We start from the raw sequence: 99385 nt of genomic DNA, 5'->3' as shown, positions 1-99385 counted from the left end.
TTGGGCGCCGTGGCGGACGCCGCGGCGGCAGAGCCCGCGGTGACGGAAATTCCACTTGCGGGCTGCGCCGGAGCTGCCTCGACCTGCAGGTTGAAGAGGAATCCGACGGACTCTTCCTTCAATCCGTCGAGCATGCCGATGAACATGTCGTAACCCTCGCGCTGGTACTCGACCAGCGGATCGCGCTGGGCCATCGCACGCAGACCGATTCCCTCCTTGAGGTAATCCATCTCGTAGAGATGCTCACGCCACTTACGGTCCAGGACCGAGAGGAAGACACGACGCTCGAGTTCACGCATACCGTTTTCGCCGGCGATCGCATCGATCTCGGCTTCGCGCTTCTTGTACGCCGCGTGGGCGTCTTCGAGCAAAGCGGTTCGCAGGTCGTCACGGCTCAGGTCACTGTTGATGCCTGCGCCGTCCTCCCCTGCCAACGTCTTGTGATCGATGCCGACCGGGTACAGCGTCTTCAGCGCCGTCCACAGCTGCTCGAGATCCCAGTCCTCGACGTATCCCTCGGCGGTGGCACCGTCGACGTAGGCGGTGACCACGTCAGTGATCATCTGCTCGACCTGGCCTTCCATGTCCTCACCCTCGAGGATCTGGCGGCGCTCCTTGTAGATGACCGTTCGCTGCTGGTTCATGACCTCGTCGTACTTGAGGACATTCTTGCGAATTTCGAAGTTCTGCTGCTCCACCTGGGTCTGAGCGCTCTTGATGGCCTTCGAGACCATTTTGGCTTCGATCGGGACGTCGTCGGGCAGGTTCAGGCGCGTCATGATCGACTCGAGTGCCGAACCGTTGAAACGGCGCATGAGCTCGTCACCGAGCGAGAGGTAGAACCGCGATTCGCCGGGATCACCCTGACGTCCGGAACGACCACGCAACTGGTTGTCGATTCGGCGCGATTCGTGACGCTCGGTGCCCAGGACGTACAGGCCGCCGGCATCGCGGACCTTCTCGGCGTCTGCCTTGACCTCAGCCTTGACCTCGTCCAGGACTGCGTCCCAAGCCGCCTCGTACTCGTCCGGCGTCGTGACCGGGTCGAGGCCCTTCTTGCGCAGCGCGATGTCCGCGATGATGTCCGGGTTACCACCGAGCACGACGTCGGTACCGCGGCCGGCCATGTTGGTCGCGACGGTGACCGCGCCGGAGCGACCGGCCTCGGCGATGATGGTCGCTTCCTTCTCGTGGAACTTGGCGTTGAGGACGTTGTGGGCAACGCCGCGCTTGGTGAACTGCTTGGACAAGTACTCCGAGCGCTCGACGCTGGTGGTACCGATCAGGACGGGCTGGCCGTTCTCGTGGCGCTCGACGACGTCGTCGACCACCGCGTCGAACTTGGCTTCCTCGGTCTTGTAGATGAGGTCGCCGTTGTCGACTCGGACCATCGGACGGTTGGTCGGGATCGGGATCACACCGAGCGTGTAAGTCTGGTGAAGCTCGGCAGCTTCCGTCTCGGCGGTACCCGTCATGCCCGACAACTTGTCGTACAGACGGAAGTAGTTCTGCAGGGTGATGGTGGCAAGGGTCTGGTTCTCCGCCTTGATCTCCACCTTCTCCTTGGCCTCGATCGCCTGGTGCATGCCCTCGTTGTAGCGGCGGCCGACCAGCACGCGGCCGGTGAACTCGTCGACGATGATGACCTCACCGTCGCGGACGATGTAGTCCTTGTCCTTGGTGTAGAGCTCCTTGGCCTTGATCGCGTTGTTCAAGTAGCTCACCAGCGGCGAATTCGCGGCTTCGTACAGGTTGTCGATACCGAGCTGGTCCTCGACCAGTTCGACGCCCGCCTCGTGCACACCGATGGTGCGCTTGCGGATGTCGACCTCGTAGTGAACGTCCTTCTTCAGCAGCGGCGCGATGCGCGCGAACTCGCTGTACCACTTGCTGGAGCCGTCGGCCGGGCCCGAGATGATGAGGGGGGTTCGGGCTTCGTCGATGAGGATCGAGTCGACCTCGTCCACGATGGCAAACGCATGGCCACGCTGGACCAGGTCGTCCAACGAATGCGTCATGTTGTCGCGCAGGTAGTCGAACCCGAACTCGTTGTTGGTGCCGTAGGTGATGTCGGCTGCGTAGGCGACGCGGCGCTCGGCCGGCGTCATACCCGAGAGGATCACGCTGGTCTCGAGGCCGAGGGCGCGGTGAACGCGGCCCATCCACTCGGAGTCACGCTTGGCGAGGTAGTCGTTGACCGTCACCACGTGGACGCCGTCACCCGCGATCGCGTTCAGGTATGCCGGAAGAACACAGGTCAGGGTCTTGCCCTCACCGGTCTTCATCTCGGCGACGTTGCCGAAGTGCAGGGCCGCGCCGCCCATGATCTGCACGTGGAAGTGCTTCTGGTCGATCACGCGCCACGACGCCTCGCGGGCAACCGAGAATGCCTCGGGCAGCAACTCGTCGAGAGTTTCCCCGGCGGCATAGCGCTCACGGAACTCGGTGGTCTTGGCTTTGAGTTGCTCGTCTGTCAGGCCTTCGACATCGGGCGACAGAGATTCCACATGCTCGGCGATGTGCTTGAGCCGCTTGACCATGCGACCTTCACCAACACGGAGCAGCTTCGATAGCGACAGCGACGGCACAGTCTTCTTCGTCCTCAATCTTCGGCGACAGGGGGTCACACACTGAAAATCCGGCCGGGGTCCGAAAACTCCGGCCGGATTCCATGGTAGGCGCTACCGGCGGCGAGCGAGCAAACCCACCACCGATTGGGTCATGTCAGGCGGATCAATCCGTAGTCGAAAGCGTGACGACGGTAGACGACGGACGGCTTGTCCGACTCCTTGTCATGGAAGAGAAAGAAGTCGTGTCCGACCAGTTCCATCTCGTAGAGAGCGTCGTCGATGGTCATCGGCTCGGCCGGGTGATCCTTCGTGCGGACCACGCGTCCCGGGCCGTCGTACTCGTCCGGCTCTTGACCGTTCAGCGAAATGTCCGGTGTGACTCCGAGTGAATCTGCGTCGACGAGGGAGGCGGTTGCCTCCGCGACGGACACCGGTCGCTTGTCGCCGTAATGGACCTTCTTGCGGTCCTTGGTTCGACGGAGGCGACTCTCGAGCTTGTCGATCACCGATTCGAAGGCGGCGTAGAAGCTGTCTGCGGACGCTTCGGCTCGGGCCACCGGGCCTTTACCTCGAGCGGTGATCTCGACGCGCTGGCAACTCTTGGCCTGTCGTCGGTTGCGTTCATGTTGGAGTTCCACGTCGAAGTGGAATATGGAGGGGTCGAAGTGTTCGAGTCGCGCCAGCTTTTCCGAAACGTAGATTCGGAAGTGATCGGGGATCTCGACATTTCGTCCCTTGACTACGACGTCGGATCTCGGAGCTGCGGCATTCTCGGAACGCTCGATGGTGGCGTCCTCGATGAAAAACGAGGCTTGCGAAGGGGTCGTCACTCGTACCTCCCAATTACGGCCCCGCCCCACGGTGGGCGGCGGCAAATTCTGCAAGTACCGAGAGGGGATCCGCCCGGCACCAGTATCGAAGTACCACCTCCTACCAGTATTTTCGGGTGTGCCGCCGACGCTAGTACGTAACGCGCGCGAGTGCCACTGTTCCAACGAAATTCATCTAAGCCCCTGCAAGGACAAGCACGAGAGTTGTCCGAATCCCACTGAGCGAGAGGGCCCGAACCGACTCTGCCGCAGTCGCTCCCGTGGTGAGGACGTCGTCGAGCAGGACGATGTCACTGTCCCCGGCAATCGAAGAGATCGCAGTGGTGTCGAGAGACACATGACCGTTCACGTTGGTCACCCGGTCGGCCGCGGACAGTCCCACCGAGTCACGTACACCTCGCGTCATCCGGAGAATCGGACAGACACGTACCGGACGACCCGCGACAGAACCAATTTCCCGCTTTCCGCGCATACTTTCGGCTATCCGGCGAACCGGATCACCCCCGCGAGATCGCGCCGCTCGGGCGCGCGTGGGAGCCGGCACCAGCACGATCGGCGGACGACCCCCGCTGCCGAGCTCGCCCCACCGTTCCAGAGTGGCCAACGCGTCGGCCACAGCGATCCCCAGAGGCATCGCGAGGTCCCGACGACCCCGTTCCTTCATCTCGATCACACTGCGCCGCCTGGGGCCGTCGTAGCGGCCGAGTGCCCAGACGGGCACGCCCGGATCCACGCGCGGACTCAGTTGAAGCGGATGATCGCGCAGCAGTTCCGCGCACTCACCGCACCACAGAGTCCCCGAGCGGCCACACCCACCACACTCGCGTGGCAACAGCAGGTCGAGCAGACCGGCACCGAATTTCTTGTCCCCCATGGCCGAATCATGAACCTGAGCACCGACATGCATCAGAGCGCAGACATTCACCAGAGCGCAGAGACGTCAGCCAGGCAGAACCGGAATCGCCTTCTGTCCGGTCAGCACGGTCACCTCACGCCAGCGGCGATCCCCGGCGGGGTCGTTGTTGTTCAGTTGGAACACCGCACGCGCGTCGGCGACGTACTCGGTGGTCGGCGATGCATCCACGGAGGTGACGGGAGCGGTCAGGTTTCCACTCGGCAGCGCGTCCATTCGTGAGCCGTCGATCGCGACCTGGACGACCGGTATGTCGGCTCCACTGCGCGCGATTACGATGGTGTCGCTGTTGCTCCAGTCGAGTGAGAGCGCGGTACTGCCCAAGCCGGACGCCACTGCGCGTGGACTCGTCAGGGCGTAGACCCCGCTGGCGGTGCGCACGACCACAGCCAGGTAGACCTTGCCGTCGATGATCATCGCCGCTCGCACGCCGTCCCGCGACAGACGCAGTTCCGAGATCGTCGAACCGACCGACGTCAGGGCCCCGACGTCGACGTTGGTGACCGACACCCGGCCGGTGCCTGGTTCACGGACGACCCGAACGACGGTATTGCCGTTCACAGCCGTCCAGACCGCGTTGTTGTCCAGCTCCCACGAAGGCCTGGTGATGGCGCTGCCTTCGAGTACCGGAACGGACCCTTCGCCGTATGTCCCGAGCGACAAGTCGAATCTTGTGCCGGGATCCGGCCGAGCGGTGTCCGCGACGGCTGCCACCAACTTGCCGTCCCGTGAGAGAGCAGCCGCCGTGAGGTTGCCCGCATTGCCCGCGAAACCGGGCACCGGAGTCGCCTCTTGCTCGGTGACACTCACCAGTGAACCGTTGCGCAGTGCGTGCAGTCCGACGGTTGCACTCGTGGTGGCCAGTGGGTTGGTGGATGCGACGTCGGCGGTGGTCCAGCCGTCGGCATGAGCCGCGTCCAGCGGTTCGCCGTCGATCTCCAGAACGTACGGCCCTGCCACATCGGCGTTGGCGAGCGTCCAAATGACCTGTGCTGCAAACAAACCGCGAGTAGCAGCATCCATCGGGTTGTCAAGGCGGAAGTTGATGCGCACACCACCGAGACCGACTCCGACCTGTCCCGGCTTACCGTCGGCCTTGGTGATCGGACCGATCACCGACACGCCATTGCCCAGTTCGTTTCGCACAGCCGGCGCCAGCGCTGCCTTCGGTCCGTCGATCATCAGACCGATCAGCTGAGCCGCCACCTGGTCCTGCCCGCCGGAGATCCAGCGAAGATCGGGGACGACCGTCTGGCTGGTGGGGTCGAGGAAGAACAACGACTTCCGCTGGTAAGCGCCGAGGAACTGCGGACGCTCCATGATCACGCCGGGAGGCAGATCACTGATCCGCCATTCGCCGTCGGTCAACGCCAGGGTCATCCTCGCTTCGAAGCTGCCCTCTTCGGGAACGTACAGTCCTCCCGGGTCGAGGCGACCGACCTTGTTCACACGAATCGTGTAGACGGCTTCGGTGCTGGTTCGAGAAACCGAGAGCACATCGACCTTGTCGACGATGACAGCACTTGCCGCGTCGTCCCAACGCGCCGAAGCGTCCTTGGTCAGGTACTGACGGGCTGCGGCGTGCCGGTTGGACGGATCGGTACTCGCCTTTACGAAGTCACGTACCAGCAGGTCCGGCTCTCGCCCCGAGGCCGGTGATTCGACGGAGGTTCCGGGCACAGCGGTTGCCAGAGTTCCGATTGCCTGCGGCGAGGAGGATTCCGGCAAACTCGCGCACGCGCCGGTCAGCAACAGCACGCTGAGCGTTGTTGCGAGAAGTGCCAGACGGCGGCGGGTTCCGATCATGATCGATCCCCACCGTTGGACTCGTTCCGCGAGTCCGATTCGCGCGGAGTCGGCAGGGACGACGTGACCTCGCCGACTGTATCGGCGACGATGTCGGCTTCGCTCGGCGTGCGGACGAACTTTGTGGTCGTCGGCTTGAGAGGCAGTGGGCTCGACACGACTTTCTTGCCACGGGTGCGCGAGAGCGTCAGCCGGAAGCAGGCGCCGACTCCCGGTTCGCCCCAGGCCTCGAGCTTGCCGTCGTGCAGATTCGCGTCTTCGACACTGATCGCGAGGCCGAGTCCGGTGCCGCCACTGCGGCGCACGCGGGACGGGTCCGATCGCCAGAACCGGTTGAAGACCAACTTCTCCTCGCCCGGACGCAACCCGACGCCACTGTCGCGGACGATGAAGGCGAGGGCATTGTCGTCGGCGCGAAGGCGAAGCAGAATCGGCTTCCCCTCACCGTGGTCGATGGCGTTGGCAAGGAGATTTCGCAGGATGCGTTCGACGCGGCGCGGATCGACATCTGCCATGACCGGCTCGTCGGGCATGTCCACGATCAGTTCGGTGCCGGATTCGCGGGCGAGATGGCGAACCGTGGAAACGGCCGCTCGCGCACACATACGGACGTCGAGTTGTTCGGACGCAAGTTCCGCGACACCGGCGTCGTGACGGGAGATCTCGAGGAGGTCCGCCAGTAGCCCTTCGAACCTGTCCAGTTCGGCGACAAGCAGTTCCGACGACCGACGCAGCATCGGGTCGAGGTTCTCGCTGCCGTCGTAGATCAGGTCGGCTGCCATCCGGACCGTGGTCAGAGGTGTGCGGAGTTCATGGCTGACATCGGAGGTGAAGCGTTTCTGGAGACTGCCGAACTCCTCCAGCTGGGTGATCTGTTTGGACAGACTCTCGGCCATCTCGTTGAAGGACATGGCCAGGCGCGCCATGTCGTCCTCGCCGCGGACCGGCATTCGTTCCTTGAGTCGGCCGTCTGCGAAACGCACCGCGATTCGTGAGGCCGATCGGATGGGAAGCACGACCTGCCTGGCAACCAACAGCGAAATCGCAGCCAGGAGCACCAGCAACACGGCTCCACCGATCAGCAGGGTGCTTCGAACAAGCGACAGACTCCGGTCTTCGCTGGCGAGCGGGAAGATCAGGTACAGCTCGAGTCCCGATATCGACGACGCGGTGGGGCTACCGATGATCAGCGCTGGACCGGAGTAACCGTTCGGGTTGGACACCGTCGCGAATTGGTAGCTGATCTGGCCGCGTTTGACGAACTCGCGAAGGTTGTCGGGGATCTGATCGACCGGTCCCGAACTCGTCGGCTGGCGCGGCCCGTCCCCTGGCACGATGAGCACCGGGTCGAAGGTGCCGGCCGACCCGGAGGCCTGGCCCGAGGTCTGGTTTCGACGGCTGGTCAGTCCGGATGCAGCGCTTTCCAATTGAACGTTGAGCGCCGTCGAATCGTCGACGCCCGCGAGTTGGTCTTCGACGATGCCGCGGGCTCGGTCCATTTCCTCGGTCGCCGCGGTGATCTTCGTTTCCAACAGCCGATCGGTGATCTGGCTGGTCAGCACGACACCGAGAATGACGATGACGATCAAGGACAACGTCAAAGTCGAGACGACCACTCGCAATTGGAGCGAGCGTCGCCACGTGTGCGCGAGGGTGTTGCTCATCGAGTGACACCACCGCAGAAATGGCGTCAGCCGTCGGTTGAGACGACGACGCCACCTGGAAACTCCGCTCACGGCGGTCCGGCCTTGTAGCCGACCCCCCTGACCGTCAGAACCACTTCGGGATTCTCGGGATCAGTTTCGACCTTGGCGCGCAAACGCTGAACGTGCACGTTCACCAGGCGGGTGTCGGCGGCGTGGCGGTATCCCCACACCTGCTCGAGGAGGACTTCACGGGTGAACACCTGGCGCGGCTTGCGCGCCAATGCGACCAGCAGGTCGAATTCGAGTGGTGTGAGCGAGATCTGCTCGCTGCCGCGGCTGACCTTGTGTGCCGGAACGTCGATCACGATGTCGGCGATGCTCAGCAGCTCGGCCGGCTCCTCTTCCGTGCGGCGCAGGCGAGCACGCACCCGCGCCACCAGCTCCTTCGGCTTGAACGGCTTCATGATGTAGTCGTCCGCACCGGATTCGAGGCCGAGCACGACGTCGACGGTGTCGGTCTTGGCCGTCAACATCACGATGGGCACGCCGGAATCCGCACGCAGAACTCGGCATACGTCGATCCCGTTCATTCCGGGAAGCATGAGATCGAGCAGGACGAGGTCGGGCCGGGTCTCACGCACTGCCGCGAGCGCCAGGGTTCCGTCGCCTACCACGTAGGGATCGAAACCCTCACCACGCAGCACGATCGTGAGCATCTCGGCGAGTGCCGTGTCGTCGTCGACAACCAGAATCCTTGGTTTCATATCCCTATCGTTGCATCTCGGAGCGATGAATCAGACCGTTACGAGGCCGTGCGGCGTGCCGCGTCTTTCCCTCTACTGTGCCGGAAAGTTCGAATCCCGGCCGCAAGGGTGACCGATCCCGCGAAACCCGCGAGCCTGCGCGCCAGTTCGCCCGGGTCCGTCTCCGGCCCCACGATCCACCAGGGCGAGACCCAGTCCGTCGCTGCCAACTGCTTGTAGAGCTCACCGGTTCTGGCCTGCAGGCCGCCGTCGCGCTCGTAGGCGTCGAGCTGACGCGACGCGTCCTCGGCCTCACGCGAGCGGGCACGCTGCTCGGCCAGAGCTACCGGTACGTCGAGGTACAACTGCAGATCGGGAGCGGGAAGAGCGAGTCGACCCAACTCCAATTCACGGACCCAGGCGACCATCTCGCCGTCCACGCCCTGATGCGCGCGCGCCGCGTTGTAGGCGGCGTTGGACGCCACGTAGCGGTCGAGGAGAACAATGTCGTTGGCGGACAACAGGTCCGAGATCCGATCCGCCGCACCCGCGCGGTCCAGGGCGAACAGGACTGCCATCGCGTTCACGGATTCAGCCAGGTCTCCGTGCGATCCTTTGAGTGCCTCGGCAGCAAGATCCGCGTGGATCGACTTCCCGTACCGCGGAAAATCCAGAGTCGCGATCGACGTGCCGCCGCGGCGGAGTTCGCTCTCCACTTTGCCGATCAACGTTCGCTTTCCAGCGCCGTCGAGGCCTTCCAATGCCACCAGTGTTCCCACGGCGGACAAGCCTATCCCCCGGCCTGCTTGCGCAGACCGGGGGACGGCGGACACTACATCCTCAGTGACGAATCACCGGGTCAGTAGCGGTAGTGCTCGGGCTTGTACGGGCCTTCGACGTCGACGCCGATGTACTCTGCCTGATCCTTCGTGAGCTTGGTCAGCGTGCCACCGAGTGCCTCGACGTGGATCTTGGCGACCTTCTCGTCGAGGTGCTTCGGGAGGCGGTAGACCTCGTTGTCGTACTCGTCCGGCTTCGTCCACAGTTCGATCTGCGCGATGACCTGGTTGGAGAAGCTGTTGCTCATCACGAACGACGGGTGGCCCGTCGCGTTGCCGAGGTTGAGCAGGCGGCCTTCGGACAGCACGATGATCGAGTGGCCGTCGGCGAACGTGAACTCGTCGACCTGCGGCTTGATGTTGATCCGCGTGACGTCGCCGGACTTCTCGAGGCCGGCCATGTCGATCTCGTTGTCGAAGTGACCGATGTTGCCCAGGATGGCCTGATGCTTCATGGCCTTCATGTGCTCGAACGTGATGATGTCCTTGTTACCGGTGGACGTGATCACGATGTCGGCCCAGCCGATGGCCTGCTCGACTGTCTTGACCTCGAAGCCGTCCATGAGCGCCTGCAGGGCGTTGATGGGGTCGACCTCGGTGACCGCGACGCGAGCGCCCTGGCCGCGAAGTGCCTCGGCACAACCCTTGCCGACGTCTCCGTAACCGCAGACCAGCGCAGCCTTGCCGCCGATCAGAACGTCGGTGCCGCGGTTGATGCCGTCGAGCAGCGAGTGGCGCGTGCCGTACTTGTTGTCGAACTTGCTCTTGGTGACCGAGTCGTTGACGTTGATAGCGGGGAACGTGAGTTCACCGGCAGCGGCAACCTGGTACAGGCGCAGAACGCCCGTGGTGGTCTCCTCGGTGACGCCCTGGACGGACTCGGCGATTGCCGTCCACTTGCCCTTGTCGGACTCGAGGGACTGACGCAGAAGTGCAAGGAAGACCTTGTACTCGTCGGAATCCTGGTCGTCGTCCGTCGGCGGGACGACGCCGGCCTTCTCGAACTGTGCGCCCTTGAGCACCAGCATGGTGGCGTCGCCGCCATCGTCGAGAATCATGTTGGCAGGCTCACCCGGCCAGGTCAGCATCTGCTCGGCTGCCCACCAGTACTCTTCGAGGGTTTCACCCTTCCAGGCGAAAACCGGAACGCCCTTGGGCTCTTCCGGGGTGCCGTGCGGACCGACGACGATGGCGGCGGCAGCGTGATCCTGCGTGGAGAAGATGTTGCATGAAGCCCAGCGGACCTCGGCGCCGAGCGCGGTCAGCGTCTCGATCAGCACCGCGGTCTGAATGGTCATGTGCAGCGAGCCGGAAACGCGAGCGCCCTTGAGCGGCAACACCTCTGCGTATTCGCGACGAAGCGCCATGAGGCCGGGCATCTCGTGCTCTGCCAGACGGATTTCCTTGCGACCGAACTCCGCGAGCGAAAGATCTGCAACTTTGAAGTCGATGCCGTTACGGCTCTCGGCCACGGGCGTTGTTGAAACTGAGGTCGTCATCTGCCTCTCCTGGTTGACGTGCATACTCTGCACAAGCCTATCGGTGTACCAGGCTATCGGTTAGACGCCCTCTCCCGCCCGCCCCTCTACTGCGCGGCCCTCGCGCGCCACGTCGATGAACGGCCCGAGCAGTATGCCCAGATCCTCCGCCACCGAAGCCTCGGACTCCGGCGGCATCGAAATGTAGCTCAGCCCGAGACGCGCAATCGCCCTGGCCAGAATTCCGGCGTCGGCGGGTGACGCCTGAATCCACCCTCGCTGGAAACTCTCCGCAAGCCGCGACGACGCGCGCTCGATGATGACCGCACTGTCGGTGGTGATCAGGCGAAGCAGGTCCGGCTTGGCCTCACCGGTGAGCAGAGAGATCACCAACGGGTCGGTTGCACTGGAGGCGAAAAACGATCCGAAACCCGCCGTCAATGCCTCGACTGCACGTCCGTCGTTCGCCACCATGGCCTCGTCCACCGCGTCGACGAAGCCGTCAGCAAGGCGAAGCGCGTACGCCTCGGCAAGCCCTTGCCTCGAGCCGAACTCGTTGTAGAGCGTCTGACGACTCACACCGGCATGCTTGGCCAGAACCGTCAGCGTCACCTCGGACCAGTCGCGCTCGGTCAACAACTCACGCATCGAATCGAGCACCGACGTACGCAGCAGCAGGCGCGACGCTTCTTTCTGCGGCAGACGAGTGGGCGTCGAAGTCATGGTGACGACACTACCGCCGCACCTAGGTCCGTTCGACGCCGACGCATCTCACCGTCGTTCGACCTCAACCATGAAGAAGTCGCTCTTCGCCGCCCCGCAGTCCGGGCAACTCCAGTCTTCGGGAATGTCGTCCCAGCGAGTGCCCGGTTCGATACCGTCCTCCGGCCAGCCGACTGCCTCGTCGTACTCGAAGCCGCATTGCGCGCACTGATACAGCTTGTAGTCGTTCATGATTCCCCCCCCGCCGTTGCCGGCATCGGCTCGAAGTCCAGCTTTTCCCTCACGCCGCAGTCCGGACAGCACCAGTCGTCCGGCACGGCATCCCACGGCGTGCCCGCCGGAAACCCTTCTCGTGGTGCACCCTTCGATTCGTCGTAGACGTATTCACACACCGGGCATCGATAGCTGCTCATCACGCTGCTCCGTACCGAGCAAGGAGGCGATCACGCTTGGACGGCTGAACGTTGACGCGGGTGATGTCGCCGCCGTAGTGCGCAAGGACTTTGGGATCCATCACTTTTCGCCACAGCGGTGGAACGTAGGCGAGGATGATCATGCTCGCGTACCCACTGGGCAGGTTGGGCGCACCGTCCATGCTTCGAAGCGTCTGATAACGACGCGTCGGGTTCGCGTGATGATCGCTGTGACGCTGGAGGTGATACAGGAAGATGTTGGTGCAGATGTGATCACTGTTCCAACTGTGCTCCGGTGCTGCACGCTCGTACCGCCCGCTGTCCAGACGACGACGCTTCAGTCCGTAATGTTCGAGGTAGTTGACGGTTTCGAGCAGACAGAATCCGAACACGGCCTGCAGCACCAGGAACGGCAGTACCGAGAGGCCGAAGACGGCGACGAGGACACCGAACAGTACGACGGACATCAACCACGAATGCAGGACGTCGTTGCGAATTGTCCACGGCTTCTTACCCAGTCGATCGAGTCTGGCCTTTTCCAGGGACCACGACGAGCGCAGAGATCCCCACACACTGCGCGGCAGGAAGGTCCAGAAGCTCTCACCGAAGCGAGACGACGCCGGATCCTCGGGCGTGGCGACGCGCACGTGGTGTCCACGATTGTGCTCGATGTAGAAGTGGCCGTAAAACGACTGCGCCAGAGTGATCTTCGACAACCAGCGTTCGAGATCGTCCTTCTTGTGACCGAGCTCGTGTGCGGTGTTGATCCCGATTCCTGCGACACAACCGATACTGATCGCCAGACCGATCTTGGAGATCAGCCCAAGTCCCCCGTCGATTCCGAGCCAGGACAGATCGGTCGCCGACCAGAGGTAGCAGGCCAGGACCAGGCTGACCAACTGGAACGGTATGTAGATGTAGGTGCAATACCGGTAGTACTTGTCGTTCTCGAGGCGCTCCATCATTTCGTCCGGCGGATTCTCGCCGTCCGGGCCGAAGAAGATGTCGAGGATCGGGAGCAGGATGTAGACGAGCAGCGGCCCGATCCACCACCACACCGGCGAGACCGCATTCCATCCGAGACTGTTGAACAACGCGACCAATCCGACGGCAATGAAGACCGCCGTCGGCGGCACGAGGCCGAGCAGCCAGAGGTATCTCTTCTTGTCACGCCACTGCTCGGGCGGGAGCGTCTGGCCGGATTGCGAGTCCACGTGCGTCGACACGGTCTACCTCCTCGATTCGGACCGACCCGAAAACTGTGAGTCAGTTCACTATGAGGTAGACAGTACTACTGATTTTGTACAATTGATAGACAAATTACAATCTTTGTACATTTACTCGATTTCGCCGCGTTCACGCTTCCCGATCATCGAATGCTGCCTGCTGTAGGCGAAATAGATGACAACGCCGAGGGCCATCCAGACCACGAACCTCATCCAGGTCTCCACCGACAGGTTGAACATCAGCCACAGACACGCGAGGACGGCCAGAATCGGGACCAGCGGGACCAGCGGCACCCTGAATCCGCGAGGTAGGTCGGGACGCGTCCGACGGAGCACGAGAACCCCGATCGAGACGAGAACAAAAGCGAACAGTGTGCCGATGTTGACCATTTCCTCGAGGGTGCCGATCGGAAAAACGCCGGCGAGCACCGCGACCACGACGCCGACCAAGATCGTGATCCGCACAGGGGTTCCGTGCTTGCCGGTCGGCGCCAGGCGTCGTGGCATCAGACCGTCGCGTGCCATCGCGAAGAGCACCCTGGTCTGCCCGAGCATCAGCACCATCACCACTGTCGTGAGACCGGCCAACGCACCGAACGAGATGACGTTTTTCGCCCACGTGATGTCGTGGAAGGCGAATGCCGTTGCCAGGTTGGAGGTATCGCCCTCGAGTTCGGTGTATTTCACCATCCCGGTCAGCACCAGTGTCACCGCCACGTACAGAACCGTGACGATCAAGAGCGAACCCAGGATGCCGCGTGGCAGCGCCTTCTGCGGCTCCTTCGCCTCCTCCGCCGTCGTGGCGACGACGTCGAAGCCGATGAACGCGAAGAACACCAGACTGGCTGCCGCGAGCAATCCGTACCACCCGAACGTGCTGCCACCGGCCCCGGTCACGTACGAGAACAACGACTGGTGGATGCCCTCTCCCGTCGAGCCCGGCTCCGACGGCGGAATGTACGGCGAGTAGTTGTCGGTGTCGATGTAGAAGAGGCCGACGACGATCACCAGCAACACCACCGCGACCTTGATCGCCGTGATCACCAGCGACACCCTCGACGAGAGTTTTGTGCCGGTCGCGAGCAGGATCGTGATGACAGCGATCACCAGCACCGCACCCCAGTCGAACGAGATCGGCCCCAATTCGACGATCGGGCTGCGTGAGCCCATCACTTCGCCGAGGTACAGCGACCAGCCCTTGGCGACCACCGAAGACGCCAAGGCGAATTCGAGGATGAGATCCCAGCCGATGATCCAGGCGACGAATTCGCCGAATGTCGCATACGAGAACGTGTACGCGCTACCGGCAACCGGGACCGTCGACGCGAATTCGGCGTAACACAGCGCTGCCAGTCCGCAGGCGATGGCGGCAATGACGAACGCGAGCGAGACCGACGGCCCGGCGACATTTCCCGCCGTCCGAGCCGTGAGTGTGAAGATGCCCGCACCGATGACGACTGCGACACCGAACACCGTGAGATCCCACGAGTTCAGTTCTTTCCGGAGTTTGGTTTCCGGCTCGTCAGTGTCCTTGATGGACTGCTCGATCGATTTGGTTCGAAACAGCTTCGACCGTCCAGATCCGGCCTGCTCGTCCTTGACAGCCATTGCCGCCTCCTTGCTGGGGACCAGCAGGTCCCACCATGGGCAAGTAGAGAGATGGCATCAGCCTAAGCCCGCAGGCGCAGCTTTGTTCAGGGTTTGTCGGGAGCCTGTAGCCCTGTTTCAGGGCGATCTCCTGCGCTGAGACGATCCAGGTCCGGCTCGAGGTAGATCACCCGCGCCGCAGGCACTGCAGCGCGCACGCGAGACTCCGCCTCGTCGATCGCCGTCGCCACGTCCGAGATCGTCGATCCGATCGGCACCGCAACCTTGGCAGCAACAAGGATCTCCTCGGGACCGAGGTACTGCGTCTTGCAATGAATGACGCGTTCGATACGAGTTCCGTCGACCAGGGCGTTGAGGATCAGTTCGGTCTCCACCGCCGTTGCGCCCTCACCGATCAGCAGCGACTGCATTTCGATGATCAGAATGATCGCGATGATGCCGAGCAGGACACCGATGCACAGAGTTCCGATGCCGTCGAAGACCGGATTTCCGGTCACCATCGTGAGGCCGACGCCGCCGAGTGCAAGGACGAGACCGATCAATGCGCCGGTGTCCTCGAGCAGCACAACCGGGAGTTCCGGGCTACGAGAGGTTCGGATGAAGTTCCACCACGACGCATTTCCCTTGAGCGGTCGTGATTCCTTCGCTGCGGTCCGGAAGCTGTAGCCCTCCAGACAAATCGCTATGACAAGAATCGCGATTGCCACGAAAGCCGAATTGAGTTCTTCCGGATGTTGAATCTTGTGAATACCCTCGTAAATCGCGAACAGCGAACCGAGGGTGAAGAGCACCAGTGCAACGACGAACGAATAGAAGTATCGATTGCGCCCGTAGCCGAACGGGTGCAGTTGATCCGCGTCACGTTCTGCCTTCTTCTGCCCCAGGAGCAGCAAACCCTGATTGGACGTGTCGGCCACCGAGTGCACCGATTCGGCGAGCATCGACGACGATCCGGTGATCAAGAATCCGGCGAACTTGGCTACGGCAATTCCGGCATTGGCTCCGAGGGCCGCCAGAATTGCCTTCTTGCCACCATGAGCCGACACAATGTCTCCTAGTTTCCGACTACGGCACTGAAAACCTGCGCAGTCGGGGTCCGTGTCCTCAGGTGTATCGCGGGCTCGTCGGCAGCGATCCACGCCGCTCGGCCTCGATCGAGGTCGAGAGTGTCAGTGCCGCACGTCGCAGTGACCGCGCCGTCGGTGCAGATCAGAATCCGCGGGCCTGAAGCGTCGACGGCGATGTCCGTGGAATTCGCGTCGAACTCCAGACGCGTCAAACGAAATTCGGGCGCCGGCGTGACGTACTCGTATCTACCTGATCCTGACTGACCTGATCCAGATGACGGGGCCGGATCGAGCACTTCGATATCGGCCCCGACGAAGTCCAGAATCCTCAGCAATTCGGGCACGTCGACGTGCTTCGGTGTCAGCCCACCACGCAGAACGTTGTCGGAGTTGGCCATGATCTCGACCGCGAGTCCATGGAGATACGCGTGGAGATTGCCGGCAGCGAGAAACAGTCCTTGGCCGGGCTCGAGGGTGACGCGGTTGAGCAGCAGTGCCGCCAGAACACCGGCGTCGCCGGGGTACGCCTCGCTCAATTCCAGCGCGGTGCGGATCTCGGTCACGAATTCGGCGTCGTGGTGCGCGACGTAGGTGATGCACCCGGCAAGTACGGCAGGGAGCAAGGTCCCGAGCACCGTGGACGGCAGCGTGATCCATGTCGTGAACAACGCCCGCAGTCCGTCGGAATCGGGTTGGCCTTCGAGCAGACCGATGTACGGCTCCAACTCGTCGACGGCCAGAGCGCGCAGCAGTTTGACAGTCCGCGTCGGCTCGCGGAATCCGGCAAGCGCTTCGAATCTGCTGAGCGCGACAACGAGTTCGGGCTTGTGGCTGCCGTCCTTGTAGTTGCGAATCGGCGATTCCATGGGAACGCCGAGTGCGTTCTCACGACGAAATCCCTCGTCGGCTTGAACGGCGCTGGGGTGCGCTTGAAGCGACAGCGGTTCTTCCGCCGCAAGCAGCTTGAGCAGGAATGGGAGTCGCTCACCGAATGCCTCGAGGTTCTCACGGCCGAGTTCGCGTTCGGGTTCGCGGTGCAGGACCTCGAGCAACGACTCGCTTCCGGATTCGGTGATCACGCGCGCCGGGTCACCCGGGTGCGCGCCCAACCACAATTCCGCTTCGGGATGATTCGACGGAGTCGAAAGACCGCGTAGTTCGGCAATTGCCGTTCGCGAGCCCCACGCGTAAGAACGAAGTGCACCTTCGAGTTCACGCACTTACTTCGCACCGCCTGTCAACTGCACGTACGCCGCGGCCATGTCTACTCGAGACGCCAACACGAATACCTGCTCCATCTCCGATATGACCACGTTGGTCTGGTCTTCGTCTGCCGCAACCACCAGGTCGGCGTCAGCCAGTGCGTCCATCCGGCGCCTCGCCTCCCCGCGCGTGGATTCGGTCGCGAAGACGAACGCCCGCACCGGCGGGGGCGGCAGCGCGCCGTCGAGTTGCGGATCGTGAAAGAAGGGGTCGTGGAACACCGAATCACGTGAAGCTGCGTCCGGCGCGAACAGTGCACGCGCCGAACGAATCACCTCGGACATCTCGGCGGCAGCGGCGTTCAGGCCGGAGCTCATCAGCGCAACGCTCGAGAACTCTGCGAGTGCTGTTGTCACGGAACCACTTCCACACAGAACGACTCGCCGGCCGCTCATCCTGGTGGCCAACGACTTGGCCGGGTTGTGGAATACCTCGTTGGCCGGTCCGTCCCGCAGCGCCTCCGCATCAACTGCGTCGGCGATTCGACCGAGCACCGCCGAACGGTCCTCGATCGATCCCTTGCCCTCGATTTCGGCGGCAACCGCGAGGAAGACGGCGAGGAACCGCGTCATCGTGTGCCGCACGACGGCGTCCGGTCGAGAACGAGGAGCGGGCAACCGACCGAATCTCCGACGAGAGCAAGCGCGATCCTGGCTCCGTGCCGGGCGCCACCCGCGCCGGCGATCAGTACGACGCTGCGCGGACGCAGACCGGCCAATCGGGAGATCACACCCTCACCGACGGCCGACGCGGTGGCCCGAATCTGTGCGCCGCCCATGGCTACAGACCGCAGTAGCCCTTCCGAATCGGCAGCTGACAAACCCTCGCTGTCGTCGAGGTCGAGAAGCGGCATCGGCGCTGTCATCTCACCGCACCCCCTTCTCCGTTAGCAGTTCCCGCACCATCCAGCATTCCAGCTCCACGCGGTCCGTGGTGGCAAAGCCCTCGTTCCCGAGGCCGTCGTTCCTGAGATAGTCCCCCAACTATCCCAGGGCTTCGGCTCACCGACAAACCGATCAGACTCGGATTCAAGCCCGGACGATCGCCAGAATTTCGTTCACCAATGCGTCGACATCGGCGGACGTGGGTGCTTCGACGTTGAGTCGCAGCAGTGGTTCGGTGTTGGACGCGCGCAAGTTGAACCAGGCATTTCCCTCGAGACTGACCGTGACACCGTCGAGGCGATCCACCGACTCGGTGCGGTCGGCAAATGCCGCCAGTACAGCGGCCGTACGATCTGCCGCGTCAGCCACGGTGGAGTTGATCTCGCCCGAGGCCGCGTAGCGGGTGAACTCCGCCATCAACTCGGAGAGCGGACGATCCTGCTCGCCCAGTGCGGCGAGTACGTGCAGCGCCGCGAGCATGCCGGAGTCGGCGCCCCAGAAGTCGCGGAAGTAGTAGTGAGCGGAGTGCTCGCCGCCGAACACCGCACCGGTCTCGGCCATCTCCTGCTTGATGAACGAGTGGCCGACTCGGGTACGAATAGCGACGCCGCCGAGTTCTTCGACCAGTTCGGGCACTGCCCGTGACGTGATCAGGTTGTGGATGATCGACGCGCCCGGTTCCTTCGCGAGTTCGCGCTTGGCGACAAGTGCCGTCACCGCGGACGGCGAGACCGGGTCGCCCTTCTCGTCTACGACGAAGCAACGGTCCGCGTCACCGTCGAACGCCAAGCCGATGTCCGCTCCGGTTTCGCGCACGTAGGCCTGCAGGTCGACGAGGTTGGCCGGATCGAGCGGATTGGCTTCGTGGTTGGGGAACGTGCCGTCGAGCTCGAAGTACAGCGGCAGGACGTCGAGGGGCATCGGCCCGAATACGGCCGGCGCGGTATGGCCGCCCATACCGTTGCCTGCATCGACTGCGACCTTCAGCGGGCGCAACGCAGCCAGGTCGACCAATCCGCGGAGGTAGCTCGCGTATTCCTCGAGGACGTCCTTGGTGCTGGCGGTGCCTGCCGGTCCGTCGTACGCGGGAACACCCGAGACGACCTCGGCGGAGATGACTGCGAGGCCGGTGTCCTGACCGACCGGCTTGGCGCCGGCCCGACACATCTTGATGCCGTTGTACTTGGCGGGATTGTGGCTCGCCGTGAACATCGCGCCCGGGCAGTTCAGCAAACCGGATGCAAAGTAGAGCTCGTCGGTCGACGCCAATCCGATGTAGACGACGTCGAGCCCTTGAGCAAGCACGCCGTCACCGAAAGCCGAAGACAGTGTGGGCGACGATGCGCGCATGTCGTAGCCGATCACAACCGTCGTGGCGGCGCCGGCCTCGTCGCGGACCAGGCGGGCGAACGACGCACCGACGTCGCGGACAAAATCTTCGTCGATCTGCTCACCGACCACACCGCGTACGTCGTACGCCTTGATGATTGCAGCAACCGACTCGGCTGTTCGCCCCACTGAAAACTCTCCTTGTGCATGCACCCTCACAGACGGGAACGTCCGGGCGCATGGCGTCCGGAGATTCGCAGTACTCGGGTGTGGAAGTACTCGGTCGAGCCTAGCGTCTACGGCGACGAATCTCGCGTCAGTTGGACGGGTCGGGCAGAACGCGTAGGTGTCCACGACGCCCTGTACGGGCAGTACTCGGAGCTGCGGGACGTATGTCCTCATCTGCATCGACGTTGGACTTGCTGCGATCTCCGAGACCGGCCTCACGTACAGCTTCAGCCAAAGCGGTCAGATCGTCTTCGTCGGGAGTACTCGACGCGAATCCGCCTTCGTGGCGGACGAGTTCCCACCCCTTGGGGGCGGTGATTCGAGAGCCGTGAGTGTCACACAAATCCCATGAATGGGGCTCGGCGACGGTTGCCAGCGGCCCGACAACCGCAGTGGAGTCCGAGTAAACATACGTAAGCGTCGCGACGGCGGGGTTCTTGCACCCGGGGCGGCAGCAGCGACGCAGAGATCTCACAGGTACGGAGCCTAGCCCTCCCCACGTCCGGAACCTACTCGGACACACCGAGCAGTTTCTCCTGTCGTAATCTGGCGCCATGCCACAAGCCCGCCGCCGACGCTCGGTCACCACTCGTTCCATCGAGCGACACGGCCGTGGCCTGCGCGGACCGCTACTTCCCCCGGAGGTGCCCGCCAGGCGTACCCGCGCGGAGAAGTTCGATCTCCTGGTGCTCGACGCCTTCTCTCCCGTCGACCTCGCATGGCACGACCGGCTGACGAAACTCGACATCGCAGTGGACGAAGTTCCGAAGATTCACGCGCACGATCCGGAGTCCGTCACATGGCCGCCGGAGGTCATCGCAGACGGCCCGGTTCCACTGTCACGACTGATTCCGGCCGGAATCGACCGTCACGGAAATACGACTCGCGCAAGAATTGTGCTGTTTCGCCGCCCATTGGAGCAGCGAGCGAAGGATCCGGAAGAACTCACGGATCTGGTGCACGACGTGTTGGTCCATCAAGTCGGCACGTATCTGGGCGTCGACCCACAGGTCATCGACCCCACGCTGCCCGACGAGGACTGATACTGCCCGACGAGGACTGACGCACTGTCAGACGAAAAAACTGATGTCACACGAAGAAGTAAATCCACACGAAGAACAAAACAGTCGTTGCTTGACCTGCAATTCCCCGTTGCAGGTCAGACTTTCGAAGACCGCCCGTCAGCCCCGACGCTGACAGAACCGATTCAGCAGCAGATCAGATGATCCCCCGCTTGAGTCGCCGACGCTCGCGCTCGGACAACCCTCCCCAGATTCCGAACCGTTCGTCGTTCGCGAGCGCGTACTCGAGGCACTCGTCACGAACTTCACAACCGAGGCAGATCCGTTTTGCTTCCCTCGTCGATCCTCCCTTTTCAGGAAAGAACGCTTCGGGATCGGTCTGCGCGCAGAGAGCACGCTCCTGCCACTGATCCTCGATGGTGTCGAACAATTCTTCGAAGCCGGTGACGAGACTCAGCACTGGCCGAGTACTCATACCGTCGAACTCACTGCTGCAGGCACCTTCTGCTGCGCCTGCTCGGGAATCGGTCTGCGGTTCGTCGCTTACTGTCATTGCGAGAGAACTGATCTCGACATTTTCATTGGGCATCGTTCCGCCTCCTCACCTGTAATAGCGCAGAATTTTCACTCCATCTTCAACCCCACCCCGTCGACCGTTCGAAACTGTGTTCGAAACCGGCCCCGCTGCAAGTGAACTCACAAGTAGCGGTTGGAATGACACATTTGAGATTACACACGTCCAGCGTGTCGCGGTCAAGCTAAACGAGATGAATCCATTAGTATTCCGGCCCTCAATTGACGGGACCTTCTGCCCGCCAGACACGACGACGCGCCGACCGCCTAGGCTCTGTTGTCGTGAACGTGACTGTATTGGTTGGCGGCGTCGGCGGGGCCCGTTTCCTTCAAGGTATTCAAAACGCGCTCGGAATCGCCGGTGGTGAATCCCTCGAGAAATACGAAGGCCCACATCGCATCACGGCCGTCGTCAACGTCGGGGACGACGTGTGGATGCACGGTCTGCGCATCTGCCCCGATCTGGACACTTGTATGTACACACTCGGCGGCGGTATCGACACCGAACGCGGGTGGGGGCACGCCGGCGAAACCTGGAATGCGAAAGAAGAACTCGCGGCATACGGAGCGAAGCCGGACTGGTTCGGCCTCGGAGATCGCGATATCGCAACGCATTTGATTCGCAGCCAGATGCTCCGCACGGGATATCCGTTGTCCGCGATCACCGAAGCGTTGTGCAATCGCTGGAATCCCGGTGTCGCACTGCTTCCCGTGAGCGACGACCGCAGCGAAACACACGTCGTGATCACCGATCCGGAAGACGGTGAGCAGAAGGCGATTCATTTCCAGGAGTGGTGGGTACGCCATCGGGCACAGGTGGAAACGCACAGCTTCGCTCACGTCGGCGCCGAGCAGGCCAAGCCTGCGCCAGGGGTAGTCGAGGCGATCGACGGTGCCGACATCGTGCTGATCGCACCGTCCAATCCCGTCGTGAGCGTCGGCGCGATCCTCGCGGTGCCCGGCATTCGCGGTGCCCTGCGAACAACCGCGGCCAAGGTTGTCGGCCTCTCCCCCGTCATCGGCGGAAAACCGTTGCGCGGCATGGCTGACGAGTGCCTCGAGGTGATCGGGGTCGAGACGACTTCGGAGGCGATCGGTCGCCACTACGGAGCTCGTTCGATCAACGGCATTCTCGACGGCTGGCTCGTCGACGAAGGTGACACGGCCGACATCGACGGGGTGGACGTGCGAAGCATCCCACTTTTGATGACGTCCCCCGAAGAGACCGCGAAAATGGTTCGCACGGCTTTCGAGATCGCCGGAGTCGAACTGTGACCGAGCCCGGAACCGAAGCAAGCCGCGACAGAAATCACTCTCCCGGTGATCACTCCCCCGGCGCCGCAATCGAAGTCATTCCCGTGCTCGGGCTTCCCGAGTTCCGGCCCGGAGACGACTTGGCCACCGCTGTCGTCGACGCGACGCCGTGGCTCGAGAGCGGCGACGTCGTTGTCGTCACGAGCAAGGTGTTCTCCAAAGTCGAGGGTCGCATCGTTTCCTCACCGACCGATCCGGAAGAGCGCGACGCGGCACGACGCCTCCTGGTGGATCAGGAAGCCGTCCGCGTCGTGGCACGCAAGGGCCGCACTCTGATCACCGAGAACAAACTCGGAATCGTGCAGGCCGCATCGGGCATCGACGGCTCCAACGTCGACGGTGCCGAATTGGCGCTACTCCCCGTGGATCCGGATGCGAGCGCTGCGGGTCTGCGCGCCCGAATTCTCGAGAGCACGGGCAAGTCCGTCGCCGTCGTCGTCACCGACACGATGGGTCGTGCGTGGCGCAACGGGCAGACCGACGCCGCAATCGGTTCCTCCGGCATTCCGGTCCTGCACGGCTACCTCGGAGCACAGGACAGTCAGGGCAACGATCTGATCGTCACCGAGATCGCGATCGCGGACGAAATCGCCGCTGCGGGCGACTTGGTCAAGGGCAAGCTGGGCGGCGTTCCCGTCGCCGTCGTTCGTGGGCTTCGGTTCGAGGACGACGGTTCGAGTGGCCAGGATCTGATTCGCCGCGGCCCGGACGATCTGTTCTGGCTGGGCACCGAGGAAGCTACGGCGATGGGCCGTGGCCAGGCGCTGCTGTTGCGTCGATCGGTCCGACAGTTCGCAAGTGATCCCGTCGACGCGGAGATCATTCGCAGCTCGATCGCCGAGGCACTCACCGCTCCCGCACCGCACCACACGAGACCGGTTCGATTCGTGTGGCTACGCACGGAGTCGGTCCGCACGGCTCTTCTCGAGCAGATGCGCGAGAAGTGGGCCGCCGATCTTCGCGCCGACGGTCGCAGTGACGAATCCGTCGAGGCCCGGGTTGCCCGCGGAAACATCCTGTTCGACGCCCCCGAGGTCGTCATTCCCTTCTGCGTGCCCGATGGCGCACACAGTTATCCGGATGCCGGACGAACCGCGGCGGAGTCGACGATGTTCACGGTCGCCGCCGGCGCGGCAGTGCAGGGACTGCTGGTCTCGTTGGCTACGCGCGGCGTGGGAAGCTGCTGGATCGGATCGACGATCTTCGCCGCCGATCTCGTACGCGAACAACTCGATCTCCCGGCGGATTGGCAGCCACTCGGTGCCATCGCAATCGGGCACCCCCTCGAACCACTGACTCCGCGCTCTGTCTCCGCCCCCGGGGACGCGTTGGTGGAGCTGTAGGTCCCATGTCAGCCGAATCGCTGCACGCCTCCGCCAAGGGCGTCCTGGAGGGCTGGGAGACGTCCTCCGAAGCGGACGAATCATTGCGGCACACGATGCTCGCGTTCCTCGATTCGGCTCCGGACGGCTGCCTTCGTCGCCACGCACCGGGACACATCACCGCGTCGTCTCTCGTTCTCGACGAGAGTGGCTGCCACGTCTTGCTGACCCTGCATCCCAAGGTGGGCAGGTGGATTCAGCTCGGCGGCCACTGTGAGCCCGACGACGAGACGGTGGTAGATGCGGCATTGCGGGAAGCTCGCGAGGAGTCCGGAATTCACGACGTTCGGATAGACGCGGACCTACTCTCCGCCCACACGCATCCGATCACGTGCTCACTCGGAGTACCGACTCGCCATCTCGATCTACGGTTTCTTGTTGTGGCGCCGGACAATTCACATATCGTCCGCAGCGCAGAGTCCACCGACCTCAGATGGTGGCCGGTGGACGCGCTCCCACCTACAGCGGAACGCGAGACCATCGACCACCTGGTCGCGCTCGCCCGTCAGCGCAAGAATCAGGACTGAATCGGAGAAAGCTGGGGCTGCTTGGCGCTCACGCCGTCGCCCGACGATGTTCCCTTCACGCGCCGAGCTACCCACGGCACCAAGAACTCTCGCGCCCATTGACGATCCTCGCGACGAGTTTCGGCTTTCGTGAGAACCGGCGCAGGCCCGAGATCGGGCGGGGTCAATCCGTGTTCGACACCAAGCACGTCGAGCACACGCGTCGCCATGTTCTCGTGCCCGGAGGGCGACATGTGGAGGCGATCCCAGTCCCACATCCGAAGGTCCTGATATTCGGAGAATCGCCAGAAGTCGACGAGGGTCGCGTCGTGGCGGTCGGCCACCTCGCGAACAAGCTCGTTGTAGATCGCCAGACGTCCGCGGAGCTTGCCGAAGAAGGCGGACCATCCGGTGTCGTACGCGGTGAACATCAGAACCCGAGCGCCGGATGCAGTGAGCTGACCGATTGCCGAATCGTAGCGGGCGACCATCGCATCGATGTCGAGCTTCGGACGCATCATGTCGTTTCCGCCGGCGTAGATGGTCACCAGATCGGGCTTCAACGCCAGAGCGGGTTCCAACTGCTCGTCGATGATCGGTCCGAGTAGGCGACCACGAATCGCCAGGTTGGCGTAGCGGAAGTCGGGATTGTTCACCGCCAGCTGCTCGGCCACTCGGTCTGCCCACCCGCGCAGACCATTGGGGAATCGTTCGTCGGCGTCGCCGACGCCCTCGGTGAACGAGTCACCGAGGGCAACGTAACGGCTCGGAAGAGAAGTCATACCCGCCAGTATTCCAGTAGGTCAGCTAACGATCACACATCTGTGCTGAAGCGCACGCCACCGTCCGGCAGCGTCACCCCCGGCCACACGCGTGCGCCGCGCAACAATTCACACCGCGCACCGATGTCCGCGCCGTCGCCGATGACAGCGTCGCGGACCAGCGCTCGGGGTCCGATACGGACGCCGAATCCGAGGATCGATCGTTCGACCACCGCCCCGGCTTCCACAACGGCGCCGTCGAAGAGAATTGCACCGTCGAGGCGAGCGCCTGCACCAACTTCTGCGCCTCGACCGACAACCGTGCCGCCGATCAGAACAGCGCCCGGCGCGATTCCGGCTCCGGGGTGAACCAGCGACTCGCCGCGCGGACCTTCGAGAGCCGGCGAAGGTGCGATACCTCGCACCAGGTCGGCGGAACCGCGAACGAAGTCCTCGGGGGTTCCCATGTCACGCCAGTACGACGAGTCGACGTGGCCGAACACCCGCTTGCCCTCGGCCAGCAGATTCGGGAACACCTCGCGCTCGACCGATACCGGTCGTCCTTCGGGGATCTGTTCGATGATCTCGCGCTTGAAGACGTAGCAGCCGGCGTTGATCTGATCCGTCGGCGGATCCTGGGTCTTCTCCAGGAATGCCGAGACTCGTCCGTCCTCGTCGGTCGGAACACAACCGAATGCTCGCGGGTCTCCCACACGAACCAGATGCAGGGTCACGTCGGCGTCCGTCTTCTCGTGGGTCTCGAGAATGCCGTTCAGATCGGTGCCACCGAGCACGTCGCCGTTGAACACCATGACGTTGTCACCGCGCAACTTCGGCAGAACGTTGCGGATTCCGCCACCGGTGCCCAGCGGTTCGGTCTCGAAGACGTAGTCGATCTCGAGGCCCATCTTGGAGCCGTCGCCGAAGTAGTCCTCGAATACCTCTGCCTTGAAGGACGTTCCGAGCACGACGTGCTTGATTCCGGCTGCCTCGATGCGGGCGAGCAGGTGCGTCAGGAACGGCAGGCCGGCGGTCGGAAGCATCGGCTTGGGTGCCGACAGCGTCAGCGGACGCAGCCGAGTGCCTTTGCCGCCTACCAGGATTACGGCGTCGGTCGGATTCGGATCGGACATCATTTTCCCCCGTGGTTCGAAACTGATGGGTTGTCGGTCGAGTTGTCGGTGCGAGCGCGCTCGCGAACTGCAGAAGCTACGGCGATCTTGGATCGCACCGCGAGGCCACCGCGCAAGGCAAGTCGTAGCGGAGCCTGCCACCAGTGCGGATGGCGATCAGCCTGGAACTGGTACGCACTGCGATGATGGGCAGGCAACATCAGTTCCGGATGACGTCCTGCCGCATGGCCTTTGGCATGGGTGACGACGGCCGAGGGGACGAATACGTTGAGCCACCCGGCTTTTCCGAGGCGGTCACCGAAGTCCACGTCCTCCATGTACATGAAGTAACGAGAGTCGAAACCTGAGATGGTGTCGAAGGCGTCGCGTCGCACCAGCAGGCACGACCCGGAAAGCCACCCCACTGCACGCTCGGTGACGGCCTCGTTCTCCTGACGGTAACGAGCAGTCCACGGGTTCTTCGGCCATACGGTACCGAGCAACGCGTGCCCGACGCCCGAGGTGATGTCGGGCACCGTTCGCGCCGACGGATAGACACTGCCGTCCGGTTCGAGGACCTTCGGCCCCAGTGCACCGGCCCTTGGCCACCGATTTGCCGCAGCCACCAATTCGTCGAGTGAACCGGGTGCCCATTGGACGTCCGGGTTGGAAATCACGACGAATTCGATCGACGAATCGATCTCCGCTACAGCCCGATTTATCGCTCCCCCGTACCCGATGTTTCCGCCGGTTCGAAGCAGACGGACATGCTCGTACTTGGCATCGGCGGCCTCGGGGGCACCATCGGTCGACCCATTGTCGGCCATGATGACCTGGGGTTTTTCTGTCGTCGCCACAGCGAGCGTGCTCAAGAAATTCTCGAGATGCTCGCCTGGCGAGTAGGTCACCGTTACCACGGCCAGCTTGGGACTCACGCCGGTCAGCCTAGCCGTCCGCGGCCACTGTCCCGAACAATGCTCACGCCAGAGCGGCGTGCAGAGCCTCTCGCCACGGACGCAGCGGCGTCATTCCCGCGGTAACCCACGCGCGCTCGGACAAGACCGAATATGCCGGGCGCGGGGCAGGGCGTACGAACTCCGCACTACTGCACGGGCGCACCCGAGCAGGGTCTGCTCCGATCTCCTCGAAAACAGCTCGCGCCAACTCGTACCAACTTGCTTGCCCGCCGTTGGTCACGTGGAATGTCGACGCACCCGTGAAGTCCAGCAGCGCGAGTTCGACGATGCCGCCGGCCAGATCGACGCTGTACGTGGGTGACCCGATCTGGTCGTCCACGACGTTCACGAATTCGCGTTCGGCTTCGAGCCTTCTCATCGTGGCGACAAAATCCGTGCCGACACCGGAGTACACCCACGCGGTGCGGACAACGGCCGCGTCAGCCCCCGACTCTCGAACAGCGATCTCGCCGTCCAGTTTGGTTCGGCCGTAGACCGTCGCGGGACCGGTCGGTGCATCGACGTCGTATGGCGAGCTTGCATCGCCCGGAAAGACGTAGTCCGTCGAAACGTGGATCAACCGCGAACCCACCCGCGCACAGGCTTGCGCGAGATTCCGCGGTCCGATCTCGTTGACCGCCCTCGCCGCCTCCTGGTCGGTCTCGGCAGCATCGACGGCCGTGTACGCAGCGCAGTTGATCAGCACCGAACCAGGCGAGACGAAGTCGTCGACCGCGCGGCTGTCGGTGATGTCGAGCTCGCGGGAACGGACGGCCGTCACAGTGTGACCCGCCGACGTTGCGAGAGCATCGATACGTGTTCCGAGCTGCCCTCGGGCGCCGGTGAGCAGGATATTCGTCACACGGTTGAGTCTGGCACGCCGCGTCGAGGTACCCGCGGCCGAGCATCGGACCAGTAACCTGAAGGGGTGTCCCACCAGCAACCGCAGCGCCGCGCGCGTCCACGACCTGCGCCGATTCGGACCAAGACGAGCCCGGCTCGCATAGCGGTCGCGGTGCTGTCCGTGCTCGTACTGCTGGTCACCGGGTTCGCGTGGCGGGGTGTGGACTCGTTGAGAAACAGCCTTGCCACTGCCAGCGGACTCGGCCTCGGTGGCGGCAAGGACGGCGCCATCGACATTCTGATGGTGGGAACGGACAGTCGAACGGACGCGCACGGCAACCCGCTCTCACAAAGCGAGCTCGACTCGTTGCGCGCAGGTGAGGAAGTTGCGTCCAATACCGACACCATCATCTTGATCCGCGTCCCCAACGACGGGAGTTCCGCGACCGCGATCTCGATTCCCCGCGACGCGTACGTCAACGTCCCGGGTATCGGTATGTCGAAGATCAACGCCGCGTTCGGTGCCACCAAGGAAACCGAACGGCTGAAGTTGGTCAACAACGGGTCGTCCGACAGCGACGCAGACAAGAAGTCGACGGAAGCCGGCCGGACCGCGCTCATCGGAGCGGTGGCGAATCTGACCGGCATCACCGTCGATCACTACGCCGAAGTCGGACTACTCGGATTCGTCCTGCTGACCAACGCAGTGGGCGGAGTCGACGTGTGCCTCAACGCGCCGGTAGACGAACCGATGTCCGGAGCCAATTTCGCGGCCGGGAAACAGACACTCGACGGTGCCGACGCGCTGAGCTTCGTGCGACAACGACACGATCTTCCTCGCGGCGACCTGGACCGGATCGTTCGCCAGCAGGTGTTCATGGCTTCTCTCGTCAGCAAGGTACTCAGCGCAAAAACCCTCAGTGACCCCGGCAAGCTCAGTCAGCTGACCTCGGCTGTCCAGCGTTCCGTCGTGATCGACGACGACTGGGACATCATCGAGTTCGCCAAGCAGTTGCAGAATCTGGCCGGCGGCAAGGTGCAATTCGAGACAATTCCCGTTCTCGACATCAACGGCATGACCGATTACGGCGAGTCCATCGTCAAGGTCGATCCCAAGGCCGTCAAGAAGTACATCGCGGGATTGGTCGGCGCCGACAGCGAGGACTCGGAGGAGACCTCCGAAGCACCGACCACGGTGAATGCGTCCTCGATCACGGTCGACGTCGCAAACGCCAGTGACATCGCAGGGTTGGCCAGCGGGGTTTCCGAAGCGTTGAGTGCCCTCGGATACAAGCAGGGTCAGGTCGGCAACAACACCGGCTCCGACGTCACCGAATCTACGGTGTTCGCAAAGTCCGCGGACGACGACGCAGCACTCGCGGTGGCCGAGGCACTCGGCGGTCTGACGGTCAAGGCGGATTCGTCATTGTCCTCGGGCAAGGTTCGGGTTGTCATTGCCGAGGACTACAGCGGCCCGCAGTCCGCGGACGCGGTATCCCCGCCCGAAGGAGCGACAAGCACGACTGAATCGTCGAGCACCACCGAGACCAGCCCCACTCCCGCCCCTCCCGGCCCGCCGATCGACGCGGCCTCCAACGGCCCGCGCTGTGTCAACTGAAAAATTGTGTGAACTGAACGGCTGCGTAAGCTGACGACGTGCCTTCGCCTGTAGACAACCTGACCGACGCCCTCCTCGGACCGATCCTGGCTGCCGACCCGGCCGGCCCTCGCGTGACCTACTACGACGACGCCACCGGCGAGCGCATCGAATTGTCTGCGAGCACTCTGGCCAACTGGGCGGCAAAGACAGCGAATATGGTCCGCGACGAGTTCGCTCTCGAGCCGGGCGGCAAAGTTGCCGTGCTGCTTCCCGCGCACTGGCAGAGCGTCGCCGTCTTGCTGGGTGTGTGGTGGGCAGGCGGTGAGGTGGTCCTCTCCCCCGACGCCGACGCCGAACTGGCTTTCGTCACTGCCGACCGACTGGACGATGTTGCGGACGTACCGGAGGTAGCCGCACTCTCCCTCGACGCGTTCGGCAAAGGTTTGAGCGATCTTCCGCTCGGCGTCGCCGACTACGCAACCTCCATCCGTGTGCACGGCGACCAGTTCCGTAGCGCCGGAGCCGGTTCGGCGCTCGAAGGCCGGTCCGTAGCGGACACGATCGACGCGGCACGGGCATCGGCGAAGAACGTCGAATTGGTGTCGACGGATCGTGTCCTCTCCAGTCGCACGTGGGACACGGCAGACGAATTGATCGACGGGCTTCTGGCAGTTCTCGCCGCGGGCGCCTCACTCGTGCAGGTGGCCCACCCGGACGCGGAAGCTACCGCGCGCCGAGTGGGCACCGAGAAGGTCACGAAACAGTTCTGAACGCTAGCTCGCGAGAGCTGTCACCGGTGACACCAGCCCCGCCCGCCTAGCGGGGAGCAGTGACGCGATCACACCGCAGATTCCGCCGATCAACACGATGGCTACCAACTGCACCCACGGCACTGCGCTGAGGGCGACGTCCTCGATCCCGAATACCGATGCGGTACCGGCTACACCGAACACCATCCCGAACAGCACTCCGATCACCGATGCGACTCCTGCCACGAGCAGCGCTTCCCAGATCAACATGGCTCGAATTCCCTTCTTGGTCAGTCCGAGTGCGCGAAGCAGTCCGGATTCGCGGCGCCGTTCGAGAACGGACAGTGCCATGGTGTTTCCGACGCCGATCAAAGCAATCAACACCGCTACCGACAGCAATCCGGCAACCACCATGAGCATGGTGTCGAGGATCGAATCGAGAGCTGAACGCATCTCGGTCATGCCCTGAACATCGCTGCCCGGCGCTTCCTGGCGTGCCAGTTCCGTGATGCGGTCGGTGGCGGCCAAAGCCTGTTCGTCAGTATCCGTCCCCAGCCTTACCCAGTACGAATCGGTGGTCGGCGCGGTGGCCGCTGCACCGAGATCGCCTCGATCCAGTAGTGCTGGTTGACCTTTCACGCCCTCGACCACGCTGACGTTCACGACGCCGCGATCCCCACGCACCGTCGCCGTATCGCCCGCCGAAAGCTTGTATTCGGTCAGGTCAGCGGGCGAGAGCACCAACTGACCGGCCGCGGGTACCGAGATCTCGGTACGCAGAACATCTTTCACCCGCGCAGCGTCGACGCCGAATCCGGCCAACGAACCGCGCCCGTCGATCGTCAGTTCGGCCTTGTCCAGACCGCTCACCGCGCCGACACCGTTGACCGCGGCGATGTCTGTGCCCAACCCTGCGGGAAGCGGTGCCGAACCTGAACTGCTCACCATGACGTCGACGGGGAATTGACTGTCCATCGCCGCGGGTGCGGCTTCCTTGACCGTCGCGATTCCCACGACGAGCGTGCTCGTCAAGGCCACACCGATCAACAATGCGGTGGCTGTCGCCGAGGTGCGGCGTGGGTTCCGACCGGCGTTGCCTGCTGCCAGGCTTCCCACCGGACCGATCAGTCTCGCCAACACTCCGCCGGCCGCATTGATCAGTGCAGGCACGATTCGACCGGACAGTGCCGCGATCCCCAGGAACGAGAACAATCCACCGGCGGTTGCGGCCGGCACCTGCTGATTCGTCACTCCCAGGACGGTCATCGCTATGCCCGCGAGCAGGATCACGACGCCGAGAACCCGGCGCACCACCGATACCTGAACGCTCTCGGGCTTGGACTCCATCGGCTGCAGTGCTGCCAGCGGGGAGAGCCTCGTTGCCGCCCGCCCGGGCGCAGATGCAGCGAGCATCGTCATCACGATGCCGACGGCAAGACCGACGAGCACGGTCACCGGGGTGACGCTCAGTGACGAAAGAGGAACCGGCACATCTGCGGCCGTTGCTACGCGACCGATTGCCCAGGCAAGTCCGACACCCAGTCCGACGCCGATCACCGAGGCGATCACGCCGACCGCCGCGGCTTCACTGCGAATGCTCCGGCGAACCTGTTTGGCCGTGGCGCCGACGCATCGCAGCAACGCAAGTTCCTGAGTGCGCGCCGCGAGCAGCACGGCAAATGTATTGGCGATCACCAGCGCGGCAACAACAACGGCGATGGCGCCGAAGGCGAGCAACACCGTGCTGAGGATCTTGGTGCCGCCCATGTATTCGGCTGCGGCGTTGTCTGTGGCTTCTTCGCCGGTCAGCACGGTGGAGTCCGCGGGCAACGCGCTCGCGATCGAATCCACGAGTTGTTGCTGAGAGCGTGAACCGTCACCGGCGACACGGAACTCACGTTCGGCACTGTCACCGGCCCACGCGCTCACCTGCTCGGCGGTGGTGAATATCTTGATCCCGCCCAGTCGTTGCGCCGAACCGGAGAGGTCGACCAGTCCGACTACCTCCGCGGTGGGTGCGGCGGCACCGACCGTCGAATCCCGTGCCGTGACTGTGATTCGGGCACCGATCGGTATCCCGGAGTCCGCGCTCACCAACACCTGCCCCAGACCGGCCGGAATCGATCCCTCCGACACCTTCTCCCAACGCAATTCGGGATTGTCGGCAATCGAGAGCGCATCCCCGTAGGACGCGCCCTTTGCCTCGGAGTCGACACGAACATAGGTCGACACGTCGTCGGCCACCGCCGAGACGCCCGGCACCGCGCTCAGCAGTGCTTCTGTCACGCCTGGACCGGACGCGACGACATCTGTGGTTTCGTATTGCGTCGCAAGTGATTTGCTCACACTCGCGTCGACCGTCGAGCTCAAGGTCAAAGTCGCGACGATGTATCCGACGGCGATCACCACCGCGAGTATCGACGCCACATAGCGCCCGGCATGTGCCCGCGCCTGCGCAAAAGCCAGACCTCTCATCGCAGTGCACCCGAAACTGCAGGAACATCGGCCAGGTCGTCGGCACCGAGAGCTCGCATGGCACCGATCACCGAGTCGACGGTGGGATGGTCGATCTCTCCGGCTATACGCCCGTCCGCGATCAACACGACTCGATCCGCGCACGACGCCGCCACCGGATCGTGTGTCACCATCACGACCGTCTGACCGGTCTCCCGGACACTGGTGCGCAAGAGTCCCAGAACCTCTGTCCCGGAACGGGAATCCAGGTTGCCGGTAGGCTCGTCGGCAAAGATCACGTCGGGCTGGGGCAGTAATGCACGGGCGACAGCTACACGTTGCTGCTGACCGCCGGACAACTCGTGCGGCAGGTGGTCGAGGCGCTGCGACAGGCCCAGCTTTCCGATCACCTCGTCCATCCACTCGGACGAGGGTTCACTACCTGCCAGCTTCATCGGCAGCAGCATGTTCTCCCGAGCAGTGAGCACCGGTAGCAGGTTGAACGCTTGGAAGACGAATCCGATCCGCTCGCGTCGCAGTTCGGTGAGCTCCGTGTCGCCGAGTTTCGTGACTTCGGTGTCGCCCAGGAAAACCTGCCCACCCGAGACCGTGTCGAGTCCGGCCAGGCAGTGCATGAGCGTCGACTTTCCGGAGCCGGACGGGCCCATGATCGCGGTGAACCGCTCGCGACCGAAGTCCACGTCGACTCCGCCGAGCGCGTGAACCGTGGTCTCACCGGTGCCGTACACCTTGGTGACACCGCGGGCAGTGATCGCCGGCACTGCGGCTGGTTCCGTCGTGGTGTGCGCATGCATTTTTTGCCCTCCGTAAAGCTTCTCGCTATGACGGAATCGACGTTATTGCAGCGCAAGTGGTCTCCGCGTCGGAGTGCGGGGCGATCTTGGAGAGCCCGGTGTCATCCCGGGGTAGGACTGGACAGGGCGGCGTGTCAGCCCTCGGTGCCGAGGAGATCTGCGCGCCGGACGAGTCCGATCTGGAAGGCGAAGACGACTGCCTGTACACGATCACGAGAATGAGTCTTTGAAAGAACCCGTCCGACATGGGTTTTCACTGTCGTCTCGGAGACGTGGAATTTCGCAGCGATCTCCGAATTCGACAGCCCGTACGCCATGGCTTCGAGCACCTCGACCTCGCGCGGCGTCAACTCTTCGGGCAACTGCGCTTCGGGCGCCGAGCCTTCCAGGAGTGGCCCGACGTGCTGAAGCAGTCGCCGAGTGGCCCGGGCTTCGATCACCGCGTCCCCGCGGTGCACGGTGCGGATGGCGTCGAGCAACTGCTCCGGTGGCACGTCCTTGAGCAGGAAACCACTGGCGCCCGCCCGGATAGCCGACATCACGTACTCGTCGTTGTCGAAGGTGGTGAGCACCACGACCTTCGGCGCATCGGGGTCGGCCAGGAGCCGACGAGTCGCCTCGATGCCGTCCATCTTCGGCATCTGGACATCCATCAGAACGACGTCGACATGACGGGCGGCCAACTCGGTCAACGCCTGCTGACCGTCCGAAGCCTCGACAACCACCGACAGATCCGGCTGTGAGTCGATGACCATTCGAAAACCTGCGCGGACCAGCTGCTGATCGTCGATCAGTGCCACTGCGATCGGAGCCACGTGTTCGTCCATGCCACTCACCTTAAGACCTTCGGACGTTTCAAGACCTACCCAGACGTTCGTTCGTACGGCAAGACGGCCCGGACGCTGTATCCGCCGCCTGATTTCGGTCCGGCGGTCACTTTGCCTCCGTGCAGCTTGGCTCGCTCGGCCATTCCGATCAGTCCCTGTCCGCCTGGTGACGATTCGACCAGCGCGGCGCTGCCGCCTCGTCCGTCGTCGGTGATACCGAGAACGAGTTCGGTTTCAGCCCAAGTCATCTCGACGCTCGCCTGTGCTCCAGGCCCCGCATGTTTGAGAACGTTCGTCAGCGATTCCTGCACGATGCGATACGCCGTCAACCCCGCACCCGCAGAGAGTTCGCGTGGTTCCCCGGTCACGCTGACGGCGATGTCGAGTCCGCTGCTGCGTAACTCGTGGAAGAGACTGTCGATGTCGCCGGCGCCCGGGATCACCGAGAAATCACGGGGCGTGTCCTCACGCAGGACGGACAGCAGCGATCGCATGTCGGTCAACGCTTGGCGGCCGGTGGAGGCAATTGTTTCGAGTGCCTGAATTGCAGCCTGAGGATCCTTGGCCGCGCTGTAGCGTCCACCGTCGGCCTGAGCGATGACAACGGTCAACGAATGCGCGACGATGTCGTGCATCTCGCGCGCAATCCTCGAGCGTTCGCTGATCGTCGCGATTTCCGCTTCCTGCGCACGCTCGAGTTCGAGCAACCGTGCGCGCTCGGTCAGACCTTCCAATTGTTTGGTACGAACTCGACGCAAATCACCGAACGCCCAGACCGCGAGCATGAAGATCATGACGGCCACGGACTGCATGACCTGCGAGGACACCGGGATTCCGTCGTAGCCGAAGTATCGAACAGTCCCGGCAATCGAGCCGAGCAACGCGAGCACCAGCCCGGTGAGTGAACTCCACCGAGCACCATAGGCGGCCAGCGCGTACAGGGAGATGGGGACGACAACGGCCGATGCGAGCAGTGTGTTGCCGATGAAGATCACGTGTAGAACTGCGAACCCTGCGATCACCATGCCGGAGAGTTCGGGGCGCGAGCGTCGCCACGCCAACGGAACGGTCATACCCAGCGAGATGAACACCGCCAGCGGACTCGCCTCGACCGCAACGACAACGCTGAACAGTGCGGCAACCGTCGCAATGCAGATGTCCACACCGCGAGCATGTTCCGCACTCCAGCGGACGAAGCGTTCACTAGTCGGAAAACGAGCCATGCCGCCAAGAGTAGCTTTTACTGACGAGCTCTCACTCAGGTGCGGTAACCGCCGTCTTCGAGACCGGCCTCGATTTCGAAGCGGTTCCGCGGCCCGCGATGACGCAGTTCCTCACGCAGGTACAGCAACCCGAATATGATTCCGTACCTGGCCCATTGGTCCGCGTGGACTGCCTCGTGGCGAAGGACGGGTCGCGTCGTGTTTCGCCGCGTGAGATACACACCACCGAGAGTTGTTCCCCCTCTGGCGAACCCGCTGCGCAGCCCGGAAGCGACGAAGATCCCGGACTCGTCGTCGAAGCGGATGTCCGCGCGGAGAATCCCGGCGTAGAACAGGGCGATGCGGGTGACGAATGCGGACTGCGCGCTGCCCCGACTCGCTCGGATCAGCGGCAGCCCGCGTCGTGCACACACGAGAGGTTCAGCCCAGCAGTTTCTCGCGGAGCGCCTTGTCCTTGTCGAGGACCATCGACTCGAGGCTCTCCTGGAAGGCCACCATCCGCTGCTGAAGTGCGGGGTCCGAAGCACCGAGAATCCGAGCAGCCAGCAGACCGGCGTTGCGAGCGCCACCGATCGAGACCGTCGCCACCGGGACGCCGGCCGGCATCTGCACGATCGAGAGGAGTGAATCCATACCGTCGAGGTACTTGAGCGGCACCGGAACACCGATGACGGGCAACGGCGTAGCCGAGGCAACCATGCCCGGAAGGTGCGCGGCGCCACCGGCACCGGCGATGACGACCTTGATTCCGCGGCCCGCGGCTTCCCTGGCGTAGTCGAGCATCCGCTGAGGCGTGCGGTGCGCCGAGACGACACCGACCTCGAAGCGGATACCGAACTCGGCCAAAGCTTCGGCTGCAGCTTCCATGGTCGGCCAATCCGAATCGCTGCCCATGATCAGGCCGACCTGCGCGCTCTCACTCACCGTGTACATCCCATCCGTCGGTCCAAACTGCATACGAAAGCCAATGTGCTGCGCGCTCGGCGCGTTCCCGAACTGCGGCAACGTAATTCGGATCGTCGATGGATCCGGCGCCGCCCACGATGTTGACGTGACCGATCTTGCGATCCTTGCGCTCACCCTTGCCGTACAGGTGGATCTTCGCGTCGGGCATCCGAGCGAACAGGTGATGGACACGCTCGTCCATCGTCATCTCGGGCGCTTCCGGTGCACCGAGAACGTTTGCCATCACCGTGACCGGTGCGATCGGCGAGGTGTCGCCGAGCGGGTAGTCGAGAACTGCACGCAGATGCTGTTCGAACTGAGAGGTGCGCGCGCCGTCCATCGTCCAGTGACCGGAGTTGTGCGGGCGCATGGCCAGCTCGTTGACCACGAGAGTGCCGTCAGTCGTCTCGAAGAGTTCGACGGCCATCGAGCCGACAACACCGAGCTCGGACGCGATGCGCAACGCCAATTGTTCGGCTTCCTCGGCAACGGCACTCGAAAGGGCGGGAGCAGGTGCGATCACGACGGCGCACTGGCCGTTGCGCTGAACGGTCTCTACGACCGGCCACGTAGCGCCCTGGCCGAACGGCGACCGCGCGACCATGGCGGACAGTTCCCGACGCATCGAGACCATTTCCTCGACGATCAGCGGAACACCCTTGTCCAGCTGCTCGGTGACGATGGCTTCTGCTTCGTCCTGATCGTCGGTGATCCAGACTCCGCGGCCGTCGTACCCTCCGCGAGTTGCCTTGATGACAAGCGGCCAACCGTGTTGGGCACCGAAACGCACGACGTCTTCTGCCCACGTCACTTCGGCGTACGCGGGTACGGGCGCGCCCAGTTCGGCAAGTTTGCGACGCATCAGAAGTTTGTCCTGAGCGAAGATCAGAGCCTGCGGCGGCGGCTGAACGTTCACGCCTTCGGCAACAAGAACCTCGAGATGCTCCGTGGGCACGTGCTCGTGGTCGAACGTCAACGCGTTGGAACCGACCGCTGCGCGTCGAAGAGCGTCGAGGTCGGTGTGGCTGCCGAGCACGACGTCGGGGCTGACCTGAGCTGCCGGCTCGTCCGAAGTCCCGGAGAGCACTCGGAGCGTCTGGCCCAGGGCCACCGCCGCCTGGTGAGTCATCCTGGCCAACTGTCCGCCACCGATCATGGTGACGACGGGCATGGATGCTTTTGCCGGTCGAGGGGTGGTCGGGCGGGCGGGGATCTGCGCGGGATCGTTGTTGCCGGTCACGGCTCTCTATGTTGTCATGTGCCGCGTTCGCCCGTTCATTCAGCGTTCCCAATCTGTGATTCTGCTGATGAATCCGCGGCAAATTGGTGGTAACGCGGTTTCGTTTCGTAAACTCATCTGTTGTGCCATTTGTCGACGGGGTCATTGCCCGCATACCCCAACCGTTTCGTGACATCGCTCTGCGTCACAGCGAGCTGATCAAATTCGCGATCGTCGGCGGAACGACCTTCCTGATCGACTCGGGCATCTTCTACACACTCAAGCTGTCGATCCTCGAATCCAAGCCGATCACGGCCAAGATCATCGCCGGCGTCGTCGCGGTGATCGCGTCGTACATTCTCAACCGCGAGTGGTCGTTCAAGAACCGTGGTGGCCGTGAACCAGCGCACGAAGCTGCGCTGTTCTTCATCATCAGCGCCATCGGTGTCGTCATCAGCTTCATCCCGCTGTACATCTCCAGTTACGTCTTCAACCTGCGCGTACCCGAAGTCAGCCTGGCGACGGAGAACATCGCCGACTTCATCAGTGCATATGTCATCGGCAACCTGCTGCAGATGGCGTTCCGATTCTGGGCCTTCCGCAAGTTCGTGTTTCCCGACGAGAATCCGGAACCGCTCGAGCTGTCCGACACCACAGGATTGTCCGAAACCACAGCGTTATCCGAAACCACGGCGCCTGACCCGGTAATTCCTGATGCCGAAGAGGAGCTCGGGCACTCCTGAGTTTTCCGTCTGCGCCGACCTTTCGGTCAGCGCGGTTCGCGGTGCGGAACGACGTCCGCGGTCGGCGCCGTGTTGGCCACCGGCAGGAAGACGGCGAACAAGGCAGGCTTACGCCTCTGCAGTTCCAGGCGGCCCCCGTCGGCTTCGATCAGTGCACGTGCGAGCGCCAACCCGACGCCGGTGGACCCCGCCCCCGAAAATCCTCTGTCGAAGATGTGCGGCGCCAGATCGTTCTCCACACCGGAGCCTTCGTCGGTGACCTCGACGCACACCATCGAGTCACGGCGAGACGAACTGCGACCCGTACCGTCGATCAATCGCACCGACACCGTGCACGTGCCTTCACCGTGTTCGAACGAATTGTCGACCAGAACGGAAACAGCTTCACGCAGACGCGAACCTGTGGTCGCAGCCATCACCGTGCGATCGCCGCGTAGGCGCAGCCTGCGTCCCTCTCCGTCGAACTGAGCCTGCCAGTCGCGAGTCACCTGTTCCAGCTCGCCGACTACCGACACCAGACTCGCCGATGACCCACTGGTGCGCGACGAGCGAATCAGGTCGTCGATTCCGTCGGTGAGCCTGTCCACTTGCGCCATGGCTTCCTCGGCCTCGTTCACGACGTCAGGATCTTCGTGAACGGACAACTCGTCCAGGCGCAGCCGCACTGCAGTCAGTCGACTGCGCAGTTGATGCGAGACGTCCGCAACCAGCGCGCGCTCTCGTTGCAGCCGCACCGAAATCTCCACGGTTGCCGCATCGAGGACGTCGGACACGCGGTCGAGTTCGGGGATGTCGTGCCGACGAGGATCCGGCCGGAAGTCGCCTTCGGCGAGGCGCGCCGCCCGGTCGGCCACATCCTGCAGCGGATCGGCAAGCCGACGCGCAGTGACCACAGCAACCACGGTGCCTGCCGTGATGGACAGAAGCACGAGCACGCCGACAGCCATCACCGCCTGTTTCTGCTGGGTGCGCAGGTTCTCCGACGGCACCTCGAGGCGCAACGAGCCGGACGTTCCCATCGCGAGCGATTCGACGAGTGCGTTCTTGACCGTCGCCTCACCGACGTCGACGCGTGCAGCGCCGTCGACGACGGTCGGATACACGACGACGAGGCGCCCGTCGTTCGGGGTGAGAACCTTGAGCGAATCTGTGTTCAACGCACCTTCGACGAGTCCGTTCGTCCCCTCTTGCGCGATGACCTCAGCGGCCATCCGGTCGAGGCGCACCCGGAGATCACTTCGCGTCACGTCCTCCACCCAGAGCCACGCCGTGTAGATCAGCGGAACCCCCAGCAGCAACGCCGTCATGATCACGACAGCGAGAATCGACTGCAATATGCGACGCCGCATGCCGGCAGTTCCTGATTCTCGAGAAGTTAGTCGGTGTTGATTCGGAAACCGACACCGCGGACGGTGGCAATCCTGCGTTCCACGGCGGGGCCCTCGTCGCCGATCTTGCGGCGCAGCCACGACATGTGCATGTCGAGCGTCTTCGATCCACGAAGCTCGACGTCGCCCCACACCTCACGAAGGATCGTATCGCGCGAGACCACTTCCCCGGCGTGCTCGAGGAGGACCCGCAGAAGCTCGTATTCCTTGTTGGCCAAGGCGATTTCGGAGCCGTTGACGAGTACGCGTCGTGCCGCGGGCTCGAGCCTGATGCCACCGACCTCGACGATCGTGTCCTCGCGGCCACCGTGGCGACGCAGGAGTGCTCGCACACGTGCCATCAACTCGGCGAGACGAAACGGCTTGCTGACGTAGTCGTCGGCGCCCGCGTCCAACCCGACCACGAAGTCGACTTCGTCGGTCCTGGCGGTCAACATCAGCACGGCGAGCGAGGTGCGATGCGCACGAATCTGTCGGCAGACCTCGAGGCCGTCCATGCCCGGAAGGCCGAGATCGAGAATCAACAGGTCGAAATCACCTTCGAGCGCCTGCTGCAACGCAGCGGGTCCGGTCGGTTCGACCGTCACCGAATACCCTTCACGCCCCAAGGCGCGGGAAAGGGGTGCAGCAATGGCCTCGTCGTCTTCGGCTAGCAATACGGCAGTCACACGAACAGACTACGGACAACACGCCTTTGCACGTTGATTACCAGCCATTTCGATCGTTCGGGTCGTCGTTTTCACCTGACGGCCACTGCGGTGCCTGCGAGGGTGGCTGCTGCATGGAATCGAAAACCTGGTGATACAGCAGGGCGTGAACGTGCTCGACGTCAGGAATGTCGTCGAACTCGAGCGGATCGTCACTGGCAGATGCGATGACCAGAGTTCCGGTCTTGAGCATTCGATCAATCAGGCCGTGACGGAATTGAACATTGCTGATCCGTCCCATGGGAATGTCGATACCCGTGTGCGTGAGCACTCCGTGGCGGATGAGCACTCGCCGATCGGTGACGATGAAATGCGTGAACTTCCAGACCGTGAACGGCGCAACCGATCGCCAGGCCACGACACCGAGCCAGATGATTCCGACGGCAATGGACGACACGGTGCGAGCCGTGCCGTCCAATCTCGTCTGTGCGAGGCCCAGCAAGAACCCGGCGACGGCCGTCGCAAGTACGAACGTCAGCGCCGGAAGCACCAACATCTTCCAATGAGGATGGCGATGCAGTATCAGTTCCTCGTCCTGAGCGAGGGCGTCTTCGGGATATCCCATGACGGGAAGTCTGCCACCCCGCACCGACTTTCAGGCACACCGACTTTCAGGCACACCGACTTTCAGGCACACCCGTCTTCAGGGCAACGCTCAGGGCTGCGCGATCTTTCGCAGCACCAACGGGGTCACGACGATGATGATGCCGTACAGCACCATCCACACGCCGACCACGATGCGGAAGACGTCGAGCGAGAGTTCGGGCTGCAGAAGGACGATTGCACCCGCGACGATGCTGATGACTCCGAGCACGATCGACAGACCGCGATCGACGGTGTGCCCGGACGCCGCGTCGACCAGATCGAGAACGCCACGGAATACCCACCAGGCACCGATCACCAACGCGATCAGAACCACCGTCTGCAAAGGGCTACGGAGAACCAAGAATCCGAGGAGCACTGCCAACGCGCCGGAGATCGCGACGAGCGTGCGAGTTCCACCCGAAGCCGTCACGTCCGCGAACGAACGGATGATCTGAACGATTCCGAATCCGAACAGCTGGATCGCAATGACAACCGCGACCACGAACAGGGTGGCATCCGGCCACGCGAGTACCGCGATACCCAGGCCCAATGTGAGGACACCGAGCAGCACCGTCACGCCGGTGAGTACGCGGCGAGCGCTCTCGGCCGTCTCGGCTTCGGTCGGAACAACGATCGGTGTGGTCATGACGCCCCTAGGCAGCTCGGTAAATCCCGCAGTTGAGTGAAATGAAGGACGGACGGTTGGTTCGAAAACCGGTCCGGGCCAAAAATTAGCACTTTGGTGCCAGAAAATCCGGCAACGTTCACGATTCGGTGACCGGGGCGGCGCGAAGGTGCGTGATATCACCTGCTGCGACCGCAAAGGTCTCCCCATCTGTTCCCTCGATTTCGATGACGACGCGTCCGGAAGTGTCGACGTCGGTCGCGATACCGAACACCTCCTTGTCGCCCGGCAAAACCGCGCGGACTCGTTTGCCCAGCGTCCCGCAGCGCTGCCGGTATTCGGCAGCCAACACAGATGTATCCCATTTCGACGATTCCCAAGCACGGAATTGCGTCGCCAATTCACGGGCGATTGCGCGAACGAGAGTGTCGCGGTCGACAGTCGATGCTTCTTCGATCAGCAGTGACGTAGCGGTCGGGACGGGCAGCTCCTCGACGCCGAGGCTCACGTTCAGCCCGATCCCCACCACCACCGCGGGATCGGGCGCCGTCCTCGCCACCTCGGCCAGAATGCCGGCGACCTTCTTGTCACCGATGAGAACGTCGTTCGGCCACTTGAGTTCTGCGGGCACTTCGGCCACGTTGCGCAGCGCGTCGACGACCGCGATTCCCGACAGTAGCGGGAGCCAACCCATGTCCGCGAGATTCATTCCGGGCATCGACAGCAGAACCGACATCGAGATCTGCGCTTGCGGCGGACTCACCCACGTGCGCGAATGACGGCCACGGGCACTCGCCTGATATTCGGCGATCAGAACGTGACGGTCGGCATCCGGATCTGCCGCTCGCGCAAGGAGATCCGCGTTCGTCGAACCGGTCTCCTCGACAACGTCGAGGCGGTTCCAGAAAACGCGCGCGTCGTCGTTGTCACTGCGCACCAGTGCGCGTCGTAGGGCATTGCCGTCGAGGGGCGGTCGGTTCAAGTCGGTCCACATAGCCCCAGCCTATGACGACGGCGAGAATGTACTGGTCAGTAGCTTGAGCCTGCAAGACAGCGACAATCGGACCTGCCTTCGAAGCCCCCCACGCACTCTCGTTAAGCTCACGTCCATGACCACTGTCCAAGAGCCGAACGCGCCGGAGGCGGCGGCCGCACCCGATATCCACACGACCGCGGGAAAGCTCGCGGACCTGCGGAATCGCCAAGCCCAGGCGCAGGCACCGAGCGGCGAAGCCGCCATCGACAAGGTGCACGCCAAAGGCAAGCTGACCGCCCGCGAGCGCATCACCGCCCTCCTCGACGAGGGCTCCTTCGTCGAACTCGACGCACTGGCACGGCACCGAAGTGTGAACTTCGGTCTCGCTGACAACCGCCCGGTCGGCGACGGCGTCGTCACCGGTTACGGCACCATCGACGGCCGCGACGTCTGTGTCTTCTCACAGGACGCCACCGTTTTCGGCGGATCGCTCGGCGAAATCTACGGTGAGAAGATCGTCAAGGTCATGGACCTCGCGATCCGCACCGGACGGCCCCTCGTCGGCATCAACGAAGGTGCAGGCGCGCGCATTCAGGAAGGCGTCGTCTCGCTCGGCCTCTACGGCGAGATCTTCCACCGCAACGTCCAGGCCTCGGGTGTCATCCCCCAGATCTCACTGATCATGGGACCCGCCGCCGGCGGCCACGTGTACTCCCCCGCACTGACCGACTTCGTCGTGATGGTCGACGAGACCTCCCAGATGTTCGTCACCGGCCCCGACGTCATCAAGACGGTCACCGGTGAAGACGTCACGATGGAAGACCTCGGCGGTGCTCGCACCCACATGGTCAAGTCCGGCGTCGCCCACTACGTCGCTTCCGGCGAGCAGGACGCACTCGACTACGTCAAGGACCTGCTCAGCTACCTGCCGTCCAACAACCAGGCAGCGGCTCCCCGCGGCGAGATCACCGACCCCATCGTCGGTTCGATCGAAGACAGCCTGACCGCCGAGGACATCGAACTCGACACCCTCATCCCGGACTCGGCCAACCAGCCGTACGACATGCACGAGGTCATCCGTCGCATCCTCGACGACGACGAGTTCCTCGAGGTCCAGGCCGAGCGCGCGATGAACATCATCGTCGGTTTCGGTCGCGTCGACGGACGCTCGGTCGGCATCGTCGCCAACCAGCCCACCCAGTTCGCGGGCTGCCTCGACATCGACGCCTCGGAGAAGGCCGCTCGCTTCGTGCGTACCTGCGACGCGTTCAACGTCCCGATCATCACCCTCGTCGACGTTCCCGGTTTCCTCCCCGGAACCGAGCAGGAATACAACGGCATCATCCGCCGCGGCGCGAAGCTCCTCTACGCATACGGAGAAGCAACGGTCGGCAAGATCACGGTCATCACCCGCAAGGCTTACGGCGGAGCGTACGACGTCATGGGCTCCAAGCACATGGGCGCCGACGTGAACCTGGCATGGCCGACCGCTCAGATCGCCGTCATGGGTGCATCCGGAGCTGTCGGATTCGTCTACCGCAAGCAGCTTCTCGAAGCCGCGAAGAACGGCGAAGACGTCGATGCATTGCGCCTCAAGCTGCAGAACGAGTACGAGGACACACTCGTCAACCCGTACGTCGCCGCTGAGCGCGGATACGTCGACGCTGTCATTCCTCCGTCGCACACCCGTGGTCAAATCGTTTCCGCGTTGCGACTGCTAGAGCGCAAGGCCGTTTCCCTTCCGCCCAAGAAGCATGGGAACATTCCCCTATGACCGCAACCACCGAGGACATTCTCAGCGAAGATGTCGCACTGGCGGAGACTGCACCGACCAACGGTGCGGTCGTCGAGGGAACCGCGACGGATGCTTCGCTCACGGAGCTGACCGAGACGTCGACCTCCGACGCGTCGGTCATCAAGATCGTCAAGGGTTCGCCCACGGACGTCGAGATCGCGGCACTGGTCAGCGTGCTTGCTGCGGCTGCCGGCAGCGGTCAAGCTCCCGAGTCGAACGTTCCCGCGGAGACCTGGGGCGATCCGACTCAGTTCCACCGCACGCGTGCGCCGTTCTCGCCGTACGCGTACCTGAACCCCGCGATCCGTCGCAGCTGACGATCACTCTGCTGACGTGACTCAACTGGTTCTGGCTTCAGCGTCCCCGGCTCGCCTCGCAGTTCTGCGGGCGGCCGGGGTTTCGCCGCTTGTGCGTGTCTCCGGCGTCGACGAGGACAAGATCGCCGACAACCTCGGACCCGACGCCGCCCCCGAAAAAGTCGTGACGGTGCTGGCGGAGGCCAAGGCCGCCGAAATCGTCCCCGGCCTCGCCGCCGACAATCTCACCGACGTAGTCGTTGTCGGGTGCGATTCGATGCTCCTGATCGACGGGCAACTTCAAGGCAAGCCGGGCAGCGTCGATATCGCCCGAAAGAGATGGGCCGCAATGGCCGGACGCAGCGCCACTCTCTTGACCGGGCACTGTGTCCTACGCGTCGCCGACGGCCGCATCGTCCGCATGGCCTCGGATCACAGCGCAACAGTGGTTCATTTCGCGCAACCGTCCACCGAGGATCTCGAGGCATACCTGGCAACGGGCGAGCCGCTCCAAGTCGCCGGAGCATTCACGCTCGACAGTCTCGGCGGCTGGTTCGTGGAGAGGATCGAGGGTGATCCCTCGAGTGTCATCGGTATCGGATTACCTTTGGTACGAACACTTCTCGAGCGTGTCGGGGTTTCCGTCTCGGATCTCTGGCGCACGCAGAGCATCTTCTGACGCGTTTCTCCAAGCACGTTTTCTCCAAGCACGTTTTCTCCAAGCACGTTTTCTCCAAGCACCACTGACCAGCCCCGCATCGGGTCCATGCCGATGCGAAGCTGGTCGTTTTTGTTGTCACCGAAAAGGTTTGACCCTTCAGGTTTTGAAGGTGGTGTTCGCCGGCCTCGGTTGCTGTCCGGGGTCGATCGAGGGCGGCGGAATGAACCAGGGTTTGTTGTCGACACCGATCCGAATCGCCCACTTCCCGACGAACCCTGATTTCCGGTGCATCAACCGGTGGTGCGAACGGCACAGCAGGACCAGGTTGTTCATCACCGTCGGCCCGCCGTTCGCCCAGTGCCGAATATGGTGCGCATCCGTCCAGGCGGGCACGCATGTGCAGCCCGGGAACGCGCAGCCTCTGTCTCGGGCGATCAACGCCACTCGCTGTTCGGGGGTGACCAACCGTTTCCCGGGTTTCGCATCCAAGGGCGCGCCGTGATCGTCGAGCAGGACCGTGGAGAGGAAACAGTCACACCCGAGGAGCCTGGTCTGCGACACCGACAGCGGTCCCAGCCAGGGCATGTGCCCGACATCGAGATCCGACAAGTCCAGATCGTGTGAGCCTTCGTCGTCCACATCAGAAGGCGACGCGGCACAATCCCGATGCTCAGCCAAATCACGAGCATTGATGTGAACGTTCACGTGCGGGCGTTGGCCACCATCGGTGCCGGTTTTCGCGCAGTCCAGATACCGGCGGATCAGTTCGGTGAACCCGTCGGCCGTCCGTTTCGCCGCGGACCGGGCATCGGGAGTGCCGTCTGGTGCCGGGGTGGGCATCGTCAGGTTCGACAGGGCCGAGAGCAACATTTCTCCGGTGAGGGCGTCGAAATCCCCACTCACCACCACGCGACCATTGAGCGTCGAGGCGATGCGGAGCTCGTTCCGGTCGATGTCTTCGGCGGGTGGAATCTCATCCGATTCGAAGATTCGCTCCAAGGTCGCGATCACGTTCCGCACCTTCGTCGTCGTCGCCTCCACCCCCGACGCAGCAGCCAACAACAAATCGATGCACTTCGGGAGCGCCTCCTCCGGCATCCCCTTCGGTGGTGACTCACAGAACGCCACGATCAACACGGCATGATCGAACGAGCAATCCCCGCAATCGAAGCCTGCCGCCACCGCAGGAAACGGCCGCAAAGCTGCACCCAACGCGGCGATCTTCTTCCCGACCCGAACCTGCAACATCGTGTTCGCCGCCAACCACGCACCCACCCCGCGGCTGGCAATCACCTGATCATCCGGGCGCAACGACAACTCGTCCACCACAGCCACACGAACGGCTTCCAGGCGCAGAATCTCCGCACTCGCCTCGACAGCAGCAGCACGCAACTCGGCAGCAGACAACTGCCACAGGCGTCCGCGTAACCCCACCGCAGAACCAGACACCACGTCCGACAACAAGACACCCATTGAATCCCCCGATCCCCTGCACACAGGGTACTCGAACACCCGTTCGAGTCAAGGGCAATTTTCAGACCGGCGAATTGACCCGCGGCAGAGCAGTCGACGCCAATCCGATACCGAGCGCAATTGCTGCGATGATCGCGAGCACACGGCGCTGCGCTTCGAGAAATGCTTCGCCGGCCGCCGCGCGAGTCGATGCGTACGCGGCATCAACTGCCACCTGAACGGATTGACCCCCGGCACCGGCGGAGCCGTCCCGGCGACATTCCGGCGCCACCTCCATCGGTGTTCCGGATGCCAATTGGCTTGTCGCGCAATCGACAAAGGCCTTTTCGGCGATGTCGATCAGGCCGGGACCAACGCCGGCAGCTTCAAGGTTCGCAACGTACTCGGGCCGCTCCCCCTGCACTGCTTGCGGAGCTTGCCCCGCGACGAGCGAGAAGAACACCACTCCGATAGTGAGACTGTTTGTGCCGGTGTTTTCGGATTTCCTGACCGTTAACGCATGGAGACGAGAGAATGCTGGTGCCGGGAGTTCCCAGTGTTCCTGACCCGCACTCCGATCGACGATCGTATGTCTTTCCTTGGATTTGTCGGTTCCTGGGAACCCCCGGTGAGGCGCTACGCCTCACCGTCGGGGTGACCTGAGGAGAGCCTGCACCACCAGGTGCTCATCACTGTCTTGTCCGCCGGTTCGGTCGATGCGCGGCGCCGCCTTGCTCATCGGTCAACGGAGAGGAAAGCGACATGACAAGGATGCCTGACAAAGCCGATCTCGATCAAGACCGGGAAGTGTTCGCCGGAGTCGATACCCACAAAGAACTGCACGTCGCCGCGGTGATCGATACCGACGACAACGTCCTCGGAACTCGCAGTTTTCCGACCACCCGAAACGGGTATCGAACCATGCTGACCTGGATCGGCGAGTACGGCAATCTGATCCGGATCGGTATTGAGGGCACTGGCTCCTACGGAGCTGGGCTGACCCGCCACCTCGCGAAAGCCGGCGTGACGGTACTCGAGGTGGACCGCCCCGATCGCTCGGACCGCCGCCGTAAGGGCAAAAACGACGACCTCGATGCCATTAACGCAGCGCGTGCAGCCAAAACCAACCGGCGCACCACCACCCCGAAATCGAAAGACGGTGCCGTCGAGTCACTTCGTGTGTTGAGGGTGACCCGAGCCCATTCGGTACGAGAGCGGCGCAGTGCGCTGCAACTATTGCGGATGACGATCATCTCCGCTCCCGACGAGCTGCGCGAGCAGGTCCGCGATCTGACGCGGATGCAGCTGATACGCCTCCTCGCCGCGTGGCGGCCGGATGTCTCGAACGCTACCGATCCTGTGACCGCCTACCGGGTTTCGCTGAAATCCCTGGCTCGCCGCTATCTCGAATTGACCGACGAGATCGCCGATCTCGACGAACTGATCAACCCGATCGTGAAAGCCCTCGCACCTCAACTACTCGAGCGCGTCGGAATCGGTATCGAAGTCGCCGGACAAATGCTTGTCACCGCCGGCGACAATTCCGATCGAATGAAATCCGAAGCCGCGTTCGCGATGCTATGCGGTGTCGCGCCGCTACCCGCATCTTCTGGCATGACCCAACGCCACCGCCTCAATCGCGGCGGTGACCGCCAAGCCAACCGAGCCTTGCATCTGGCCGTCATCGGCCGCATTCGACTCGACCCGAAAACCCAGGCCTACGTAGAGAAGAAAACCAGCGAAGGCCACTCGAAACTGGAAACCATTCGGTGCCTGAAACGCTACCTGGCTCGCGAGGTCTACTACCTCCTCAACCCTGGACCGCAGACCATCACCCCGAACACCCGACACCATCGAAAAGCAGCTTGACTCTCAGGAGAGCATCCAAGGCCAGTCCGATGGAGCTGCCAACCTGCTGAACGGTAGGAAGCAGTCCCGACACCGAACCCGCGTGCGCGGGTTCGACCGTCGCAAGGATCGCGGTTTGCAGTGGTGCCACGAACAGTCCGAGACCTGCGCCACCGAGAAGCAGCGGACCGGCGAGCGCGAGCCAGCGTGGATCGGTTCCTTCGCGTTCGAGGATGATCGACAGCGCGATCAGCGAGCCGGCAAAGACGACCATCCCCAGGATCAGAACACGGTTTCCGAGCATCCGGTACACCGCCGATGAGAGAACCGCCGCCACGCCCATTCCGACGGCCCACGGCAGCGTCATGACGCCCGCTCGCAATGCGGAGAACCCGAAGCCGAACTGAAGGGTGAGACTGATGGTGAAGATCAAGGAAGTCAGGGTGCCGAAGAAAACGAACGCAAGAACCGCGCCGATTGTGAAGGCTCGGTCGCGGAAAAGCTCGAGACGAAGGACCGGATCGCCGCCTCGTTTCGCCAAACGCGATTCGTAGAGCACAAACGCCAATGCCACCGGCACCGACATCGCGAGCATTACGACAAGACCTGTGGGCCATCCGCGCGCCCTTCCCTCGGCCAGGGGAAGGATCAGCAGGAACAGCGCCAGTGATGACAGTGCGGCGCCGATGAGGTCCAGTGAGCGCACATGCTCAGCGCGAGCATCGACGAGATGGAAATATCCGAGAATCAAGGCGGCGATGCCGATCGGGATGTTGACGAAGAAGATCAGGCGCCAGCCCCAGTCGAACAGATTCCACTCGATCAGCAGCCCGCCGATCAGAGGCCCACTGACCGTTGCGAGCCCGATGGTCGCACCGTAGATCCCGAAGACTCGCGGATGCCTGGCCTTCGGAAACAGACCCGAGATGATGGCGAACGTCTGGGCGGACATCGAACCGGCCGCCAATCCTTGCAGACCCCGGAAGACGATCAACATCGTCGCGCTCTGCGCGAGCCCGCACAGCAACGAGGCAACCACGAATACGGACAGGGCGGTCAGAAAAACAACTCTACGGCCGAACAGGTCCCCCAGCCGCGCTGCAGTGATCAACGAACACGCGAAAGCCAGGATGTACACGCTGACCATGAGCAACTGCGCCGATACGCCTGCTTGAAGATCGACGGCGATACTCGGAAGCGCGACGTTGACGATGGTCGCGTCGAGCAATTGCATGAATGCCGCCGCCAGACTCGTCGCCAACCCGAGCCAGGGCGTCAGAGAACCAGCTCGCCGCCCGCCCTTGTGGTCGGCGCCGACAGCGTCACCTAAAGGGTCCGGAAGCACCGAATGATCCTAATCGAACACAACGCTTCTAGAACCTGTTCTTGTTTAGATTGTAGTATTTCGGACAATTCAGTCCCCCAGATGGGATAGTTCGTCGTCTGCCCATTTTCAGAGCAGGCTTCTCGACGACACACGCAGGAGTTCTACTCGATGGATCTGAACTTGATCACCCATTGGCACCCGCTTCCTGGGCGGGTAATCGAATGGGGCGTCACGCATGCTTCCGCTCAACGAGCCGCCGAAGCCGAGATCGACCGAGAACTACCCCCGACCACGATGCAGGATCGCCACCTGCGACGCGCCCGCGTCACCGCAGAGAAGGGCGATCCGCAGTCTCCGTGGATCGGTATCGCCTTCGATTTCGCAGGAACACTGGACCGCGACGCCATGACGCGAGCACTTCAGCGCTACATCCGTCGCCACGACACGCTGCACAGCTGGTTCTCGTTCGACGAAGCAACCACCGACGCTGCGGACACCTCGTTCGAGGTCCGTCGACACGTGGTGCCGGTCGAAAGCATCGAACTCGAGTACCGCGTCGGCGACGACGTCTCCGAATCCGAGGCGATCCGCGCGCTCGTCGCGACCAAGTTCGCCACCGAAACCAGCGCGCTGCAGTGGCCGGCCTTCGTGTTCGGTGCCGTCGAGCACCACCATGCCGACCTCGAAGCCGATCCGAGCTTCACCCTGTTCCATGCAGTCGACCACGCCCATTCGGACATGAACTCGATGGTGCTGATGTACGCAGAATTGCGTCAGCTCTACGCCGCGGAAACGACCGGATCGCATCCCGAGCTCGGGCCGGCCGGAAGTTACGCACAGTTCGGTCGCGTCGAACGCGAGCGAACAACCGAACTGACGATGCAGTCACCCGAAGTGCACCAGTGGCTCGGTTACCTCATGCGCAGCGGCGGCTCGTTCCCCGGATTTCCGCTCCCGCTCGGGGCCGAAGACGCGCCCAAACCGGCTATCGGTTCACGCTTCGACCTGGCCGACGACATCGAGTGCGAGAAGTTCGGTGCGGTTTGTAAAGCCAACGGCGCCAACTTCATCGGCGGAATGTTCACCGCGCTCGCGATTGCGGAATTCGAACTCGCCGGACGCGACAAGTACATCGCCCTCTCGCCGGTCAGCACACGAACCGAGGCCGACTCGTTTGCGCAGGGCTGGTACATCAACCTGATCCCGGTCGGCATCGACGTCGACGACAAGCGACGCTTCACCGAGTTGGCAAAGCTCGGGCAGCAGGGGTACCACGACGGCAAGGCACTCCTCGATGTCTCTGTGCAGCAGGTCATCGATCTGGTTCTGTCGAGCTTGGCCGAGTCGGATTCCGCACCCGGCGGACTGTCGAAGACGCTCACCCCGCCGCCGATCGTCTCGTACATCGACGGCCGACGCATGCCGGATCCATACAGTTACGCCGAGACGAAGGCAACGGGAATCGTCGGCGGCAAAGAGACTCAAATCGCGTCGATGTGGATCAACCGGATGCACACCGGAACCTGGATCGCCGTGTCTCACCCCGACACCCCCATTGCCCACGAATCGGCCACCCGCTTCGCCGAGCATGTCTCGAAGATCATCAAAACTGTTGCAGCTCAAGGCGACTACTCGTTCGTGGCACCAGAGGGAGTGGCCTGATGCATGTCACCTCGATCGATCGATACGGACTCGACCCCGGAATCGTCACCGAATGGTCGCTTCAGCCCGCGGACGGCGCCGTCACCGAGTCGGAAGTACCACCGTCGTACAACCAGCATTTTCACCTCGAGACTGCGCGAACACACGGCATGGGCCGGAGTGTGTGGATGGCAGCCGCATTCGACCTTCCCGGAGAACTGAATCGGCCTGCACTCGATCTCGCGCTGCGCCTGTTCATCAGTCGCCATGACACTCTGCACACAGGATTCGAGGTGGGCGAGTTCACCACCACCCGAATGGGACTCGATCCAGACGGCACACACATCGAGACTTCGGAACCTCTGAAATTCGATTCGACCGAAGACCTCCGAGCGCATCTCAAGAAGCGATTCACGACGGTATGCGATCCACTGACCTTCCCTGCATACACGTTTGCCACGGTCGAACGCGAAGAGCATTACACGGTCCTGAGCGCGTTCGATCACACACTCGTCGACGGCTACTCGTTGGTCATCGCTCTCGGGGAACTGCGACAGATCTACGAGGGACTGATCGCCCTACCCGACCTGACCGACCACGAGGCCGTCGACGCAGTGATGAGCCGACTGGGTGACCCGGGAAGTTTCGTGCGGTACTGCGAACTGGAGGCAGACGCTCTGCTTCCCGTCGACAACGACCCTCGAATCCGAGAGTGGGCAAGGTTCTACGAGATCTGCGGCGGCACATCACCGAGTTTCCCCTTGGATCTCGGCGTCGAGGGCGGAAAGCCCGCGCCGCAGGGCGCCGATGTGCGCGTGCTGCTCGACGAGGAATTGACTGCGACGTTCGACGAGATCTGCCTATCCGCCGGCGGTAGCGTGTTCACCGGAATCCTCACTGCGATGGGACTTTCCGTCCACTCGTACACCGGGCAGTCGACGCTTCCGCTGCAATTTCCGCTTCACATTCGCAAAGATCCGCGTTGGGCCGACGCGATCGGCTGGCTCACCACCAGCGCGCCGATCACGGTCCAGATCACTCCCGACGCGGATTTCGGTGCATCCCTTGCACATACGCACGCGTCGTTCCGAGTTGCGTTGACGCTCGAGGGCGTCACCATGGCCCAGGTTCGAGATGCTTTGGGCGACAAGATTCGACGCACGCGCACCGACGTCTTCATGGTGTCGTACATCGATTACCGCAAACTACCCGGCACAGACGATCATGATCTCCTCAACGCCCATCACATCAGCAATGTGACGGTCGCCGACGATGCCCAGTTCTGGATTTCGCGAACGAACCGTGGTCTCTCGCTGCGTTCACGCTTTCCCGATACCGAGACGGCAAACGACACCATGGTGAATTTCCTCACCGAACTCGACCGGATTCTGAGAGAAGTCTGCGCCCGGGGCGTGACGCCGATCGGAAGTGTCACCGAACAATTGAGAGATTCGAGCGTCGGAGCAGGAACACCGAGGATTTAGGGTCGGCAACGGGCACGAGCAGGCAGAACCTGCTTCCGGGCGTCTCACCTTGCGCACAGCGCATAGAATCGATCAAGTCCGTGTTCGAACCGAACGATTCGTCTTCAGGAGTACGCCCGTGCCCGTTGCCCCCGATCCCTCAACCGCGTTTGCCGAGTTCGCGCATCCCGACCGGTTGGTCTCGACGGAATGGCTCTCGGCGAATCTCGGTGCGCCGGGCCTCAAGGTTGTCGAATCCGACGAAGACGTGTTGTTGTACGACGTCGGCCACATCCCCGGAGCCGTGAAGATCGACTGGCATCTCGACCTCAACGATCCGGTCACCCGCGACTACATCGACGGTGCGAAGTTCGCAGAGTTGATGAACCGCAAGGGCATCGGCCGCGACGACACCGTGGTCATCTACGGCGACAAGAGCAACTGGTGGGCGGCCTACGCACTGTGGGTCTTCACTCTTTTCGGCCACGAGGACGTCCGTCTTCTCGACGGTGGCCGCGATGCGTGGATCGCCGAGAACCGCGACACCGCTTTCGACGTTCCCGACATCACGTCGACCGATTACCCGGTCGTCGAGCGCAACGACGCTCCCATCCGCGCATTCAAGGACGACGTTCTCGCGCACTTGGGCGACGGGCCGCTCATCGACGTGCGATCTCCGCAGGAGTACACCGGCGAGCGCACCCACATGCCCGACTACCCCGAAGAGGGTGCGTTGCGTGGTGGACACATTCCCAGCGCGCTCAGCATCCCGTGGGCGAAGGCAGCGGCACCGGACAGCCGCTTCCGCACCCGTACCGAACTCGGCGAGATCTACGGCGACCTGTCGGCCGACGACAACATCGTCGCGTACTGCCGCATCGGTGAGCGTTCCAGTCACACCTGGTTCGTGTTGACTCATCTTCTCGGCTACCCGAACGTTCGTAACTACGACGGTTCGTGGACCGAGTGGGGCAATGCCGTGCGCGTCCCGATCGTCCAGGGCGAAGAGCCCGGCGCCGTTCCGTCCTCTGTATCGGCGTCATGAGCGCTCTTCCTTCGGCTCTGGCCGAGATCGTCGACGACTTCGCGGCCGTCGGCGCCTCGGACAAGCTCACCCTTCTTCTCGAGTTCAGCCGAGAGCTGCCGCCGTTGCCGGCGGAGCTCGAGCAGAGCGCGATGGAGCCGGTCCCCGAATGTCAGTCGCCGCTCTTCCTCTCGGTCGACGATTCGGATCGCGACAACGTCCGTCTGTACTTCAGCGCTCCCCCCGAGGCTCCCACGACGCGTGGTTTCGCATCGATCCTCGCGCAGGGGCTCGACGGCCACAGCGCCGACGAGATCCTCGGTGTACCCGACGACTTCTATTCGGCGCTCGGTCTCGCAGAAGCCGTGAGCCCGCTCCGTCTGCGCGGAATGTCGGCCATGCTCGCGCGCATCAAGCGGCACTTGCGGGGCTGAAAACATGGAGTTCACCGAACTGGCCGACTATGCGATTCCGGCCGGCGCACTCGTCGAATGGTTGCCGTGCGCAACCGGGCCCTGGGTTCCGGATCCGCGGCCCGTCTCCTACATTCACGAGGCACATCTCAACCGTTCCGCTGCAGGCGCAGGCGACAAGTCTTGGCTGGGAACAGCTTTCGAGATTTCCGGCCCGCTCGACGTCGATGCGTTCCGAGTCGCTCTCGGCCGGTGGATCGACCGTCACGAAGTTCTGCGCTCGCATACCGTCCTCGAACCCTCGAGCGGCGAGATCACCCGGCACACGGTCCCGCTCGGCGGAATCGACATCGGGGTCGTCAGCCACGGCTACGACGCGTCCAGCCAGGACAACTTCGACCACCTTCACCGCCTGTTCGACGATTACGCGTCCCCGCACAGTTGGCCGTCGTACGTCTTCGCGACGTTGACGCCCCGCGGTGGCGACGGTCCGTTCACCGTGTTCTTCGCGGCGGACCACTCGATCATCGACGGGTTCTCGATCGTGCTGGTCGCTCACGAGATCGCAGCTCTGTACCGCGAGGCCTCGACCGGTAGTGCTGCAAATCTGTTTCCGGTGGGCAGCTACGTCGATTTCGGTGCCGTCGAACGCGAGCAGATGGCCGACATGGAAGCCGAGAAGGCTGCGGTCGAGATCTGGCGAAAGGCTCTCGGCACGGACGGTCTACCCCAGTTCCCGCTACCGATCGGTGACCGTGGAACCGATTCTCAGAACGGCCTGTCGACCTGGCTGCTCGACGCCGACCAGTCCAAGGCCTTCAGTTCGACGTGTGCAGCCACCGGCGTGGGGTACTTCGCCGGACTTCTCGGCGGACTTGCCGCTGTAGGTCGCGAAGTCGCGGGATCCGATCGATTCGAGGTCGTGACGCCGGTTCACACCCGCAGCGCTCAGGAGTGGGCGGGTGCGCTCGGCTGGTTCGTCGGACTGTGCCCGGTCGAGTTCGCCGTTGGATCGGACTGTTCGTTCGGCGACCTCGCGACACGCGCCGCCGAATCCATCGCTTCGGTCAAGCCTGCCGCAGCTGTCCCGTTCGATCGGATCGGTGAGCACCTCGAAACCCCGATCCGACCGCGATTCGTCGTGTCCTACATGGACGTTCGCTTCGTGCCCGAAGCCGCACAGTGGCCCGAATGGAACGCCAGAGCACTTCGAAGCAAGGCATATACGCACGACGTCTACATCTGGATCAACCGCACACCCCAGGGACTCAACCTCGCGGTCAGGTACCCAGGCAACGAGACGGCGAACGCCGCGGTTCACGCCTACGTGGCCGCACTGCGCCGGACCATCGAAGAAATCGTCACCGAACCGGACGCCGCCACCTCCGACAGCTACTCATCGGTAGTTTTCGAAACCGTTTCCTAAGCCGGAGTGGGCTTTAGCGATCCGGTTACAACCAGCGCCGAAGCGATGCATACACTCCGAAGTGATGCCAATCCCCCGATGGTGAAATCCCAGAGGAATACACCGCGGAGACAGACTATGCGAACCACAGGAGGCTCAGTGCCCAGTCATGCCAGCGCGCACATTACGAAGGTGCTTGTCGCGAACCGCGGTGAAATCGCGGTACGGGTCATCCGGGCGGCCAAGGATGCCGGCTACGGCAGCGTTGCCGTTTACGCCGAGCCCGATGCAGACGCGCAGTTCGTGAAGCTCGCAGACGAGGCATTTGCCCTCGGTGGACAGACGTCCGCCGAGTCCTACCTCGTGTTCGACAAGATCCTCGACGCAGCCAAGAAGTCCGGCGCCGACGCCATCCACCCCGGCTACGGTTTCCTCTCCGAGAACGCCGACTTCGCCCAGGCCGTCATCGACGCGAACCTCATCTGGATCGGTCCGTCACCGCAGTCCATCCGCGACCTCGGCGACAAGGTCACGGCACGCCATATCGCAGAACGCGCGAAGGCGCCGATGGCAGCAGGCACCAAGGATCCCGTCAAGGGCGCCGACGAGGTCGTCGCATTCGCCAAGGAATACGGCGTCCCGGTTGCGATCAAGGCTGCCTTCGGTGGCGGTGGACGCGGCATGAAGGTCGCCCAGACCATCGAGGAAATCCCCGAGCTGTTCGAGTCGGCCACCCGTGAGGCCATCGCAGCCTTCGGTCGCGGCGAGTGCTTCGTCGAGCAGTACCTGGACAAGGCCCGCCACGTCGAGGCTCAGGTCATCGCCGACCAGCACGGCAACGTCGTCGTCGCCGGTACCCGCGACTGCTCGCTGCAGCGTCGCTTCCAGAAGCTCGTCGAAGAGGCTCCCGCTCCCTTCCTGACGGACGACCAGCGCGCACGCATCCACGCATCCGCCAAGGCCATCTGCAAGGAAGCCGGCTACTACGGCGCCGGAACGGTCGAGTACCTGGTTCAGGGCGACACCATCTCCTTCCTCGAGGTCAACACCCGCCTGCAGGTCGAGCACCCCGTCACGGAAGAGACCGCGGGCATCGACCTCGTGCGTCAGCAGTTCCTCATCGCCAACGGCGAAGAACTCTCCATCAAGGAAGATCCCACCCCGCGTGGACACTCCTTCGAGTTCCGCATCAACGGCGAAGACGCCGGCCGCGGCTTCATGCCTGCCCCCGGCCCGGTCTCCGTCTACCGTGAGCCCACGGGCCCCGGCGTTCGCGTCGATTCCGGTGTCGTTGCCGGCGACGTCATCGGCGGACAGTTCGACTCCATGCTCGCCAAGCTCATCGTCACCGGCGCCACCCGCGAAGAAGCCCTCCAGCGGGCATCGCGCGCTCTGGCCGAGTTCGAGATCGACGGCCTCGCGACCGTTCTCCCGTTCCACCGCCACATCGTCGAGAACCCGGCGTTCATCGGTGACGGCGAGAAGTTCGACATCTACACCAAGTGGATCGAAACCGACTGGGTCAACCCCATCGAGCCGTACGCAGGCGCCGGTGCTCCCGTAGACGACGAGGACGAGGCTCTGCCGCGTCAGAACGTCGTCGTCGAGGTCGGTGGACGTCGCGTCGAGGTTTCCCTCCCGGGCCAGTTCTCGCTCGGCAACGGCGGCGGCGCTGCCTCCGGTGCGATCCGCAAGAAGCCGAAGGCGCGCAAGCGCGGCGGCGCCGGCGGAGGTGCAGCATCGGGTGACGCTGTCACGGCTCCGATGCAGGGCACCGTCGTCAAGGTTGCAGTGACCGAAGGCCAGGAAGTCGCAGAAGGCGATCTGATCGCCGTTCTCGAAGCCATGAAGATGGAAAACCCCGTCAACGCGCACAAGGCCGGTGTCGTCACCGGACTGTCCGTCGAGCCGGGTGCAGCAATCACGCAGGGAACGGTTCTCGCAGAACTGAAGTAGGGCCTCCGGCCCCGTGCGCCTTTCCGGTAGTCCCCACTACCGGAAAGGCGCACAGTCGTTTGAGTAGGCTGTAACGATGGCTGACGTCCCCGACATTCGCATCGGCACTGCAGAACGCGAGCAGGCACTCGATCTCCTGAGCGAGCACTTCGCCGCAGGCCGCCTCACCGTCACCGAGTTCGACGAGAGAAGCGGAATCGTCAGTGCCGCAACAACTCGCAGTGAACTCGTTCCGGTGTTCGCCGATCTTCCGGGCAACTACCAAGCCCCCGGCACCGCTCCACTGTCGATGGTGACGCCTCCCGACGCGCCGGCGGAGCGAGGCTTCAACCCCGACTGGTCCGGTCGCGTCATGGCCGTCGTCCCGATTCTCGCGGTGATCCTGTTCTTCGTCACCGGCACCTGGTTGTGGTTCCTCGCGATTCCCCTGGCCGGTGCACTGCTGTTCGGTACCGACCGGGAACGCAAAGCCAAGCGCCGCCGCGAGCGGGACTCCGACTGATGGAGCCGATCGAGATCAACGCAGGCGGCTGGTATCTACGCGCACTACGCGCAGACGAGCGTGTGGACGACCGCCCCGCCCTTGCCGATGGTGGTATCACCGACCCCGATTACGTGAGTCAGCGAAGCGCTCAGTGGCACGAAAACAGCGTCTACTCCTGGGCAGTGTGCCAACCCAACACCGGTGAGCTTCTCGCCGAGGTCGTTCTGACGCCTCTCGACTCCACCGCCCTGCTCACCGGCTGGGCCCGCGACGGGCACACCGAGGCGCTCACGACGGCCGCCGACGCCGTCACCAGATTCGCCGAAGGTGCACTCGGACTCGTCGTCGTCGAGGGGCAGACGAATTGAAGAACAACCGATACTGGCCGTTGGCGATCGCCGTGGTCATTGCCCTGATCATGCTCTTCTCCCCGGGTTCCACCGTGCCCTCGAGCCCGGAGAACACCGACAAGATCACTCACACGCTGATGTTCGCGGTATTGGCGATCACCTCGTTGCACGCGCGGATCCCGGTGTGGCTCACGGCTGTGTGGTTGTTGATCTTTGCCGCGACGTCCGAGGTTCTTCAAGCAGCGCTGCCCATTTCGCGTTCCGGTTCGATCTGGGACGGCAGCGCCGACCTGCTCGGCATCGCCATCGGGATCGGTATCGTCAGCCTCGTGACGAGGCGACGAACTTCCCGCCGAGACGAGCCGAGCAGGTCCTGATCAGCTGAGCAGGTTGCTTCGCAATTGGTCCTGGGTCGACGCGTCGATCTTCAAGCCGTCGGTGAAGTAGGCCTCGATGGATCCGTGTACCTGCGCGAGCTCTGCCATCGACGCCTCCAGGTACTCGCGCCTGACACCGAGGACACCCTCGAGCAGGGTCGGGTCGATCCCCTTGGCCTCGAATCGCTCGAGGAGCGGCGCGAACATCGGCAACAAAATCTTGTTGGTTTCGAGGTAGTCCGCGAAGACCGCGTCCTCGGAAGCGCCCAGGAACAGAAGTAACGCGGCGGCGGCCCAACCCGTCCGATCCTTGCCCGTGGTGCAGTGAATGAGTGCCGGCGAGCTGGGCGGCTGGGCCAAGTCGACGAACAGTTGCCGGTACGACGCGACCGCACTCGGCAAGGTCACGAAATCGCGGTAACTTCCCTGAAAGTACTCGAGCGCCTGGCCGCTGCCCAATGCTTCGGCAGCAAACGCCGGGTCGGCGATCATCTGCTGCATCTGAGCCGGAATGGCGCGATACTGCTTGTCCGCCAATACGTCCAGGCCGATTTCTCGGATACCGTCCGGCGTCAGATCCGGTGCCGTCTCGCGTTCGGATTCGGTGCGCAGATCGTAGATCGTGACGATGCCCAGATCGGCGAGGGTCTGTGCGCCGTCCGCACTGAGCGATGCCAGATCGGTGGAACGAAACACGCTCCCGGTGCGGACGGTGCCACCGAAGCTCGATTCGGAGCCACCGATGTCTCGGAGGTTCGCCAGGGACGGTACGACGGAAGACAGCTTCGGAGTATCGGTCATACCTGAGAATGTATCGGTCGCCGAGAAACCGTGATCGGGGAAGAGCAGCCGGAGAAATAAGATCGAGACACATCATCTCCCGTAATTGCTGCGCTACAGATCCGTAACATGCTCAAGTAATCCTGTGGACATGCCTACAACGAATTCCAGTGGTCTCGGAGCCTTCGATGCGCTCGGTGACCACCAGGCAGTCGCGGCGCTGCTCGAGTGTTGCCATTCCGCCGTGTGGGCACAGGAAATCGCCTCGTCTCGCCCGTTCGCCGATCTGGAAGCTCTGTTCGACAAAGCAGATGCGGTGCTGGCCGAGCTTCCCGAGTCCGAGATCGACGACGCTCTCTCCGGCCACCCACGAATCGGTGAGCGAAGCGAGAGCGCGGCCTCTACCCGTGAACAGTCGGGAGTCTCGTCGGCGACAGAAGACGTACTCGCGGAACTTCGACGGAAGAACGCCGAGTACGAAGAGACATTCGGCCATGTTTACCTGGTCTGCGCGTCGGGGAAATCTGGAACGGAGCTCCTCGACATCCTTCGAGGTCGTCTCCGAAACGACCCGGCGACCGAGCGTTCCGTGCTTCGAACCGAATTGGCCGCCATCAATCGGATCAGACTCGCCCGTCTGATCGATGCACTCGCCGGAGGCACAGCATGAGCAAGACCCTCAGCACGCACGTTCTCGACGCGACGACGGGCAACCCCGCGGCGGGGATTCGCGTCGAACTTCGTGATCGAGACGGCGCCTCCGTCACCACTGCGGAGACCGACTCCGACGGCCGCATCCCCGAACTTGCTCCCAGCGGTCTGACCGCCGGTCACTACACCCTGACTTTCGACACCGGAACGTATTTCGAGACCAACGGACAAGAAAACTTCTACCCGGAAGTGACAGTGACCTTCCGGGTGGACGACACGGCACGGGGCTATCACGTCCCACTGTTGCTGTCGCCCTTTGCTTATTCCACCTATCGCGGGAGCTGAACACGTGACTACCGAAAACATCACGACCGGCAGTACGAACACCGAACGGTTGAGCGGATCGATCGAACTATCGGGTCACCAGTACGGCAAAGCGGAAAATCGAGTAGTCCGAATCTATCGAGACACCCCCCGTCACGAAATTCACGACATCAACGTCTCCACCTGCCTGCGTGGAGATTTCGCCGACGCGTACCTCACCGGTGATCAATCGAAGGTTCTGCCGACCGACACGCAGAAACAAACGGCCTACTCCTACGCCAAGGAAAAGGGTCTGATCTCGATCGAGACGTACGGACTCGAACTCGCCCGTCATTTCGTCGACGACATCGAACCGGTCAGTGGCGCGCGGATCGAGATCGAGGAATACGCCTGGGAGCGTGCGATTGTCGACGGCAGCGAGCACGACTACACCTGGATTCGGAAGGGTCAGGAAGTTCGGACGGCGTCGATCACCATCGCCGATACCGGGACATGGGTGATCGGCGGCCTGAAGGACCTCGTGATCCTCAAATCGACCGGTAGTGAGTTCTCGGGTTTTCTCGAAGATCCGTACACCGTTCTCGAGCCGACCGACGACCGCGTCATGGCGACGACGTTGGTCGCCCAGTGGCGATTCGTCACCACCGACGTCGACTGGGAATCGGTCTACGCGGGCATCAAGGCACAGATCGTCAAGCAGTTCGCACAGGTACATTCACTTGCCCTGCAGCAGACGCTCTTCCACATCGGCAAGGCAATCCTCGAGGAATTCCCGATCATCGCGGAGGTTCGACTGTCCGCACCCAACAAGCATCATTTCGAATATGCACTCGGCCGCTTCGGAGTGGAGAACGACAACGAGGTGTTCCACGCTGCGGATCGTCCGTACGGCCTGATCCAAGCTGCGGTCAGCCGATCCGACGCACCAGACGCGGGACCGTCGTGGACCACCTACGCCGGTTGGTTGTCGTGACCGAATCAGCTCTCGGGGCAACACTCGTCGTGGCGGGCGCTCATGTGGTCACGATGGACGGCGACCGCTCCGAGTACTCCGACGGCTATGTGGTGATCTCGGGCAACAAGATCGTGGACGTCGGCGCCGGAACGCCACCCGAATACCCGGGTGCGCAAGTGATCGACGGGAGTGGTTGCCTGATCACGCCGGGTCTGGTCAACACACATCATCATCTCTACCAATGGATCACCCGAGGCCTGGCCGCGGACTCGACGCTTTTCGAGTGGCTGACCACCCTGTACCCCGTCTGGGCGGGTATCGACGCCGACGCCGTCCACGTGGCGGCCACCGGCGGCCTCACGTGGTTGGCGAAAACCGGATGTACGACCACCACCGACCACCACTACGTCGTTCCCCGCGACGCCGGCGACGTTTTCGAGGCCGAGATCACCGCGGCTGCGCAGGTCGGCCTTCGATTCCACCCGTGTCGTGGGTCGATGGATCTCGGCCAGAGTTCCGGCGGCCTGCCACCGGATCACGTCGTGGAAAAACTCGATGACATCCTGACCGGCACGCAGTCGGTGATCGACCGTTGGCACGACCCGAATCCCGGATCGATGCTGCAGATCGCGGTAGCTCCCTGCTCACCCTTCTCGGTGACGGAGGCATTGCTCCGCGAGTCCGCGACGCTGGCCCGCGAAAACGGCGTGCGTATGCACACGCATCTGGCCGAGACACTGGACGAGGAGAGATTCTGCCACGAGCATTTCGGTTGCACGCCGGTCGAATACATGGAACGAGTCGGCTGGGTGGGCCCGGACGTCTGGTACGCCCACGCAGTCCATCTCGACGACGCCGGTATCGAGACGATGGCGCGAACCGGAACTGCGGCGGCGCACTGCCCGACCTCCAATGCACGCCTGGGAGCCGGTATCGCCCGTGCCGCCGATCTGGTGAACGGCGGGGTCACCGTGGGGCTCGGCGTGGACGGCGCGGCGAGCAATGAAGCTTGCAGCCTGATCGAGGAGTCTCGTCATGCACTTCTGTTTGCTCGCGCGAAGGGCGGACCGCAGACGATGACGGTGCGAAAAGCCTTGGAATTGGGAACGATCGGCGGCGCACGAGTTCTGGGCCGCGAGGGCGAAATCGGATCGATCGAGGTCGGAAAACTTGCCGACCTGGCGGTGTGGAAACTCGACACCGTCGCGCATGCCGGCATCACCGATCCGGTGGCGGCGCTCGTACTCGGCTCGACTCCCCCGCTGAAGTTACTGCTCGTCAACGGACGAATCGTAGTTGCCGACGGACGAGTCACCACCATCGACGAGGACGTCGTGGCCTCGGATGTCGCACGCGCACACCGCGATCTACTCGGAAAGGCTTGAGGTCGCGATGGACCTGCACAGCGTCGACGAAGTTCTGGTGCCGCGGACCCGCGCCGAACTCCCCTGTGCCTCACCCGGCATCGGGTTCATCGGTGGCGGCACCTGGCTGTACTCGGAACCGCAGCCGCACCTGACCACCCTTGTCGACCTTGCGGGCTTCGACTGGGAAGCTGTGGCGGTCGGCGATCTCGGTCTCGAGATCGCGGCCACCTGCACCATCGAGGAACTGTGCCGCGCCGAACTTCCCGCATCCTGGCGCGCCGCAGCGCTGTTCCAACACTGCGCTGACGCACTACTCGCATCGTGGAAGGTGTTGCGATACGCGACAGTCGGCGGCAACATCGCGCTCTCCTTCCCGGCCGGAGCGATGACGACTCTGTGTACCGCTCTCGATGCCGAACTGACGATCTGGCGTCCGGACGGTACCGAATACTCCTTCCCCGTAGTCGATTTCGTTATCGACGATTCTCGAAACGTACTCAGGTCCGGCGAAATCATCCGCAGTATCCGGATTCCCGTGCATGCATTGACTGCACGTACCGCGATGCGAAAGCTGGCTCAGACGTCACTCGGGCGATCGGCCGTAGCCGTGGCCGGACGCTGCGGCGCCGACGGTTTCACGCTGGCGATCACCGCCGCGACCCGCCGTCCGTACGCTCTGAAATTCGACGAACTCCCCGACGCCACAGCACTTGCGGATGCGTTGCGCAGCAGGATTCCGGAAGACGCCTACTTCACCGATGTCCATGGAACTGCGCCGTGGCGGAAGGCGATGACCGAGCTTCTTGCCGAAGAAATCCGAGGTGAACTGGAATGAAGTACTCGGTGGACGGAGTTCCGCGCGACGACCAGGCCCGCCCAGGACAGTGCCTGCGAACCTTCCTCCGCGAGCACGGAGCGAACTCCGTCAAGAAGGGGTGCGATGCCGGAGACTGCGGCGCCTGCTCGGTGCTGGTCGACGGACACCCCACCCATTCGTGCATATTTCCCGCCCATCGCATCGACGGCCGCGACGTCGTCACCGCCTCCGGTCTCGGAACCCCGGAGAAACTTCACCCCATTCAACAGGCATTCGTGGACGCGGGCGGATTCCAATGTGGTTTCTGTACAGCCGGAATGGTAGTCACCGCATCAGCGTTGTCGGTCGAGCAAAAATCCGATCTCGCGTGCTCGATGAAAGGTAACCTGTGCCGCTGCACCGGTTATCGGTCCATTCGTGACGCTCTCGCCGGTACATCCAATACAGAGACCGCCAAAATAGGCGGGGCACAAGGGCGTTCGATCGCAGCACCGGCGTCCGCGCGCATCGTCACGGGAACCGAGCAGTACACCATGGACTTCTCCCCGGGTGAGAAGCCGGTCGACCTGCTTCACGTCGCAGTACTCGGCAGTCCGCACGCACACGCACACATAAGCCGGATAGACACGGCAGCAGCCGAAGCGGCGCCGGGCGTCACCGCGGTCCTCACTTTTCATGACAGTCCGGACGTGCTGTTCTCGACCGCCCGGCACGAGGACCGCAACGACGATCCGGACGACACGCGCGTGTTCGACAGCACCCTCCGTTTCCGCGGCCAGCGCGTAGCCGCGGTCATCGCCGAAACCCCGACGCAGGCGGAACGTGCACTCTCGCTGATCGAAGTCGACTATGAGGTACGCGACGCGGTATTCGAACCAGATCTGGCGCGTTCCCCCGGCGCTCCACTCCTGCACGGCGACAAGGACGAGAGCTCGCGGATCGCCGAGGCCCCCCGCAACGTGGTTGCCGCGCTTCACGATGGCGTCGGCGATCTGGACCGTGCGCTCGCAGATGCGACTGCAGTCGTCGAAGGTACGTGGAAAACTGCGCGAGTCCAGCACGTGGCCTTGGAAACTCACGGCGCAGTGGGGTGGCTCGACGAGGAGGGCCGTCTCGTCATCAGAAGCAGCACACAGGTGCCGTTTCTGGTTCGGGACGAATTGGCCCACATCTTCGATCTCGATCGCAGCCGAATCCGGGTGTTCGCAAAACGGGTAGGCGGGGGTTTCGGCGGGAAGCAGGAATTACTCACCGAGGATCTGGTCGCACTGGCCGTCTTGAAGACCGGCAAGCCCGTAGCCTACGAGTTCAGCCGAAGCGATCAGTTCACCATCGCACCGTCACGGCATCCGATGCGAGTATCGGTGCGTGCGGGAGCCGACGCCGACGGAACTCTCACTGCGCTCGCTATCGACGTGCTTTCCGACGCGGGGGCGTACGGGAACCATTCGATCGGAGTCATGTTCCATGGGTGCGCCGAATCCATGGCGGTCTATCGCGCTGCGACCAAACGCGTCGACGCCGAAGCGGTCTACACGAACAACGTTCCCTCCGGGGCCTTTCGTGGTTACGGGCTCGGCCAGATCATCTTCGCCGTCGAGTCGGCCATGGATCAGCTCGCGGATCGTCTCGGCATGGACCCCTTCGAGTTTCGGCGGCGCAACGTCGTCGTTCCCGGAGACGATTTTGTCGACTGGCACGTCGAGGACGGTGATCTCGAATTCGGCAGCTACGGGCTGGACCAGTGCATCGACCTCGTCGACAGTGCACTGTCAAGCGGACGCGGAGAGGCTGCACCGACTGGGTCGCGTTGGCGGATCGGTCGGGGCATGGCAATTGCCATGATCGCGACGATCCCGCCGCGTGGTCACTTCTCCGACACCACCGTCGCGCTCGAGGCCGACGGTCGGTACGTCGTGAACATCGGCACCGCTGAGTTCGGCAACGGAACCACTACGATTCACCAACAGATCGCGGCCACCGAATTGCGGACGACAGTCGATCGCATCACGATTGTTCAATCCGACACCGATGCCGGCGGATACGACACCGGAGCGTTCGGGTCGACGGGAACGGTGGTCGCCGGAAAGGCGCTCCTGATCGCCTGCGAGCGCCTTCGCGAGCGGATACTGACCCGTGCGGTGCGATCGAGCGGTCGCGGCGCGCAGATCGACGACCTTTCGCCGGACGGTGTCGAAACATCCCACGGTTGCCTCGATTTCGCGACGCTACTCGAAGGTGGCCCGCTCGCCGCTGACGGTCGCCACGACGGTACACCGCGCTCGGTCTCGTTCAACGTTCACGGTTTTCGCGTTGCCGTCGACACGAACACCGGCCGGGTGAAGATCCTGCAGTCGGTTCAGGCCGCCGATGCCGGCACCGTCATGAACCCGGCACAACTGCGAGGGCAGGTGGAAGGCGGTGTGGGACAAGCGCTCGGCGCTGCGCTGTCGGAGGAGATCGTCATCGAAGAAGGTCGGGTGATCAATCCGCAGTTGCGCAATTATCACGTTCCCCAGATCGGGGATCTGCCGATCACCGAAGTACTGTTTGCCGACACGTACGACAAGCTCGGGCCTTTCGGCGCGAAATCGATGAGTGAGGCCCCCTTCAATCCGGTAGCACCGGCGTTGGCAAACGCGATTGCCAACGCGTGTGGAGTGCGTATGTACTCCACACCGATGACACCGGATCGAGTGTGGGAACAGCTACAGAGGCCCTAGGTCTCGCGTGCGAGCACGCGCTCGACCGCGTCGACCGCGTCGTCCAGCTCACTGGTGGTCACCGTCAGCGCGGGCCGGAATCTGATTCCCCTCTTCCCGGTGGGCAGTATCATCACGTGCTCGTCTTCACGCAGTCGCTGTACGACGCGATCGCGAAGGTCACTGTCTTCCAGAGTGATCGCGCACATGAGGCCACGACCGCGCGGCTCGGTTGCCGCCGCGTACCGCCCGCAGACTTCGGTCAACCGGGCAAGGAGATGCGCACCCGTGAATCGCACGCGGTCGATCAGTCGGTCCTGCTCGACGACTTCGAGTATCCGCCGGGCACGAACCATGTCGGTGAGGTTGCCACCCCACGTCGAATTGATCCGAGAACTGACGTGAAACACGTTGTCATGCACTTCATCCACGCGCCCGCCGGCCATGATTCCGCACACCTGCGTTTTCTTGCCGAACGCCACCACATCCGGACTCAGACCCAATTGTTGGTAGGCCCAGGCAGTTCCGGTGATTCCGCAACCGGTCTGTACTTCGTCGAGAATGAAGAGGGCGTCGTTTTCGTGGCACAACTCCTGCATCGCCTGCAGAAATTCCGGCCTGAGGTGATGGTCGCCGCCCTCGCCCTGGATCGGCTCGGCGATGAAACAGGCAATGTCGTCGGGGTTGTCGGCGAAATCTCGGCGCGCTTGATCGAGAGCTTGCCTCTCCGCAGCTTCGACATCGCGGCCGTCTGCCAGGTACGGCGAGTCGATACGTGGCCAGTCGAACTTGGGGAATCGCGCGACCTTGCCCGGTTCGGTGTTGGTGAGCGACATCGTGTAACCACTGCGGCCGTGAAAAGCCTCGGTCAGGTGCAGGACCTTTGTCCCCAGATCTGCTGACAACCCGCGGCTTTCGTTCCACCGACTCTTCCAGTCGAAGGCAACCTTGAGTGCATTTTCCACCGCCAGGGCTCCGCCGTCGACGAAGAACAAGTGTGGGAGTGCCGAATCCCCCAGTACCCGAGCGAAAGCCGCAACGAAGCGCGCCATGGGTTCGGTGTAGATGTCGGAGTTACTCGGCTTGTTGGAGGCCACGACAGCCAACTCCTGTTGAAACTCCTCGTCGCCTGCGATCGCAGGGTGATTCATACCCAGGGCCGAAGAGCCGAAGAAACCGAACATGTCCAGATACTCGGTTCCGTCTCGCAGGTCACGGAGATAGGAACCCCGCGACCCTTCGACGTCGAGAATCAGATCGAATCCGTCGACGAGGATGCTGGCCTTCAACACGTCGTAGACCGGAAAGAGCGCACTGTCACCGAAGTCTCGCATCGCAGTACTCATACGCGAAGGCTATGTCAATTTTCCGGGAGTGTCGATAGAGGACCGTAAAAGTTATTGAATAAGCGTCATTCGTCGTAAAAAGTTTGTAGGATGATGGTGCTTCGTGTGTAGACGTTGGCTGCCGTACGGATCTCCTGCAGCAATCGCTCCAACGCCCGAGGTGACGCCACCCGGACCAGGAGGACGTAGCTTTCGCTCCCGGCTACCGAGTGACACGAGACGACCGCCGGCAGATGACGCAAGCGGGCAGGCGCATCGTCGGGCTGCGAGGGATCGAGAGGAGTGATGGCGACAAATGCGGACAGATTGTGACCGAGTGCCTCCGGATCGATCTTCGCGGAGTACCCACGGATCACCTTGCGAGATTCCAAACGACGCACTCGCGATTGGACTGCGGAGATCGAGAGTCCAGCCTTCTCAGCAAGACTCGCGAGAGTGGCACGGCCGTCCAAGACCAATTCACGCATCAAAAGTCGATCGGTTTCGTCGACCGGAACACCGGCAACGTCACTGGTTTCTGTTTCTCGCACCTGCGCAGGCTAACGCAATCGGACATTCGTATGGTTGAAACCTGGGAGCTACGTGCACGGTTCGCAGCGGCCCTCGCCAAGATGTATGGCGACGAGGTCCCCGCTTACAACACCTTGGTAGATGTAACGATGCAGGTGAACCGTGATTTTGCCGCCGAACATCCGGATTCTGCGGAGCGCCTGGGCAGCCTGGCGAGAGTCAGCGCCGAGCGTCACGGCGCCATCAGACTGGGGACTCTCGACGAACTACGTGACGTAGCCACCGTCTTCGGCGGATTCGGTATGTTTCCGGTCGGCTATTACGACCTCCGGCTCACAGACTCCCCCATTCCCGTTGTCTCGACGGCATTTCGCCCCACCGATCCCGCCGAACTCGCCCGGAACCCGTTCCGCGTTTTCACCTCGGTGCTGACCAGTTCCGATTCCAGGTTCTTCGACACCGACCTCGAGCGTCGGATCACCGGGTTTCTGCGTCGCCGGACCCTGTTCTCTCCCGAACTTCTGCAGTGGGCACGTCAATCGAGTCGCGAGGGCGGCCTGACGGAGCCCGAGGCGACACAGTTCGTCGATGCAGCGACCTCGGCGTTTCGGCTCGGCACCGATCCCATCGACGCGGGCTGGTACCGCGAACTCGCCGCAATCTCGCCTGTCGCTGCAGACATTGCGGGGCAGGGCTCGACCCACGTCAATCACCTCACCCCGCGAGTGCTCGACATCGACGAGTTGTACCGCCGCATGACCGAGCGCGGTATCACCATGATCGACCGCATCCAAGGCCCGCCGAGATGGAGCGGACCACCACTACTTCTGCGGCAGACGTCGTTTCGTGCATTGGCCGAAGACAGACTCTTACGTCAGCACGACGGATCGGTCACCACTGAGCCCGTCCGCGTCAGATTCGGCGAGGTGGAGGCACGCGGAATCGCGTTGACCCGCAGCGGGCGAGCGATCTACGACCGACTGATCGCCACGCCCGAGGACGCCGACTGGGACAGCGAATTTCCGCACTCCGAAAGCGAACTCGATGCCGCGGGGTTGGCGTACTTCACGTACCGAAACGAAGGAACTGTTGTCGTCCTCGACCCGATCGTCTACGAGGACTTCCTACCTGCCTCCGCGGCCGGGATCTTCGCATCCAATCTCGATTCCGTGACCGGATTCGTTTCCGATGCGCCCGGCGCCGAATACGGGCAGGATCGATTGGAGGGCGCCATCGACCGCACCATCGAAGATCCGTTCGAGCTGTACCGCGCACAACAAGAGGCGTCACGTGCCGTGCTGCCTCCCGCCCACAACAACAGAGGACTCCCCAGTGAACCTGCCTGATTCTTCGAGCCTCGCCGATCGCGCCGAAAGCGCCCTTGCCGCGTGCGGTGTCGAGTGGCCCGCCGGCGACCTGAGCGCACGAACCCCCATCACCGGTACGCAACTGCGTACCGTTCGGCAGCACTCCGGCCGAGAGGTCGACGACGCCGTCGAGGCGGCTCATCGTGCGTTCCTCACCTGGCGAACCGTTCCCGCTCCGGCGCGCGGCGCGGTCGTACGCCGGCTGGGCAGCTTACTGACCGAGCACAAGGATGACCTCGCGGAAATCGTGACGTTGGAGGCCGGGAAGGTCACCTCGGAGGCTCTCGGCGAGGTACAGGAGATGATCGACATCTGCGAGTTCGCCGTCGGTCTCTCCCGGCAGCTCTACGGACGCACCATGCCGTCCGAGCGTCCCGGACACCGGTTGACGGAAACGTGGCACCCTCTCGGCGTTGTCGGAGTCATCTCCGCGTTCAACTTTCCCGTCGCGGTGTGGTCGTGGAATACCGCCATTGCTCTCGTGTGCGGCGACGCCGTCGTCTGGAAGCCTTCGGAGACCACGCCGCTGACTGCACTGGCATGTGACGCCCTCCTCCGACGCGCACTCGCCGACTGTCAAGCACCGATCGACGTTCACCAGTTGGTCGTCGGCGGACGTGACGTCGGTGAGGCTCTCGTGGACAACCCACTCGTGGCCTTGGTCAGCGCCACCGGTTCCGTGAGGATGGGCCGCGCCGTGGCTCCGCGGGTCGCCGAGCGCTTCGGACGAAGTCTCCTGGAGCTGGGTGGAAACAACGCCGCAGTCGTCACGCCGTCGGCGGATCTCGAGCTTGCCGTGCGCGGAATTGTCTTCTCCGCCGCTGGAACTGCCGGGCAGCGCTGCACCTCACTGCGCCGGCTCATCGTTCACGAGTCGATCGCCGACAACGTCGTCGACCGCGTTGCGTCCGCGTACGCGCAACTCCAGGTCGGTAGTCCCTTCGATTCCGGTGTTCTGGTCGGGCCGCTGATCAACGAAGCCGCGTTCGAGACGATGCAGAAATCGCTCTCGGCCGCACGCGCGGACGGCGGAACTGTGGTGTGTGGCGGGGACCGCGTCGGCGATTCCGGGTTCTACGTGACGCCCGCTCTCGTTCGTATGCCAGCACAGACCGAGGTGGTACGAGCGGAGACTTTTGCACCCATCCTCTATGTCTTGACCTACACCGATTTCGACGACGCCATTGCGCTGCACAACGGCGTGCCTCAAGGACTTTCGTCCTCGATCTTCACACTCGACCAGCGAGAAGCAGAGCGCTTCCTCGCCGCCGACGGCTCCGATTGCGGCATCGCGAACGTGAACATCGGAACGTCCGGTGCGGAGATCGGCGGCGCATTCGGCGGGGAGAAGGAGACTGGCGGCGGACGCGAGTCGGGTTCGGATTCGTGGAAGGCATACATGCGCCGAGCCACCAATACCGTCAATTACTCGGACCAGCTTCCGCTGGCTCAAGGGGTCGAGTTCGGCTGAACACCTGCCGGGCGAAATCGGTGATCGCGTCGATCAACTCCGGGAGCGCCGACAACTGCGGTGCATGGTCGGTGCCCAGGCTGACCACCTGGGCACCGGGGACAAGTCTCTGCATGGCGCGTTGAGCCTCGATCGGCACGGTTCGATCCAGTGTGCATTCGACATACAACCTCGGCACGGTTCCGAATCGCTCTTCCGTCCAGACAGGTGCCATCAGGCGGGCTGACTCCAGTTGTGGAACGAGCATGCGCGCGGCGAAGATCGCATCAGCCTCCGGCGCTTCGTGGAAGAACACAGCGGCACCGGCTTCGGGCGGTACCACCGTCGCATCCCCGTCGGCGGTGGGGACCAACCAACGTGAGATCCCGACCGGACTTTCCAGACCGAGTTCGACGCAGAGCATCCCGAAGTCCGTCTGCGATGGAAGCATCATCCCTGCGACGTACACAAGACCCGTTACCCGCGAAGGCAGCAACTCAGCCACCTGTGAGGCCACGATGCCACCGCCGGAGTGACCGACGAGGGCGCACTGTCCGTCCAAGGACTCGACAACTGCCACAACATGTTCGGCAACGACATCGAGATCGATCACGTCGTCTGGGTTCCAACTTCCCGAGCCGGGAAGCTCCACCACAACGGGATTGAAGCCGGCCGATTTCAGTGGGCCACACACACGATCCCAGACCCACCCGCCGGCCCACGCTCCGTGGATCAGGACGATGTTCCGTGCACTCACTGCTTGACCTCGAGCTCTGCAGCCGAAAGTACCCGAGCCGCCTCACGACCTGCGGCGGCGTTGGACTTCCCCTGCCTCGACCCGGCCAATTTGGCCTTGATGTGATCGCGAACGGTAATGGGTTCGTACTCCAAGCCGGAGTCGTCCTGAAAACTCGGCAAGGTCGCAATCACCGCGTCGACGTTTCCGTCATGGAAGAAGGCCGCCGATCGCCGGCGCTTGATGGTGCCGTTCACCACCGGAGGCGCAACTCGGTGCAGCGTGGACATCCACCTGTCGTTGGTCAGTCGCGCGGTGAGATCCCCGAGGTTGACCAGTAGCGCGCCGTCGTGCGGCCAGACATCGTGCCAGCGTCGGTCGCTCCCGAGTACTTGCAAACCTTCGACCTGATCCGCCCACAGCACGGTGACCAGCCCGAAATCGGTATGTTCGCCCATCCCCTTCAACTCACCGTCCAACGTCACCGTCCCTTCGGGTAACGCGTAGTTGTTCATCCGCAGTACGTCGATGGAGTGGTCGGTGATCGACTCGAAGAATCCTGGGGTCAGCCCGAGCGCGTCTTCGAAAATGGTGGTCAGTGTGCGTGCCACCCGCTCGCCATGGGCGTAGTAATTCTCCACCCGCTCCGTGAAACCAGACACTGCGGGCCACAGGTTGATTCCGTAATCGTCCTCCGACAGTTCGAGTTCGGTGAATGATCGGGCTTCGGTTCCGACGTTGAAGGCCTCGAAAAAGTCGTTCATTCTGGTCGCGGATTCGACGCCGAGGCTCAGGCTCAGCGACTCGCTCTTGGGCGGGCTGTACCCACGATTCGCGCCCTCGATTCGGTAGCCCGACTTCGTCTCCATCGGCAGCCCGAAGAAGTCGTCCATCGCTTCGGCGAGGCCGGAAGAAACAGCGGCCGGAACACCGTGGCCTCGAATCTGCATGAAACCTACAGTCCGACAGGCATGGTCGACTTCGGCAGCCACTCGCGCCTTGTCCTGGTCGGCACCACCGAGCACGTAAGGCGAGATGTCGACGACGGGCACTTCGAAGGGATCAGACTGGGACTGTGACACTGGCGTCTCCTGCAGAGCTGGTGGCGGGTTCAGATTTTGCAGTGGCATGGAGGCTCTCTCGCGATCGCCTCGCGAGTTCACCGAGTCGGGTGTGATTGAACAGCAGATTGAGCGAAAAGGCCGAGGCCGCAGCCAAGGTGATGCCGCTACCGAGGAGGATCTGAGCCGAGGAGGGGAATCGCTCGAACATCCCCTCCGCAAATTCCGGAAGAATACCGATCCCCACCGATACAGCGGCGATCGTGGTGTTGATCGGGTCGCTGAGATCGACCTTGCGCAGCGTGTTGATTCCGACCACGGCGACAGTGGAGAACAAGATGATTCCGACGCCGCCGACCACCGGATCAGGCAGGGCTGCAACCACTTCACCCATTCGCGGGATGAGGCCGAGGACGATCAGAATGGCACCGCTGGTAGCGGTCACGTACCGGCTGTACACCCGGGTCGTGGCAACAGCGCCGACATTCTGCGAGAAAACGGTGTCGACAAAGGCATTGAAGATTCCGCCCAGAACTCCCGACATCCCGTCGGCCACCAGCCCTCGTGCGAGATCTGCTTTCTTCAAAGGCTTTCCGGTGATCTCGCTGACCGCCAGCATGCTCGCCGTCGATTCTGCGAAGACGACTGCCATGACGATACTCATCGCCACCACGGCGGTGACGGGAAACTCCGGAGCGCCGAAGTGGAACGGCATCGGGAAGCCCACCCAGGCCGAGCCGCCGACGCCACTCAGATCGATCAGGCCCATCGGGATGGCGATCACGGTGCCGATCACAAGCGCCATCAGTACACCGAGTTGCGTCCACATCCCGCGACCGAGGCAGATGAACGCCACCGCGATCACAACGACTGCGGCAGCCAGCGCCAGATTCTTCGGGTCGGCGAACGACGGGGAGGTGGGGTCGTTTCCGACGATCAGTCCTCCTGCGACACCGATCAACGAGATGCCGATGACTGTGAGGACGACGCCGGTAACCAGGGGTGGGAAGTATCGGACGATCTTGGCGAACGGCACGGCCAAGGCAATGCCGACTACGCCACCGACCAGCATGGACCCGTACACCGCCTGCAGGCCGTACTCCTTGGCGATCAGAATCATCGGCGTCAGCCCGGCGAAGGTCGCCCCGCAGACGATCGGCAGCCGGACACCGGCGACCTTCCCGACGCCCAGGCTCTGAATGATCGTGATGATGCCTGCAACGAGCAAGTCCGCGCTGATCAGCATCGCGACTGTGCTGCGGTCCAGCCCTACGGCGGCACCGAAAACCAGCGGAACCGTGATGCAGCCGGTGTACATGATGAGGACGTGCTGAAGAGCAAAAGCAGACTGGCGGGCAAATGGGAGCCGCTGGTCGACAGGATGGATGGCCATGCGCCGATCTCCGTCCGAAGCTGGAAGTGTTTCGTGTACGGGACTATTCAGCACGTCGATAATTTCTTACCGTGGTCGAATTTGTTTCGTCTGTGTAATCAAAACTTTCACCAGAGCACTGCTATCTTCGGCACATGGACGACGACCAGAAGGCGATAGCGACCGCAATCGGGGCTGCCGTGCGGACGGCGCGAAAAGAAGCCGGACTGACGTTGCGCGAGGTTGCCGTGAAGTCGGGCTTGTCCCAGCCCTTCCTGAGCCAGACCGAAAACGGCCACGCAGTACCCAGTGTCATGAACCTTCATCGCCTCGCGCAATCGCTCGGCACCACGGCGCACGCACTCTTGGCACAAGGTGAGCGAACTCCGTCCAGCCTCGTCCGCGCCGGCGAGGGGCGAACCTTCGAACTGGCACACGATTCGGTGATTCGATTCTGCTCCACCGGCTCACGGACCATGGAACCCAACGAGATCACGGCAGCACCTCATTCCGAGGCAGGTGAGCACACCGAGCACGCCGGCGAAGAGTTCATTCATGTTCTCGAAGGATCTGTCGAGGTCGAGGTGGGACTGGACGAGCATCACGTTCTTCATGTAGGCGACACCCTCCTCTACACCTCGACCATCCCGCACCGGTGGTTCAATCGCACCGATGCGGTCGCGAGGTTCCTCATCGTGAGTTCGCCGCCCTCGTTCTAGATGCGCGGCTGTAGTTCCACACCACAACCCCCCGCTCACGGCTTACCCTGACAGCGTGACCATGTGGCCGGAACTTGCGCGCGAAATCGCCGATACCGTTCTGTTTCCCGTCGCCGACAGCGTCGACGCCGACGGAGAAATCCCCAGCAGCCATTTCGACGCGCTCGCCGCCGACGGCTTCTACGGCATCGCTGCCCTCGGTGAGGGTGGCCCCAGCAGCGAAGAACTGGTCGAGGTCCTCGAAACCTTGTGCGGCGGTTGCCTCGCGACGACGTTCACCTGGATGCAGCATCACGGCGTCGTCGGAGCCCTGGCGGCGAGTCCCAATGCACCTCTGCGCGAACAATACTGGGACGGTCTGGTTTCCGGCACGATTCGCGGTGGGGTTGCCTATGCCGGCGCCATCCCCCGCCCACCGCTCCTGTGGGCGAAGCGGGTGAACGACGGCTACGTCCTCGACGGGATCGCCCCCTTCGTCACCGGTTGGGGCATCGTCGATGTTCTCTTGGTGTCGGCGCGCGACGAGTTCGACAATTCCATCGTTCATTCCGTCGTACCGGTGGGCGAGGCCCCGGGTCTGACGATCGAGGAACTTCCACTGATCGCGGCGCGCGGAAGCAACACCGTCCGAATCGTGTTCGACGCTTTCGAAATTCCCGATACCGACGTCTGTGCTGTCGTCAGCGACGAACAATTCCAGAGCACCCAGCTCCCCGGCTTGTGGCTCAACGGCGCGATGGCCATGGGCATCACCCGCCGCGCTGTCACCGAACTTGCGGATCTGGGAGTCGACACCGACGCGTTCGAGGAACAAGCCACCCGGGCGCGCGCCGATCTCGATGCAGCACTGCGCGACGGCGGCGACATGTCGGCCGCCCGCGCCCGAGCGTCGGAACTTGCGATACGCGCGTCGGCCGCACTCGTGACTGCGACCGGAAGCCGCGCTCTGGTCGGCAGCAACACCCCCGAGCGGCTCATGCGTGAAGCCACCTTCACTCTTGTCGCGGCTGGTCGCCCGGAGATCAAAACAGCTCTCGTGGAACGACTCAGCGGATACTGAGTACGCAAGGTTGTACTCGATTACGCTGGGGCTCATGACCAGTGGAGAACCAGTACTCATCCCGGCCGGAACCGTGTTCACGCCGGAGGACCTGACGTTCTATGCCGATCGCGACTCCCGCAGTCTCGACGACGCCATCGCCGAAGCCGACCTTCTTGTCAGTTGCCCACACTCGGGTTCCGCGATTCCAGCAGAACTCTCACGTTTTCTCGCACCCGAGTTCACACAGCGGCTGCAATTCGACTTCACCGACATGTCCACCAGTCCCATCGTGCGCCGTTGGGCCGAAATCGATTCGCGCATCGTATACGTGGAGAATCCGCACCCTCGCATGATTCGCGATCCCAACCGTGCGAAGCCCGAAAACCTGGAAGCGTCACTGCGCGAAGCATTCGCCCGCGTCCACAAGGCCGGTGCAGGCAACAAAGCAGACCTCACCGGCGTCGACGCAGTTCGCCCTGTCACCTTCTCGTTCTACCCCCTGCTGCTCGAGCCGACCGACGACGCGGGCTGGAAGAACCTCGCCGAGACCTTCACCGAGACAGCCGAACACGGTTTGGGTGTCTACGAAAGAACTCGCGACACACTGATCGAAGCCATGGTGGAGAAGAGCTTCGAACTCGGTCGATCGTTCACGACGTTGTCGTTCCACGACACGATGAACCACACCACCCGGCGGGACGGCGCCGTCAATGTCGAACGGCCGGAAGCAGATCGACTCCCCGACGTCGTCGCACTCTCCAATCGTGGCGATCACGACGGTAATCGACGCGGCGACAATCCCGTGACGATGGATCCGGAGCTCATTCGCACTCTTGCGGTCTCACATCGCAAGGGATTTCAGGTCGACGATCCGGATGCGGTCGCTCTCAATCAGCCGTACCTCGGCAGTTTCGAAATCATCCGAGCCGGAGCGAGATTCGCCGAATTGAGCGCCCGCGCCGCCGAAGCCGGGATCACGTTGAGCGCGGTTCAGGCCGAATTCAAACGAGAATTCCTACTGGGAGACGAACTGGCCGCCTACATCATGGAACCCGGCGTCGACTGGCCTACACCCGACGCCGAACGGGTGGACCAGCTCGCTCACGCGTGCAAGGCGAGCTGGGACCACTACCGCAACAGCTGACTCAGCGCTGTCACTCAGGGCTGACTCAGCCGCAATACTCAACCGAGCACCACTCCGAACAACGCGCCGGCCGCAATCGTCGTGACGGCCAAGATGATGGTCGGCAGGAAGAACGAGTGGTCGACGAGCTTGGAACCGAGCTTCGTGCTGCCCGAGAGGTCGAAGTTCGCAGCCGCGATCTGCGAACCGTTTGTCGGCAACAGATAGACGCCGGCAAACGCTCCGGCCCACATTCCGCTCACCAGACCGGGTGCAATCCCGGCAGCGAGACCGATCGGCACGATGGTCCTCGTAGCGGTCGACTGACTGGTCGTCAGTACACAGACCAGGAAGACACCGAGCGCGAAGATCCACGGCGCGGCGTTGACCCAGTCGCCGACGGTGCTCGTGATCAGCTCGGAATGGGCGCTGATGAACGTGTCCGTCAGCCATGCCAGACCGAACAGCGCGATGGCCGAGACCATACCGGCACGGAACACCGTCGACGACGGCACGTCGGCGACATTCGGGCGGCACACCAGCAGGATCAACGTACCCACGACGAACATCAGCATTTCGATGATCGGTGTCATCCCCATCGGAGTACCGTCGGCAGCTTCGGGACGAATCCCCTTGAACAGGCCGAAGATCACGATAGCCAGGACGCCGGCGAGGAAGATCAGTGCCGCGTTTCGTCCGGTCTTCGTCGAGACGAGTTCGGTCTTGGAGGCTGCACCAGGTCCGGCCAATTCGCCCGACTTCATCTTCGCCTGTATCTCCGGGTCGTCGTCGAGATCTTTGCCGAGTCGGTTGACCGCGATGGAGGAAAGGACGATGCCGACAACAGCAGCCGGGAAGGTGATCTTGATGATGTCGATGAGTTCGAAATCGTAAGGCGGCACGTCGGTCAGCGTGACCATTGCCGCCATTGCCGCGGACACCGGACTACACGCCAGCGCCACACCGGTCGAGACAACTGACAGCGACAGCGGTCGTGACGGCCGCACACCGTTCTTGTACGAGACGTCGTAGATGACGGGGAGCAGTGGGTAGAGGATGTTGGACGTGCCGGCACCGACCGAGAACAGGAATGACACCAACGGCGCGATCAGCGTGATCTGTTTCGGGCGAGATTCGATCAACTTGGCCGCGATGGTGACCATCCAGTCGATACCACCGGCCGCCTGCATCATCGACGACGCGAGGACGACGGACAGGACGATGAGGAGAGCGTCGACCGGCGGACTGCCGACGTCCTCTCCGAAGACGAACACGAGGACGGCAACACCTGCGCCGCCCCACAGACCGAGAGCGACACCGCTCGATCTGGTACCCATGACAATCGCCCCGAGCACTACCGCCAGCTCGAGGACAATCTTGACTGCTTCCATCAGGCACTCGCCTTCTCGATAACAAGAGAATCGCTATAACAGGGCAAATAGTATGCTCTGCGCTTCGGCTGCAGGCACGAACACGCTGTCGGTGGGAAGGGGCAATATGGTGGTCGTGACCAACGTCCTCGGTAGGTTCTCGCCCGCCACACGCGAGTGGTTCGGCGGCGCTTTCAGCGCTCCGACTGCTGCGCAGCTCGGCGCCTGGGAATCCATCGCGAGTGGCTCTCACACACTTGTCGTCGCGCCCACCGGCTCCGGCAAGACATTGTCGGCGTTCCTGTGGGCCCTCGATCAACTCGCCGCCAAGGACGAAGGCGAACGCGCCACCAAAGTCCTCTACATTTCGCCGCTCAAAGCGCTGGGTGTGGACGTCGAGCGGAACCTTCGCGCGCCGCTGGTCGGCATCACGCAGACGGCGAAGCGTCTAGGCCTCACTCCGCCCGAGATCACCGTCGGTGTCCGTTCCGGTGATACGTCCCAGGCCGATCGGCGCTCGTTGATCAAACGACCCCCGGACATCCTGATCACCACGCCTGAGTCGTTGTTCCTGATGCTCACCTCCGCTGCCCGGGAAACACTGGTCGGTGTCGACACCGTGATCGTCGACGAGGTTCACGCGGTGGCGGGCACCAAGCGCGGCTCTCACCTCGCGCTCTCACTGGAACGCCTGGACGGCTTGCTCGAGCGTCCGGCGCAACGCATCGGATTGTCGGCCACTGTCCGTCCGCACGAGGAGATCGGGCGGTTCCTCGCCGGTTCGGCACCGATCCGAATCGTGGCTCCGCCTGCCGCCAAGACCTTCGACCTCACGGTCCGTGTTCCCGTCGAGGACATGACCGAACTGGGGATCGCGACGCCGGACGACGGTTCCGAATCTCCCACCCCGCAAGCCGGTTCGATCTGGCCCCACGTCGAGGAACAGATCGTCGACCTCGTTCTCGACCACCGATCGTCCATCGTGTTCGCCAACTCTCGCCGCCTCGCCGAACGATTGACAGCCAGGCTCAACGAGATTCATGCAGAACGCATCGGTCTGGCCGTCGAGAAAACATCTCGCCCGCCCGCGCAGATCGGGGCTCCCACCGAGGTCAACTACGGCGCAGAACCCCTCCTTGCTCGCGCCCACCACGGATCGGTCAGCAAAGACCAGCGAGCCCTCATCGAAGACGACCTCAAATCGGGTCGATTGCGATGCGTCGTCGCCACCAGCAGTCTCGAACTCGGAATCGACATGGGCGCCGTCGACTTGGTCATCCAGGTGGAGGCACCGCCTTCGGTTGCCAGCGGCCTGCAACGTGTCGGCCGCGCCGGCCACCAGGTCGGTGAGATATCGCGAGGCGTCGTCTTCCCCAAGCATCGCACCGACCTGATTCATTGCGCGGTGACGGTCGAGCGCATGGTCGAAGGCAAGATCGAAGCGATGGCCGTTCCGGCCAATCCCCTCGACATCCTCGCTCAGCAAACTGTTGCGGCCACCGCTCTCGAACCGATCGACGTCGACGACTGGTTCGAGACCGTGCGCCGAAGCGGTTCCTTTGCAACGCTTCCCCGTTCGGCGTACGAATCGACTCTGGACTTGCTGGCGGGGCGGTACCCCTCGGACGAGTTCGCCGAATTACGTCCTCGCCTTGTCTGGGATCGTGAGTCCAACACGCTCACGGGCCGCCCGGGTTCGCAGCGTTTGGCCGTCACTTCCGGCGGCGCAATCCCCGACCGCGGCCTCTTCACCGTCTACATGGTTGGCGAGAAAGCGTCCCGCGTCGGCGAACTCGACGAGGAAATGGTCTACGAATCCCGGGTCGGCGACGTCTTCGCGCTCGGCGCCACCAGTTGGCGGATCGAGGAGATCACCTTCGATCGGGTTCTGGTCAGCCCCGCCTACGGCATGCCGGGTCGTTTGCCCTTCTGGCACGGCGACGGACTCGGTCGCCCCGCCGAACTCGGACAGGCGTTGGGGCAGTTCGTCCGCGAAACGGCTCTCGGCAACGAAGCCGACGTCGTCGAGCGTTGCCGCGTGGGCGGGCTCGATCACAACGCGACTACCAACCTGATCCAACTCGTCGGTGAGCAGAAGAATGCCACCGGGCAGGTGCCGTCGGATCGAACCCTGGTGGTCGAACGCTTCCGCGACGAACTCGGTGATTGGCGTCTGGTGCTGCATTCCCCGTACGGCCAACGGGTTCACGCACCGTGGGCCCTCGCCATCGGGGCGCGCCTGCAGGAACGATACGGCGTCGATTCCAGCCCGACGGCCTCCGACGACGGCATCATCATCCGACTCCCCGACACCGAGAACGAACCTCCCGGCGCCGAACTGTTCACCTTCGACGTCGAGGACATCGAAGATCTGGTCACCCAGGAGGTGGGCGGCTCCGCGCTCTTCGCTTCCCGATTCCGCGAATGTGCCGCCCGCGCACTGCTTCTCCCCCGCCGCAATCCCGGAAAACGTGCACCGCTGTGGCAGCAGCGTCAGCGGTCGGCGCAACTGCTGGACGTCGCCCGCAAGTTCCCGACCTTCCCGATCCTGCTCGAGACCGTACGCGAGTGCTTGCAGGACGTTTACGACCTGCCTGCACTGAAGGAATTGTTCGGCAAGATCGAGAAAAGGCAGATTCGAATCGTCGAGGTGGAGACGGCCTCTCCGTCTCCGTTCGCCAGTGCGCTCCTGTTCAACTACGTGGGTGCGTTCATGTACGAGGGCGACAGCCCCCTCGCCGAGCGACGCGCCGCCGCTTTGTCCTTGGACTCCACGCTGTTGGCCGAACTCCTCGGCCGCGTCGAGCTGCGCGAGCTCCTCGACGCCGGAGTGATCGAGCAGGCCGAACGTGAACTGCAACGGCTCGTCCCTGACCGAAAGGCCAAGGACCTCGAGGGTGTTGCCGATCTCCTCCGCATGCTCGGCCCGCTGACCACCGAAGAAGTCACCGAACGCTGTCTCGAGGACCCGGTCTCATGGCTCGAGAAGTTGGTTACGGACAAACGCGCCCTCCACGTCTCGTATGCGGGCGAGAGCTGGTGGACCGTCGTCGAAGATGCAGCGCGGCTTCGCGATGGACTCGGCGTTCCCCTACCCATCGGCGTTCCGGCCGCGTTCATCGAGCCGGTCGATCAACCACTCGACGACCTCCTGAGCCGGTACGCCCGCACCCACGGTCCCTTCACTCTCGCCGACGCGGCTGCACGCTTCGGTCTCGGAGTATCAGTCGCGCGTGACGTTCTCGGTCGGCTCGCGCTCGAAAAGCGGGTCCTGGAAGGTGAATTCCGCCCGTCTGCAACCGGGAGCGAATGGTGCGACGCCGAGGTCCTGCGTCGCTTGCGGCGACGCTCGCTCGCCGCGGCACGGCAGGAGGTCGAGCCGGTCAGCACCGCGACGCTCGGGCGATTCCTTCCCAGTTGGCAGCACGTAGGCGGCACGCTGCGAGGAATCGACGGTGTTGCAACGGTGGTCGATCAACTTGCCGGCGTTCCGATTCCGGCGTCCGCTCTCGAATCGTTGATCCTGCCGAGCCGAGTTGCCGACTACTCTCCCGCGATGTTGGACGAACTCACGTCGACGGGTGAAGTCCTGTGGTCCGGATCGGGAGCTATCTCGGGCAAAGACGGGTGGGTAGTGCTGCACCCCGCCGACCTGGCACCGATCACGCTCAATTCGCCCGCCGACACCGACGTCTCGGAATTGCAGAAGCGCATCCTCGACCTGCTGTCCGGCGGCGGTGCCTACTTCTTCCGCCAGTTGGTCGACGCGTTGCGAACTACGGAGTCGGCTGCGGACACGGTCGACAGTGCGGTGACGACGGCACTGTGGGAGTTGGTGTGGCTCGGACACATCGGTAACGACACCGTTGCACCGCTGCGCGCACTTCTCTCCGACACCACCAGAACAACAACCAGTCACCGATCACCTCGCCGTGTTCCGCGGGCCCGTCCGTACCGCGGAATGGCCCGCGCTTCCACGCCCGCGCGCACGGGACCGGCAACTGCCTCCGGTCGGTGGTTCCAGCTGCCAGGTATCGAACCTGACCCCACTATCCGGGCGCACGCCACGGCTGATCTGCTGCTCGAACGATACGGCGTCGTCACCCGCGGTTCGGTGATGAGCGAGAACGTGCCGGGCGGTTTCGCGTTGATCTACAAGGTACTGAGCACGTTCGAGGACAACGGGCGCGCTCGACGCGGATACTTCGTGGACACCCTGGGCGGCGCTCAATTCTCCACGCCTCCCGTGGTGGACCGCTTGCGGACGTTCGGTGATTCCATCGAGGGGCGCCACACCTCCTCGGCTGCAGTCACTCTCGCGGCGTGCGACCCGGCAAACCCGTACGGCGCGGCGCTGCCGTGGCCGGCGTCGGGGGGCGAAGAGTCACCAGGACACCGACCCGGACGAAAAGCCGGCGCACTGGTAGTTCTGGTGGAGGGTGAGTTGGTTCTGTTCGTCGAGCGCGGCGGTCGCACGATCCTGACATTCACCGACGACGGCGGAACGTTGCGCCTGGCAGCACTGTCACTTGCTCAGAAGGTGACTTCTCGCGCCATCGACAAGTTGGTAGTGGAGAAGGTCGACGGAGAGACCATCCACGGCAACGATTTTGCTCCGGTCCTGGTCGAAGCCGGCTTCGCGGCCACCCCTCGCGGATTCCGGTTGCGGTCATGAGGATTGGGGTCATGATGATTGAGATCGTGGAAGTTGAGATCCTGAAGTGTGGGTGCGGCGACCATGCCTGAGGGCGATACCGTGTGGCGGGCCGCCAATGAACTGCGCGCTGCCCTGGCCGAGAAGGTACTCACCACCTGCGACGTCCGCGTTCCTCGTTACGCCACGGTTGATCTCTCGGGCCACCGCGTGGATTCCGTCGCCAGCCGCGGAAAACATCTCCTGATCCGAGTGGGCGAAGCGTCCATTCACACGCATCTGAAGATGGAAGGTCAGTGGCAGATTTATCGCCCCGGCGAGCGCTGGCGCCGACCCGCTCATCAAGCGCGCATCATCTTGGCCACCGAAGACTCTGTAGCAGTTGGCTTTTCACTGGGAATCACCGAGATCCTCGAACTCGGGCAGGAACAGGAGGCCGTCGGACATCTCGGACCGGATCTGCTCGGGACCGATTGGGACAGTTCCGTGGCCGCCCGAAATCTTCGGGCTGCCGACTCCGTACCGATCGGAATCGCGCTCCTGGATCAGCGGGTGATGGCCGGACTGGGCAACGTGTACCGAAACGAGATCTGCTTCCTACGAGGTATTCACCCGAAAACGCCGACACATCTCGCGGGGAATCTCGACGCGATAGTGGATCTGTCTTTTCGCACCATCAACGTCAACAAGTCGCGTCGCATCCGGGTCACCACCGGCGACACCCGCCCCGGTAGGCAGACATGGGTGTACGGCAGACGCGGAAAACCATGCCGCCGTTGCGGAACTCGCATCAGAGAAGACACCCTCGGACCGGATCAGCTCACCGAGCGAAATATCTTCTTCTGCCCGGCCTGCCAGCCCTTCACGCCTGGTTAGCGTTGATCAGCAGCCTGACGCAGTGGCGGACAAATCGATCACGGTCCACGACGATCGTGCCGTCCAGATAACCGATGAACAGTGTGAACAACGCCCCGACCAGTCCGACTGCCACCAGTTGCTTGTCCACGGGATCAGCGATCTCGGACAACTGGTCGTACACCAGGTCGACGAACGCCGGCATCGATTCGATACCGCGGCCGCTCAGAACGGGTTCCGAGAGCGGGGCGATCAGGAGCACTCTCCCCATCGCCGGATCGTCGACCATGAGCTTGACGAAAGCGTCGACCGCAGCGGTGGCGACGGCCTCGGATGTCGTCTCCGACTCCACTGCCGACGCAAGCGCCGACTGCGCACGCTCGGCGACAAACGTGTGGACCGCGACAACGTACTGATCGCGATCGGTGAAGCTTTCGTAGAAGTACCGCTCGGTCAAACCGGCGGCCTTGCAGACCGCACGCACGTTGACGGCCGGACCGTCGACCGCACCGAGCAGTGTCACTCCGACGTCGAACAACGTCGCCTTTCGAGTGGCCCTGCGTTCTTCGATGCTCACAACTTCCCCACTTCGCCGACACTTGATCTTCAATGCACCCGGCATTCGATCCTTGACTACCGCTGTTGTCGATCCTAATCTGACAACATGCGTAGTCAACTTGACGACAGCAGCACCCCGGTTCCCCTCGGTCCGGATTCCCTGACGTGGAGGTATTTCGGCGACTGGCGCGGGATGCTGCAAGGCGTCTGGGCCGGTTCGATGCAGAACATGCACCCCGGCCTCGGCGCCGGAGTCGAGGAGCATTCACAATTCTTCGACGAGCGGTGGGAACGACTGTACCGCTCGCTGTATCCCATTGCAGGCGTGGTCTTCGACGGCGATCGCGCGCAGCAGACAGCCGAAGAAGTCCGCGGCTATCACACACGAATCAAGGGCGTCGACAAGTTGGGGCGTCGGTATCACGCACTCGATCCCGATACTTTCTACTGGGCGCACGCAACGTTCTTCATGGGCACAATCGTCACTGCCGAGAACTTCTCCGGTGGCTTGACCGAGGCCCAGAAACGTCAGCTCTTCACCGAGCACATTCAGTGGTACCGCCTGTACGGGATGAGCATGCGCCCTGTTCCCGAGACCTGGGAAGCATTTCAGGAGTACTGGGACCACATGTGCCGCAACGTACTCGAAGACAACAAGGCGACCCGCGACGTCCTCGACCTGTCGGGACTCGGCAAGCCCCCGTACATGACGTGGCTACCCGATCCGTTGTGGCGGCTCGCCCGAATCCCCCTCGCCCGCGGATTCGTGTGGCTGACGGTCGGAATGTACGACCAACCGGTTCGAGACCTACTCGGCTACTCGTGGACCAGTCGCGATCAGAAAATTCACAACGCTGTCGGCCGCACCGTCAACGCCGTCTTCCGTCTGGTGCCGTGGCGATACCGGTATCAGCCACGTGCTCGCGCGGGATGGGATCGAGCTGACGGCCGAATCCCCGCCGATGCACCACTGGTCCACACACCGGCGCGCAACCTGCCCCCGCTCGAGCAGCGAGATAACCCGATGCACTACAGCCCCAGGGTCTGATCTGCCATGCTCTGAACATGGAGTGGGACCTGCGAACCCTGCTGAACCGTCCGATCACGTCTCACGGTGCGCCGCTGGGACAAGAACGTGTGGCGGCGAGGACCACCGCGTACATCTACGGCAACATTCTTGTCCTCGCCGCACTCATACCGGTGACGAAATCTCAGGAATCGCTCGGCGCCGCGATTGTGGTCGGCACGGCATTGTCGACATACATCGCCCACACATTTGCCGAGGGCGTCGGCGAGAGCATTCGCAACGATCGCCGACTGACGACCGCGGAGAGAATCGACTCGCTTCGCGATTCCGTCCCGATCCTCACCTCTGCGGTTGTTCCTGTCGTCATTCTCGCGACGGCGTGGTTCAACTTCCTGGAACCACGGACGGCGCAGTTGATCGCGGAAATCGTCTTGATCCTGCGGATCGGTTCCACCAGTTACGTGATCAGCCGACTGCACGGCGAGAAAGTCAGTACGAACACACATCTGGCAGCCTTCGGCCTCGCTGCCGTCGCCACCCTCATAGTCGGGTTGAAGATAGTGCTCACTCATTGACGAGCCACAAGTGCAAAAGAAGTCAGACCGGTCGTATATAACTAAGACGGGCAATTCGCAGAAACCTAGCAATCGGTAATTTCGATGTGCGGTGATCGACGACTAACTCGGCCCACTTCTATCAAGTAGGCAGAGGAGCAGCCCGCAATGACAACACCACAGTCGCCGTATCCCTGGAACAACGACCCCAACCACACGACACCTCTCCCTCCGCCCCCTCCTCCGCCGCCGGGCATCACACCCGGTCAGGCTCCGTACTCGGGACATCAGCCTGCTTACACCCCGCCCCGGCCCCCATACGGTCAAGGCACTGGATATTCGCCGATGCCTCCCCGCCCGCCGAAATCGTATGCATGGCTGTGGGTCCTACTGGGAGTTGTCACAGTCGCACTCGTCGCCGTCGTGGTCTACGTATGGGTTCTCCCTCTCGTCTTGAACGACAATTCCGACGAGAACACCGCACGCACGGAAACCGTGGTGATCACCTCACCTGCGGCCGCGCCGCAGAACGGCGTCGTCACACCCGCGCCCAACGAGTCGGTCCCTGCCAGCGCAGCGCGTTGTGGATCGGTGTTCTCGAACAACGAATTCACGACGTCCGCCGTCGGCACCAGCGTGACGTCTTGTGAGTTCGCCGAAGAAGTGCGCTACCAGTACGTGAGCCAGGGTCGACGCGGCGGCCCGGTCTCCATCAGCGCGGTCAGTCCGGTCACGGGAACTCGGTACTCGATGAACTGCGCCGGCAACAAAGTCGTCACGTGTACCGGCGGAAACAACGCGGTGGTCTATGTCTATTGAGCAGTGCGTCGAGGCTCGAAGCGGGACGCGCCGACGACTCCTGGCGGTTGCACTCGCCACTGCTTCTGCAGCAGCCCTCGCGGGCTGCACGATTCCGACGCGAGACGAGTCGTCGGAGAAGGTCGAGACGATCACCGAGATCGTCGTCGTTCCACCGGAGCCGACAGAGACTCCTGCCGCCCCGGGCAACGGTGTCGGCCCGCTCGCCGGATTCGAGGCCCTGGGCAACACCCTCGGCGGCGCCGTGGGTATCGCACTCGTGCCCGTCGGCGGAGGTCAGTCACTCGTTGCCGGCGAGTGGCAGAACGGAGTCGCCTGGTCCACCATCAAAGTCCCACTGTCCATCGCAGCCCTCCACGAAACCGACAACACAGAACTCACAACGGTCAAGCAGGCGATCACCACCTCCGACAACGAATCAGCCGAAGAACTGTGGCGAGGCCTCGGCGATCCGACCACTGCCGCAGCGAAGGTCGAGTCAGTCCTCGTGGCCTCCGGCGATATGTCCACCACCGTGGAATCACGCACGCTACGACCAGAATTCAGCTCGTTCGGTCAAACACAATGGCCACTTGCCGTCCAAGCGCAATTCGCCGCCACCCTGCCATGCCGGAGCGACGCCACCGAAGTCTTCGGGCTCATGGGCAGCATCAGCCCCGACCAACAGTGGGGCCTGGGAGTGATCCCGGCCGCTCGATTCAAAGGTGGGTGGGGGCCGGACGACGACGGCGGCTATCTGGTCCGCCAATTCGGGATCATCAGCAGCGGCACCGGACAACTCGCTGTCGCCATCGCAGCCAAGCCGGACTCGGGCACTTTCGCCGACGGTACTGCGATGCTCAGCGACATCGGCCGCTGGGTAGGCGAACGAGCGCAGGCTTTACCCATCGGCGGCACCTGCCAACCGAGCTGAAGTACTGCCGGTCGAGGGAGGTACTGCCGTTACCCGGCTGAGCAGTCACTCCCGCCGAACCCCCGGCCGCCGCTACCGTGGACGACATGAGCATCCCGAGTCTGAAACTGAACAACGGCGTCGACATCCCAGCGCTTGGCTTCGGCGTGTACCAGACGCCGCCGGACGAAACACTCGCCGCCGTCGAGTCCGCGCTGTCGACGGGTTATCGCCATATCGACACTGCCGCGGCCTACGGCAACGAGAAGGGCGTCGGTGAGGCGATCCGGCGATCCGGACTCGATCGTGCGGACATCTTCGTCGAGTCGAAGGTCTGGATCACCGACTACGGATACGACGAGACTCTGCATGCCTTCGACAAGAGCGCAGGCAAACTCGGTGTCGAACAACTTGACCTTCTGATCCTCCATCAGGCGTTGCCGAGCGAGTTCGAGCGCACGATCGACGCGTACAGGGCGTTGGAAACGCTTCTGGCCGACGGCAAGGTCCGCGCCATCGGAGTCAGTAACTTCATGCCGGATCACCTCACCCGACTCCTGGACGCAACGTCCGTGGTGCCGGCGGTCAACCAGATCGAGGTTCATCCGTACTTCAGGCAGTCGACTTTGCTCGAGGCCGACGCCGATCACGGGATTCTGTCTCAGGCCTGGTCACCGATCGGCGGAATCACGTTCTACCGCGACGGCTCCCACGGCTCGACCCTCGAGGACGCCACCATCGGCGCCATCGCGACCGCGCACGGCAAGTCGCCTGCACAGGTGATGCTGCGCTGGCACCTCCAGCAGGGCCGCCAGGTGATCCCCAAGTCGGTGACTCCCTCGCGGATCGCGGAGAACTTCGACGTGTTCGACTTCGAACTCACCGCCGAAGAACTCTCCGCAATCGACGCACTCGACACCGGAGTTCGCGGCGGTCCCGAACCCGAGGTCATCACCCGCGAGAAGTTCGGAATCGAGATTCCCGAAGCCTGAACCCGGCAGCTTGAACAACACAGCAGCCCCAGTGATCTAGCTGGCGCTCCACCCGCCGTCGATGGTGTACGAAGCCCCCGTCACCATCGACGCCTCGGTCGATGCCAGCCACCCCACCAGCGATGCCACTTCTGTGGGCTCGACCATCCGTTTGATCGCGCTCTCAGTGAGCATCACCTTCTCGACAACCTCGGATTCACTAATTCCGTGAACCTTTGCCTGGTCGGAGATCTGGGATCGCACGAGTGGTGTCAGGACGTAGCCCGGATTGACACAGTTACTGGTGACACCGAGTGGGGCACCCTCGAGCGCAACAACTTTCGACAGGCCTTCGAGTCCGTGCTTTGCCGTGACGTACGCACTCTTGAATGCCGAAGCGCGGAGCCCGTGGACCGAGGAAATGTTGACGATGCGCCCGAATCCTTTGCGGTACATGTACGGCAGGGCCGCTCTGACCAGGAGGAACGGCGCTTCGACCATGAGGCGTTGAATCTTCCGGAAGTCCTCGACGTCGAAATCCTCGATGGGACTGACCCGTTGAATGCCGGCGTTGTTGACAAGTACGTCCGTCTCGAGTGCCAGATCCACGAGTTGGTCGGTGTCGAGGAGATCGACGGCCCACGCAGTGCCGTCGATCTCGTCGGCCAGCGCCTTCGCGGCGACGTCGTCGAGATCAGCGACGGTGACGTGGGCGCCGCGGGCGGCAAGGAGTCGAGCACACGCCTCGCCGATACCGCTGGCACCACCGGTGACCAGTGCCGTTTTGCCGGAGAGCGTCATGCGGAAACACCGGCCCGCTCGTCGGCGAGCACTCGTGCGTCGGCGGCATCGACGGACTCGAGCGAGATTCCCTTGGTCTCCCGCGCGAAAACGACTGCGACGATGGTGACCAGGGATGCCAACAGGAGATAGATCGCGATGGGGACCGAGGAGTCGAACTTGCTCAGCAGTCCGGTCGCGATGATCGGAGCCAGTGAACCTGCCACGATCGACGTGACCTGATATCCCAGGGAGACACCGGAATAGCGCATCCGGGTCGGGAACATCTCGGCCATGATCGCGGGTTGGCCGGCGTACATGAACGCGTGGAACACAAGCCCGATGATGATTGCCGACAAGATGACTGCATTGTGCCCGCTGTTCATCATCGGAAAGGCGAAGAATCCCCATGTTCCGGCGGTGACGGCGCCGATCATGTACACCGGGCGTCGACCGATCGTGTCGGACAGTTTGCCCACCAACGGAATCACTGCGAAGTGCACGGCATGTGCCATCAGCATCCACCAGAGGATGTGCGCTGTGTCCGCATGAACGACGACCTTGAGGTAGGTGATCGAGAAGGTCACCACGAGGTAGTACATGACGTTTTCGGCGAAACGCAGGCCCATCGCGGTCAACACTCCGCGCGGGTAACGCTTGACCACCTCGAAAACGCTGTACGAGGTTGCCTTGACCAGTTCTGCTTCCTTCTGCGCCGCAATGAAAATGGGAGCGTCGGTGACCTTGGTCCGAACGTAGTACCCGACCAGAACGATCACCGCGGAGAGCCAGAAGGCAACGCGCCAGCCCCAACTCATGAAGGATTCGTCCGAGAGCGTCGACGTCAGGATCAACAGCACGACAGTGGCCACCAGGTTGCCCATCGGCACGCCGGCCTGAGGCCAGGACGACCAGAACCCGCGAGATCGATTCGGGCTGTGCTCGGCGACAAGGAGTACGGCCCCACCCCATTCGCCGCCGACAGCAAATCCTTGGATGAAGCGCAGCGTGACCAGCAGTGCCGGCGCCCAGTAGCCGATCTGACCGTAGGTCGGTAGGCAGCCCATCAGGAAGGTCGCGGCACCGACCAGCAGCAAACTGAACTGCAACAACTGCTTCCGGCCGAACTTGTCTCCGAAATATCCGAAGACGATTCCGCCGAGTGGCCGGGCGGCGAATCCGACGGCGTAGGTGATGAAAGCCGCGATGATCGCATCCAGCTCGTTGCCGCCGCCAGGAAAGAAGACTTTGCTGAAGACCAGCGTGGCCGCCGTGCCGTACAGAAAGAACTCGTACCACTCGACCACGGTGCCCGCCATCGAGGCGCCGACCACCTTCTTCAGCCCCGATGGTGGGGCTTGGCTCTCGGGTTTCGGCATGTTGTCGACGCTCATCGTGGACTCCCTCGTCTTCAGTTCGCGATTCGCCTGCTCTTCACGATCAGGAATGTGACCGCTCGCACATTTTTTGTGACTCGATGAGTATCGGTGCAGATTCTTGGCACGACAATGACAAATCTCGCACCATACAGGTGCAAAAATGCAGATATGACACTCGGACTGAGCCCGGACGACCTACTGGTGCTTCTCGCGGTCGGTCGCACCGGCCGCTTCAACACCGCCGCCGACGACCTGGGCCTCAACCACACCACCATTTCGCGCCGCATCGCCTTGCTCGAGAAGAGCCTCGGCGGCCGTGTACTGGTCCGCTCGTCCGGCGGCTGGGAGTTGACCGACCTGGGCAGACAAGCCCTCAGCGCGGCCGAGCGCATCGAGGCCGCGGTGAACGAACTGGCACTCGACTCCACCGGTCAGCAGCAACTCGACGGCGTCGTGCGGGTCTCGGCCACCGACGGCTTCAGCGCATACATCGCGGCCCCCGCCGGCGCAGCGGTTCGCAGACGCCATCCTCGCGTGAGCGTGGAGATAGTCGTCGCGACCAGAAAGGCGTCGCAGATACGCTCGGGGCTCGACATCGAGGTTGTTGTCGGCAAACCTCAAGTTCACCGCGCCGAGGCCGTCCATCTGGCCGACTACGCGCTGGGTTTGTACGCCTCCCGAGAGTATCTACGTCAGAATGCTGTTCCCGAAAGTGCCGAAGAGCTGGCCGAACACTCGCTCGTGTATTTCATCGACTCGATGCTGCAGGTCGACGAACTCGATCTGGCTCGCAAGCTCACGGTTTCCATGCGCGAGGCCGTCACGTCCACCAACGTGTTCGTCCACATCGAGGCAACGCGCGCGGGTGCCGGCATCGGCTTGCTCCCCTGCTTCATGGCCGAGCAGCACGACGATCTGATTCGCGTGCTGCCGGCTCACATCGAAGTCAGACTTTCGTACTGGTTGGTGGCTCGTTCTGAATCCTTGCGCCGACCGGAAGTCGCAGCGGTGGTGACGGCACTTCGAGAGACGGTGGATCTCAAGCGATCTCAACTCCTCGGCTCGCCCGGGGCGAACGAAGCGCTCAGTCCAGAGTCGAACGATGCTGGACGATGACCTTGCGCGCCAACTCGGCGATCTTGACGTTCATGTTCTGCGAGGTTCGCACCAGAATGTCGAAGGCCTCGTCGTCGGACACCCGATGCAGAGCCATCAGCAGACCGACGGCCTGACCGATTTCGCGACTGCTCGCCAGGCCGCGCCGCAGCGAGTCGGCATCCTCTCCTCGGTTCAGCGCGGTGACGGCCACGGATGCAAACGATGCCAACATGATCGCGTGGTCGGCAACAGTTTCCGTGAATGCTCCCGGAGTGTCGGAGAAGAGGTTGAGGGCACCGAACTTCTGACGATCGACCATCAGTCGGAACCCCATCGAGCCACGAATGGGTGTCTCTGCCACGACTTTCCGAGCGAACTCGGGCCACTGATTCGGAGTGCGAAGATCTGACTCGAGCTGCGGCGCCTCCGTGTCGAGGGCGTCGATGCACGGCCCCTCACCAGTCGCACGTTCGAGATCGTCTGCATGCTCGGCGATCTCATCGCTTGCCGCTACCGTGACGTTGGTGTTTCCCCGTCGCAGCATCAGGCTTGCGTGATCGCAACCGGGAATCAACTCGACAGCCGCCGAACAGATCGCGGAGTACACCTCGGCGCTGTCTGCGGCGGAGTAGAGGATCTCCGCCAACGCCGCGAACACTGCCGTGGGTTCTGTCAGTGCTTGGTCGCGCTCAGCCATCTCCATACACCTCGGGGTCTACCGTTCATCGAATTCTTCACCGAACGGTACAAACCTTACTTACTCGAGCGGATGGGGTCGCCGCCGCTCGCCGATTCCCGCCCGTCCGTCCCCTGAAAAGCTTCCGTAGCCGCGCGGTGATGCAGAGCCGTGACGGTGGTGATCTGCTTGGACACCAGGTCGTTGAGCTCGCGGTACTGCTCCTCCGTCTCCCCGGCCGGAATGTCTCTCAGGACCTCCCACATCGCACTCTTGCCGCACAGAGCGGTCCGCATGATCTCGAGAGTTGCCAGCTTCACGAGACGGTTGCGCCAGATGGCGTCGACATGGACGAGGCGCCTGATCCGATTGACCGTCGCGTCGATCTTGGAGTACCGCGGCAGAGATATGCCCTGGGTGTCCTCGATCAGTTGCAGCAGCTGCTCGATCTCGTACTCGAGCTCACCCGGCAACGAGTCCAGCTCACCGTCGGCCCACGCGCCGTACGAGTCCGAGAGTGACCGCGAGAGTTGCAGCCCTACCATCGCTCCGCACAGGTGAGTGACCAGATAAGCAGTGGCTATGTGTTCCTCAGCAGATCTCGACCGACTACCGAACATTGGGATCCTCCTGGGCGACGCTCGACCGGTCTGTGCTGACACGGGTGGTGATTCGACATCCGCCTACCCGCGACAGACCGAGAACAAACGACGGGCGACTCAGACCCGATCCGGCACCACGACGACGGGTTCGAGGATCTCGGCCCGAGACTCCGGCGCTGCGGCGCGCAAGGCGTCGGCCGACTCGTCGTCCGGCTGGGTCTGCGACTCGATCTCCGCTTCGACGCGCGCTCGGTACGTGTCGACCTCGCGCTCGACGGTGGCGGGATCCCAACCGAGAATCGGAGCAACCAATCCGGCAACCTGTTGCGCACAGTTGACACCACGATGCGGGTACTCGATTGCGATGCGCATGCGGCGAGCCAGGATGTCGTCGAGGTGCAATGCACCCTCCGCCGCGGCGGCGTACACAGCCTCGACCTGAAGGTAATCGGGGGCATCTGTGATGGGCTGCAACAACTCCGGCGTCTGTCGGCCGAGTTCGAGGACCTCCGTGATGAGTGAACCGTAGCGGTCGAGCAAGTGCTTGACGCGATACGGATGCAAGCCGTACTGCTCGCCCAGTTGCACAGTCTGATTGATCAACGCGAAGTATCCGTCGGCGCCGACGAGCGGCACCTTCTCCGTGATCGACGACGCCACTCGCGCCGGAATGTCTTCTGCTGCGACATCGACGGCGTCTTCCGCCATGACCCGATACGTCGTGTACTTTCCACCGGCGATGGCGACCAGGCCTGGAGCCACACGGGCAACGGCGTGCTCGCGCGAGAGCTTCGACGTCTCGTCGCTCTCACCGGCAAGCAGCGGACGCAGGCCTGCGTACACACCGTCGATGTCGGCGTGCGTCAGCGGCGTGACCAGAACGGAGTTCACGTGGCCGAGGATGTAGTCGATATCTGCTTTGGTTGCCGCTGGGTGAGCGAGATCCAAGTTCCAGTCGGTGTCCGTGGTGCCGATGATCCAGTGACTGCCCCACGGAATGACGAACAGCACCGATTTCTCGGTACGCAGGATGATGGCGGCTTCACTGACGATGCGATCGCGCGGGACGACGATGTGTACGCCCTTCGACGCTCGCACCCGGAACCGTCCGCGCTGACGTGAGAGGGCCTGGATTTCGTCCGTCCAGACACCGGTTGCATTGATGACGACGTGACCCTTGACCTCCGCGGTACGGCCGTCTTCGCAGTCGCGAACACGAACTCCCGAGACCCGGTCCGCTTCACGCAGAAATCCCACGACCTGCGTCGACGTTCGGACGACCGCGCCGTAGTGGGCGGCGGTCCGTGCAACGGTCATGGTGTGCCGAGCGTCGTCGACGACGGTGTCGTAGTACTGGATGCCACCGGTCAGTGAACTGCGCTTGAGGCTCGGCGACATGCGCAGTGCGCCCGCCCGCGTCAAGTGTTTCTGGGAGGGGACCGATTTGGCGCCGCCCATCCGGTCGTAGAGGAAGATTCCCGCGGCCATGTACGGGCGTTCCCACACTCGGTGAGCCAAGGGGAACAGAAACTTCAGCGGCTTGACCAGGTGCGGAGCGAGCGTGGTCAGCGAGAGTTCGCGCTCACGCAACGCCTCACGAACGAGGCCGAATTCTAGTTGCTCGAGATAGCGGAGACCGCCGTGGAACATCTTCGACGAGCGACTGGACGTACCGGATGCGTAGTCACGGGCCTCGACCAACGCAACCTTCAGCCCGCGGGTGGCCGCATCGAGGGCCGCTCCGACACCGACGACACCACCGCCGACAACGACGACGTCGAATTGCTCGGTCTGAAGTTGTTCCCAAGCAGCTTCGCGCTGCTGCGGGCCGAGAAACTTCGCACCTTGCTGCTTACTCAACCCGGTCTCCTGTAAGTCGACGACGAATCCGTTTACAGGCTAGTAGCTTGATCCACATACTGCGACAGCGCACGGATTACTGCGAACACGCCCGAACCTAGGAGCACAGTGAATCAATACATCGCCGCCATCGACCAAGGCACGACGTCGAGCCGCTGCATGATCTTCGATCACGACGGCGCCGTGGTGAGCGTTGCGCAGAAAGAACACGAGCAGATTTTCCCGCGAGCAGGTTGGGTCGAGCACGATCCGGTGGCGCTGTGGATCAACACTCGGGAGGTGGTGGCCGGCGCTCTCGCGAAGGTCGATCTCACGCGGGCCGACATCGCTGCCGTCGGAATCACGAATCAGCGTGAGACGACCGTCGTTTGGGAACGTTCGACGGGTAAGCCGATCTACAACGCGATCGTGTGGCAGGACACGCGCACGGATCAACTGTGTGTCGAACTGGGCGGCGACGAGGGTCCGGACAAGTATCGAGACAAGACCGGACTACCACTCTCGACCTACTTCGCCGGGCCGAAGATCCGCTGGATTCTCGACAACGTCGACGGTGCGAAAGCAAAAGCGGAGGCCGGCGAATTGTGCTTCGGCACTGTCGACACGTGGATCGTGTGGAACCTGACCGAGGGCGTCCACGTGACAGATGTCACCAATGCGTCACGCACGATGCTGATGGATCTCGAGACCCTCCAGTGGGACGAATCGATCTGTGCGGACTTCGGAATCCCGATGTCGATGCTCCCGGAAATCCGTAGTTCCTCAGAGGTCTACGGCACAGGACGTCCACGCGGCAATCTCGCCGGTGTGCCGGTCGCCGGAATCCTCGGTGACCAGCAGGCAGCCACATTCGGCCAGGCCTGCCTCTCCGAGGGTGAAGCCAAGAACACCTACGGCACCGGCAATTTCATGCTTCTCAATACTGGCACGAAGCCGGTGCACAGCAAGCACGGACTACTGACGACCGTCTGCTACAAACTCGGCGAAGCCCCTGCCGTGTACGCACTCGAAGGTTCCGTCGCCGTGACGGGTTCCTTGGTCCAGTGGCTTCGAGACAATCTCGGAATCATTCAGAACGCCAAGGACATCGAGCCGCTCGCCGCAAGTGTCGACGACAACGGCGGCGCCTACTTCGTGCCCGCGTTCTCCGGGCTGTTCGCACCTCGGTGGCGACCGGATGCCCGGGGTGTCATCGTCGGTCTGACGCGCTTCGTCAACAAGGGACACCTGGCCCGCGCAGCGCTCGAGGCGACGGCATACCAGACCCGCGAGGTCATCGACGCCATGCGAGCGGATTCGGGAGTCGAACTGTCCGCACTGAAGGTCGACGGCGGCATGGTGGTCAACGAAACCCTGATGCAGTTCCAGTCGGACATCCTCGGAGTTCCCGTCATCCGTCCGGTGGTCAACGAAACGACAGCTCTCGGTGCTGCGTACGCAGCGGGCCTCGCCATCGGTTATTGGGCCGATACCGAAGACATCCGCAACAACTGGGCCGTCGGCAAGACGTGGGAACCGGCGATGGACGAGTCCGAAAGGTCACGGCTGTACGCGGAGTGGAACAAGGCCGTCGAGCGGACGTACAACTGGTCCGAGTAATCACCCCGATCCTTCCATACCGGAAGAGCTGATCATGGTCGCCTATTGATACTCCTGAGGTATCAATAGGCGACCAAGTTGGTATTGGACGTGACCTACACCACTCTGCGAATCTCATTCAGGCACGCCACGTTTCGGCGCCCCGAATGTTGCAGAGAAAGGTCGCCACGCATGAGTTCACCCACTCGCAGTTCCGAGGAGATCAACGCCAAGGCGCGAAGAGCCGGTATCGCTTCGTTCATCGGAACCACTATCGAGTGGTACGACTTCTACATCTACGGCACTGCCGCTGCCCTGGTATTCGGCGACATCTTCTTCTCCGACACTCTCCCGAACGGAGTCGGAACTCTCCTCGCCTTCATCACGCTCTGGGCAGGCTTCCTCGCCAGGCCGATCGGCGGGATCATCTTCGGACACCTCGGCGACCGGATCGGACGCAAGAACACTCTCGTCATCACCTTGATGATGATGGGTGTCGCCACGGTAGGCATCGGACTCCTCCCCACCTACGCACAGGTCGGGATCTGGGCGCCGATCGGTCTGGTCACCCTTCGCGTCATCCAAGGAGTCGCGGTCGGTGGCGAGTGGGGCGGCGCAGTGCTCATTGCCAGCGAAAATGCACCGAAGGGCAAGAGCATCCTCTACTCCGCGTTCGCCCAACAGGGCTCACCCGCCGGAAATCTGTTGGCCACCATCGCGTTCTTCCTTCTGTCCTCGATGCCGACGCCGTCGTTCCTCCTGTACGGATGGCGCATCCCGTTCATCATCTCGGCGGTGCTGGTCATTCTCGGGATGATCATTCGCCTCAAACTCGAAGAGTCGGACGAGATGAAGGCCGTTCTCGCACGCAAGAAGGTCGTCAAGCTTCCGCTCGCCGAAGTCTTGCGCAAGCATTGGGTACTGGTTCTCCTCGGCGCCGGCGCACTTCCCCTCGCCCAGGTCACCTATTTCAAGAACACCTTCGCATTGTCCTGGGCTACAAAAGAACTCGGATACGATCGAGGAACCTTCCTGGCCGCCATCGCGATCGCGCTCGTCGTGCAGTTCATCGTCCAACCTTTCGGTGCCGTCCTGGTCTCCAAGATCGACATGCGAAAAGCCATGTGCCTGATGGTGATACCGGAGTTCGTCCTCATGCCCGCCATGTTCTTCGCGATCCGAACCGGGAACTTCACCATCGCAGTCGTCGCGATGTGTCTGGCCACGATCCCGCACTCGATGTTCTACGGCGCCATCGCCGGCGTTCTCGCTCGTGCCTTCCCCGCCAACATCCGTTATACCGGTCTGTCGACGGCGTACCAATTGTGTTCCCTTGTCGTCGGCGGCGGAACTCCCGTACTGGCGCAGTGGATGCTCAACACGTCAGGCAATATCGTCGGGGTCGCGATCGTATCCGGGCTGTACGCCCTTGTCTCGCTGATCTGCACCCTGCTCCTGCTCCGACGTACCGGCTACAACGCGGGCGAACTCTCGACGGCCGAACAAGCGGACTACGACGAACTCGAACTCGAAAACACTCTTGTCAATACTGCGAACTCACCGAAGTCCGAAGCGGGTGAGATTCCTACCGGTCGGGCAACCGTCTAGGCCAGGGACGGCAGCGCCTGCTCGGACAATTTCAACACTTCGAGAAGAGCAGGTCTGTCGTCTCCCTCTCGCCAGGCGATACGCAGTTGAAGAGGAGGAGGTGGGTCCATGACCGGAACAAAGACAACATCAGGATTCACGATGCTCTGGGCCACCGAGGAAATGGTCAACGAGCATCCGATTTCCGCGGACACCAGCGCGATCAACGACATCGAATCCGGTGCCGTCTGCACGATGCGAGCCAGGAACCCTGCGTTCTTCGAGGCAGTGAGCAGAGACTCCCGCAGAATCGAACCTGGCTCCGCCGGAAGCGTCACCCAATTCTCGGACTCCAATTCGATCAACCGAACCGAGTCCCTCGACGCCAACGGGTGGTCTTTGGACATGGCCACCAGAAAG

General features: G+C 62.9%; 93 protein-coding genes and 1 pseudogene (1 of these 94 cut by a window edge). 41 read left to right on the top strand and 53 right to left on the bottom strand.

Annotated features, from left to right (window positions below; all coding sequences use genetic code 11):
- The 19 genes from secA to YH3_RS12560 form a co-directional block, all read right to left on the bottom strand.
- Window positions 1–2588: preprotein translocase subunit SecA (secA, locus tag YH3_RS12640; RefSeq protein ID WP_064443517.1), on the bottom strand; the 2588-nt coding region annotated here is incomplete at its 3' end.
- Window positions 2589–2719: 131 nt separating this feature from the next.
- A complete protein-coding gene (hpf, locus tag YH3_RS12635) occupies window positions 2720–3400 on the bottom strand; it encodes a ribosome hibernation-promoting factor, HPF/YfiA family (RefSeq protein ID WP_003940893.1) in 681 nt (226 codons plus the stop codon).
- Window positions 3401–3575: 175 nt separating this feature from the next.
- Window positions 3576–4307 (bottom strand): ComF family protein, encoded by a 732-nt coding sequence (locus YH3_RS12630; RefSeq protein ID WP_003940811.1) that lies wholly within the window; start codon window positions 4305–4307, stop codon window positions 3576–3578.
- Window positions 4308–4340: 33 nt separating this feature from the next.
- A complete protein-coding gene (gene lpqB, locus YH3_RS12625; protein ID WP_003940768.1) occupies window positions 4341–6119 on the bottom strand; it encodes an MtrAB system accessory lipoprotein LpqB in 1779 nt (592 codons plus the stop codon).
- Complete coding sequence (mtrB, locus tag YH3_RS12620; RefSeq protein ID WP_019747781.1) at window positions 6116–7855, bottom strand: MtrAB system histidine kinase MtrB; 1740 nt, start codon at window positions 7853–7855, stop codon at window positions 6116–6118. Before mtrB ends, lpqB begins: the two co-directional genes overlap by 4 nt.
- Complete coding sequence (mtrA, locus tag YH3_RS12615; RefSeq protein ID WP_003941013.1) at window positions 7852–8529, bottom strand: MtrAB system response regulator MtrA; 678 nt, start codon at window positions 8527–8529, stop codon at window positions 7852–7854. The genes mtrB and mtrA overlap by 4 nt, the downstream gene beginning before the upstream one ends.
- Window positions 8530–8567: 38 nt before the next feature.
- Entirely contained in the window at window positions 8568–9287 is a 720-nt protein-coding gene (locus YH3_RS12610; protein ID WP_238592568.1) for a dTMP kinase, read from the bottom strand.
- An 80-nt stretch (window positions 9288–9367) separates the two neighbouring features.
- Window positions 9368–10846 (bottom strand): adenosylhomocysteinase, encoded by a 1479-nt coding sequence (gene ahcY / locus YH3_RS12605; protein ID WP_003940766.1) that lies wholly within the window; start codon window positions 10844–10846, stop codon window positions 9368–9370.
- A 60-nt stretch (window positions 10847–10906) separates the two neighbouring features.
- Window positions 10907–11548: a TetR family transcriptional regulator gene (locus YH3_RS12600; RefSeq protein WP_003941024.1), complete on the bottom strand. Its 642-nt coding sequence runs from the start codon at window positions 11546–11548 to the stop codon at window positions 10907–10909.
- Between the two features lie 48 nt (window positions 11549–11596).
- Complete coding sequence (locus YH3_RS12595) at window positions 11597–11779, bottom strand: rubredoxin (protein ID WP_003940894.1); 183 nt, start codon at window positions 11777–11779, stop codon at window positions 11597–11599.
- Window positions 11776–11961: a rubredoxin gene (locus YH3_RS34965; protein ID WP_082920564.1), complete on the bottom strand. Its 186-nt coding sequence runs from the start codon at window positions 11959–11961 to the stop codon at window positions 11776–11778. Before YH3_RS34965 ends, YH3_RS12595 begins: the two co-directional genes overlap by 4 nt.
- On the bottom strand, window positions 11961–13187 hold the full coding sequence (locus YH3_RS12590; RefSeq protein ID WP_064443426.1) for an alkane 1-monooxygenase: 1227 nt from the start codon (window positions 13185–13187) through the stop codon (window positions 11961–11963). Before YH3_RS12590 ends, YH3_RS34965 begins: the two co-directional genes overlap by 1 nt.
- A 111-nt stretch (window positions 13188–13298) precedes the next feature.
- On the bottom strand, window positions 13299–14795 hold the full coding sequence (locus YH3_RS12585) for an amino acid permease (RefSeq protein ID WP_007731185.1): 1497 nt from the start codon (window positions 14793–14795) through the stop codon (window positions 13299–13301).
- Between the two features lie 86 nt (window positions 14796–14881).
- Complete coding sequence (locus YH3_RS12580) at window positions 14882–15841, bottom strand: cation diffusion facilitator family transporter (RefSeq protein WP_064443425.1); 960 nt, start codon at window positions 15839–15841, stop codon at window positions 14882–14884.
- Window positions 15842–15849: 8 nt separating this feature from the next.
- On the bottom strand, window positions 15850–17082 hold the full coding sequence (gene manA, locus YH3_RS12575) for a mannose-6-phosphate isomerase, class I (protein WP_064443424.1): 1233 nt from the start codon (window positions 17080–17082) through the stop codon (window positions 15850–15852).
- Window positions 17083–17709, bottom strand: a complete 627-nt coding sequence (locus YH3_RS12570; RefSeq protein WP_238592567.1) for a hypothetical protein — start codon at window positions 17707–17709, stop codon at window positions 17083–17085.
- Window positions 17694–17990, bottom strand: coding sequence for a hypothetical protein (locus tag YH3_RS36670; RefSeq protein WP_238592565.1), 297 nt, complete (start codon window positions 17988–17990; stop codon window positions 17694–17696). Before YH3_RS36670 ends, YH3_RS12570 begins: the two co-directional genes overlap by 16 nt.
- Before the next feature lie 163 nt (window positions 17991–18153).
- The gene (locus YH3_RS12565; protein WP_064443423.1) at window positions 18154–19527 is read right to left on the bottom strand and encodes a phosphomannomutase/phosphoglucomutase; all 1374 of its coding nucleotides are present in this window, start codon (window positions 19525–19527) and stop codon (window positions 18154–18156) included.
- A gap of 127 nt (window positions 19528–19654) precedes the next feature.
- Window positions 19655–20041 (bottom strand): DUF3499 domain-containing protein, encoded by a 387-nt coding sequence (locus YH3_RS12560; RefSeq protein ID WP_007731177.1) that lies wholly within the window; start codon window positions 20039–20041, stop codon window positions 19655–19657.
- A 79-nt stretch (window positions 20042–20120) separates the two neighbouring features.
- Between YH3_RS12560 and YH3_RS12555 the strand changes: the two genes are divergently transcribed.
- A complete protein-coding gene (locus YH3_RS12555) occupies window positions 20121–20609 on the top strand; it encodes a metallopeptidase family protein (RefSeq protein WP_003940797.1) in 489 nt (162 codons plus the stop codon).
- A gap of 175 nt (window positions 20610–20784) precedes the next feature.
- On the opposite strand, the gene YH3_RS12550 is transcribed toward YH3_RS12555, so the two are convergent.
- Window positions 20785–21063: a WhiB family transcriptional regulator gene (locus tag YH3_RS12550; protein ID WP_020907098.1), complete on the bottom strand. Its 279-nt coding sequence runs from the start codon at window positions 21061–21063 to the stop codon at window positions 20785–20787.
- Between the two features lie 380 nt (window positions 21064–21443).
- On the opposite strand from YH3_RS12550, the gene cofD reads away from it, so the two are divergent.
- The 3 genes from cofD to YH3_RS12535 are packed head-to-tail and all read left to right on the top strand — an operon-like array spanning window position 21444 to window position 24384.
- The gene (cofD, locus tag YH3_RS12545; RefSeq protein WP_064443422.1) at window positions 21444–22436 is read left to right on the top strand and encodes a 2-phospho-L-lactate transferase; all 993 of its coding nucleotides are present in this window, start codon (window positions 21444–21446) and stop codon (window positions 22434–22436) included.
- Window positions 22433–23818 (top strand): coenzyme F420-0:L-glutamate ligase, encoded by a 1386-nt coding sequence (locus tag YH3_RS12540; RefSeq protein WP_003940947.1) that lies wholly within the window; start codon window positions 22433–22435, stop codon window positions 23816–23818. Before cofD ends, YH3_RS12540 begins: the two co-directional genes overlap by 4 nt.
- 5 nt (window positions 23819–23823) lie before the next feature.
- A complete protein-coding gene (locus YH3_RS12535) occupies window positions 23824–24384 on the top strand; it encodes an NUDIX hydrolase (RefSeq protein WP_003940680.1) in 561 nt (186 codons plus the stop codon).
- On the opposite strand, the gene YH3_RS12530 is transcribed toward YH3_RS12535, so the two are convergent.
- The 4 genes from YH3_RS12530 to rfbD are packed head-to-tail and all read right to left on the bottom strand — an operon-like array spanning window position 24375 to window position 28054.
- Window positions 24375–25145 carry an SGNH/GDSL hydrolase family protein gene (locus YH3_RS12530; protein ID WP_003940765.1) on the bottom strand — a complete coding sequence of 257 codons (771 nt, stop codon included), beginning with the start codon at window positions 25143–25145 and terminating at the stop codon, window positions 24375–24377. The two genes, YH3_RS12535 and YH3_RS12530, sit on opposite strands and share 10 nt — an antisense overlap.
- A 32-nt stretch (window positions 25146–25177) precedes the next feature.
- Window positions 25178–26260, bottom strand: a complete 1083-nt coding sequence (locus YH3_RS12525) for a sugar phosphate nucleotidyltransferase (RefSeq protein WP_037125580.1) — start codon at window positions 26258–26260, stop codon at window positions 25178–25180.
- A complete protein-coding gene (locus YH3_RS12520) occupies window positions 26257–27171 on the bottom strand; it encodes a glycosyltransferase family 2 protein (RefSeq protein ID WP_003940999.1) in 915 nt (304 codons plus the stop codon). The genes YH3_RS12525 and YH3_RS12520 overlap by 4 nt, the downstream gene beginning before the upstream one ends.
- Window positions 27172–27214: 43 nt before the next feature.
- Window positions 27215–28054, bottom strand: coding sequence for a dTDP-4-dehydrorhamnose reductase (rfbD, locus tag YH3_RS12515; protein WP_064443421.1), 840 nt, complete (start codon window positions 28052–28054; stop codon window positions 27215–27217).
- Window positions 28055–28168: 114 nt separating this feature from the next.
- Here rfbD and YH3_RS12510 point away from each other — a divergent pair, with 114 nt between their 5' ends.
- The gene (locus YH3_RS12510; protein ID WP_037125651.1) at window positions 28169–29653 is read left to right on the top strand and encodes an LCP family protein; all 1485 of its coding nucleotides are present in this window, start codon (window positions 28169–28171) and stop codon (window positions 29651–29653) included.
- A gap of 38 nt (window positions 29654–29691) precedes the next feature.
- Window positions 29692–30405 (top strand): TIGR03089 family protein, encoded by a 714-nt coding sequence (locus YH3_RS12505; protein ID WP_003940786.1) that lies wholly within the window; start codon window positions 29692–29694, stop codon window positions 30403–30405.
- Window positions 30406–30408: 3 nt separating this feature from the next.
- Here YH3_RS12505 and YH3_RS12500 read toward each other — a convergent pair whose 3' ends face one another.
- The 7 genes from YH3_RS12500 to YH3_RS12470 all read right to left on the bottom strand — a co-directional run bounded on the left by YH3_RS12500 (window position 30409) and on the right by YH3_RS12470 (window position 37819).
- Window positions 30409–32859, bottom strand: coding sequence for an ABC transporter permease (locus tag YH3_RS12500; RefSeq protein ID WP_047271709.1), 2451 nt, complete (start codon window positions 32857–32859; stop codon window positions 30409–30411).
- The gene (locus tag YH3_RS12495) at window positions 32856–33653 is read right to left on the bottom strand and encodes an ABC transporter ATP-binding protein (protein WP_064443420.1); all 798 of its coding nucleotides are present in this window, start codon (window positions 33651–33653) and stop codon (window positions 32856–32858) included. The genes YH3_RS12500 and YH3_RS12495 overlap by 4 nt, the downstream gene beginning before the upstream one ends.
- A gap of 134 nt (window positions 33654–33787) precedes the next feature.
- Window positions 33788–34480, bottom strand: a complete 693-nt coding sequence (locus tag YH3_RS12490) for a response regulator transcription factor (protein ID WP_003940960.1) — start codon at window positions 34478–34480, stop codon at window positions 33788–33790.
- 35 nt (window positions 34481–34515) lie between these two features.
- Window positions 34516–35703 carry a sensor histidine kinase gene (locus YH3_RS12485; RefSeq protein WP_030535022.1) on the bottom strand — a complete coding sequence of 396 codons (1188 nt, stop codon included), beginning with the start codon at window positions 35701–35703 and terminating at the stop codon, window positions 34516–34518.
- A 35-nt stretch (window positions 35704–35738) separates the two neighbouring features.
- Window positions 35739–36116, bottom strand: a complete 378-nt coding sequence (locus tag YH3_RS12480) for a hypothetical protein (protein WP_042922156.1) — start codon at window positions 36114–36116, stop codon at window positions 35739–35741.
- A gap of 7 nt (window positions 36117–36123) precedes the next feature.
- Window positions 36124–36636, bottom strand: coding sequence for a 5-(carboxyamino)imidazole ribonucleotide mutase (purE, locus tag YH3_RS12475; protein ID WP_030535024.1), 513 nt, complete (start codon window positions 36634–36636; stop codon window positions 36124–36126).
- Window positions 36620–37819 (bottom strand): 5-(carboxyamino)imidazole ribonucleotide synthase, encoded by a 1200-nt coding sequence (locus tag YH3_RS12470; RefSeq protein ID WP_245361607.1) that lies wholly within the window; start codon window positions 37817–37819, stop codon window positions 36620–36622. The genes purE and YH3_RS12470 overlap by 17 nt, the downstream gene beginning before the upstream one ends.
- Window positions 37820–38010: 191 nt before the next feature.
- On the opposite strand from YH3_RS12470, the gene YH3_RS12465 reads away from it, so the two are divergent.
- Entirely contained in the window at window positions 38011–38610 is a 600-nt protein-coding gene (locus YH3_RS12465) for a GtrA family protein (protein ID WP_007731156.1), read from the top strand.
- Between the two features lie 26 nt (window positions 38611–38636).
- Here the strand turns inward: YH3_RS12465 and YH3_RS12460 are convergent, their stop codons facing one another.
- From YH3_RS12460 to YH3_RS12440, 5 genes are all read right to left on the bottom strand, one after another.
- The gene (locus tag YH3_RS12460) at window positions 38637–39959 is read right to left on the bottom strand and encodes a HAMP domain-containing sensor histidine kinase (protein ID WP_007731154.1); all 1323 of its coding nucleotides are present in this window, start codon (window positions 39957–39959) and stop codon (window positions 38637–38639) included.
- A gap of 26 nt (window positions 39960–39985) precedes the next feature.
- Window positions 39986–40666, bottom strand: coding sequence for a response regulator transcription factor (locus YH3_RS12455; RefSeq protein ID WP_003940916.1), 681 nt, complete (start codon window positions 40664–40666; stop codon window positions 39986–39988).
- 37 nt (window positions 40667–40703) lie between these two features.
- On the bottom strand, window positions 40704–41270 hold the full coding sequence (locus YH3_RS12450; RefSeq protein ID WP_003941034.1) for a PH domain-containing protein: 567 nt from the start codon (window positions 41268–41270) through the stop codon (window positions 40704–40706).
- A 90-nt stretch (window positions 41271–41360) separates the two neighbouring features.
- Window positions 41361–41936, bottom strand: a complete 576-nt coding sequence (locus YH3_RS12445) for an HdeD family acid-resistance protein (RefSeq protein WP_003941007.1) — start codon at window positions 41934–41936, stop codon at window positions 41361–41363.
- Between the two features lie 118 nt (window positions 41937–42054).
- The gene (locus tag YH3_RS12440) at window positions 42055–42909 is read right to left on the bottom strand and encodes a biotin--[acetyl-CoA-carboxylase] ligase (protein ID WP_003940755.1); all 855 of its coding nucleotides are present in this window, start codon (window positions 42907–42909) and stop codon (window positions 42055–42057) included.
- Between the two features lie 115 nt (window positions 42910–43024).
- On the opposite strand from YH3_RS12440, the gene YH3_RS12435 reads away from it, so the two are divergent.
- From YH3_RS12435 to YH3_RS12425, 3 genes are read left to right on the top strand one after another with little or no spacing between them, the layout of a single operon-like run.
- Window positions 43025–44665, top strand: coding sequence for an acyl-CoA carboxylase subunit beta (locus YH3_RS12435; RefSeq protein WP_003940853.1), 1641 nt, complete (start codon window positions 43025–43027; stop codon window positions 44663–44665).
- Window positions 44662–45003, top strand: coding sequence for an acyl-CoA carboxylase subunit epsilon (locus tag YH3_RS12430; RefSeq protein ID WP_007731147.1), 342 nt, complete (start codon window positions 44662–44664; stop codon window positions 45001–45003). Before YH3_RS12435 ends, YH3_RS12430 begins: the two co-directional genes overlap by 4 nt.
- Before the next feature lie 16 nt (window positions 45004–45019).
- Window positions 45020–45661, top strand: a complete 642-nt coding sequence (locus tag YH3_RS12425) for a nucleoside triphosphate pyrophosphatase (RefSeq protein WP_007731146.1) — start codon at window positions 45020–45022, stop codon at window positions 45659–45661.
- Between the two features lie 138 nt (window positions 45662–45799).
- Here the strand turns inward: YH3_RS12425 and YH3_RS12420 are convergent, their stop codons facing one another.
- Together YH3_RS12420 and YH3_RS12415 are read right to left on the bottom strand one after the other, a co-directional pair.
- Entirely contained in the window at window positions 45800–47116 is a 1317-nt protein-coding gene (locus tag YH3_RS12420; protein ID WP_064443419.1) for an HNH endonuclease signature motif containing protein, read from the bottom strand.
- Between the two features lie 61 nt (window positions 47117–47177).
- Window positions 47178–47558, bottom strand: coding sequence for a hypothetical protein (locus YH3_RS12415; RefSeq protein WP_238592563.1), 381 nt, complete (start codon window positions 47556–47558; stop codon window positions 47178–47180).
- Window positions 47559–47857: 299 nt separating this feature from the next.
- Between YH3_RS12415 and YH3_RS12410 the strand changes: the two genes are divergently transcribed.
- Entirely contained in the window at window positions 47858–48964 is a 1107-nt protein-coding gene (locus YH3_RS12410; protein WP_082920510.1) for an IS110 family transposase, read from the top strand.
- Between the two features lie 16 nt (window positions 48965–48980).
- Here the strand turns inward: YH3_RS12410 and YH3_RS12405 are convergent.
- Window positions 48981–50288: pseudogene (locus YH3_RS12405) on the bottom strand (MFS transporter); the annotation flags it as partial.
- Between the two features lie 150 nt (window positions 50289–50438).
- On the opposite strand from YH3_RS12405, the gene YH3_RS12400 reads away from it, so the two are divergent.
- The 9 genes from YH3_RS12400 (at window position 50439) to YH3_RS12360 (ending at window position 59383) form a co-directional block, all read left to right on the top strand.
- A complete protein-coding gene (locus YH3_RS12400; RefSeq protein ID WP_042449584.1) occupies window positions 50439–51932 on the top strand; it encodes a condensation domain-containing protein in 1494 nt (497 codons plus the stop codon).
- Window positions 51932–53395, top strand: coding sequence for a condensation domain-containing protein (locus YH3_RS12395; protein ID WP_050654892.1), 1464 nt, complete (start codon window positions 51932–51934; stop codon window positions 53393–53395). The genes YH3_RS12400 and YH3_RS12395 overlap by 1 nt, the downstream gene beginning before the upstream one ends.
- A 118-nt stretch (window positions 53396–53513) precedes the next feature.
- Entirely contained in the window at window positions 53514–54419 is a 906-nt protein-coding gene (locus YH3_RS12390; protein ID WP_003940962.1) for a sulfurtransferase, read from the top strand.
- On the top strand, window positions 54416–54832 hold the full coding sequence (locus YH3_RS12385) for a SufE family protein (protein WP_003940804.1): 417 nt from the start codon (window positions 54416–54418) through the stop codon (window positions 54830–54832). The genes YH3_RS12390 and YH3_RS12385 overlap by 4 nt, the downstream gene beginning before the upstream one ends.
- Before the next feature lie 4 nt (window positions 54833–54836).
- Complete coding sequence (locus tag YH3_RS12380; protein ID WP_003940858.1) at window positions 54837–56237, top strand: condensation domain-containing protein; 1401 nt, start codon at window positions 54837–54839, stop codon at window positions 56235–56237.
- 138 nt (window positions 56238–56375) lie between these two features.
- Complete coding sequence (locus YH3_RS12375; protein ID WP_030535031.1) at window positions 56376–58172, top strand: acetyl/propionyl/methylcrotonyl-CoA carboxylase subunit alpha; 1797 nt, start codon at window positions 56376–56378, stop codon at window positions 58170–58172.
- Window positions 58173–58248: 76 nt separating this feature from the next.
- The gene (locus YH3_RS12370; RefSeq protein ID WP_003940708.1) at window positions 58249–58674 is read left to right on the top strand and encodes a DUF1707 domain-containing protein; all 426 of its coding nucleotides are present in this window, start codon (window positions 58249–58251) and stop codon (window positions 58672–58674) included.
- Window positions 58674–59024, top strand: a complete 351-nt coding sequence (locus YH3_RS12365) for a hypothetical protein (protein WP_003940792.1) — start codon at window positions 58674–58676, stop codon at window positions 59022–59024. The genes YH3_RS12370 and YH3_RS12365 overlap by 1 nt, the downstream gene beginning before the upstream one ends.
- Entirely contained in the window at window positions 59021–59383 is a 363-nt protein-coding gene (locus YH3_RS12360; protein WP_042922147.1) for a VanZ family protein, read from the top strand. Before YH3_RS12365 ends, YH3_RS12360 begins: the two co-directional genes overlap by 4 nt.
- Here YH3_RS12360 and YH3_RS12355 read toward each other — a convergent pair whose 3' ends face one another.
- Entirely contained in the window at window positions 59384–60184 is an 801-nt protein-coding gene (locus YH3_RS12355) for a tyrosine-protein phosphatase (RefSeq protein ID WP_042449593.1), read from the bottom strand.
- Window positions 60185–60314: 130 nt separating this feature from the next.
- Here YH3_RS12355 and uraD point away from each other — a divergent pair, with 130 nt between their 5' ends.
- Genes uraD through YH3_RS12325 form a run of 6 tightly spaced genes read left to right on the top strand, consistent with a single transcriptional unit; the run spans window position 60315 to window position 67000 of the window.
- Window positions 60315–60833, top strand: coding sequence for a 2-oxo-4-hydroxy-4-carboxy-5-ureidoimidazoline decarboxylase (uraD, locus tag YH3_RS12350; RefSeq protein ID WP_030535033.1), 519 nt, complete (start codon window positions 60315–60317; stop codon window positions 60831–60833).
- Window positions 60830–61159: a hydroxyisourate hydrolase gene (uraH, locus tag YH3_RS12345; RefSeq protein WP_003940720.1), complete on the top strand. Its 330-nt coding sequence runs from the start codon at window positions 60830–60832 to the stop codon at window positions 61157–61159. Before uraD ends, uraH begins: the two co-directional genes overlap by 4 nt.
- A gap of 49 nt (window positions 61160–61208) precedes the next feature.
- Entirely contained in the window at window positions 61209–62111 is a 903-nt protein-coding gene (gene pucL / locus YH3_RS12340; protein WP_030535035.1) for a factor-independent urate hydroxylase, read from the top strand.
- A 53-nt stretch (window positions 62112–62164) separates the two neighbouring features.
- Window positions 62165–63478: an 8-oxoguanine deaminase gene (locus YH3_RS12335; RefSeq protein WP_238592590.1), complete on the top strand. Its 1314-nt coding sequence runs from the start codon at window positions 62165–62167 to the stop codon at window positions 63476–63478.
- A gap of 7 nt (window positions 63479–63485) precedes the next feature.
- Window positions 63486–64295, top strand: a complete 810-nt coding sequence (locus YH3_RS12330) for an FAD binding domain-containing protein (protein WP_030535037.1) — start codon at window positions 63486–63488, stop codon at window positions 64293–64295.
- Window positions 64292–67000: a molybdopterin cofactor-binding domain-containing protein gene (locus YH3_RS12325; protein ID WP_064074933.1), complete on the top strand. Its 2709-nt coding sequence runs from the start codon at window positions 64292–64294 to the stop codon at window positions 66998–67000. Before YH3_RS12330 ends, YH3_RS12325 begins: the two co-directional genes overlap by 4 nt.
- Here the strand turns inward: YH3_RS12325 and lat are convergent.
- Both lat and YH3_RS12315 read right to left on the bottom strand, forming a co-directional pair.
- Complete coding sequence (lat, locus tag YH3_RS12320) at window positions 66997–68325, bottom strand: L-lysine 6-transaminase (protein WP_064443417.1); 1329 nt, start codon at window positions 68323–68325, stop codon at window positions 66997–66999. The genes YH3_RS12325 and lat overlap by 4 nt on opposite strands.
- Window positions 68326–68390: 65 nt before the next feature.
- Window positions 68391–68855, bottom strand: coding sequence for an Lrp/AsnC family transcriptional regulator (locus YH3_RS12315; protein WP_064443416.1), 465 nt, complete (start codon window positions 68853–68855; stop codon window positions 68391–68393).
- 30 nt (window positions 68856–68885) lie between these two features.
- On the opposite strand from YH3_RS12315, the gene YH3_RS12310 reads away from it, so the two are divergent.
- The gene (locus YH3_RS12310; protein ID WP_064443415.1) at window positions 68886–70181 is read left to right on the top strand and encodes a VOC family protein; all 1296 of its coding nucleotides are present in this window, start codon (window positions 68886–68888) and stop codon (window positions 70179–70181) included.
- On the top strand, window positions 70168–71673 hold the full coding sequence (locus tag YH3_RS12305; protein ID WP_003940993.1) for an aldehyde dehydrogenase family protein: 1506 nt from the start codon (window positions 70168–70170) through the stop codon (window positions 71671–71673). Before YH3_RS12310 ends, YH3_RS12305 begins: the two co-directional genes overlap by 14 nt.
- Here YH3_RS12305 and YH3_RS12300 read toward each other — a convergent pair.
- Genes YH3_RS12300 through YH3_RS12290 form a run of 3 tightly spaced genes read right to left on the bottom strand, consistent with a single transcriptional unit; the run spans window position 71624 to window position 74842 of the window.
- Window positions 71624–72409, bottom strand: coding sequence for an alpha/beta fold hydrolase (locus YH3_RS12300; RefSeq protein ID WP_064443414.1), 786 nt, complete (start codon window positions 72407–72409; stop codon window positions 71624–71626). The two genes, YH3_RS12305 and YH3_RS12300, sit on opposite strands and share 50 nt — an antisense overlap.
- Complete coding sequence (locus tag YH3_RS12295; RefSeq protein ID WP_042449601.1) at window positions 72406–73470, bottom strand: isopenicillin N synthase family oxygenase; 1065 nt, start codon at window positions 73468–73470, stop codon at window positions 72406–72408. The genes YH3_RS12300 and YH3_RS12295 overlap by 4 nt, the downstream gene beginning before the upstream one ends.
- The gene (locus tag YH3_RS12290) at window positions 73451–74842 is read right to left on the bottom strand and encodes a uracil-xanthine permease family protein (protein WP_064443413.1); all 1392 of its coding nucleotides are present in this window, start codon (window positions 74840–74842) and stop codon (window positions 73451–73453) included. The genes YH3_RS12295 and YH3_RS12290 overlap by 20 nt, the downstream gene beginning before the upstream one ends.
- A gap of 134 nt (window positions 74843–74976) precedes the next feature.
- On the opposite strand from YH3_RS12290, the gene YH3_RS12285 reads away from it, so the two are divergent.
- Genes YH3_RS12285 through YH3_RS12275 form a run of 3 tightly spaced genes read left to right on the top strand, consistent with a single transcriptional unit; the run spans window position 74977 to window position 77726 of the window.
- On the top strand, window positions 74977–75540 hold the full coding sequence (locus YH3_RS12285) for a helix-turn-helix domain-containing protein (RefSeq protein ID WP_007727247.1): 564 nt from the start codon (window positions 74977–74979) through the stop codon (window positions 75538–75540).
- Window positions 75541–75595: 55 nt separating this feature from the next.
- Window positions 75596–76600 (top strand): acyl-CoA dehydrogenase family protein, encoded by a 1005-nt coding sequence (locus tag YH3_RS12280; RefSeq protein ID WP_081377504.1) that lies wholly within the window; start codon window positions 75596–75598, stop codon window positions 76598–76600.
- A 34-nt stretch (window positions 76601–76634) separates the two neighbouring features.
- Window positions 76635–77726, top strand: coding sequence for an N-formylglutamate amidohydrolase (locus YH3_RS12275; protein WP_003940896.1), 1092 nt, complete (start codon window positions 76635–76637; stop codon window positions 77724–77726).
- 38 nt (window positions 77727–77764) lie between these two features.
- Here YH3_RS12275 and YH3_RS12270 read toward each other — a convergent pair whose 3' ends face one another.
- Window positions 77765–79096: an anaerobic C4-dicarboxylate transporter family protein gene (locus tag YH3_RS12270; RefSeq protein ID WP_003940851.1), complete on the bottom strand. Its 1332-nt coding sequence runs from the start codon at window positions 79094–79096 to the stop codon at window positions 77765–77767.
- A gap of 106 nt (window positions 79097–79202) precedes the next feature.
- Between YH3_RS12270 and YH3_RS12265 the strand changes: the two genes are divergently transcribed.
- Together YH3_RS12265 and YH3_RS12260 are read left to right on the top strand one after the other, a co-directional pair.
- A complete protein-coding gene (locus YH3_RS12265; protein ID WP_042449813.1) occupies window positions 79203–83750 on the top strand; it encodes an ATP-dependent helicase in 4548 nt (1515 codons plus the stop codon).
- 63 nt (window positions 83751–83813) lie between these two features.
- Complete coding sequence (locus YH3_RS12260) at window positions 83814–84605, top strand: DNA-formamidopyrimidine glycosylase family protein (protein WP_030535047.1); 792 nt, start codon at window positions 83814–83816, stop codon at window positions 84603–84605.
- Here YH3_RS12260 and YH3_RS12255 read toward each other — a convergent pair.
- Window positions 84592–85161: a TetR/AcrR family transcriptional regulator gene (locus YH3_RS12255; protein ID WP_007727263.1), complete on the bottom strand. Its 570-nt coding sequence runs from the start codon at window positions 85159–85161 to the stop codon at window positions 84592–84594. The two genes, YH3_RS12260 and YH3_RS12255, sit on opposite strands and share 14 nt — an antisense overlap.
- An 87-nt stretch (window positions 85162–85248) precedes the next feature.
- On the opposite strand from YH3_RS12255, the gene YH3_RS12250 reads away from it, so the two are divergent.
- The 5 genes from YH3_RS12250 (at window position 85249) to YH3_RS12230 (ending at window position 89426) form a co-directional block, all read left to right on the top strand.
- Window positions 85249–86190 (top strand): oxygenase MpaB family protein, encoded by a 942-nt coding sequence (locus YH3_RS12250; protein ID WP_050654885.1) that lies wholly within the window; start codon window positions 85249–85251, stop codon window positions 86188–86190.
- 17 nt (window positions 86191–86207) lie between these two features.
- On the top strand, window positions 86208–86744 hold the full coding sequence (locus YH3_RS12245; protein ID WP_003940745.1) for a hypothetical protein: 537 nt from the start codon (window positions 86208–86210) through the stop codon (window positions 86742–86744).
- Between the two features lie 147 nt (window positions 86745–86891).
- A complete protein-coding gene (locus YH3_RS12240) occupies window positions 86892–87542 on the top strand; it encodes a serine/threonine protein kinase (protein WP_230587435.1) in 651 nt (216 codons plus the stop codon).
- Window positions 87532–88455 carry a hypothetical protein gene (locus YH3_RS12235; RefSeq protein ID WP_102999358.1) on the top strand — a complete coding sequence of 308 codons (924 nt, stop codon included), beginning with the start codon at window positions 87532–87534 and terminating at the stop codon, window positions 88453–88455. Before YH3_RS12240 ends, YH3_RS12235 begins: the two co-directional genes overlap by 11 nt.
- Before the next feature lie 86 nt (window positions 88456–88541).
- Entirely contained in the window at window positions 88542–89426 is an 885-nt protein-coding gene (locus YH3_RS12230) for an aldo/keto reductase (protein ID WP_058226546.1), read from the top strand.
- A 36-nt stretch (window positions 89427–89462) separates the two neighbouring features.
- Here YH3_RS12230 and YH3_RS12225 read toward each other — a convergent pair whose 3' ends face one another.
- Complete coding sequence (locus tag YH3_RS12225) at window positions 89463–90206, bottom strand: 3-hydroxybutyrate dehydrogenase (RefSeq protein WP_064443412.1); 744 nt, start codon at window positions 90204–90206, stop codon at window positions 89463–89465.
- A complete protein-coding gene (locus YH3_RS12220) occupies window positions 90203–91579 on the bottom strand; it encodes an MFS transporter (RefSeq protein ID WP_003940819.1) in 1377 nt (458 codons plus the stop codon). Before YH3_RS12220 ends, YH3_RS12225 begins: the two co-directional genes overlap by 4 nt.
- A gap of 153 nt (window positions 91580–91732) precedes the next feature.
- On the opposite strand from YH3_RS12220, the gene YH3_RS12215 reads away from it, so the two are divergent.
- A complete protein-coding gene (locus YH3_RS12215; protein ID WP_064443411.1) occupies window positions 91733–92680 on the top strand; it encodes a LysR family transcriptional regulator in 948 nt (315 codons plus the stop codon).
- On the opposite strand, the gene YH3_RS12210 is transcribed toward YH3_RS12215, so the two are convergent.
- The 3 genes from YH3_RS12210 to YH3_RS12200 form a co-directional block, all read right to left on the bottom strand.
- Complete coding sequence (locus YH3_RS12210; protein WP_003940742.1) at window positions 92649–93365, bottom strand: GAF and ANTAR domain-containing protein; 717 nt, start codon at window positions 93363–93365, stop codon at window positions 92649–92651. The two genes, YH3_RS12215 and YH3_RS12210, sit on opposite strands and share 32 nt — an antisense overlap.
- A gap of 50 nt (window positions 93366–93415) precedes the next feature.
- Complete coding sequence (locus YH3_RS12205) at window positions 93416–93883, bottom strand: hypothetical protein (RefSeq protein WP_228232568.1); 468 nt, start codon at window positions 93881–93883, stop codon at window positions 93416–93418.
- Window positions 93884–94057: 174 nt separating this feature from the next.
- Window positions 94058–95800, bottom strand: a complete 1743-nt coding sequence (locus tag YH3_RS12200; RefSeq protein WP_064443410.1) for a glycerol-3-phosphate dehydrogenase/oxidase — start codon at window positions 95798–95800, stop codon at window positions 94058–94060.
- Between the two features lie 108 nt (window positions 95801–95908).
- On the opposite strand from YH3_RS12200, the gene glpK reads away from it, so the two are divergent.
- Together glpK and YH3_RS12190 are read left to right on the top strand one after the other, a co-directional pair.
- Window positions 95909–97399, top strand: coding sequence for a glycerol kinase GlpK (gene glpK, locus YH3_RS12195; protein ID WP_007727296.1), 1491 nt, complete (start codon window positions 95909–95911; stop codon window positions 97397–97399).
- Window positions 97400–97570: 171 nt separating this feature from the next.
- Window positions 97571–98986 (top strand): MFS transporter, encoded by a 1416-nt coding sequence (locus YH3_RS12190; RefSeq protein WP_064443409.1) that lies wholly within the window; start codon window positions 97571–97573, stop codon window positions 98984–98986.
- On the opposite strand, the gene YH3_RS12185 is transcribed toward YH3_RS12190, so the two are convergent.
- A protein-coding gene (locus tag YH3_RS12185) for a LysR substrate-binding domain-containing protein (protein WP_030535055.1) crosses the window boundary here: on the bottom strand, window positions 98983–99385 show its end. Its footprint extends 494 nt past the window's final position; the window shows 403 of its 897 coding nt (coding positions 495–897); its start codon lies off the right edge, out of view; it ends in the stop codon at window positions 98983–98985. The two genes, YH3_RS12190 and YH3_RS12185, sit on opposite strands and share 4 nt — an antisense overlap.

Origin of the sequence: Rhodococcus sp. YH3-3, assembly GCF_001653035.1 — a bacterium.
Taxonomy (GTDB): Bacteria; Actinomycetota; Actinomycetes; order Mycobacteriales; family Mycobacteriaceae; genus Rhodococcus_F; species Rhodococcus_F qingshengii.
This window is presented reverse-complemented; position numbering and strand designations above follow the sequence as displayed.

Bases quoted from the DNA above. Each gene is read 5' to 3' on its own strand.
- YH3_RS12420 (WP_064443419.1), bottom strand. From the start codon at position 47,116: ATGGGTGTCTTGTTGTCGGACGTGGTGTCTGGTTCTGCGGTGGGGTTA.
- lat (WP_064443417.1), bottom strand. From the start codon at position 68,325: ATGAGTACTGCGATGCGAGACTTCGGTGACAGTGCGCTCTTTCCGGTC.
- uraH (WP_003940720.1), top strand. From the start codon at position 60,830: ATGAGCAAGACCCTCAGCACGCACGTTCTCGACGCGACGACGGGCAAC.
- YH3_RS12290 (WP_064443413.1), bottom strand. From the start codon at position 74,842: ATGGCCATCCATCCTGTCGACCAGCGGCTCCCATTTGCCCGCCAGTCT.
- YH3_RS12430 (WP_007731147.1), top strand. From the start codon at position 44,662: ATGACCGCAACCACCGAGGACATTCTCAGCGAAGATGTCGCACTGGCG.
- uraD (WP_030535033.1), top strand. From the start codon at position 60,315: ATGCCTACAACGAATTCCAGTGGTCTCGGAGCCTTCGATGCGCTCGGT.
- YH3_RS12385 (WP_003940804.1), top strand. From the start codon at position 54,416: ATGAGCGCTCTTCCTTCGGCTCTGGCCGAGATCGTCGACGACTTCGCG.
- YH3_RS12470 (WP_245361607.1), bottom strand. From the start codon at position 37,819: ATGCCCGTCGTCACCATGATCGGTGGCGGACAGTTGGCCAGGATGACT.
- purE (WP_030535024.1), bottom strand. From the start codon at position 36,636: ATGTACACGGTGAGTGAGAGCGCGCAGGTCGGCCTGATCATGGGCAGC.
- YH3_RS12495 (WP_064443420.1), bottom strand. From the start codon at position 33,653: ATGCATGCGCACACCACGACGGAACCAGCCGCAGTGCCGGCGATCACT.
- YH3_RS12460 (WP_007731154.1), bottom strand. From the start codon at position 39,959: ATGCGGCGTCGCATATTGCAGTCGATTCTCGCTGTCGTGATCATGACG.
- YH3_RS12400 (WP_042449584.1), top strand. From the start codon at position 50,439: ATGGATCTGAACTTGATCACCCATTGGCACCCGCTTCCTGGGCGGGTA.
- YH3_RS12190 (WP_064443409.1), top strand. From the start codon at position 97,571: ATGAGTTCACCCACTCGCAGTTCCGAGGAGATCAACGCCAAGGCGCGA.
- YH3_RS12260 (WP_030535047.1), top strand. From the start codon at position 83,814: ATGCCTGAGGGCGATACCGTGTGGCGGGCCGCCAATGAACTGCGCGCT.
- YH3_RS12250 (WP_050654885.1), top strand. From the start codon at position 85,249: ATGCGTAGTCAACTTGACGACAGCAGCACCCCGGTTCCCCTCGGTCCG.
- YH3_RS12330 (WP_030535037.1), top strand. From the start codon at position 63,486: ATGGACCTGCACAGCGTCGACGAAGTTCTGGTGCCGCGGACCCGCGCC.
- YH3_RS12550 (WP_020907098.1), bottom strand. From the start codon at position 21,063: ATGAGTACTCGGCCAGTGCTGAGTCTCGTCACCGGCTTCGAAGAATTG.
- lpqB (WP_003940768.1), bottom strand. From the start codon at position 6,119: ATGATCGGAACCCGCCGCCGTCTGGCACTTCTCGCAACAACGCTCAGC.
- YH3_RS12335 (WP_238592590.1), top strand. From the start codon at position 62,165: ATGGACGGCGACCGCTCCGAGTACTCCGACGGCTATGTGGTGATCTCG.
- YH3_RS34965 (WP_082920564.1), bottom strand. From the start codon at position 11,961: ATGAGCAGCTATCGATGCCCGGTGTGTGAATACGTCTACGACGAATCG.
- YH3_RS12235 (WP_102999358.1), top strand. From the start codon at position 87,532: ATGTCTATTGAGCAGTGCGTCGAGGCTCGAAGCGGGACGCGCCGACGA.
- YH3_RS12220 (WP_003940819.1), bottom strand. From the start codon at position 91,579: ATGAGCGTCGACAACATGCCGAAACCCGAGAGCCAAGCCCCACCATCG.
- YH3_RS12555 (WP_003940797.1), top strand. From the start codon at position 20,121: ATGCCACAAGCCCGCCGCCGACGCTCGGTCACCACTCGTTCCATCGAG.
- YH3_RS12440 (WP_003940755.1), bottom strand. From the start codon at position 42,909: ATGTGGACCGACTTGAACCGACCGCCCCTCGACGGCAATGCCCTACGA.
- YH3_RS12410 (WP_082920510.1), top strand. From the start codon at position 47,858: ATGACAAGGATGCCTGACAAAGCCGATCTCGATCAAGACCGGGAAGTG.
- YH3_RS12285 (WP_007727247.1), top strand. From the start codon at position 74,977: ATGGACGACGACCAGAAGGCGATAGCGACCGCAATCGGGGCTGCCGTG.
- YH3_RS36670 (WP_238592565.1), bottom strand. From the start codon at position 17,990: ATGACAGCGCCGATGCCGCTTCTCGACCTCGACGACAGCGAGGGTTTG.
- YH3_RS12365 (WP_003940792.1), top strand. From the start codon at position 58,674: ATGGAGCCGATCGAGATCAACGCAGGCGGCTGGTATCTACGCGCACTA.
- YH3_RS12490 (WP_003940960.1), bottom strand. From the start codon at position 34,480: ATGGACGAACACGTGGCTCCGATCGCAGTGGCACTGATCGACGATCAG.
- YH3_RS12630 (WP_003940811.1), bottom strand. From the start codon at position 4,307: ATGCATGTCGGTGCTCAGGTTCATGATTCGGCCATGGGGGACAAGAAA.
- YH3_RS12530 (WP_003940765.1), bottom strand. From the start codon at position 25,145: ATGACTTCTCTTCCGAGCCGTTACGTTGCCCTCGGTGACTCGTTCACC.
- YH3_RS12485 (WP_030535022.1), bottom strand. From the start codon at position 35,703: ATGGCTCGTTTTCCGACTAGTGAACGCTTCGTCCGCTGGAGTGCGGAA.
- YH3_RS12245 (WP_003940745.1), top strand. From the start codon at position 86,208: ATGGAGTGGGACCTGCGAACCCTGCTGAACCGTCCGATCACGTCTCAC.
- YH3_RS12225 (WP_064443412.1), bottom strand. From the start codon at position 90,206: ATGACGCTCTCCGGCAAAACGGCACTGGTCACCGGTGGTGCCAGCGGT.
- YH3_RS12265 (WP_042449813.1), top strand. From the start codon at position 79,203: ATGGTGGTCGTGACCAACGTCCTCGGTAGGTTCTCGCCCGCCACACGC.
- YH3_RS12215 (WP_064443411.1), top strand. From the start codon at position 91,733: ATGACACTCGGACTGAGCCCGGACGACCTACTGGTGCTTCTCGCGGTC.
- ahcY (WP_003940766.1), bottom strand. From the start codon at position 10,846: ATGACGACCTCAGTTTCAACAACGCCCGTGGCCGAGAGCCGTAACGGC.
- YH3_RS12535 (WP_003940680.1), top strand. From the start codon at position 23,824: ATGTCAGCCGAATCGCTGCACGCCTCCGCCAAGGGCGTCCTGGAGGGC.
- YH3_RS12585 (WP_007731185.1), bottom strand. From the start codon at position 14,795: ATGGCTGTCAAGGACGAGCAGGCCGGATCTGGACGGTCGAAGCTGTTT.
- YH3_RS12450 (WP_003941034.1), bottom strand. From the start codon at position 41,270: ATGGGATATCCCGAAGACGCCCTCGCTCAGGACGAGGAACTGATACTG.
- YH3_RS12500 (WP_047271709.1), bottom strand. From the start codon at position 32,859: ATGAGAGGTCTGGCTTTTGCGCAGGCGCGGGCACATGCCGGGCGCTAT.
- YH3_RS12435 (WP_003940853.1), top strand. From the start codon at position 43,025: ATGACCACTGTCCAAGAGCCGAACGCGCCGGAGGCGGCGGCCGCACCC.
- YH3_RS12230 (WP_058226546.1), top strand. From the start codon at position 88,542: ATGAGCATCCCGAGTCTGAAACTGAACAACGGCGTCGACATCCCAGCG.
- YH3_RS12275 (WP_003940896.1), top strand. From the start codon at position 76,635: ATGACCAGTGGAGAACCAGTACTCATCCCGGCCGGAACCGTGTTCACG.
- YH3_RS12525 (WP_037125580.1), bottom strand. From the start codon at position 26,260: ATGATGTCCGATCCGAATCCGACCGACGCCGTAATCCTGGTAGGCGGC.
- YH3_RS12395 (WP_050654892.1), top strand. From the start codon at position 51,932: ATGCATGTCACCTCGATCGATCGATACGGACTCGACCCCGGAATCGTC.
- YH3_RS12595 (WP_003940894.1), bottom strand. From the start codon at position 11,779: ATGAACGACTACAAGCTGTATCAGTGCGCGCAATGCGGCTTCGAGTAC.
- YH3_RS12210 (WP_003940742.1), bottom strand. From the start codon at position 93,365: ATGGAGATGGCTGAGCGCGACCAAGCACTGACAGAACCCACGGCAGTG.
- YH3_RS12240 (WP_230587435.1), top strand. From the start codon at position 86,892: ATGACAACACCACAGTCGCCGTATCCCTGGAACAACGACCCCAACCAC.
- YH3_RS12445 (WP_003941007.1), bottom strand. From the start codon at position 41,936: ATGACCACACCGATCGTTGTTCCGACCGAAGCCGAGACGGCCGAGAGC.
- YH3_RS12205 (WP_228232568.1), bottom strand. From the start codon at position 93,883: ATGGTAGGGCTGCAACTCTCGCGGTCACTCTCGGACTCGTACGGCGCG.
- YH3_RS12370 (WP_003940708.1), top strand. From the start codon at position 58,249: ATGGCTGACGTCCCCGACATTCGCATCGGCACTGCAGAACGCGAGCAG.
- YH3_RS12310 (WP_064443415.1), top strand. From the start codon at position 68,886: ATGGTTGAAACCTGGGAGCTACGTGCACGGTTCGCAGCGGCCCTCGCC.
- YH3_RS12270 (WP_003940851.1), bottom strand. From the start codon at position 79,096: ATGGAAGCAGTCAAGATTGTCCTCGAGCTGGCGGTAGTGCTCGGGGCG.
- YH3_RS12325 (WP_064074933.1), top strand. From the start codon at position 64,292: ATGAAGTACTCGGTGGACGGAGTTCCGCGCGACGACCAGGCCCGCCCA.
- YH3_RS12600 (WP_003941024.1), bottom strand. From the start codon at position 11,548: ATGACTTCGACGCCCACTCGTCTGCCGCAGAAAGAAGCGTCGCGCCTG.
- mtrA (WP_003941013.1), bottom strand. From the start codon at position 8,529: ATGAAACCAAGGATTCTGGTTGTCGACGACGACACGGCACTCGCCGAG.
- YH3_RS12355 (WP_042449593.1), bottom strand. From the start codon at position 60,184: ATGACCGATACTCCGAAGCTGTCTTCCGTCGTACCGTCCCTGGCGAAC.
- YH3_RS12380 (WP_003940858.1), top strand. From the start codon at position 54,837: ATGGAGTTCACCGAACTGGCCGACTATGCGATTCCGGCCGGCGCACTC.